Below are 115,343 nucleotides of genomic sequence, written 5' to 3'. Positions count from 1 at the left end.
GCGTTCCTGCGGCACGTCGTCGCCGGCGAGCCGTTCCGCTGGGACTTCCTCGCCGGGGCACGCGGGGTGCAGATGGCCGAGCTGGGCCTGGTCTCGGCCCGCGAGGGCCGCCGGGTCGAGGTGCCGGAGCTGGACCGATGACCGTCGAGGTGCGGCTGCCGGGCGGCGAGACGTACCGGCTCGGCGGCGGGGCCGGGTTCGCCCGCCCCGCCGGCCCACCGACCTCCCGGATCGCGTACGCCGCCGCGCACGTGGTCGCCGACCCCACCGCCGAGAACGTCCCCGGCGCCCCGGCCGCCCTGGACTGGGAGACCACCCTGGCCTTCCGCCACCACCTCTGGGCCCACGGCTTCGGGGTCGCCGAGGCGATGGACACCGCCCAGCGGGGCATGGGACTCGACCACGCGGCCACCCGCGAGCTGATCCGCCGCAGCGCCGCCGAGGCCCGGTCCGTCGGCGGGCGGATCGTCGCCGGGGTCAACACCGACCACCTCCCCCCGGGCAGCTACCCGGTGGCCGAGCTGACCGCCGCGTACCGCGCCCAGCTGGAGGAGGTGCTGACCGCGGGGGCCCGCCCGGTGCTGATGTGCAGCCGGCACCTCGCCGCGGCGGCGACCAGCGCCGACGACTACCTGACCGTCTACTCCGAACTGCTGGCGGCCAGCGACGAGCCGGTGGTGCTGCACTGGCTCGGCGACATGTTCGACCCCGCGCTTCACGGCTACTGGGGCGCCACCGACCTGGACCTGGCCGCCGACACCGTGGTCCAGCTCGTCAAGGACCACGCCGACAAGGTCGACGGCATCAAGGTCTCCCTGCTCGACGCCGGCCGCGAGATCGCCCTGCGTCGCCGGCTGCCCGCCGGGGTGCGCCTCTACACCGGCGACGACTTCCACTACCCGGAACTGATCCGGGGCGACGAGCAGGGGTACTCCGACGCCCTGCTGGGGATCTTCGCCGCCATCGCCCCGGCCGCCGGAGCGGCGCTGGCCGCCCTGGACGCCGGGGACCTCGACACGTACGAGCGGATCATGGCGCCGACCGTGCCGCTGGCCCGACACCTGTTCGGTGCCCCCACCTGGCACTACAAGACCGGGATCGTCTTCCTGGCCTGGCTCACCGGCCACCAGGAGCACTTCACCATGGTCGCCGGGCAGCAGGCCGGCCGGTCCCCGGCGCACCTGGCCCGGCTGCTCGTCCTCGCCGACCGTGCCGGACTGCTGCCCGACGCCGAACGGGCCGCCGCGCGGGCCCGGGCCTTCTTCACCGTCGCCGGAGTGGCCCAGTGACCGCCCCGCAGGTCGTGCCGGACGTCGGCCACGCGGCGGGGCTGGCCCGGTTCTCCTTCAACCAGGCGACCGCCAAGCACTGGCCTCTCGAAGAGGCGGTCGCCGGCTGTGTCGACGCGGGCGTACCCGGCATCGGACTGTGGCGCGAACCGGTCGGTGAGTACGGCGCGCAACGGGCCGCACGCCTCGTCCGGGCCGCCGGACTCACCGTCACCTCGCTCTGCCGCGGCGGGTTCTTCACCGCCGACGACTGGCGGACGGAGAACCTGCGGGCCATCGAGGAGGCGGCCACCCTGGACTGCCCGGTGCTGGTGCTGGTCGCGGGCGGGCTGCCCCCGGGCAGCCGCGACCTCGACGGCGCCCGGCAGCGGGTCGCCGACGGGATCGCCGAGCTGGCCCCGCACGCCGCCGCGGCCGGGGTGACCCTCGCCATCGAACCGCTGCACCCGATGTTCTGCGCGGACCGGTGCGTGATCGCCACCCTCGGCCAGGCCCTCGACATCGCCGAACGGTTCGAGCCCGGCACGGTTGGGGTGGTGGTGGACGCGTACCACGTCTGGTGGGACGACACGGTCTACCACCAGATCGCGCGGGCCGGGGACCGGATCGCGGCGTTCCAGGTGTGCGACTGGACCACCCCGTTGCCGGAGGGGGTGCTGCTCGGGCGGGCCCTGCCCGGCGAGGGCTGCATCGACCTGCGCCGGCTGCGAAGGGCGGTGGACGCCGCCGGCTACACCGGCCCGATCGAGGTGGAGGTCTTCCACGCCGACGTGTGGGCCCGCCCCGGCCGGGAGGTGCTGGACGCCTCCGTCCGGGGCTACCGGGAACACGTGCTCTGACGCCGACCGCCGCCGCCCGGTCCCCTCCACCGGGCGGCGGCGGTGGCGGGTCACACCGGCGTGCGGACGTCGACCTCGGCTCCCCGGTCGTCACCGTGTACCGCCAGCACCTCCGCGCCGCCGTGCAGAATGTCCGCCGGCAGCGCCTCCCGCAGGATCCGGCGCGGGTCGACCCGGTGGACCCCGAGCGCGCGCAGCGCGTTGGCCATCATGGTGAGCCCGGCACCCACCCTGCCGGCTTCTGCGGCCCGTTCCAGGATGGTCACCCGCCATCCGGCCCGGAGCAGCCCGACCGCCGTGGCGAGGCCACCGATGCCACCACCGACCACCACCGCCTGAGAACCTCTCACGCCCGCCACCCTTCTACAGGTGTAGAAAGCCATACTACGGCGACGGACCACCAGGGAGGGGGCGCAGTGATAGGCCGGGCAAAACGGGTTGAACTGCTGGCGGACGCGGCCATCGCGCTGATCGCCGAGCGGGGGATGCGCGGGCTCACCCACCGGGCGGTCGACGCCCGGGCCGACATGCCGGCCGGCACCACGTCGGCGTACCTGCGGACCCGCCGCGCCCTGGTGGAGGCGGTGGTGCAGCGTCTGGTCGACCTGAACCGCGTCGACTTCGCCGCCCGCCGGCTGCCGGTCGACGCACCCGCCGGAGAGCGGCCGCCGGTCACCCCGGCCGACCTCGACCGCCTCGCCACCGGCATCGCCGCGCTCTTCGACACCTGGCTGAGCGCCGGCCGCGCCCGGGTCCTGGCCCGGTACTCCTGCCAACTGGAGGCCACCCACCACCACGAGCTGCGGCAGATCCTCGAGCACGGCACCGTCATGCGGGAACAGGCGCGCGACATCCTCGCCCGAGCCGGTGCGGCGAACCCGGACCGGCAGGGCGACCAGTTCCTCGCCTTCGTCGACGGCCTGCTCTTCGACCGGCTGGTCGGCACCGGCGGGCTGAGCGCGCCGACCCCCGGCACCGAGGAGAGCCGCGCCGACCTGCGCGACGCCATCCGCAGCCTGCTCCGCGCGCTGACCGGCCGCTGATCCGCAGCGGGTGTCCAGCCCGGACGCCCGGGCCGGGCCGCCGGTACGCGCGGCCGCCGCCCGGCCGACGTCCGCTGCGGCATCCGGCGCGCCGGTCGTCCGCCGTGGACCGATATGTCGATCATCGGCGTGGCGTTCGTCACCGTGACACTCCGGAGGAGCAAGGGCTACTGTGACGCTGCCGTGGTGCTCGGGAAGCCGGTGAGATGCCGGCGCGGCCCTCGCCACTGTGATCGGGAAGTCCGCGACCCTCGTCGTCAGAGAGGCCACTGGGCGTACGCCTGGGAAGGCCGGCCACGGACGCACCACCCGTCAGCCAGGAGACCGGCCACGGCACTGTGACGAACCGTCCACGAGGTGCTGGAAGGCGATCCCGATGCGCGAGCGTGCTGTCTGGTCCACCCTGTCCCGGCGTGCCGCCGCGCCCCTGACCGCCCTGGTCCTCCTGCTCGGCGGCTGTGCCGGCGCGGACGACGACCCCGCGACCGCCCCGACGTCGGCCGCCCCGGTGCGCGTGACCAACTGCGGCACGCCGGTCACCGTGGCCGCGCCGCCGAAGCGGGCGGTGACCCTGAACCAGCCGGCCACCGAGATCATGCTGGCCCTGGGCCTGGCCGACCGGATGGCCGGGACGGCGTACCTGGACGACGCGATCCTGCCCGAGTACGCCGACGCGTACGCCACGGTGCCGGTGCTGGCCAAGGAGTACCCGGCCCGGGAGAAGTTGCTGGAGGCGGAGCCGGACTTCGTCTACGGCTCCTTCCAGAGCGCCTTCGGCGACGAGGGGGCCGGTGACCGGGCCGAACTGGCGAAACTCGGCGTCGGCTCGTACCTCTCCCCGGCCGGCTGCCCGGCGCCGCACCGGCCGGCGAAACTCACCACCGACCACGTGTTCACCGAGATCCGCGACATCGCGGCCATCTTCGGCGTCCCCGAGCGGGCCGAGAAGCTCATCGCCGACCAGCGGACCCGGCTCGCCGCCGCAGCGGACCGGATCGACGACGCCGCGAAGCTCTCCGTGCTCTGGTGGGACGCGGGCATCGACGCCCCGAGCGTGGGAGCCTGCTGCGGCGGCCCCGGCATGATCATGTCGGCGGCCGGCGTCACCAACGCCTTCGCCGACCTGACCGGGTCGTGGGCGGACAGCGGCTGGGAGACGGTCGCCGACCGCGATCCCGACGTCATCGTGCTGGTCGACGCGACCTGGGACACCGCCGCCGCGAAGCGGACCTTCCTGACCGGCCACGCCACCCTGCGGCACCTCGGGGCGGTGACGGGGCAGCGGTTCGTGGTCATCCCCTTCTCGTCCACCTCCGCCGGGGTGCGGATCGTGCTCGGTGTCGAGGCGCTCGCCGAGGGCGTCGCCGGGCTCGGCGAGGGGGCCGGACGCTGACCACCACCACCGCCCCGACCCTTCCCACCCCGGCCGGGGTCCGGCCCCGCCACCCGGCCGGAGCGGCCCTGCTGGTGGGCGGGCTGCTGGTGGCGCTGGTGGCCTCGATCGGCGCGGCGGTCACCGTCGGTCCGGCCGACATCTCGATCGGTACCGTGTGGACGGTGGTCGGCGACCGGCTGGGCCTGGTCCACTCCGACGTGCCGCTGCTGCGCGAGCACATCGTCTGGCGGCTGCGGCTGCCCCGGGTGCTCGGCGCGGCGGTGGTCGGGGCGGGACTGGCGGCGGTCGGCGCGGTGATGCAGACCGTCACCCGCAACCCGCTGGCCGACCCGTACCTGCTCGGGGTCTCCTCCGGGGCGTCGCTCGGCGCGGTCGCGGTCCTCGTCGTCGGGCTCGGCGGCGGGATCGCCTCGCTGACCGGCGGCGCGCTGGTCGGCGCGCTCGCCGCGTTCCTGGCGGTGATCGCGGTGGCCGGCCTGCGCGGCGCCCTGGATCCCACCCGGGTGGTGCTCGCCGGGGTGGCCGTCGCCCAACTCTGCGCCGCCGCGACCTCGTTCGTCATCATCTGGGTCGCCGAACCGCACGCCACCCAGAGCATCACCTTCTGGCTCTCCGGCTCGATGGCCCGGGTCGACTGGTCGGCGCTGGCCTGGGCCACCCCGATCCTGGTGGCGGTGCTCGCCCTGGTGGCGGCGTACGCCCGGCTGCTCAACGCGTTCGCCTTCGGCGAGGACGCCGCCGCCGCCCTCGGCGTGCCGGTCGGCCGGGTCCGCTGGCTGCTGCTGGTGGCGACCGCCCTGCTCACCGCCGTGCTGGTCGCGATCAGCGGAGCGATCGGCTTCGTCGGGCTGATCCTGCCGCACGCCGTCCGGTTCCTCACCGGGGCGGACCACCGGCGGCTGCTGCCCGCCGTGGTGCTGGCCGGCGCGATCTTCCTGGTCTGGGTGGACACCGCCGCGCGAACCCTCTTCGCGCCCCGGGAACTGCCGGTCGGTGTGCTGACCGCGCTGCTCGGCGTGCCCGCGTTCGTGGTGCTGCTGCACCGGCGGAGGGCGCGCGGCTGATGCTGGACGTCACCGGTGTGTCCTGGACCGTCGCGGCCCGACGGATCCTCGACGACGTCACCTGCGCGGTCCCGTCGGGCAGCCTGGTCGGACTGCTCGGACCGAACGGCTGCGGCAAGACCACCCTGCTGCGGATCGTCGCCCGGCTCACCGCCGCCGACCGTGGGCGGGTCGTCGTCGACGGCGACGATCTCACCACCCTCTCCCGGTCCACGCTGGCGCGTCGGGCCGCGCTGCTCGCCCAGCACGCCGACACCGACCTCGACCTCACCGTCGCCCAGGTGGTGCTGCTCGGTCGGATCCCGCACCGCCGGTCGCTCTGGTCGGACACCGCCGCCGACCGGGAGGCGGCGGCCGAGGCGCTGGCCCGGGTCGACCTGGCCGGGTACGCCGACCGTCGCTGGCACACCCTCTCCGGGGGCGAGCGGCAGCGGGCGCAACTGGCCCGCGCGCTGGCCCAGCAACCCCGGTTGCTGCTGCTCGACGAACCCACCAACCACCTCGACATCGGCCACCAGTTGCACCTGCTGCACCTGGTCCGCCGCTCCGGGGTCACCACGCTCGCCGCGCTGCACGACCTGAACCTCGCCGCGATGTTCTGCGACAGCGTGGTCGTCCTGGCCGGCGGGCGGGTGGTCGCCACCGGCCCACCCGCCGAGGTGCTCACCCCCGGGCTGCTCGCCGAGGTGTACGGCGTCCGGGCCGACGTCGCGGCGCACCCGGTCACCGGGCGGCCCACCATCACCTACCACCCGCCGCTGTCATGACCCACGTGCTGTTGGTGGCCCGCGCGGTCGTCCACGTCGGCGGTCAGGACACCGTGCACCGGCTCGCCGACGAGGTGGCGGCGGCGCTCGGCGTGCCGGTGGCCGCGTGTTTCCTGGACGGCGCGGCCCCGTCCCTGCACGCCGCGCTGGACGCGGCCGTGGCCGCCGGCGTCGACGAGGTGCTGCTGGTCCCGACCCACCTGCCACCCGACCGGTACCTGGAGACCTGGATCCGCCGCGCCCACGCGCACTGGGCCGCCGGACGCGACGATCCGCCCCGGGTCTCGGTCAGCGCGCCCCTGGCCGACCAGCCCGCCCTGGTCGGCGCGATCACCGAGGCGGTGACCGGCCCACGTCAGCCGCTCGGCGGCACGCCCGGTCCGTTCCGCAGCCCGGCGTGGTCGCACATCACCCCGCACCGGCACCACGTCCTGGTCTGCCGGGGCCCGCGCTGCACCGCGTACGGCGCCAACGAGGTGGCCGAGCGGCTCACCCGGGGACTGGCCGCGCACGGTCTGGGCGACCAGGACGCGCTCGTCACCGCGACCGGCTGTCTCTTCCCCTGCAACCTGGGCCCGCTCGTGGTGGTCCACCCGGACGACGTCTGGTACGAGCGGGTGGACCCGGATCTCGCCGGGCGGATCGCCGAGGAACACCTGGGACGGGGACGGCCCGTCGACGACCGACGCCCGAGGAGTCGACCATGACCGATCCGTCCGGCTGCCTGGTGACCGTGTGCCGGGACTGCTGCTGCGGGAGCGCGCGCAAGCACCCGTCGGTCGACCACGACGCGCAACTGCGCCGGCTGCGGGCCGGCCTGCCCGCGCCGCACCGGCTGCGGGTCAGCGCCTGCCTCGACCTGTGTGCGCAGTCCAACCTGGTGGTCGTGCACCCCGCGCCGAGGGCCCGGCGGGCCGGCGCGCGACCGGTCTGGTTCGGTCTGGTCCTCGACGACGAGGTGGTGGACGACATCACCCGGTGGGTCCGGGCCGGCGGGCCGGGGGTGGCGCCGCTCTCCGCCGCCCTCGAACTGTCGGTGGTCGCGCCCGGGCTGCCCGAACCGGGCCGCCGCCGTTGACTCAGCGGGCGGGGCGGACGGCGTAGTCGCCGAGGGCGGGTTCCAGCGCGGCGAAGGCCGTCCGGGTGCAGGCGGTGACGCGCCGCGCGATGTCGTCGTCGGCGTGCCCGTCGAGAGTGAGGCGCAGGGTCTCCTCCAGCAGCAGCCGCAGGACGCCGCCGAGCTGGGCGGCCACGACACGCGGGAGGAAGTCGTCCGGTGCCGCGTCGGTCTCCTCGGCGAGCGCGCGGGCCAGGGCCCGCTCACGGTCGTCGTGGAACTCGCGCAGCCGGGCGACCAGCGCGGAGCTGCCGGTGACCATCCGGGCGAACTCCGGCCCGGAGAAGCCGATGACCGGGTCGTGCGCGGCCACGGCGGCCAGGTAGGACCGGCGCAGCGCGGCCAGGGCCGACTCCCCGGGCGCCCGATCGCGGACGGTGGTGGCCGGCCCGTCGACGAACGCGTCCCGCAGATCGAGGGCGAGATCCTCCTTGCGGGGGAAGTAGTTGGTGACCGTCATCTTGGCCACCTGGGCCGCTGCGGCCACCTCGGCGATCGTGACGTTGTCGAAACCCCGCTCCAGGAACAGCCGGGTGGCGTGCTGCGAGATGGTGTCCCTGGTGATGCGCTTCTTCAGAGCCCGCAGCCCGGGCGTCTCTCCGCTCATGGCGTCATCGTACTTAGGCCGATACCAAATTTATAGTTGACATATTTTTGGGTCGGGTCTAAGTTCGTCCCCTGTCCGGAGCGGCGGGCCGTCCACGACCAGGAGGAGCCACTGTGCGCAGCGTGACCATCGACGAGTTCCCGGTATCCGAGCCGGACGCCGGGCCGTACGCGCTCGTCACCGGCCCGGACGGCGCGCTCTGGTACACCCTGGTCCACCGGGGCGGGATCGGCCGCCTCGTCCCCGGGGAGGCGCCGACCGTCCATCCCCTCGACCCGGACTGCGGCCCGACGATGATCACCCCGGGACCGGACGGCGCCCTGTGGTTCACCGAGTACCGGGCCGACCGCATCGGGCGGATCACCACCGACGGCGCGGTGACCGAGTTTCCGCTCCCCACCCCGGGCTGCGGGCCGTACGGCATCGCCGCCGGACCCGACGGCGCGCTCTGGTTCACCGCGACCGCCGCCGACCGGATCGGCCGGATCACCACCGACGGCCGGGTCACCGAGTTCCCGCTTCCGACCACCGGCGCCTTCCCCTCCATGATCGTCGCTGGCGGCGACGGTGGCATGTGGTTCACCCTCAACCAGGCCAACGCCGTCGGACGCATCGGCATGGACGGGGCGGTCACCCTGCGACCCCTGCCGACTCCCGCCGCCGCGCCGGTCGGGATCACCGTCGCCCCGGACGGCGTCCTCTGGTTTGTCGAGATCGGCGCCGGCCAGCTCGGCCGGATCACGCCCGGCGGTGAGGTCGAGGAGGTCGCGCTGCCCGACCGGACCGCCCGCCCGCACGCCGTCACCACCGACCGCACCGGCGCCCCCTGGTTCACCGAGTGGGGCGCCAACCGGGTCGGCACCGTCACCCGCGACGGCACCGTCGTCGTCCACGACCTGCCCACGCCGGGCTCCGAACCGCACGGCATCACCTGCGGCCCGGACGGGGCGTTGTGGGTGGCACTGGAGATCGGCGCGCTGGCCCGGGTCGCCCCCGTTCCCGCCTGACCGCCCCGTCCCCGTTCCGGCAGGCCGTCGACCCGGCCCACCGGCGGGCGTCCCGACCGGCCCTACCCGAGAGGAACCCATGACCCAGCAGCCCTCCCACGACCCGGGCACCGAGTTCGACCGGCAGGTCCGCACCCTCCTCGACCTCGACTACCCGGCCCTGGCCGGTCTCGCCCCGCAACGGTTCGCGGACTCGCTCGCCCCACTGCGGGAGGCCGCCGTCGGTCACGGCGACACCCCGCCGGACCCGGTGGCCGGCCGGGTGCCCTTCCTGCTCGTGGTCACCCGTCAGCTCGCGCCGATCGAGCAGACCATGCCCCGCACCACGCTTCCCGGCGGACGCAAGCCGGGATTCGTCGACGGGTCCTTCGAGCCGGGCTCCCTGGAACGCTTCGTCGCCCCCGCGAGCACGGTCTTGCCCGACCGGAACGCCTACCTTCTGCTCGACGTGGAACGCGGCGAGGAGTTCTGCGGCGTCGTACCCAACGACGCGATGGACACCATCGCCGGGCGGGGCCGGACCCTGCTCACCATCGAGGAGGGGATCGCCCTGATCACCCACTTCCCGCAGGTGCTGGTGAAGAACAAGTGCTTCTCGCTCGGCGGCTCCCGCTCGGGTGACCGCCGGGTGCCGGCGATCTGGATCAGTCAGAGGTCTCCCAAGCTCGGCTGGTGCTGGGCGGGCAACCCGCACACCTGGCTCGGGATGGCCTCCGCCGGCGCGCGCCGGGCCGCTGGCACGAACGACGGATGAGCCCCGACACCGCCACCCGCGTCGCGGTCGACGAGCTGACCGCGTCGATCGTCGACGCGCTCGGCACCGGGCTGCGGTCGGTGATCCTGCACGGGTCCCTGGCCACCGGTGACTTCCGCCCGGGCCGCAGCGACGTCGACGTCCTCGCCGTCGTGACGGACGGATTGACCGACCGGCAGGCGGAAGCCCTGGCGGAGTTGGTGCGCCACGCCCGACTCGGCGACGCGACCGGCGTGGACCTGCACGTGGTCACCGCCGACGTCGCGGCCACGCCGACCCGGACCCCACCGCTGGAACTGCACGTCGGCCGCTACGACCACACCTCGGTCGGCGTCGAGGTGGCCCGCCGGGTGCCCGCCGACCCGGACCTGCCGGCCGAGTTCTCCACGGCCCGCGCACACGGGCGGTCGCGGTACGGCGCCGGGGCCGGCGAGGTCCTCGGGCCGGTGCCGCCCGGCTGGCTGCACGAGCGCGGTCGACACTGGCTGACCACGTGGCGGTCGCTCACCGACGACGTGGAGAACGCCACGTTCATGGTGTTCACCGCTGCCCGGATCTGGCGGTTCGCGGTGGAGGGCACGCACTGCGGGAAGACGCGGGCGGCCCACTGGGCGCTGGCCCGGGACCCGTCCCTGACCGTGCTCCGCGAGGCGCTGCACCGCGACGAGGTCGACCCGGCCGCCCCGGTCGGCGAGGAGGGCATGCTCCGGTTGTTCGACACCGTGCTGCGGCAGACCGCTCCGCCCCGGTGACCGTTGGCGGTGCTGCCGTCCGGGCCGGATAGGCTTGCCTGCCGTGCCCACCGACCGCAGCCCCACGCCCACCACCCTGCCCCGCACGGCGGACCTGCGGGCGGACTGCGCGCGGTGCTTCGGGCTCTGCTGCTACGTACCGGCGTTCGCCGCGTCCGCCGACTTCGCCGTCGACAAGCCCGCCGGCACACCCTGCCCGAACCTGGGGGACGACTTCCGCTGCGGCATCCACGATCGGCTGCGGGACCGGGGCTTTCCCGGTTGCACGGTCTTCGACTGTTTCGGGGCGGGACAGCAGCTCGCCCAGGTCACCTTCGGCGGTCGGGACTGGCGTGCCCACCCCGAGCTGGCCGAACCGGTGCGTGCCGTCTTCCCGGTGCTGCGCGCCCTGCACGAGCTGCTGTGGTACGTCAGCGCGGCGGTCGCGCTGCGTCCCGGCGACCCGCTCGACGGCGAGCTGCGACAGGTGGGGGAGCGGCTCACCGCCCACACCCGGCTGGGCCCGGACGAGCTGCGCGCGGTCGAGGTGGACACCCTGCGCGGCGAGGTCAACCCGGTGCTGACCCGGGCCAGCGCCCGGGTGCGTTCCCGGGGCGGCCGACCGGGTCGCGACCACCGGGGCGCGGACCTGGTCGGGGCGGACCTGCGCCGGGCCGACCTGCGGGCGGCGAACCTGCGCGGGGCGTACCTCATCGGCGCGGACCTGCGTGGCGTGGACCTGCACCTGGCCGACCTGACCGGTGCCGACCTGCGCGGCGCCGACCTGCGCGGTGCGGACCTGACCGGCAGCATCTTCCTCACCCGCGCCCAGCTCGACGCCGCCCGGGGGGACGCCGCGACGGGGGTGCCGGTGTCGCTCGGCCGTCCGGCGCACTGGTCGCCGACCCCGGTCACCATCGCCCGACGCCCCACCGGCGGCCGGCGCGCGGATAGCCGGCGCGGCCCCGCCGCGAGGTAGCAGGGGTCCCCTGCTCATCAAAAAGCGACTGCAGGGGACCCCTGCTACCACCCGGGCGCGGCGGGCGGCGGGCGGCGCGTGGGGGGAGCGGCGGGCGGCGGCGGTGGTGGTGGTGCGGTGGGGCGGTGGTGGTCAGGTGGCGTACACCTCCAGGCGGGAGAGCTGCCCGGCGGGCCACCCGGTGTTGCCGGTGACCTGGATCCGGACGTACCGCGCCGTGGTCGCGGCGAACGTGACGGCCATCTGGTTGCCGGCGGCGGGGTCGAAGACGCGACCGGCCGGTGCGACGATCGTGCGCCAGGTGCTGCCGTCGCTGCTGGCCAGGACGGACAGGGTCTGGGTCCGTGCCGACCAGGCGGTCGAGGGCGGCAGGCCGAGCACCAGCCGACCGACCGACGTGGCGGTGCCGAGGTCGACCTGCACCCACTGCGGGAACGCGCCTCCGGCGCTCTCCCAGTAGCTGTGGGCGTCGCCGTCGACGACGTGTCCGCTGACGTACCCCTGGCTGTGGCTGCTGGTCGCGGTCGGTCGGCCCCGGGCCAGGTCGGTCGTCGGTGGGGCGGTGGTGGTCGCGTACACCTCGACCTGGGCGAGCTGCGCCGCCGGCCACGCGGTATTGCCGGTGACCGTCACCCGGACGTGCCGGACGGTGGTCGTCGGCACGGTGACGGTCGCGGTGTTGCCGGTCGCCGGGTCGAACCGGATTCCGGCCGGCGTGGCGAGTGTGGTGAAGGTGGCGCCGTCGGTGCTGCCCTGCACCGACAGGGTCTGGGTGCGGGTCTCCCAGCCGGCCGGCAGGGCGAGGACGATCCGGGAGACCGGGTGGCCGGCGCCCAGGTCGACCTGCCACCACTGGGGGAAGACGCCGTTGGCGGCCTCCCAGTAGCTGGCCCGGTCTCCGTCGACCGCGTTGCCGGCGACGAAGGGACCGTTCTGGCTGCTGGCGCTGGTCGGCCGGCCGGCGGCCAGGTTCCCGCCGGCCGGTGGGCCGCCGACCACCGGCGGGGTGGGCCGGACCGGGGTCAGGGCGAGTTGGCCCTTGAGCATCCGGCCGCCGTCGGCGGTGATGCGCAGGTAGTAGTCGGCGGAGCATCCGGTGCCGTCCTCGTCGAGCGAGCGGATCCCCACCCCGGCCGGCGTGGTCGCCTGCGTCTCGGTGGTCTTGGCGATCTGGTTGCCCTCGTTGTACTCGTCGAACATCGAGACGTAGAGGCCCTGCGCGCCGAGCCGCACCATGTTGTAGAGGTGCCGCCAGTAGAAGTCGCCGTGCCGCCGGTGCCCGGCCGACAGGTCGCCGGGCATCACGCAGGGCTGGTAGTCGATGCCGTGCGCGGCGCAGTCGGCCAGGTCGGGGAGGTTGACGTTGGTGTGGAACCAGTCGAGCCCGTCCAGGGTGCCGGTACGCCCGACCATCCACGGGGAGATCATGTGGAAGGCGTGGTAGACCTCGGAGAAGCCCGGTCGTGAGTCGTTGATGCCCTGCCGCCAGTAGGTGGGCACCCCGCCGATGACGTAACAGCCCTGCGCCTTGAGCCACTGCACGACGTCGAGGCACGCCGCCGGGGCGAACGGACGGCCGTCGTCGTTGAACCCGAAGCCCCAGACGCAGACGGCCGGCTTGCCGTTCTGCCGGGCGTACGCCGGGGAGGCGGTGTGCGCCGACATCTTCGTCGTCCAGTCCTCCTTGAGCTGCGACTGCATCGCCGTCCAGCCCGTGACGTCGTACATGATGTAGAACTTGCGGCCGTGCCGCTCGGCCGCGTCGCGGACCTTGACCGTCATCGCGTCCCGGGTGGGTCCCTCGTCGCCGAACGGGTTGAACCGCTGCAACGCGGCGGTGTCGCAGCCGTGGTCCCGCATCCAGCGGAAGTGGGTGTCGACGGTCTGCTGGTCGTAGGAGGAGAAGAGCCGTGCGGGCTGGCCGTTGCCGAGCGCCGGGTAGGCGGTGGCGTAGCCGTTGGTGTACTCCCGCATGTCGGGCCAGGACACGATGGTCGTGTTGCCCGGTGACGGTGGCTGGAAGCGGTCCCGGCTCCAGTGCCACCAGCCGCCGATCGGCGCGCCGTCGCCCGGGCAGCTGAACCAGCCCTGGTAACCGACGGTGATCTTGCCGACCACGTCGCCCGGCGGACTCGCCGCGGCGGCCGGCGGGGTGTCTCCCCGCACCAGGTCGTCGGGTGACACGGCGGCGAGCGCGGTGCCGGCCGCGACGGATCCGATGAGCGTACGGCGAGAGAGTCCCATGGTGATCCTCCTCGTGGGGGATGACGAGAGTCGGCGGTGGGCGGGTGGAGCGAGCAGGGTCCTCCGGGATGTCACCGCCGCTCGCGGGTCGGCGACATCCCGGAGGGTCGCCGGGCGTCAGCCGCCGGTGATGGAGAAGGTCGAGCCCGGCTGCCGGACGATGTCGCCGTCGGCCGAGTTGGTGATGGTGACGTTGGTCAGCGTGGCGTTGCCACGGGCACCGCTCATCGCCAGGATGCCGGCGCCGTGGTTCGACTTGTCGATCTTCACGTTGGTGATGGCGACGTTCGGCATGGTGCCGCCGCCGGTCTTGAACTGGATGCCGTCGTAGGTGGAGTCGTGGATCTCGGTGTCCCGGATGGTGACGCCGGGGATGTCGCTGCCGGCGGCGAACAGGGTGATCGCGCCGAACTCCTGGTCCTCGTTCCAGAACACACCGCCGCACCGGTACAACCCGTTGTTGGCGATCAGCGTGGTGCCGGAGAAGGGCAGTGGACTGTGGTCGGTCGCCAGCATGATGCCCGGGTAGTTCATCGTGTCGGAGATCAGGTTGTTCTCGATCGTGTTGCCCGAGCCGCCGTAGATCGCGATGCCGTTCGCGCGCCAGGGAAGCTGGACGGTGTTGTTGACGAAGTGGTTGTTGCGGCCGACGTCGACCGTGGGGTCCTTGACGCGGGGGTTGGCCCAGACCGCCAGGGCGTCGTCGCCGGTGGTGCGGAAGGTCGAGTTGAAGACCCGGGAGTTGCGGGTGCCGTTGGAGAAGTTGATGCCGTCGGCGTAGGTGTTGCGGATCCGCATGCCGGAGAAGTCGAGTCCGTCTCCGGGGTTCCAGTACGCGGGGGTGTCCGAGTAGTCCCGCCCGACCCAGGCGCCGACGTTGACGTGCTCGATCCACACGTTGCTGATCTTCGTGTTCCGGCCGAACCGTCCGTTCAGGCCGTGGCCGCGGTGGGCCCGGTTGGTCGTCATGCCGAAGATGGCGATGTCGGAGATCTGGGTGTTGTCGTCGATGTCGAAGCCGACGTTGCCCTCGTGCGGGTGGTTGATGTTGCCCACCACGTTCTGCGGCTCGGTCTGGGTGTACAGCTGCGCGTGCCACATGCCGGCGCCGCGGATGGTGACGTTGCGGATCCCCTGCTGGTTGTACTGCCCCCGGGTCGGGTCCGGCGAGAGGATCTTCTGCTCCTGCCGCCACTGCCCGGCCGGGATCCAGACGCAGGCGATGACGCCGTTCTGGTCGTCCGTCACGGCGCGTTGGATGGCGGCCGAGTCGTCGACGCCGTCGTCGGGCACCGCGCCGTAGGCCGTGATCGAGGTGCACTCGGCCGGTTTGGTGGCCGGGGGCGCCACCTGCTCCAGGTTGATCAGGTCGATGACGTAGAACGACGCCGTGTCGGAGGCGTCCCGCTGGAGCTTGAACCGGGTGCCGGCCGGGTAGGACCGCGCCAGCAGCGCGTGCGACTCGTCGAAGAGCCGGCGGGCGTCGGCCTGGGGCGTGTTCGTCAGCGACTCGGTGTCGTCGGTGGTGCCGTAGAGCCAGCTGTGCCGCGACGAGAGGGTCACCTTCTGGACGAAGACGTCGTTGGCGTAGAGGCTGATGGTGGCGTTGATCCCGCCGCCGTTCGGGGCGTCGGGGATGGAGTTGCGCACCACGATCGAGTTGGCCTGGTTGGTCGAGGTGAACTCGACGAACTGCCCGGTGTTGTTCAGTCGCACCGACCGGCGTCCCGACGACTCCGTGCCGAAGTTGGTGTGCCCGAAGGTGCGCAGCGGGTCGGCCTCGACCAGGGTGCCCTGGTAGCGGGCGGCTTCGGCCTCGTACTCGACCCACGGTGTCGCCGCGCCCCGCCCGACCACGATCGTCCGGGAGAACGCGTTGTTGGACTCGTTGGTCTCTGCCACGACGTTGGTGGCGTCGGCGGTGGCGGTGACGGTGGCCCCGCCGGCGGCGGCGGTCCACTGGCCGCTCATCGCCACGTTCACCGTCGCCCCGGCGGCCACCGTGGCGGTGGTGGTGTTGAGCGTGGTGCCGCCCACCACGAGTCGGGTGACGGTGGCGGCGGTCGTTCCGGTGGTGCCACGGTTGCGTACCGACACGGTGAACGTGACCGCCGCTCCCACCGCCGGGTTCGACGGGTTGGTGGCGATGCCGACGACCTGGAGGTCGGGGCCGGGCGCCTGGGTGACCACCAGCGGCGTGGCGGCGGTGAAGCTGTTGTTGTCGTTGTTCTGCTCGGGAACCGTGTTGGCCGGGTCGACCACCGACGAGACGCTGTGGCTGCCCATCGGCTGCGTCCCGACGTTCGCCGAGACGGTGGCCGAGGCGCCGGCGGCGAGCGCGCCGACCGGGGCGCTGCCCACCACCGTGCCGCCGATCCGGAAGTCCACCCGGGTCGCACCCGCGGCGGCGGTTCCCGCGTTCCGGACCGTGGCCGACAGGGTGACCGGGGTGGTCTCGTTCACCGAGGTCGGGCTCCAGTTCGTCGCGGTGACCACCAGGTCCGGATTCGGCGCCCACGCGCCCCGCACCTCGAGGTCGGCGACCTGCCCACCGGGCGCGCCGGTGTTGCCGGTGAACCTCAGCTGCACGTCGGCGACCCGACCGGTGATGGGGATCGTCACGGAGTTCTGGTTGCCGGACGGGCTGAACGCGTAGTCGGCCGTCGCCTTCAGCGAGGTGAAACCGGTGCTCGCCGTGGCCCGGCCCAGGATCTGGAGGCTCTGGGTACGGGGTCCCCAGACCGGGTCCGGGTTGAGTTTGACCACGACCGCCGTGACGTCGGCATCGGCGCCCAGCTTCACCGTCAGGGTGGAGGGGAACCCGGCGGACTCCCAGTACGAGGTGGGGCTGGTGTCGTTGGCGTTGGCCGCCACGAAGGTGAAGATCGACGACGACGCCTCGATCGGTTTGCCGCCGGCCAGGTTCGTGCCGACCGGTGGGTCGACGGGTCCACCACCGCCGTCCACGCCGTAGATCTCGAACTCGGAGATCTGGGCGGCGGGCCACCCGGTGTTGCCGGTGACGTGCAGCCGTACGTACCGGACGTTCGCGGCGGCGAAGTCGATGGTGACGGTGTTGCCCGAGGCCGGATCGAACACCCGTCCGGCGGACGCGGAGAGGGTGCTGAAGGTGCTGCCGTTGGCGCTGCCCTGCACGGCGAGGGTCTGTGTCCGGGCGCCCCACTCGGCCACCGGTGGCAGTTTCAACTTCACCTGGTCGACGGCGACGCTGCCGCCGAGGTCGACCTGCACCCACTGCGGGAAGGCGTGGGACGGGCTCTCCCAGTACGTGTGCGGGTTGCCGTCGGTGACGTTGGCCGCGACGTAGGGACCGTGGGATCCGCTCGCCGAGGCCGACTTGCCGGACGACAGGTTGGGGCCGCCGGCGGCGAGCGCCGGGCCGGGCGAGATCGCCACCATGCCGACCAGCCCGGCGGCGAGGAGACCGCCGACCAGTCGTCGGCTGTGCTTCTTCCGTTTCATGACGCCCTTCCTGGGATGCGACAGAGCACGTGGCGCCGAGACCGTGGGACCCGGACTCGGGGAGGAGCGGGTGCGGTTCGACGAGCCCGGATTCCGGTACGGGGGAGTCGGGGAGGAGGGCCGGAACGACCGGGGCGGCGCAACCCACACGTATTTCGTCGGTTGGCACGGAGATTTCATCGCCCCGTCTAGTTCTTGCAGGGTGATGGTCCTCAATGTTTCAGATGTGCTACCGGTTCGTCAACGGTTCCGGCGGACCCCGCCTGAGCCTGCGCCCGGGCGCGGGGTGACGTCGGCGGGCCGACGCCACGGGCGGACCCGTCGACGAAGGGTGGCGGCGAGGATCTCCACCCCGTCTCGACTTGACGTGACACGTCAGCCGGCAGCCCATTTCTTGCAGAACCGGTGCAGTACCATCGCGGCGTGACGAAGCGACTGACCGAGGTGGCGAGGAAGGCCGGCGTCAGCGAGGCCACCGTCAGCCGGGTGCTCAACGGTCGTGGTGGTGTCTCCGAGGCGACCCGTACCGCGGTGCTGACCGCCCTGGACGTGCTGGGCTACGAGCGGCCGACCAAGCTGCGCGGGGAGCGTGCCCGGCTGGTCGGGCTGGTGCTCCCGGAGTTGCAGAATCCGATCTTCCCGGCGCTCGCCGAGGTGGTGACCGGGTCGCTGGCCCAGCGCGGCTACACCCCGGCGCTGTGCGCCCGGACGATCGGTGGCGTCTCCGAGGCCGACTACGTCGAGATGCTGCTGGACCACCAGGTCTCCGGGGTCATCTTCGCCGGCGGGTCGTACGCGTTGGCCGACGCCCCGCACGAGCACTACCGACGGCTGACCGACCGGGGCCTGCCGGTGGTGCTGGTCAACGCGGGGGTGGACGAGCTGAGCTTCCCCCGGGTCTCGACCGACGACGCGGTCGCGGTGGAGCAGGCGTACGGGCACCTGCGGTCGCTCGGGCACAGCCGGATCGGCATGGTGCTGGGCCCGGAGGGGCACGTGCCCTCCCGGCGCAAGCTGGACGCGATGGTCCGGGCCGCGAACTGGGCCGACGACCGGGAGTGCGTCGAGCGGTCCAGTTTCTCCCTGGAGGGGGCGCGCGTCGCCGCGAGCCGGCTGATCGAGCGCGGCGTGACCGGCATCATCTGCGCCAGCGACGTGCTGGCCCTCGGCGCGATCCGGGCCGCCCGGCGGTCGGGTCGCGCGGTGCCGGCCGAGGTGTCGGTGGTGGGCTTCGACGACTCCGCGTTCATGACCTGCACCGACCCGCCCTTGACCACGGTGCGGCAGCCGATCGAGACGATGGGGCAGGCCGCGGTGGACCTGCTGGTCACCCAGATCGAGGGGGCCGGCGTGCTGCACGACGAGCTGCTGTTCGAGCCCGAGTTGGTGGTACGGGGTTCCACCGCGCCCGCCCCGGGTCGCTGACCCGCCCGGTCGCCCCCTCGCCGGGTGGCCGGACGACCGCCGCGTTCCCGCCGTCGACCTGACGCCCGGACCGGAAGCTGACCCGCCCACCGCAGCCCCACCCGTCGCCTGACGTCGGTCATGGACTTTGGGCACCCCCCAAACGTCACGATCAGCACTGACCAGGTACCACGATTCCATGATCGACGGGATGTCGGTCGTTCGGAGGACTCCGCGTGCCGGCGAGGCGGCGTGCCCCGGTGTGGCGAGGGACGGACCGCCGGGTGGCAGATCCGACTACTTCGGACAGTCGACAGGATCAGGGTGCTCTCTGTTGCCCCTGGGTCGCGTCCTTTCAGATTTCAGTCGACACCTTGCTGAAATTAGTTCGCCTCGTTACAGTGACCCCACTCACACCTGACACCACCCAGCTCCAGGGCCTGGTCACCCGGCGGGAAGCAGCAGAGCCCGGTCACGGGGCGATCCGGTGGATCGGCGACGGTCACGGAGCCTCACGTTCCCCGAAGGGATGGACAGATGTCCGTACCGCAGTACCGGAAGGTCGCGGCGTTGACGCTCGCGGCCGGCCTGGGGCTCGGCCTCACGGCATGTTCCACGAAGAGCGACGACACCGACGCGACCGCCGGCGGCAAGGTCACCATCACCGTCGACTGCCAGCCGGTCGGCTCGCAGAAGGAACTGTTGAAGAACTGGAACGACGACGTCGCCGAGTTCCAGCGGCAGAACCCGGACATCGTCGTCAAGAGCGTGAGCGTCGGCGAGCAGTGCAACAACCCGCCGGACTTCACCGCCCGCCTGGCCGGCGGCACGGTGACCGACGTGTTCTACGGGTACATGACCGACCTCCAGCAGGTGCTCGACTCCGGTCAGGCGATGGACATCACCGAGTACGCCACCAAGGACACGATCCCGACCTGGGACAGCGTCGACCCGGCGCTGAAGGAGGCGTTCACCGACGGCGGCAAGCTCTACGCCGTCCCGGTGAAGAACTACTCGATGGGGCTGGTCTACAACAAGGTCCTGTTCCAGCAGGCCGGTCTCGACGTCAACAACCCGCCCAAAACGTGGCCCGAGGTCCGGGACGCGGCCAAGAAGATCTCCGCCCTCGGCAACGGCGTCGCCGGCTACGCCGAGTACAGCGCCGGCAACACCGGCGGCTGGCACTTCACCTCCCTGCTCTACTCGCAGGGCGGCCGGGTGCTGACCGAGGACGGCAAGAAGGCCGACTTCAACAACGCGACGGGTCGGCAGGTCCTGCAGAACCTCAAGGACATGCGGTACGGCGACAACAGCATGGGCGCCCGTCAGCTGTTGCAGTGGGGTGACCTGCTGACCAACGCCGGGGCGGGCAAGGTCGGCATGTTCGTCGGCGCCCCGGACGCCACCCAGGCGATCGTCAGCCAGTTCCAGGGCAAGTTCCAGGACTGGGCGATGGGTCCGCTGCCCGGCCAGGACGGCCCGGCCAAGGGGACGCTCGGCGGTGGCGAGGGCTACTTCTTCAAGAAGGGCCTCACCCCCGAGCAGGTCGAGGCCGGTCTGAAGTGGATCGCGTACCAGAAGCTGACGCCGGGCAAGGGCCAGTTCGACTACGTCCGGGCCAAGCCGCAGAACTACCCCGTCGGCCTGCCCCAGCCGCTGCTGTTCGCGAACGGCAGCGAGGCGCAGAAGCAGGAGCTCGAACTGCGCAAGGCGAACGCGAACGTGGACACCGCGAACTTCGCGGTCTTCGAGGCGAACCCGGTCCCGATCAAGGGCGAGCCCCGGAACGCGCAGGCGATCTACGCGGTCCTCGACGCCGCGATGTCCGGGGTGCTGACGAACCCGAACGCGAACATCGACGACCTGCTCAAGACGGCCGAAGACAAGGTCAACAAGCTCCTCGCCGCCGAGGGCTGATCCGCGACGCGGGGGCCGGTTCCCCGGCCCCCGCACCCTCCGCGCCGCACCGTCGGTGTCACAGACTCAGGCAGGAGTTGCCTTGGCGATCACCACCGTCCCGGGGACCAGGAGAGAACCGGGTCGTCCCGCGCCGCCGTACCCGTCGGGGCCACGGCGTGCCAGTCTCGGCCGGAAGGTACGCGACAACCTCACCGGGCACGCGTTCCTGATCGGCGCGGTGATCTGCTTCGCGTTCTTCTCCTGGTACCCGATGATCCGCGGCGTCGTGATGAGCTTCCAGCGCACCCGGCGCGGCGTCACCACCTGGGTCGGCTGGGACAACTACGAACGCATCCTCGCCGACCCCAGCTTCTGGGCGGCCTGGAAGAACACGTTCTCCTTCACCCTTCTCGCGCTCGTCCTCGGGTACGCGGTGCCGTTCTTCGTGGCGATCCTGCTCAACGAGTTCCGCCACGCCAAGGGGTACCTGCGGATCCTGGTCTACCTGCCGGTGATGCTGCCGCCCGCCTCGGCGCTCTTCCTCTTCAAGTTCTACGCCTACGACCCCAGCGACGCGGGCCTGTTCAACTCGATCCTCACGGCGCTGCACCTGCCCACGTCGCAGTGGATGCAGAGCGCCGGGATGACGATGCCGGCGATGGTGATCGCGTCGACCTGGATGAACATGGGCGGCGCGGTCCTGATCTACCTGGCCGCGTTGCAGAACATCCCCGGTGAGCTCTACGAGGCGGCCGAACTCGACGGCGCGGGGATCTGGCGGCGGATCCGCCACGTGACGATCCCGCAGACCCGGCTGATCCTGGCGCTGCTGGCGATGTTGCAGATCGTCGCCACGATGCAGTTCTTCGTCGAGCCGCTGATCCTCGCGAACGGCACCGGCACCCAGGACTCGGCGACCTCGGTGGCGTACCTCATCTACCAGCACGGCTTCTTCCAGAACGACCTCAACGGCGCGGCGGCGCTCGGCGTGATCATGCTCGTGGTGCTGGCCGGCTTCTCCGCCGCCTACCTGCGGCTGACCGCGAAGCAGGACCAGGACTGAGGCGGACGATGGCACACGACACCGGAACCCGGACCCTCATCTCCCACGCCCAGCTCAGGCGGGGGCGCGGCAGGATCGTCTACTGGACGCTGCTCGCCGTCGTCGTCGTGGGATTCACACTCGTCTTCCTCGGGCCGCTCTACTGGATGGTCACCGGCGCGCTCAAGTCCGGCCAGGAGATCGCGCAGACCCCGCCCTCGCTGTTCCCGAAGGACCCCCAGCTCGCGAACTACGCCGACGCGTGGCACCACCTGGACCTCGCCAAGCTGCTGTTCAACACGTTCTACTACGCGGCCGGCGCGCTGGTCTTCCAGGTCGTGCTCGACACCGCCGCGGCGTACGCGCTGTCGAAGCTGCGGCCGGTCCTCGGCAACCTGATCCTCGGTCTGATGCTGGCCACGCTGATGATCCCGGCGATGGTCCTCATCGTCCCGCAGTACGTGACCGTGATCGATCTGCCGATCCTGGGCGTCAACCTGCTCGACTCGCCGTTCGCCATCTGGCTGCCGGCGGTGGCGAACGCGTTCAACATCTTCCTGCTGAAACGGTTCTTCGACTCCATCCCGGAGGAGCTGATGGCCGCGGCCCTGATGGACGGCGCGACGCCGTTGCGCACGCTGTGGTCGATCATCCTGCCGATGTCGCGTCCGATCCTCGGGGTGGTCTCGATCTTCGCCGTGACGGCGGTCTGGAAGGACTTCCTGTGGCCGAAACTGGTCATGCCGTCGCCCGAGACCCGGACGGTCAGCGTCGGCATCTACGCCTTCTCGGGTGGCACGCCCATGAACGTGGTGATCGCCGCCTCGGTGATCGCCGCGATTCCGACCGTCCTGGTCTTCCTGGTCTTCCAGCGGAACATCATGTCCGGTCTGACCACGGGCAGCCTCAAGGGCTGACCCACTCCGACGCAGAAAGCAGGGTGCTCGTGACCACAGCAGACGGTCGTCCGTGGTGGCGTGGAGCGGTGATCTACCAGGTGTACCCACGGAGCTTCGCCGACGGCGACGGTGACGGCATCGGTGACGTCGCCGGGATCCGCTCCCGACTGGACCACCTCGCCGCGCTCGGCGTCGACGCGGTCTGGTTCAGCCCCTGGTACCCCTCGCCGATGGCCGACGCCGGCTACGACGTGGCCGACTATCGCGACATCGACCCGGTGTTCGGCACGCTGCCCGAGGTGGAGGCGCTGATCGCGGAGGCACACGCGCGCGGTATCCGGACCATCGTCGACGTGGTGCCGAACCACTGCTCCGACGCGCACCCCTGGTTCCAGGCGGCCCTCGCCGGCGGGCCGGGCGCGCCCGAGCGGGACCTGTTCTGGTTCCGACCCGGCCGGGGCCCGGACGGCGACCAGCGGCCCACCGACTGGGTCGGCGAGTTCGGCGGCGAGACCTGGACCCGGACCACCAACCCCGACGGCACCCCCGGCGACTGGTACCTGCACCTGTTCACCGCCCAGCAGCCGGACTTCAACTGGGACCACCCGATGGTGCGGGCGGAGTTCGAGGACGTGCTGCGGTTCTGGTTCGACCGGGGCGTGGACGGCATCCGGATCGACTCGGCCGGGCTGCTGGTCAAGGACGGGACGCTGCCGGAGACCCGACCGGACCAGCCGCACCCGTTCCGTGACCAGGACGGGGTGCACGAGATCTACCGGTCCTGGCGACGGATCGCCGACGGGTACCCCGGCGACCGGGCGCTGATCGGTGAGGTGTGGATGCCGGACCGGCAGCGGTTCGCCAACTACCTGCGTCCGGACGAGTTGCACGCGGCGTTCAACTTCGACTTCCTCGGCTGTGCCTGGGACGCCGCCGCGATGCGGGAGAGCATCGACGGCACGCTGAGCGCGCACGCCCTGGTCGGCGCGCCGGCCACCTGGGTGCTCTCCAACCACGACGTGACCCGGCACGTCACCCGCTACGGCCGGGCGGACACCCGGTTCAGCTTCGCCACCAAGCGCGAAGGCATCCCCACCGACCTGGAACTGGGCACCCGCCGGGCGCGGGCCGCCGCGCTGCTCTCGCTGGCGTTGCCCGGCGCGGCCTACGTCTACCAGGGCGAGGAGCTGGGGCTCTACGAGGTCGAGGACATCCCGTACGCGCTGCGCCAGGACCCGATGTGGGAACGCTCCGGCCGGGTCGACCCCGGTCGGGACGGTTGCCGGGTGCCGCTGCCGTGGACCGGCGACGAGCCGCCGTTCGGGTTCAGCCCGGACGGGGCGGCGGCACCCTGGCTGCCCCAGCCGGCGGACTGGAAGGACCGGACGGTCCAGGCGCAGACCGGTGACCCGAACTCGATGCTGGAGCTGTACCGGGCGGCGATCCGGGCCCGGCGGGCCGAACCGGCGCTCGGCGACGGCGAGTTGAGCTGGCTGCCCGCCCCGGACGGGGTGCTCGCCTTCAGCCGGGGCGGGGGTTTCCGCTGCCTGGTCAACCTCTCCGACGCGCCGATCCCGATCCCCGCCGACGGGGAACTGGTGCTGGCCAGCGGGCCGCTCGACCACGGTCTGCTACCCGCGGACACCGCCGTCTGGCTGCGTGCCGCGCCGCACGGGTCCGACCCGAGCTGACCGTCCGGCTGCCGGTGGCGTCCGTCCCCGCCGCCGGCAGCGCGCCGTCCCCCGCGACCTGGTCGAGCGGGGAGCAGGAACGGAGGGAACATCACCGCACCGCACACGGGGGACCTGGCCACCTGACGAAAGGGATCGCTCATGGCCGACCACACCGTCCCGCCCCACCGTCCACCACGACACCGCCTCCAGGCCGGCCTGGCCGCGCTCGCCGCGACCGCCCTCGCCGCGGCCTCGATCACCGTCGTCGCGCTGACCTCCACCGCGACCCCGGCCCGGGCCGCCGGGCTCTCGCCGTTCGACATCCCCGGCCGGGGGGCGACCGTCCCGTTCGTCGAGCACGAGGCGGAGGAAGCCGTCCACACCGGCACCCGGATCGGTCCGGACCGGCGGTACGGCACCCTGCCCTCGGAGGCGTCCGGCCGGGAGGCCGTCACCCTCGACGCGGTCGGCGAGTACGTCGAGTTCACGCTCACCGAGCCGGCCGACGCGGTGACCTTCCGGTACAGCCTGCCGGACAACGCCGCCGGCACCGGCCGGGACGCCACCATCGACCTGCGGGCCAACGGCGCGCTGGTCAAGAGCGTGCCGGTCACCTCCCGGTACGGCTGGTACTACGGCGGATACCCGTTCAACAACAACCCGGGCGACACCAACCCGCACCACTTCTACGACGAGGCCCGCACCTTCCTCGGCGCCACCTACCCGACCGGCACGAAGATCCGCCTCCAGGTCTCCTCGACCGCCCAGTCACCGACCTTCACCATCGACCTCGCGGACTTCGAGCGGGTCGGGGCGGCGATCGCCAAGCCGGCCGGCGTGCTGGACGTGGTGACCGACTTCGGCGCCGACCCGACCGGGGCGACCGACTCCACCGCGAAGTTCCAGGCCGCGGTGGACGCGGGGAAGGCGCAGGGGCGGGCGGTCTGGATCCCCACCGGCACCTTCACCCTCTGGGACCACGTGGTGGTGGACGGGGTGACCCTGCGCGGCGCGGGGCCGTGGTACTCGGTGCTCGGCGGCCGGCACCCCACCGACCGCAAGCGGGCCGCCGGCATCTACGGAAAGTACGTCCCCGGCGGCGGATACTCCGGCGAGATCCGGCCGCACGAGGCGAACGGGCCGAGCCGGAACGTGACCCTGCGGGACTTCGCCATCATCGGCGACATTCGCGAGCGGGTCGACGAGCACCAGGTCAACGCCATCGGCGGGGCGATGAGCAACTCGGTGGTGGACAACGTCTGGATGCAGCACACCAAGGTCGGGGCGTGGATGGACGGCCCGATGGACAACTTCACCATCCGCAACAGCCGCATCCTGGACCAGACCGCCGACGGGGTGAACTTCCACACCGGAGTCACCAACTCCACCGTCACCAACACGTTCGTCCGCAACACCGGCGACGACGCCCTCGCCATGTGGGCGCAGAACGTGCCCAACGTCAACAACTCCTTCACGTTCAACACCATCGGCGTGACCATCCTCGCCAACCACCTGGTCAGCTACGGTGGCCGGGACATCAAGATCACCGACAACGTGACCGCGGACTCGGTCACCAACGGCGGTGGCATCCACGTCGCCAACCGGTACCCCGGGGTGCAGGGGCCCACCGCCGTCCTGGGCACCTGGACGATCGCCCGGAACACCCTGATCCGTAACGGCAACTCCGACTACAACTGGCGCTTCGGGGTCGGCGCGATCTGGTTCTCCGCCCTGAACGAGCCGTTCCAGAACCCGACCGTCAACATCACCGACACCGACATCCTGGACAGCTCCTACGCGGCGCTGCACTGGATCGAGGGCGAGACCAACGGGATCAACCTCAACAACGTCCGCATCGACGGGGCGGGGACGTACGCCCTCCAGGTGCAGGCCGCCAGCCGGGTCTCGTTCACCAACGCACGGGCCACCCGGATCGCCCAGGCCAACCCGATGCACAACTGCGTGGGCAGCGGATTCCAGATCACCCAGGGCGCCGGCAACTCCGGCTGGTACACCGCCACCCCGTACTGCGGGCCGTGGCCGGAGCCGCAGTGGGGCAACGGCCCGACCAGCCCGCCCGGCCCGACGCCGACCACCCCGACACCGAACCCGACCACCCCGCCGCCCACCGGCGGCAATCTGGCCCTCGGCCGGCCGGCCACCGCGTCGGGCAGCAACCAGACCTACACCGCCGGCAACGCGGTGGACGGCAACACCGGCAGCTACTGGGAGAGCCCCAACAACGCCTTCCCGCAGACGCTGACCGTCGACCTCGGCGCCGTCCGCCGGGTGGACCGGGTGGTGCTCCGGCTGCCCGCCGGCTGGGAACGCCGTACCCAGACGGTCGCCGTGCTCGGCTCCACCGACGGGGCGGCGTACGCCACGCTGGCCGCGTCGAGCGGGCGCGTCTTCGACCCGGCCAGCGGCAACACCGTGTCGATCCCGCTGCCCGCCGGGGACCGCCGGTTCGTCCGGCTCAGCGTCACCGGCAACACCGGCTGGCCCGCCGCCCAGGTGGCCGAGTTCGAGGTGTACGGCGACGGCACCACCACACCACCGCCCACCACGCCACCGCCCACCACGGCTCCGCCGACCACCCCGCCGCCGTCGGGGAACCTGGCCGTCGGCCGTCCGGTCACCGCCACCAGCCACGCCGACGTGTACGTGGCCGCGAACGCGGTGGACGGCAACGCGGGCACCTACTGGGAGAGCGCCAACAACGCCTTCCCGCAGTCGCTCACCGTCGACCTGGGCGCGACGCAACAGGTGTCCCGGGTGGTGCTGCGGCTGCCCCCGTCGGCGGCCTGGCAGACCCGTACCCAGACGGTCGCCGTGCTGGGCTCCACCACCGGGTCGACGTACACGATGCTGAAGGCATCGGCCGGGTACACCTTCGACCCGGCGACCGGCAACACCGTGACCGTCACCTTCCCCGCCACCGGCCAGCGGTACCTGCGCCTGACCGTCACCGGCAACACCGGCTGGCCGGCCGGCCAGCTCGCCGAGTTCGAGGTCCACCGCTCCTGACCCGGTCGGCCCCCGCCCACGGGTGGGGGCCGACCGCGCACCCCCACCCCCGTCCACCTCTCCATCCCCCGGGAAGAAGGTGTCGCCTCACCATGTCCAGACTCCGTACCAGAGTCGTCGCGGCGCTCGCCGCGATCGGGCTGGTCCTCACCGGGCCGGCCCCGACCCCGGCCGCCGCGGCCGGCGGGCCCAACCTCGCCCTCGGCCGCACCGCCACGGCCAGCAGCACCAACGCCCCGTACGCCGCCGCGAACCTCACCGACGGCGACCCGAACAGCTACTGGGAGAGCAGCGGCGCGCTGCCCCAGTGGGCCCAGGTCGACCTGGGCAGCGTGCAGTCGGTCGACCAGGTGGTGCTGCGGCTGCCGGTGAGCTGGGAGACGCGCACCCAGACCCTCTCGGTGCAGGGCAGCACCGACGGCAGCGGCTTCGCCACCCTGGCCGCCGCGGCCGGACGGGTCTTCAGCCCGGCGGGCGGCAACACCGTCACCGTCAGCTTCCCGGCCACCCCCACCCGGTACGTGCGCGTGGCGGTCACCGCCAACACCGGCTGGGCGGCGGCCCAGCTGGGCGAACTGGCCGTGCACGGGGCGACGGCCTCGTCGACCAACCTGGCCGCCGGCCGGACGATGAGCGCCAGCAGCCACGCCGACGTCTACGGCGCGGGCAACGCCAACGACGGCAACCCGGCCAGCTACTGGGAGAGCGCGAACAACGCCTTCCCGCAGTGGCTCCGGGTCGACCTCGGCGCCACGGTCGGGGTCAACCGGCTGGTGCTCAAGCTGCCACCCGGCTGGGGCGCCCGGACCCAGACGGTGGCCGTGCAGGGCAGCGCCACCGGGTCGAGCTTCACCGACATCCTGGCCGCCGCCAACCACGCCTTCGACCCGGCCAGCGGCAACACGGTCACCCTCACCTTCCCCACCGCCAGCACCCGCCACCTGCGGCTGATGTTCACCGCGAACACCGCCTGGCCGGCCGGGCAGCTCTCCGAACTGGAGGTATACGGTCCCGCCACCGGGGACACCCAGCCGCCCAGCGCCCCCGGCAACCTCGCCTTCACCCAGCCGGCCCCAGACCAGATCCGGCTGACCTGGACCGCGTCCACCGACAACGTCGGCGTGACCGGCTACGACGTCTACGCCAACGGGGTGCTGCGCACCAGCGTCGGCGGGTCCACCCTGACCTACACCGACACCCAGCCGGCGAGCGCGACCGTCGCCTACCACGTCCGGGCCCGGGACGCGGCCGGCAACGCGTCCGCCAACAGCAACACGGTCACCCGGACCGGCAGCACCGGTGACACCGTCGCGCCGACCGCTCCGGGGAACCTCGCGTACACCCAGCCCGGCACCGGGCAGGTCCGGCTGACCTGGACCGCGTCCACCGACAACGTCGGCGTCGCCGGCTACGACGTCTACGCCAACAACGCGCTGCGGGGCAGCGTCGGCGGGTCCACCCTGACGTACACCGACAGCCAGCCGGACAGCGCGACGGTCTCCTACTTCGTCCGGGCCCGGGACGCGGCCGGCAACGTCTCCGCGAACAGCAACACGGTCACCCGGACCGGCAGCACGCCGGGCGGCAGCAACCTGGCCGTCGGCAAGCCGATCACCGCCTCGTCGACGGTGCACGTCTTCCAGGCGACCAACGCCAACGACAACGACGTGGCCACCTACTGGGAGGGCGCGCCGGGGGCGTACCCGAGCACGCTGACCGTCGCGCTCGGCGCGAACGCCAGCATCAGCGCGGTCGTGGTCAAGCTCAACCCGGATCCGGCGTGGGGACCCCGCACCCAGACCTTCCAGGTGCTCGGCCGGGAGCAGTCGGCCTCGTCGTTCGGCAACCTGGTCGGCTCGGCCACGTACTCGTTCAGCCCGGGCAGCAGCAACACGGTGACCATCCCGGTCACCGCCACCGCCGCCGACGTGCGGTTGCAGTTCACCGCCAACTCCGGCTCGTCCAACGGGCAGGTCGCCGAGTTCCAGGTGCTCGGCACTCCGGCGCCGAACCCGGACCTCACCGTCACCGCGCTGACCGCCAGCCCGTCCGCCCCGGTGGAGACCGACCCGGTCACCCTGTCGGCGACCGTGCGCAACGCCGGTCCGGCCGCCGCCGGAGCCTCCCGGGTCGCCTTCAAGCTGGGCGACACCACGGTCGGCACCGCCGCCGTCGGCGCGCTGGCCGCCGGGGCGCAGACCACGGTCACCGCGAACATCGGGGTCCGCAACGCCGGCAGCTACCAGGTCACCGCGGTCGCCGACGACGCGAACGCGGTGATCGAGCAGAACGAGTCCAACAACAGCCGGACGGCCGCGCTGACCGTCTCCCCGGTGGCCAGCTCCGACCTGGTGGCCGGCGCGGTCACCTGGTCGCCGGGCACCCCCACCGCCGGCCAGAACGTGACCTTCTCGGTGTCCGTCCGCAACCAGGGCAGCGTCGCCTCGGCCGGCGGGGCACACGGCATCACCCTCACCGTGCTCAACGACACCGGGGCAGTGGTCCGCACGCTCACCGGCTCGTACACCGGCGTCATCGCGGCCGGCGCGACCAGCCCGGCGGTGAGCCTGGGCAGCTGGACGGCGGCCAACGGCCGGTACACGGTGCGGGTGGCGCTCGCCGCCGACGCCAACGAGCTGCCGGTCAAGCGGGAGAACAACACCAGCGAGCGTCCGCTCTTCGTCGGGCGGGGGGCGAACCTGCCGTACGACATGTTAGAGGCCGAGGACGGTCGCATCGGCGGCGGTGCGCAGGTGGTCGGGCCGAACCGGACCATCGGCGATCTGGCCGGCGAGGCGTCCGGCCGGCGGGCGGTCACCCTGAACAGCACCGGCGCGTACGTCGAGTGGACCACCCGGGCGGCCACCAACACCCTGGTCACCCGGTTCTCCATCCCGGACGCCCCGAACGGCGGCGGCATCGACGCGACGCTGAACGTCTACGTCAACGGGACGTTGCACAAGCCGATCAACCTGACCTCGAAGCACATCTGGCTCTACGGCGCCGAGGCCAGCCCGAGCGACTCGCCGAGCGCCGGCCCGCCCCGGCACCTGTACGACGAGGCGAACGTGATGCTCAACGGCACCATCCCGGCGGGCGCCACGATCCGGCTCCAGAAGGACCCGGCGAACACCACCACCTACGCCATCGACTTCGTCAACACCGAGCTGGTGGCGCCCCGGGCCAACCCGGACCCGGCCCGTTACCGGGTGCCCACCGGGTTCAGCCACGCCGACGTGCAGAACGCCCTGGACGCGGTGCGGATGGACCCCACCGGCACCCTGGTCGGCGTCTACCTGCCTGCCGGCACCTACACCACCGCCCAGAAGTTCCAGGTGTACGGCAAGGCCGTCCAGGTGGTCGGCGCGGGGATGTGGTACACCCGCTTCCAGACCCCGACGGACCAGCAGAACACCGACGCGGGCTTCCGGGTCGAGCCGTCGGCCAGCGGCTCCACCTTCGCCCACCTGGCGTTCTTCGGCAACTACACGGTCCGGCAGGACGGGCCGGGGAAGGTGTGGGGTGAACTGAAGGATGTCGACGACCTCACCCTGGACAACGTCTGGGTCGAGCACACCGTCTGCGCGTACTGGGGGGTGAGCGTCAGCGGCCTGAGCATCACCAACAGCCGGTTCCGCAACACCTTCGCCGACGCGGTCAACATGACCAACGGCAGCACCGGCAACCGGGTCGCCAACTCGGAGGGCCGGTCCAACGGTGACGACGCGTTCGCGCTGTTCTCCGCCACCGACCAGGGAGCCGCCACCGGCAACCACGGCAACGTGTTCGAGAACCTCTCCGCGACGCTGACCTGGCGGGCCGCCGGGGTCGCCGTGTACGGCGGCTACGACAACGTGTTCCGCAACCTCTACATCGCGGACATGCTGACGTACTCCGGGATCACCATCAGTTCGCTGGACTTCGGGTACCCGTTCGTCGGGTTCGGGGCCAGCCCGCCGACCCGGTTCGAGAACATCTCGCTGATCCGGGCCGGCGGCCACTTCTGGGGGCAGCAGACCTTCCCGGCGATCTGGGTCTTCTCCGCCTCGAAGGAGTTCCGGGGCATCCGGGTGTCCGACGTCGACATCGTCGATCCGACGTACTCGGGAATCATGTTCCAGACCAAGTACCGCGCCCCGGGGCAGCCGGAGTTCCCGGTCACCGACACGGTCTTCACCAACGTGTCGATCTCCGGGGCCCGCAAGAGCGGCGACGCCTTCGACGCCAAGTCCGGTTTCGGCATCTGGGTCAACGAGATGCCCGAGCCGGGGCAGGGCCCGGCGGTCGGGTCGGCGACCTTCGTCAACCTGCGGCTGACCGACAACCACCAGGACATCCGGAACACCACCTCCACCTTCACCATCAACCGGAGCTGACCGTCGGTACGACACCGCCCCCGAAGCCCCGGCTCCGGGGGCGGTGTCCGTCCGAAGGCCGGTGGGCGGCGACGACGGCCGGTCACGCCGGTCGGAGCCGGCCGTGGGCGACCAGTTCGACGGTGACGACCACGGCGACCGCCTCCACCGCCAGCAGGCCGATCAGGACGAACAGTTGCGTGACCCCGGCGGTGAGCGGGTCGGCGCCGCCGAGCAGCACCCCGACGAACGCCCCCGGCAGCGTCACCAGCCCCACCGTGCGGGTCTGGTCCAGCGCCGGGACCAGCGCCTGCCCGGCCGCCGGACGGCACACCAGCAGCACCGCGTCCCGGGGGAGCAGGCCCAGCGCGAGCCCGGCCTCCACCTCGCCCCGGCGGGTGGCGAGTTCGTCGAGGGCCCGGCGGCCGGCCAGCGAGGTGGCGGTCATCGCCCCGCCGATCAGGATGCCGGCCACCGGGACGACCGCGATGCCGCGTGGCGGAAGCAGGCCGACCGCCAGCAACGCCGCCACGACCGGCAGGCTCCCGGCCCCGATCGGCACGGCGGCCCACCAGGTGCGTCCGCCGGTGATCCGCCGGCCGGAGGTCGCCGCCGCCACCGCCCACATGAGCAGGACGAAGCCGGCCGTCGCCGGGGCCGACCCGACGATGACGACGATGAGCAGGGACACGGCCGCCAGTTGGAGCGTGGCGCGGACGGCGGCCACCACGATCTGCCGACCGTGGCCGAGCCGGCCGAGCGTCACCACCGCCGCCGCGACGGCGGTCAGCGCCACCAGGGCGACCACCAGCCTCGGCCCGGTCACCAGCATCGTCGACGTCATGCGGTCCATGCCTACCGGACACCGGACCCGACGTGGATACCCAGGTCGGTCGAGTTAGGTTACCCTCGCCTAACTAATTCGACCGGGAGGACGAGTGGAACACGTTCGGGACCGATCGGCGTCCGGCCGGCTGGGTACGCTCACGGCGCTCTACGTCACCCAGTACCTGGGCATCGGCTTCATCACCATCGGCCTGACCGCGATCCTCCGCGACGGCGGCACCTCGCTGGAGACCCTGGCGCTGTTGAACGTCGTCGGTCTGATCTGGCCGGTCAAGTTCCTCTGGGCCCCGATCCTCGACCGGTACGGCTCCCGCCGCCACGGCCACTACCGGTCCTGGCTGCTCGTGCTCCAGGGCGGTCTGGTGCTGTCCCTGCTGGCGCTGCTGCCGTTCACCCGTCCCGCCGAGCGGCTCGGCCCGGTCGTCGCGATCTGCGCGGCGTACGTGCTGCTCTCCGCCACCCAGGACGTCGCGGCCGACGCGGTGGCCGTCCGGCTGCTCTCCGGGCGCACCCGGGGCACCGGCAACGGGATCCAGGTCGCCGCGAGCTACCTCGGCAACCTGCTCGGCGGTGGGGCCTGCGTGATCGTCTACGACCGCTTCGGCTGGGTTCCGGCGATCCTGCTGCTGGCCGTGCTGACCGCCGTCGGCCTGGTGGTGGTGTGGCGGTTCCGTGAACCGCCCCGCACGGACCGGGTGGCCCGCACCGGCCAGGCGTACCGGGCGCTGCTGTCGACGTTCGGCCAACCCGGCTGCCGGTGGTGGACCTTCGTCGTGGTGCCGCTGGTCTACGTGGGCGCCGGTGCGGCGTACGCGCTGGTCACGCCGGCGCTGGTCGACGCGGGCTGGACCCTGGAGCGGGTCGGTCTGGTCACCGGTGTGGTGATCAGCGTGCCGGCGATCCTGGCCGGACTGCTGGCCGGAGCCGGGATCGGCCGGTTCGGCCGCAGCGGCGTGCTCGTCGTCGGCGGCGTGGCCCTGGCCGTCTCCACCGTCCTGCTGCTGCCGCTGCTCAACGGCCACGCCCCGCTCGCCGGCACGGTCGCCGCGCTGGGCTGCTTCATGGCCGCGTACACCATCCTCAACGTGGTGCTCTACACGGTGAACATGGACTACTCCCGACCGGGCACCGGCGGCACCGACTTCACCGTGCTGTCGTCGTTCGGGCTGATCTGTTCGTTCGTCGCCGCCTCGATCGGCCTGGCCGGCGCGGACCGGGTCGGCTACCCGGCGGTCGCGGTCGCCTCCGTGGTGCTGGTCGCCGCCGGGGTGGTCGCCGGAATGCGGCACCAGCGGCGGTTCCACGGCCGGATCCGGCCGGACACCGTCCCCGACGACGTCCCAGCGGTGGTGGTCCCGGAAGAGGGTCGAACCGTCGTGGCGTGAGCCCGGCCGCCCCGCCGGTCGGCGCGTTCCGTCGCGACACGCCGGGCGTGGCGGGCGGCGACGCGTCAGCCCGGAAGGGCCGGGGTATAGGGGCCGCATGGACGATCGTGTGATGGTGTTCGCGCCAGCGCCGTTGTTGACCGTGACCATCGAACAACAGGCCGACGCGGTCGAGCTGCACCTGCACCCCGGCGGGCAGGGCGTCTGGCAGGCGCGGATGATCGCCTCCCTGGGCGTCCCGGTCACCCTCTGCGTGGCGCTCGGCGGGGAGGTCGGTGACGCGCTGCACAAGCTGCTCACCGAGGAGGACGTGACCGTCCGGTCGGTGTTCCGGCAGTCCGGCAGCGGCTGGTACGTCCACGACCGGCGGGACGGCTCGCGGGCGGAGATCGCCGAGTTCGCCGGAGCGCCGATGGTCCGTCACGACATCGACGAGCTGTACACCGTCGCCCTCACCGAGGGGCTGCGCGCCCCGGTCAGCGTGCTCAGCGGCCCGGCGGACCCGTCGGTGGTCGACCCGGACATCTACCGGCGGCTCGCCGCCGACCTGACCGCGAACGACGCGGTGGTGGTCGCCGACCTGTCCGGGGACTACCTCACCGCCGTCGTCGAGGGCGGCGTGGCCCTGCTCAAGGTCAGCCACGAGGAGCTGCTGGACGACGGCCTGGCCGAGGACGACAGCGTGGAGTCGCTGCTGGCCGCCGGGCGTCGCCTCCAGGAGCAGGGCGCGGCGTCGGTGCTGATCAGCCGGGCCGGTGAGCCCAGCCTCGGGCTGCTCGACGGCCACGGCACGGTGGAGGTGCACGTCCCCCGGTTGGAACTGGCCGACCACCGGGGCGCCGGTGACTCGATGACCGCCGGCATCGCGGCGGTGCTCGCCCGGGGTGGGGACCTCGACGAGGCGGTGCGGACCGGTGCCGCCGCCGGGGCGCTCAACGTCACCCGGCACGGGCTCGGCACCGGCCGGGCCGAGGCGGTCCGCGAACTCGTCAGCCGGGTGCGTCTCGCCCCGCTGGACGACAGGTAGGGGAGGGCAGCGGTGGAGGATCGTCGGGTACGGGTCCTGGTGACCAACGACGACGGCATCCGTGCGCCGGGGCTGCGCCGGCTCGCCCAGGCGGCGTACGAACGGGGCCTGGACGTGGTGGTGGCGGCCCCGAGCGAGGAGGCGAGCGGGATGAGCGCGGCCCTGTCGGCGGTGACCGACGACGGGCGGGTGGTCCTCAGCGGGGCCGGACTGGACGGCCTGCCCGGCGTCCCGGCGTACGCCGTCGCCGCCTCGCCGGCCTACATCGCCGTGCTGGCCGGGCTGGGCGCGTTCGGTCCGCCCCCGGACGTGGTGCTGTCCGGGATCAACCGGGGCGCCAACGCCGGCCACGCGCTCCTGCACTCCGGCACGGTCGGCGCGGCGCTCACCGCCGCCAACCAGGGTGCCCGGGCCATGGCGGTCTCCCTCGACGTGCTCTCCCCGGCCGTGGCGAGCGCCGGCACCGGCGGTGCCGCGATCGCCGTGCTGGACACGGTCGACGACGAGGCCCGCAACTGGGCCACCGCGGCGGAGCTGGCCGGATGGCTGCTGCCCTGGCTGGTCGGGGCCGACCCGGGCACGGTGCTCAACCTGAACGTGCCGGACGTGCCGGTGGCGGAGGTCGCCGGGCTGCGGCAGGCCACCCTCGCCCCGTTCGGGCAGGTCCAGATGACGATCGTCGAGAGCGGCCAGGACCACGTCCGGACGGCCTTCGAGGAGAACGGCGCCCAGCCGGTTCCCGGCTCCGACCTCGCCTGGCTCGCGGAGGGGTACGCCGCCGTCACCGCCGTCCGGCCGCCGGGGCACGCCTCCGACGTGACGGTGCCGACCGGCTGGCCCGCGCCGGGCGGTGCGGGCCAGCCGGAACAGCCACGTGGTCAGCGGGAGTAGTGCTCCACCACGAGCTGTTCGTCGCAGATCACCGGCACCTCGGCGCGGGCGGGCAGGCGGGTCAGACGCGCGGTCAGCCCGGACAGGTCGACGTCGAGGTACGGCGCCGGCCGCTGCGGGGCGTGCGCGCCCGAGGCGGCGACGACGAACGGGGTCTTGGCGCGGCTGTTTTCCGCGACGGCGAACCGGTCGCCGGGACGCAGCCGGGCCGACGGCCGGTCCACCCGCCGGCCGTTGACGGTGACGTGCCGATGGGTGACGGTCTGGCGGGCCTGGTAGATGGTGCGGGCGAAGCCGGCCCGCAGGACGAGCGCGTCGAGCCGGGTCTCCAGGTCGACCACCAGCTCCTCACCGGTCTTGCCCGGCCGGCGCAGGGCGCGGTCGAACGCCCGGCGCAGTTGGCCCTCGGCGACGTCGTACTGCGCCTTCAGGCGCTGCTTCTCCCGGAGCCGGACCTTGTAGTCGGAGTCCTTGGTCCGGGCCCGGCCGTGGTCGCCGGGCGGGAACGGACGACGCTCGAAGTACCGGACACACTTGGGGGTCAGGGGGATGCCGAGACGTCGGGACCGTTTGATCTTGGGACGGGACTGGTTCATCGTCACCTCTCGTGTAAGGTAAGGTTAACCTAACTTGGAGGCGACGTGGTGGGCAAGACGGTGGTGGCCGACCGGGCTGCCGAACGGCTGTGCACCCTGCTGGTCGGCACGGAGTCGCTGACCCTGCGGACCCCCGACCACCGCGCCGACCTGACCGGCCGGCACACCGTCGACCGGGACGGCCGGCTCCGCCTGGCGCTGCCCGCCGACAGCCGCATCGCCCGGCACCTCCTCGCCGCCGGCGAGGTCGCCGCACAGGTCGAGGTCACCGGTCTCGCCCCGGTCCCGATGCGCGACCGGGTCCGGTCCCGGGCGACGCTGGCCGGCTGGCTGGCCGTGGTGGACCCCGGCGACACCGACGTGGTCGTCCGCCTCGACCTGGTCACCGCCGAGCTGGTCGACGCCGACGGGGACGCTCCGGTCGACCCGGAAGACCTCGCCGCCGCCCGGCCCGATCCACTCGCCGCCGCCGAGGCGGACCTGCTGAGGCGGCTGGGCGACCAGCGCCAGCAGACCCTGTCGACCCTGGCCCGGCTGGTTCCGGCGGCCCTGCGGCGGGAGGCCCGACGCATCCACCCGCTCCGGTTGGACCGGTGCGGGCTCGTCCTCCGGCTGGAGTCCGCGACCGGCCACCGCGACGTCCGGTTGCCGTTCAGCAGGTCGCTGCGCGGCCCGGACCAGGTGCCGGCGGAGATCGCCCGGCTGCTGGCCCGCTGCGGCTCCCGCTGACCCGGCCGGTCCCGCGCCGGCCGCCGGGTCGCCCGATCAGGTCGCGGAGCTGCCGGTTTCACCGCGTGACCGGGCGGTCCCGTCGTCGGGCGCGGCGAACGCCCGCCGGTGGTCAGCCCCGGACCGGGAGAGGACCGGTGGACTCGCGGACCACCAGTCGGCACGGTTGCCGGATCACCCCCGGGGCGAGCCGCCCGTCGAGGGCGGCGAACAGGTGCGTCACCGCCGTGGCCCCGAGTTGTTCGAGGTTGAGGTCGACGGTGGTCAGCGGGGGGTGGCAGTCGGCGGCGAACACCTCCCAGTTGTCGTAGCCGACGATCGCGACGTCGTCGGGGACGGACCGGCCGAGGGCGAGGACGGAGTGGGTGACCCCGGCTGCGATCTGGTCGCTGCCGCAGAAGATCGCATCCACCTCGGGATGGGTGGTGAGCAGCGTCCGGGCGGCGTGCCGGCCCCAGCGCTGGGTCCACTCGCCGTACCACGGCCGGCCGCCGGCCAGCGGGAGCCCGTGCTCGGCCAGCACCGCGCACAGCCCGGTGAACCGGTCCCGGGCGGCCCGGTAGCTCTCCGGCCCGGTGATGTGCGCGATCCGGCGGCGGCGCAGCGCGACCAGGTGCTCGGCGGCGAGCCGTGCGCCGCCCTCGTCGTCGGCGAGCACCGACAGGTCGCCGGGGTCGCTCGACTCGCCGTACACGTAGACCACCGGGACCGGGATGTCCCGGGTGAGGGACGGACGGACGTCGTTGCTGTCGCCGAGGATGATGAACCCGTCGACCTGGCGGGCCAGCAGCGCCCGGATGTAGTGCCGACGCCGGATCGCGTCCCCCCGGGCGTCGCAGAGCAGCACCGACATCTGCTCGTTGCCGAGGGCGTTCTCCGCGCCGAGCAGGATCGGGATGGAGAACCGACCGCCGAGTTCGTCGGTGAGCAGCCCGATGGTGCGGGTGCGGCCCGAGATCAGACCACGGGCCAGCACGTTCGGCTGGAACGCCAGCTCGTCGGCGGCTTGGAGCACCCGTTGCCGGGTGGCCGGCGCGACCTCGGCGCGGGCGTTGAGGGCCTTGGAGGCGGTGGCGACTGAAACGCCGGCGAGTCGGGCCACGTCGCTGAGGGTCACCGATCGGGATCGCTGTCTGCCCACCGAAATCCTTTCGACTGCGTTTCGACCAGCCTGGTCAGAGGAGAGTAGTGCCCGGATTCCGGAAGCGCCAGCAGTCGATATTAAGATCCATGTGGGTGAATGTATTGTCGAAAAGCTTTTCGTAGTCCATCGTAGCCTCAACACCCCCGGTGACTCCGGTCACTTACGAGCTGGCGGAGGGGCAATGACGAAGGCTTCGCCCGGTACCGATCCCACCGGTGGCCGTCCCGTGGTGCCGTCGCGTGGTGCGCTGCGACCCCTCGGCCTCGGCGAGGTGCGGGTCGTGGACGGCTTCTGGGCCACCCGGCAGCGGGTCAACGGTGGCGCGACCCTCGACCACGGGCGGTCCTGGATGGACAAGCTCGGCTGGACCGGCAACTTCACCGCCGCCCGGGCCGGTGCCGGCGAGGTCGACCGGCGGGGACGGGAGTTCTCCGACTCGGAGGTCTACAAGCTCGTCGAGGCGATGTCCTGGGAGGTCGGCCGCACCGCCTCGACCGACCGGGACCGCGAGGTCGCCGAACTGACCGAGCTGATCGCCCTGGCCCAGGCCCCCGACGGCTACCTGGGCACCGCCTTCGGCGGTCCGGGCCAGCGGCCCCGCCACAGCGACCTCGCCTCGGGGCACGAGCTGTACTGCACCGGCCACCTGCTCCAGGCCGCCGTCGCGCGGACCCGGACCGGAGGCGCCGGGCCGCTGCTCGACATCGCCCGCCGCGCCGCCGACCACGTCTGCGACACCTTCGGCCCGGACGGGACGTGGGGCATCTGCGGCCACCCGAACATCGAGCCGGCCCTGGTCGAGCTGGCCCGGCTCACCGGCGAGCAGCGCTACCTCGACCAGGCCGGGCTGTTCGTGCGGCGACGCGGGCACCGGAGCCTGCCCCAGCACCACTTCGGCTGGGCGTACTACAGCGACGACGTCCCGGTGCGAGACGCCACCGTGTTGCGCGGGCACGCGGTCCGTGCCCTCTACCTGGCCTGCGGGGCGGTGGACGTGGCGGTCGAGACCGGTGACGATGACCTGCTCGCGGCGGTCGCCGCCCAGTTCGACCGGACGCTGGCCCGGCGTACCCACCTCACCGGCGGGATGGGCTCGCGGCACATGGACGAGGCGTTCGGCGAGGACTTCGTCCTCCCGCCCGACCGGGCCTACTCGGAGACCTGCGCCGGGGTCGCCGCGGTCATGCTCGCCTGGCGGCTGCTGCTGGCCACCGGCGTCAGCCGGTACGCCGACGTGATCGAACGCATCCTCTACAACGTGGTCGCCACCGCGGTCAGCGACGACGGGCGGGCCTTCTTCTACGCCAACACCCTGCACCAGCGCGTCCGGACGGTGGACGTGCCGACCGACGAGCAGCAACTCGGCTTCGGCGGGGGACCGCGCGCCCCCTGGTTCGAGGTCTCCTGCTGCCTGCCCAATGTCGCCCGGCTGCTCGCCAGCCTCTCGGCCTACCTGGTCACCGCCGACGACGAGGGACTGCGGATCCACCAGTACGCCGACGCCGACGTCGACACCCGGCTGCCCGACGGCCGGCGGGTGGCCCTGCGGATGCGTACCGGCTACCCCGACGACGGCGTGGTGACCGTGCGGGTGACCGCGACCGACGGCGGCGGCTTCCCGCTCACCCTGCGGGTGCCGGAGTGGGCCACCGGGGCGGTGCTGGTCACCCCGGCCGGCCGCCGACCGGCCCCGCCCGGCCCGGTCACGGTGCGGCACGCCTTCGTCGTCGGCGACGAGGTCCGGTTGGAACTGCCGCTGCGTCCCCGGTTCACCCACCCCGACCCCCGCGTCGACGCGGTGCGCGGCTGCGTCGCCGTCGAGCGGGGACCGGTGGTGTACTGCGCCGAGGCGCTCGCCGACGAGGATCTCGACACGCTGCGTGTCGATCCGGGGAGCCTCCCGGTCGACGTCGACGGCGGGGTCCTGGTCCGGGCCCGGTTCACCGCCCCGGGGGAGCGGGCGTGGCCGTACGGGCCGACACCCCGGCGTGCCCCCGGGGCGCCCCTGACCGGCCTGCGACTGCTGCCGTACCACCGGTGGGCCCGGCGTGGCCCGGCGACCATGCGGGTCTGGTTGCCGGTGACCTGAACCGGCCCGGCCGCCCCCGGACGTGTTCGTCTACCCCGCTTCCGGCGGAAGGAGAGACCGATGGGACCGCGAGGTCTTCGAGTTGTCGCCGTGCTGACGGCAGCGATCGTGGCGACGGCCGTGGCGGCCTGCGGCGGCGACGACCCGCCGTCGGCCACCGGCCCGTCCGGGGTCGACGACGGCGCCACGTTGACCCTCTGGACCAGGGCGGCCACCGAGTCGGTCTCCCGGGCGTACGCCGAGGCGTACAACGCCACGCACCGGAACAAGGTGCGGGTGACCGCGTACCCCAACGAGGAGTACCCGGCGAAGCTGGCCTCGGCGGCCGGTGCCCGGGCGCTGCCCGACCTGTTCGCCGCCGACGTGGTGTTCGCCGCGCAGTACGCCGCGCAGGGGCTCTGGACCGACCTCACCGACCGGTTCGCCGGGCTCGACGTGCGGGACCGGGTGGCCCCGGCGCACGTGCGCGCCGGCACCTGGAAGGACCGCAACTACGCGGTCCCGCACACCATCGACATGTCGGTGATGCTCTACAACAAGGACCTCTACCGGCGGGCCGGACTCGATCCGGAGCGACCCCCGACCTCGCTGCGGGAGTTCGCCGAACACGCGCGGGCCATCGACCGGCTCGGTGGTGACGTGCACGGCACCTACTTCGGCGGCAACTGCGGCGGCTGTGTGGAGTTCACCTTCTGGCCGTCGGTCTGGGCGGCGGGCGGCGAGGTCCTGGACGCCGAGGGACGGACGGCCCGGATCGACTCCCCGGAGATGGCCGACGTGTTCGCGCTCTACCGCTTGCTCTACGAGGAGGGCGTCGCCGCGCCGGCCTCCCGGGACGAGGCCGGACCGACCTGGCTCGGCGCGCTCCAGGCCGGCCGGGTCGGCATCGCCCCCGCCCCCTCGGTCTGGCTCGGCATGATCGAGTCGAAGGGCGTGTCGATGGGGGTCGCGCCGATCCCCGGCCTGACCGGCGGGGCGTCCACCTTCGTCGGCGGGGACGCGATCGGCATCGGCGCCACCAGCGACCGGGCCGCCCAGGCCTGGGACTTCCTGGCCTGGACCATGTCGGACGAGGCGCAGGTCGAGGTGGTCGCGAAGAACAAGGGGGTGCCCACCCGCACCGACCTGGCGGCGAACCGGTACTCCGCGACCGACCCGCGACTCACGCTGATCAACGGCCTGGTGGCCCGAGGCCGGACGCCGTACGCGGAGAACTTCAACGCCTCGTTCAACGACCCGCAGAGCCCCTGGCTCCGCACCGTCCGTGGCGCGTTGTTCGGGGACGCCCCCCGCGCGCTCGCCGAGGGCAACACGGCCATCACCAGGTCACTCCAGCAGGGCTGACCCGCCACGCGGTCCCGGCCGTCGGCGTCCGGCGTCGCGGGTCCGCCCTCCCCGGACCGGAGGAACAGATGCCCACCACGGTGCTGCCCCCGTCGACCGGCGTCGACCGGCGCGGGGCCACCACGTCCCGCCCCGGGGGCCGGTCGCGCCGTGGCTGGTCGCGCTCGCGGCGGGAGGCCCTGACCGGCCTCGCCTACGCCACCCCGACGGCACTCGTGGTCGGCATGTTCTTCCTCGTCCCGCTGGTCCTGGTCGGCTGGATGTCGCTGCACCGGTGGCCGCTGCTCGGCACGCCGACCCGCAACGCTCCGGACAACTACACCGCCGTCGCCGACGACGAGCTGATCCGGTCGGCGGCCTGGTTCACCCTCCGGTACACGCTGATCATGACGGTGCTGCTCTTCGCGGTCGCGCTCGGGCTGGCCCTGCTGCTGCAACAGCGCCGACGCGGGGTGGGCTTCCTCCGCGCCGCGGTGGTCCTGCCGATGTCGGTCGGTTTCGCCAGCGCCTCCCTGCTCTTCCTGGGCCTGCTCAGCGACGAGATCGGCCCGGTCACCGACCTGCTGCGGTGGCTCGGGCTGGTCGACGGGCACGTCTCCCTCACCAGCGGCAGCGCCGGCTCGGCGCTCGGCTCGACGGTGCTGCTGGTGCTGTGGCGGTTCGCGGGGTTCAACATGCTGATCCTGCTGACCGGGTTGCAGGCGATCCCGCTGGAGGTCTACGAGGCGGCCCGGCTCGACGGCGCGTCCCGCTGGCAGACCTTCCGGCGGATCACGCTGCCGCTGCTGCGGCCGTCCGTCGCGCTGGTGCTCACCCTGATGGTGACCGGCTCGCTGCTCGCCTTCGACCAGTTCTGGATCCTCACCCGGGGTGGGCCGGACAACAGCACCACCTCGCTGGTGATGGTGATCTACCGCGAGGCGTTCGTCCGCCTCGACCTCGGTTCGGCGGCCGGCATCTCGGTGGTGCTGCTCGCCGTGCTCCTCGTCGTCAACGTCGTCCAGCTCGGCGCGCTGCGCCGACGTTCCCGATAGGGGGCGCAGGGTCATGACCGGTTATCCGACGGCCACCCGGTGGGGCTTCCCCGTCACCGGCGCGGCGCTGGCGATCCTGTTCCTGTTCCCGCTGCTGTGGAGCGGGTGGGCGTCGGTGCGGACCGGCACCGGGTTCGGTCTGGAGAACTACGACCGGTTGTTCACCTCCGACCACGGCATCCGCCCGTACCACCTGGTCAACAGCGTGACGGTCAGCGCGTTGACGGTCGGCGGCACGCTGCTGGTCGCGACGCTGGGCGGCTACGCGTTCGGGCGTTTCCGGTTCCCCGGTCGGGACCTGCTCTTCCTGCTCACCCTGGCGATCCTGATGGTGCCGTACGCGACCATCCTGATCGCGCTCTACGTGCTGCTCGGCTGGATCGGCCTGGAGGACTCGCTGGTCGGGCTGAGCCTGGTGCTGATCATGTTCCAGCTGCCGTTCTCCGTCTTCATGATGCGCAACTCGTTCGAGGCGGTGCCCCGGGAGCTGGAAGAGTCCGCGCAGGTCGACGGGGCGGGCAGCGTGGGCGTGCTGCTCCGGGTCCTGCTCCCGGCGGTCCGCCCCGGGCTGGTCACGGTCGCGCTGTTCGCGTTCCTCACCTCGTGGAGCGAGTTCTTCGCGCCGTTGATCCTGCTCAACTCCACCGACCGGTTCACCGCCACGCTGGCGGTGGTCAACATGCGTACGGCGAGCCACGGATCGATCGACTACGCCGCGCTGGAGGCCGGCGTGGTCTTCATGGCCGTGCCGTGCCTGCTCCTCTTCGCGTTCCTCCAGCGCAGCTACGTCCGGGGGTTCGCCTCCGGTGCGGTGAAGGGCTGATCCCGGACCACCCGCGATGGGCCGCGGGACCTGGGCGGGTCCGGGACAAATAAATCGACAAACTTCGATCAAGGGGATCAGATGAGACAGTGGTGGAGACGAATCGTCGCACCCGTGGCGGCCGGGCTGATGGCCGCCGGCCTCGGCCTCGTCGCCGTCGGGGCGACCGGGGGCGTCGCCCAGGCGGCGCCCGGGGACAACCTGGCCTGGACGGCGACGCCGAGCGCGTCGTACACCTCGCCGTGGGAGGACGTCGCGGCGATCCGGGACGGCATCGACCCGACCTCGTCCAACGACACGGCCAACCCGCGCTGGGGGACCTGGCCCAACCAGGGCCAGCAGTGGGCGCAGCTCACCTGGACCGCGAACCAGACGATCCGCGCGGTCGAGGTCTACTTCTTCGACGACAACGGCGGGGTGCGGCTGCCCGCCGCCTGGCGGGTGCAGTCCTGGAACGGCAGCTCCTACCAGGACGTCACGGGCGCCTCCGGATATCCGGTGGCCGCGAACCGCTACAACCTGGTGACCTTCACCGCGGTCAGCACCAGCCGGCTGCGGGTGCTGCTCGACAGCGGCGCGGGCTCGGTCGGGCTGCTGGAGGTCAAGGCGCACGCCAACCCGCCCGGTGGTAACCCGCCGACCGGCTGGAACCCGCCGGGCAACCTGGTCACCCCGCTGGGCGAGGTCTGGGCCCACCAGGAGGCGACCTATCCCAACCTGTACGGCTTCCGCAACTACGGCTGGGACCAGGTCTTCGCCAACCGGGGCAGCCTGAACTTCTGCGTCCGCTGGGACTCCCCGGCCAGCGTCTCCGCCGCGTTGCGTGACCAGATCCACGCCACCCTGGCCCGCCAGTACAAGAAGTGGATGGACGTGATGGTCGGCCACAACAACTGGCCGTACGCCACGGTGCCGATCAAGGTGGTCGGCTGGGCGGTACGGGACCGGGCCCAGTTGCAGTGGTCGGACACCTCCGTCGACATCTACGTGAACGACATCCGGGAGAACGCCCCACAGTGCGCCGAGGGGTGCGGGCGGTTCTTCAACCAGAACGGCCAATACCCGAACTGCCCCGGCGGCGCGGCCCGCCACTACGACCAGTCGCTCTGGCTGACCGCCGGCATGGGCGGCGGCGCGGGCGGCGACTGGGGCCAGCGGATGGGCAGCGAGTACTTCGTCAACAACATCAACGCCGAGAACATGACCATCCTGCTGCACGAGATCGGCCACACCTTCGGCCTCGACGACTTCTACGACTGGTCGCCGAGCGGTGTCGGCGGGTTCCTGATGAAGGCCGGCTCCGCCAGTGCCATCACCGAGTTCGACGCGTGGATGTTCCGCGACTGGTGGCGGCACCTGAAGAGTCGCTACGGGCTGTGAACCACCGGCCCGCCGGGCACCCGCCCGGCGGGCCGCCGCACCGCACCCCCTCCCGAGAGAGGCGACGCCCATGTTCCGTCCACCCGAGTCCCGGCGTGCCGTCCACTGGGCCGGCGTGGCCACCGCCGTCACGCTCGTCGCGCTCGGCGCGGTCGTGCCCGCCGCGCCCGCGCCCGCCGCCAACCCGATCGTCACCCACGTCTACACCGCCGACCCGGCCCCACTGGTCGTCGGCAACACGATGTACGTCTACGCCGGCCGGGACGAGGCACCCACCGGCACCAACAACTTCGTCATGCGCGAGTGGCGGGTGCTCTGCTCCACCGACGCGGCGACCTGGACCGACCACGGGGCGCGGGCCAACGTCGGCACCTTCCCCTGGGCCGGCGCGGACGCCTGGGCCAGCGAGGTCGAACCTCGCAACGGCCGGTACTACTGGTACACCTCGGTCAACGGACGCGGCCCCGGCTGGATGGACATCGGCGTGGCGGTGGGCGACAGCCCGCTCGGCCCGTTCACCGACGCCAAGGGTGGCCCGCTGGTCAGCGACAGCACCCCGAACTCCTCCGGCCTGAACATCGACCCGACCGTGTTCACCGACGACGACGGCCAGGCGTACCTCTACTGGGGCGGGTACTGGGGGGTTCGGGCGGCGAAGCTCAAGTCGAACATGGTCGAGCTGGACGGGCCGGTGGTCACCCCGCAGGGGCTGACGAACTTCTGGGAGGCCCCCTGGATGTTCAAGCGCAACGGCCTCTACTACCTGATGTACGCCGCCAACGACACCGGCGGCTGCGTCACCGACTCGGCCTACGCCTGCCAGCGCTACGCCACCGCGACCAGCCCGCTCGGCCCGTGGACCCACCGGGGCGTGGTGCTCGACCGGGTCTCCTCGACCACGAACCACGCCGGGGTGGTCCAGTTCAACGGCCAGTGGTACATCGTCTACCACAATGCCGACGCCCCCGGCGGCGGCAACTTCCGCCGCTCCGTCGCGGTGGACCTGCTGCACTTCAACGCGGACGGCACCATGCGCAAGGTGGTCCAGACCGCCACCGGCCCACCGCCCAACCCCGGCGGCCCTCAAGGACCCCCGGCCGGCACCAACCTCGCCCCCTCGGCCACCGCCACCACCTCGTACGTCTCACCGTGGGAGAGCGTCGCCGCGCTCCACAACGGCGGCGTGCCGGCCAACTCGGCCGACCGCAGCAACCTGGCGTACGGCAACTGGCCCCAGCAGGGCACCCAGTGGGTCGAGTACACCTGGCCGGCAGCCCGCCAGGTGAACCGGATCGCCACCTACTGGTTCGACGACGACCAGGGCATCGACCTGCCCGCCTCCTGCCAGGTGCAGTACTGGAACGGCAGCGGCTACGTGCCGGTGCCCGGCCAGTCGTCCTGCCCGGTCGCCGGGAACACCTACAACGTCACCACCTTCGGCACCGTCAGCACCACCCGGCTGCGGCTGGCCGTCACCGCCCGCTCCGGTCTCTCCACCGGCCTGCTGGAGTGGCTCGCCTACCAGCCCTGACCGTCCCCCTCCACCCCGTCCCTGGAGGTGTCCCCGTGTTCCGCACCCGCACCCGAGGCCGGGCGCCGACCGCACTGGCGCTGGCCGCCGTGCTCACCGTCGGCGCGCTGGCCGTCCCCGCCGCCCCCGCCCACGCGGCCCAGACCATCGGCTACCCCACCTTCTCCGGCCCGTCGGTGCCCGCGCCGCCGGTCGGCTACACCACCGGCAACATGATGAAGGCCATCTACGACGCCGAGGCCGGCGGCACCGACTTCTGGATGGACCGGCTGCTCGCCCGCCCCGGCAACGACCCCGCCGGCCCCTGGCTGATGACCCGGGGCCGGGGGTTCTACATGAACACCCACAACCCGGCCGTGATCGGTTTCGGCGGCAACGCCGCCTACTGGGACAACATCAGCAGCCAGAACGCCTACGCCGTGGCGGTCACCCCGGGCACCTTCACCGAACAGGTCGGCAGCCGGTGGCAGTCGCCGAGCCACTGGAAGGGCGTCTACACCAGCGGCGCGGTCCGTCTCGACCTGACCAAGTTCGTCACCCACCAGAACGTCGCGGTGACCAACCTGACCTTGACCAACACCGGCGGCGCCGCCACCACGCTCCAGCTCCGGGCCACCTCGCCGTACGCGACCAGCGGCACCGGCGGCGAACTCACCGGCAGCCGGCAGGTGAAGAACAACCTCACCACCATCCACCCCCGGCTGGCCGGGGACGGCTTCACGGTCAGCGGCGGCGGACTCGACCGGTCGGTGACCCTCGCCCCCGGGCAGAGCGTCACCACCAAGGTGGTGATGGGCTTCGTCACCACCGAGATCCCCGAGTCGCTGACCGAGTACCAGACGTACCGGGCGTACACCCCGGCGACCGCCTTCGCCACCCACGTCCGCGACTACAACCGCTGGTGGGCGGAGAACGTCCCGTACGTCGACGTGCCCGACCCGGCGATCAAGAAGAACGTCTACTACCGCTGGTGGCTGATGCGCTACAACTACCTCGACGTGGACATCCCGGGGCAGGACTTCCAGTTCCCGGTCTCCATCGAAGGGGTCACCGGCTACAACAACGCCATCGCGCTGACCCAACCGATGCACATCGACGACCTGAAGTACCTGCGCAACCCGATCTACTCGTACGGGCCGTGGCTGTCGGTGGGGCAGACCTCCAAGGGCGGCCGGTTCATGGACAACCCCGGCGACCCGGAGAACTGGTCGAACTCCTACACCCAGTACATCGCCGAGGCGGCCTGGCGCAGCTACCAGATCCACGGTGGACAACCGGTCATCGCCGGCCACCTGGCCCGCTATGCCGAGGGTGACGTCAAGGGACAGCTCGCCACCTACGACACCAACGGCAACGGCGTCATCGAGTACGACTGGGGCGCGATGACCGGCAACGACGCCGACGCGGTGTCGTTCCACTGGCGCGACGGCAACCTCGACCGGGCCGAGACCGCGTACGTCTACAGCGGGGCGGTCGCCGCGCAGCAGGCGTACGCGCTGGTCGGCAACACCGCCAAGGCGGCCGAGATGCAGGCGCTGGCCGAGCGGATCCGCTCCGGCGTGCTCACCACGCTGTGGAACCCGTCCCGGCAACTGCTGGAACACAGACACGTGGCGACCAACACCCACGTGCCCTGGAAGGAGATCAACAACTACTACCCGTACGCGGTGGGCCTGATGCCGAACACCGAGCAGTACCGGCAGGCGCTACGCCTCTTCGACGACCCGGCCGAGTACCCGGTCTTCCCGTTCTTCACCGCCAACCAGCGGGACAAGGCCGCCGCCGCGGCGGCCGGCAAGCCGGGCAGCAACAACTTCTCGACCATCAACTCCACCGTGCAGTTCCGGCTCTACTCCTCGGTGCTGCGCAACTACCCCAACCAGTGGATGACCGCCGAGCACTACAAGAAGCTGCTCTACTGGAACGCCTGGGCGCAGTACGTCGGCGGGAACACCCAGTGGCCGGACGCCAACGAGTTCTGGAGCGACTGGAACGCCACCACGAAGACCATCACCTACCGGTCCTGGATCCACCACAACATCCTCGGCAGCAGCAACTGGACGGTGATCGAGGACGTGGCCGGGCTGCGCCCGCGCACCGACGCGCGGGTGGAACTCGACCCCATCGACATCGGCTGGTCGCACCTGGCGGTGAACAACCTGCGGTACCGCAACATGGACCTGAGTATCGTCTGGGACGACCCGGCCGACGGCGTCACCCGCTACCCGGGCGTGCCGCAGGGCTACTCGATCTACCTCGACGGCGTCCGGGCGGTGACCGTCGACCGGCTGACCCGGGTGGTCTACGACCCGGCCACCGGCACGGTCGAACTGCCCGAGGGCGGCACCGCCACCCACCGCACCGCGGTCCCCGGACTTCGCACGCCGCAGGCGGTCACGCACACCGCCGACCGGATGGTGGACATCTTCGCCAAGGCCGGCGCCGACCTGACCGCCACCCTGCCCAACCTGGCCCGGGGCGCGGCCACCTCCGCGTCGTACACCGCGTCGGGAACCTCGACGGCGGCGGCGGTGGACGGCTTCCCGATCAACGAGCCGATCTGGGGCAGCCACGGCTCACCGAACGCCACCGACTGGTACGAGGTGAACCTCGGGCAGAGCCGCACGGTGGACGACGTGTGGCTCTACTTCCGCAACGACCGGGCCACCAACCGCTACCGTCCGCCCAGCTCGTACACGGTGCAGTACCTCGACGGCGGCACCTGGGTCACCGCGCCGGGCCAGGTGCGGACCCCCGGCGTCGTCCGGTCCAACTACAACCGGGTCCGGTTCGCCCCGGTGACCACGTCGCGGCTGCGGGTGCAGTTCACCCACGCCGCCGGCTTCCGTACCGGGCTGACCGAGGTGCAGGTGTACCAGCGGGGCGGCGGTGGCGTCCCGGATCCGGGGACGAACCTGGCCCGCACGGCGACCCCGTCTGCGTCGTACACCTCGCCCTGGGAGAGCGTGGCCGCGATCAGCGACGGCGTCGACCCGCCCTCGTCGAACGACACCGGCAACCCCCGGTGGGGGACCTGGCCCGAGGTCGGCCAGCAGTGGGCCGAACTGACGTGGGCCTCCGCGCAGACGGTCCGCTCGGCCCGGGTCTACTTCTTCGACGAGGGTGGGGGCGTACGGCTCCCGGCGTCCTGGAAGGTGCAGTACTGGACCGGCGCCGCCTGGGCCGACGTGACCGCCGCCGGCGGGCACCCGGTCGCGGCCGACCGGTACAACGACGTCGCGTTCACCCCGGTCACCACGACCCGGCTGCGCGTCCTGCTCGCCAGCGGGACGGCCTCCGTCGGCCTGCTGGAGGCGCAGGTCTTCGGCTGACCCGCCCTGGTACACGCCGGGCCGGCCCTGCGGGGGTGGGGGCGACCCGGCCGGCGGGAGGCCCGGAGCGGACCGCCGCTCCGGGCCGCTGCGGCCCTCGCTCCTGGCCGACTGGGACCCGGTCTGCGGGTTCTGACCCGGCGGGTGGCCGGCGCGCCGATGCCGGCGCGCGACGCTTCCGGGGCCGTCGGGGCGCCTGGCCCCTGCCCGTCCGGTGCCGTGTCGCAGCGGACGGGCAGGGGACTTGCCGTCACCGTGATTGCCCGCCACGACTAGGGTTCGGCGGGGCGACACATGGTGGAGGCAGAGTTGAGCCAGGAAGAAGACGGCCCGCGCGAGTCCGCGGCCGACACCCCGAGGAGCGGTACGGGTGCCCCGGCGGCGCCACCCGTACCGGCACTGTCACCCGGGCGGGGTCCCCGGGTGCGGGCCGCGATCCGCCGGGTGGCGGTCGTCGCGGCGCAACTGCTCGTCATCGCCGCCGCGCTGGTCGGACTCGGTTACCTGCTCGGCCGGCTGTGGGTCGTCCTCTTCCCGGTGGTGCTCGGCCTGCTGCTCACCACGGTGCTCTGGCCGACCGTGCGGTTCCTGCGCGCGCACCGGTGGCCGCCCGCCCTGGCCGCGGCGACGGTACTGCTGGCGTTCCTCGCCCTGCTGACGGCGCTCGGCATCCTCGTGGTGCCGCCCGTGGTGGGCCAGATCGGCGAGCTCACCGACCAGGCGACGGCCGGACTCGAACAGGTGCGCAAGTGGCTCACCGGCCCACCGCTCAACCTCGGCGAGGACCAGATCGGCGAGACGATCGACAACGTCTTCACCGCGTTGCAGTCCAACGCCCAGAACATTGCCGGCTACGTGCTGACCTGGGCCACGTCCGTCGGGTCCGGCGTGGTCAACGCCGTGCTGGCCCTGGTCCTGTGTTTCTTCTTCCTCAAGGACGGCCCCCGCTGGGTGCCGTGGCTGGCGGCGCAGACCGGCCCGCGCGCGGCGGTGCACGTCGCGAGTTTGTCGGATCGGAGCTGGCGGACGCTGTCGGAGTTCATCCGGCAGCAGGCCCTGGTCGGCTTCATCGACGCCTTCTTCATCGGCATCGGCCTGTGGGCGTTCGGGGTGCCGCTGGTCCTGCCGCTGGCGGTGCTGACCTTCTTCGCCGCCTTCATCCCCATCATCGGGGCGTTCGTCGCCGGGGCGTTCGCCGTCCTGATCGCGCTGGTCGACCAGGGCCCGACCACCGCGTTGATCATCCTTGGCATCGTCGTGGCGGTGCAGCAGGTGGAGGGCAACGTCCTCCAGCCGCTGCTCCAGGGGCGCGGGCTGAGCCTGCACCCGGCGGTGGTCATCCTCGCCGTGGCCGCCGGCAGCAGTCTTGCCGGGATCACCGGCGCCTTCCTGGCGGTGCCGGTCGCGGCGATCGTCGCGGTCGCCTACCGGTACGCCCGCGACCACCTCGACAACCACCCCTCGGCCGTCGACCCGTCGGGTACGCCGGCCGAACCGCCGCCGGCGGGGCCAGGTGCCGCCCGCGAGGCGGACGACCGGGGGTAGGCGGACGTCCGGCCCGCACGCGTGACGCGGCGGGCTGGACGGGACGGCCGTGACTAGCAGCGCGGCACGTTCGGGATGTAGCCGTCGTACCCGGTGTACAGGTAGGCGTCGGAGACGTAGCGGTTGGTGCCGATCCGGTGCCAGATGCTGGAGGTGCCGTAGGGGCCGGTGACGGCGGTGCCGGTGGCCTGGCAGTAGACGCTCACCGCCGCGCCCCCGCTCAGCGAGCCGACGACGGCGTACCCGGTGCCGGGCCCGGAGCGCACGTTGAGCACGGCGGTGCCGCTGTGCACGGTGCCGGAGCCGATGCCGGTGACGCCGTTCACCAACTGCATGTAGTAGGTCCAGTTCCAGTGCGGGCCGGGGTCGGTGTGGGTGGCCCCGGGCACCTCCTTGTGCGCGATGATGTTGCTGCGGGTCTTGGGGATGCCGTACTTGTTCGCGAGGTTCCGGGTGAGCGCGGCGGACGCGCGGTACATCGCGTCGGTGAACCAGGCCGGGTTGTCGACCCAGCCCTCGTGCTCGATGCCGATCGACTGGGTGTTGTAGGTCCAGTTGCCGGCGTGCCAGGCGATGTCCTTCTCCCGCACGGACTGGGTGACCGCGCCGTCCGAGGAGCGGAACGTGTAGTGCGCGCTGACCTTGGACGCCGGGTTCTGGAACCAGTTGATCGCGCTGGTGTACGAGCCCTGGGTCACGTGGATGACGACGTGGGTGATGGGCTGGCCGGTGGGCCGGGTGGCCACCGTGTAGTTGCTCGTGCTGGCCGGCACCCAGGCCGCCGGTCCGTAGTCGGTGCTCAGGATGGTGGTGTCCGTCGCGGCGTCCGGAGACGGCGCGGGCACGGCCGCGTGCGCGGACGGGGCGGTGCCGAGGACGGCGCCCTGGAGGACGACCAGGGCCAGGGACACGCTCGCCCATCGCCGGAGTCGCATCGGTTCTCCCATCGACAAGGATCAATGAATATCGATGGGGTGACGATAGGGCCAGGAAGCGAAGCTTGTCTACAAGCTGTTCGTCCGGAGTGAAGGATTCCCCCGTGACCGGTTCAGCGTAGTCGGACCGGCCCGGCGTCGACAGGGATCCGGAACAGGGCGTACGGCCGGCGACGCCGGTCCTCGCCGCCCTGGTACCTCGCCTGTCGGTGCAACTGGTTCGCGGTGACGTAGAGGTGTCCGTCGGCGGCGACCGACAGGGTGTCCGGCCAGAGCAGGCGGGGGTCGTGCACCAGGGTCTCGAACCCGCCGTCCGGCAACCGGCGCAGCACCGCGTTGTGCTCGTACGAGGTGAGGTAGAAGCGGCCCGCGTCGTCGGTCTCCAGGCCGTCGGAGCCGCCGCCCTTGTCGCCCTCGTCCACCACCGTGGCGGCGACCTCGTCGTCGCTGCGGGACCGGTCGGCGAGGGCATCGGTGGCGACGCTGTACCACCGGCGCGAGGCGAGCGGGCAGTAGTACAACCGGGAGCCGTCGGCGGAGATCGCGATGCCGTCGGAGCCCATCGCCACCGGTGTGGGTGCCCCGTCCGCCGGCCGTTCCAGGAACGGCCGTCCCTCCACCACCGGCCGGAACGTGGCGAGGGGTTCGGCGCGCGTGGAGGGATGGTCGTGCAGCCGCCGCCAGGACGCCCCGGAGGCCAGGTCGACCACGACGATTCCGTTCGGGCCGGAGTCGGCGGAGTCGGTGACGTAGGCGATCCCGGCCGCGCCGCGCCGCAGGTCGAAGCGGACGTCGTTGAGGTACGTCGAGGGCAGCGCCACGTCGGCGGGGAAGGTGACCACCTGACCGACGGTGTCGGTGTCCAGGTCGACGCGGACGAGTTTCGGGCCGCCGGGTCGGGTGGGCCGGAACATCGGGCTTCCGGTGTCGAGCACCCAGAGCCGGTCGGCCGGGTCGACCACGACGCTCTGCACCGAGACGAACGCGCCGGTGTCGTCGTCGCCCGCCGGGTCGTTCCACTCCTGGTCGGGGAAGGGCGCCTCCCGCCCGTCCCGCAGCTCCACCACCGTGGCGGGCACCTCGTCGCCCCACCTGGGGAAGTTGACGAAGATCCGACCGCCGGCCGAGACGCTGACGCCGGTCGGCATCGGCCCGGTGAAGGTGTGGACGAGTTCGAGCCTGCCGACCGCTTCGTCGCCCGTCGGGCCATTCATCGACACTCCTGCCTGTGCGGTACGGGGCGTCCCGTGCGTGCGGCGTTCTTCCCGCTGGTCCGGGTGGCAAACGTCGTGGTGGCTGCGGCCCGGTCGCCCGGTGGTGGCCGGGAGTTTGCCGGACCGGCAACGATGTTTGCGGTTCCGAGGGGTCTCGCGCATGGTTGCCGCAGCGGTGGGGTCGACGCCGGTGGACCATGGAGGGAGCGTCATGCCCGTGGAGTTCGACGGGGAGTACTGGGCGGAGCACTACGGCGGTCGCGCCGCGCACGGCGGGCGGCAGCCCACCGTGCACCTGGTGACCGAGGTCGGGGACCTCGCGCCCGGCCGGGCGCTGGACGCCGGTTGCGGAGAGGGCGCCGACGCCGTCTGGCTCGCCGCGCGCGGCTGGCGGGTGACGGCCGTGGACATCTCGGCCACCGCGCTCGGGCGCGGGCGGGAACACGCCGAGCGCCTCGGTGCCGAGGTCGTGGACCGGATCGACTGGGTGCGGGCCGACCTGACCACGTGGACCCCGCCGGGGGACGCCTTCGACCTGGTCTGCTCGCACTACGTGCACTCCACCGCACCGACCGGGACGCTGGTGCGCCGGCTGGCGGCGTCGGTCGCGCCGAACGGCACCCTGCTGGTCGTCGGCCACCACCCGTCGGACCCGCACCACCACGGTCAGCCCCCGAGGGCGGCGCAGGCGCAGGTCACCGCCGAGGAGATGGCGGCCGGTCTCGGCCCCGGCTGGGACGTCCTCGTCGCCGGCACCCGTACCCGGCCGGCCGGTGGCGGCCCACACGGGCCCACCTCCCGCGACGCGGTGCTCCGGGCCCGACGGCGTCCCTGACCCGCACGTCCCGCCGACCGGTGACCCGTGCCTTCGTCGGCCTTGCCACCGGGCACCCGTCCCGGTGACCGCGCTCACCTCCACCGCCGGGCGGCGTGAAGAACGCGTCAAGAAACGCCGGGCCGCCGTCATGGTCGCGTTATGGACCCTGTCCACGCGGCGGGTGGGGCGTTGTGATGGCTCGGCGCGACCGCGTCGGCGGTCGCCGGTGACGTCCCTGGTGAGGAGCCGAGCGTGTCCGACCTGGTGTTCGTGGTGGTGACGGTGGCGCTGTTCGCGGCGCTCGCCCTGGTGGTGAGAGGCGTGGAGAAGCGGTGAGCGCGGTCGACGCCGTCGGTCTGGTCCTGGCGATCGGCCTGGCCGTGTTCCTGGTGGTCGCGCTGCTGTTCCCGGAGCGCTTCTGATGACCCCGACGACAGCCGGCGCGTTGTTCGTCGGATCGCTGGTGGTGGTGCTGGTCGCCGTGCACCGACCGCTCGGCGACCACCTGTACGCGGTGGTCTCCGGCCGCCGTTCGTCCCGCGTCGAACGGGGCGTCTTCCGGCTCGTCGGGGTGGACCCGGCGACGGAGCAGACCTGGGGGGTGTACGCCCGCAGCGTGCTCGCCTTCTCCGCCGTCTCCGTGCTCTTCCTGTACGGCCTCCAGCGCCTCCAGCAGCACCTGTGGCTGTCGCTGGGGTTCGACCCGGTGGTCCCGCACGGCGCCTGGAACACGGCGGTGTCCTTCGTGACCAACACCAACTGGCAGTGGTACGCGGGTGAGTCGACCATGGGTCACCTGGTGCAGATGGCCGGGCTGGCGGTGCAGAACTTCGTCTCGGCGGCGGTCGGCATCGCGGTCGCGGTCGCCCTGGTCCGGGGCTTCGCCCGCAGCCGCAGCGGCGAGCTGGGCAACTTCTGGGTCGACCTGATCCGGATCACGTTGCGGATCCTGCTGCCGATCTCGGTGCTCGGAGCGCTCGCCCTGATGGCCGGGGGAGTGGTGCAGAACCTCTCCGCCGGCACCGAGGTCACCACCCTGACCGGCGGCGGGCAGACCATCCCCGGCGGCCCGGTGGCCGGCCAGGAGGCGATCAAACAGCTCGGTACCAACGGCGGTGGCTTCTACAACGTCAACAGCGCCCACCCGTTCGAGAACCCGACCACCTGGACGAACTGGCTCCAGATCCTCCTGGTCCTGCTGATCCCGTTCAGCCTGCCCCGGGTCTTCGGCCGGATGGTCGGCCAGCTCCGGCAGGGGTACGCGATCGCCGCCGTGATGGCGATCCTGGCGCTGGTCAGCGTCACCCTCACCAACGTCTTCGAGCTGACCGGCGACGGCACCGTCCCGCAGGCGGTCGGCGCGGCGCTGGAGGGCAAGGAGGTCCGGTTCGGGGTGTCCGACTCGGCCACCTTCGCCGCCGCGACCACGCTCACCTCGACCGGCGCGGTCAACTCGTTCCACGACTCGTACACCGCGCTCGGCGGGATGATGCCGCTGGTCAACATGATGCTCGGCGAGGTCGCGCCGGGCGGTGTCGGCGCCGGCCTGTACGGCCTGCTCGTCCTGGCGGTGACCACCGTGTTCGTGGCCGGTCTGATGGTCGGCCGCACCCCGGAGTACGTGGGCAAACGGATCGGCTCCCGGGAGATCACCTACGCGTCGCTGTACTTCCTGGCCACCCCCGCGCTGGTGCTGGCCGGCACGGCGGCGGCCTTCGCCACCGGCAACCACACGACCGCGCTCAACGCCGGCCCGCACGGCTTCACCGAGGTCCTCTACGCGTTCACCTCGGCCAGCAACAACAACGGGTCGGCGTTCGCCGGCCTCACCGTGAACACGCCCTGGTGGAACACCGCGCTGGGCCTGTGCATGCTGCTCGGCCGGTTCCTGCCGATCGTCCTCGTGCTGGCCCTGGCCGGCTCGCTGGCCCGCCAGCAGCCCACGCCGGCCTCGGCGGGCACCCTGCCCACCGACCGGCCCCTCTTCGTCGGGATGGTCGTCGGCGTCACGGTGATCCTGGTGGCGCTGACCTTCCTGCCCGCCCTCGCGCTCGGCCCGCTCGCCGAGGGGCTGTGAGCACCATGGGAGAGAGAACCATGACCACTGTGACGCGGGCCCCGCACGACGCGTCCGACGCGACGACCACCGACCGCCCGGCGGCCCGGGGCGACCGGCCCGGCGGTGGCCTGCTCGACCCCCGGCAACTGCTCCGGTCGCTGCCCGACGCGCTGCGCAAGCTCGACCCGCGCACCCTGTGGCGCAACCCGGTGATGCTGATCGTCGAGATCGGCGCGGTGTTCACCACCGTCCTCACGGTGGCCGACCCGTCGGTGTTCGCCGTCGCGATCACCGGCTGGCTCTGGCTGACCGTGCTCTTCGCCACCCTCGCCGAGGCGGTCGCCGAGGGCCGGGGCAAGGCACAGGCCGCCACCCTGCGCCGGGCCCGGCGGGACACCGTCGCCACCCGCCTGGTCGGCTGGACGCCGGGAACGGCGGCCCGGTACGACGAGGAGACCGTCCCCGCGTCCGAGCTGCGCCGGGGTGACGTCGTGGTGGTGGCGGCCGGGGACGTCGTCCCCGGCGACGGCGATGTCGTCGAGGGGATCGCCAGCGTCGACGAGTCCGCCATCACCGGCGAGTCCGCGCCGGTGATCCGGGAGTCCGGCGGGGACCGCAGCGCGGTCACCGGCGGCACCCGGGTGCTCTCCGACCGGATCGTCGTACGGATCACCCAGGAGCCCGGACAGAGCTTCGTCGACCGGATGATCTCCCTGGTCGAGGGGGCCGACCGGCAGAAGACCCCGAACGAGATCGCGCTGAACGTCCTGCTCGCCGCGCTCACCGTCGTCTTCCTGCTGGCCACGGTCACCCTCCAGCCGATGGCGGTCTTCGCCAAGAGCTACCAGGGCGCGGCCCCGGACAGCCCGGCGATCACCGACGCCGGGATCAGCGGGATCGTGCTGGTCGCCCTGCTGGTCTGCCTGATCCCGACCACCATCGGCGCGCTGCTGTCGGCGATCGGCATCGCCGGCATGGACCGTCTCGTGCAGCGCCACGTGCTCGCCATGAGCGGCCGGGCGGTCGAGGCGGCCGGCGACGTGAACACCCTGCTGCTGGACAAGACCGGCACCATCACCCTCGGCAACCGGCAGGCCGTCGCGTTCCGGCCGGTGGAGGGGGTGGACGCGGGAAGCGTCGCCGACGCCGCGCGCCTGTCCAGCCTCGCCGACGAGACACCGGAGGGCCGCTCGGTCGTCGTGCTCGCCCGAAACGGGTCCGGGCTCGGCGAGGGCGAACCCGACCTGCCCCCGGACGTCACCTTCGTGCCGTTCACCGCGCAGACCCGGATGAGCGGCGTCGACCTGGGCGCGGCGGGCGACGGCGGACCGCGTCGGATCCGCAAGGGTGCTGCCGCGGCCGTGCTGGCGTGGGTACGCGAGCACGGTGGTCGCCCCACCGACCAGGTCTCGCGGATCGTCGACGAGATCAGCGCGATCGGCGGCACGCCACTGGTGGTGGCCGAGCACGTCGCCGGGCGACCGGCCCGGGCGCTCGGCGTCGTCCACCTCAAGGACGTGGTCAAGGCCGGGATGCGGGAACGGTTCGACGAGATGCGCCGGATGGGCATCCGCACCGTGATGGTCACCGGGGACAATCCCCGGACGGCGAAGGCCATCGCCGACGAGGCCGGCGTGGACGACGTCCTCGCCGAGGCCACGCCGGAGGACAAGCTCGCCCTGATCCGGCGGGAGCAGGCCGGCGGTCGGCTGGTCGCGATGACCGGCGACGGCACCAACGACGCGCCGGCCCTGGCCCAGGCCGACGTCGGGGTGGCGATGAACACCGGCACCTCGGCGGCCAAGGAGGCCGGCAACATGGTCGACCTCGACTCCGACCCGACCAAGTTGATCGAGATCGTGGAGATCGGCAAGCAGTTGCTGATCACGCGGGGCGCGTTGACCACCTTCTCCATCGCCAACGACGTGGCGAAGTACTTCGCGATCATCCCGGCCATGTTCGCCGGCATCTACCCGAGCCTGGACGCGCTGAACGTCATGCGGCTGTCCAGCCCGACCTCGGCGATCCTCTCCGCGGTGGTCTTCAACGCGGTGGTCATCGTCGCGCTGATCCCGCTCGCCCTGCGCGGCGTCCGCCACCGCCCGGCCAGCGCGTCGGAGCTGCTGCGCCGCAACCTGCTGACCTACGGCCTCGGCGGCATCGTGGTGCCGTTCGTCGGCATCAAGCTCATCGACCTGCTCGTCCAGTTCGTCCCGGGGATCTCGTGATGCGTCTGCCCACCTGGCTCGCCCAACACCTCGCCGCCCTGCGCGCACTGCTCGTGTTCACCGTGCTGCTCGGCCTGGCGTATCCGCTCGCCCTGGTCGCCGTCGGTCGGATCCCCGGCCTCGCCGACCGGGCGGACGGGTCGCTGGTCGAGGCCGACGGCCGGAGGGTCGGCAGCGCCCTGATCGGCCAGTCCTTCACCGACGCCGACGGCAACCCGGTCCCGCGTTACTTCCAGTCCCGCCCCTCGGCGGCCGGCGCCGGCTACGACCCCACCGCCACGGCCGCCAGCAACCTCGGCCCGGAGAGTGTCGTCGACACCCTCGCCACCGACCCGGCGTCGGCGACGCTGAGCCTGCTCAGCCAGGTCTGCGCCCGCAGCAGGGCGGTCGGGGAGTTCAACGGCGTCGACGGGCGTCGCCCCTACTGCACCGACGACGGGGTCGGCGCGGTGCTGGCCGTCTTCCGCCGCGACGGGTTGACCGGGCCGGTCACCCGGGTGGTCAGCGTCAACCAGGCCGCCCCGGCGACACCGTTCCTCGCCAGCTACCAGGGCGTGCCGGTGGAGCCGGCCCACCCGGGCGAGGATTACGTCGCCGCCGGTGGGCTGGTCACCCCGATCCGGGGCGACGCGCCGGAGCGGCCCGCGGTCCCCGCCGACGCGGTCACCGCCAGCGGCAGCGGCCTCGACCCGCACATCAGTCCCGCGTACGCCGACCTCCAGGTGGCCCGGGTGGCCCGGGAACGGGGCGTGGACCCGGCCCGGATCCGTGACCTGGTCGCCACGCACACCGCCGGCCGGGGCCTCGGGTTCCTCGGCGCTCCCCGGGTCGACGTGCTGGCCCTCAACCTCGCCCTCGACGAGCGGTTCCCCACCCGCTGACCGGCCGCGCGGGGCGGAACCGGGCCGTGCGCCCCGGCCCGCCCCACGCCCGGCGGCACGCGCCGGCCCACCAGCCGGTGCGGCCGGTCCCGGTGGGCAGCGGGCCCACGACCAGGAAGGATGGTGCCGTGTCACGGGGAGAGCTGCGGATCTACCTGGGGGCCGCCCCCGGCGTGGGGAAGACCTACGCCATGCTGGAGGAGGCGCGGCGTCGGGCCGAGCGGGGCACCGACGTGGTGGTCGGACTGGTCGAGACGCACGACCGGCCGCACACCGCCGCCATGCTCGACGGCCTGGAGGTCGTCCCCCGCCGCCGAATCACCCACCGGGATGTCGGGTTCACCGAGATGGACCTCGACGCGGTGCTCGCCCGCCGGCCGGAGGTGGCCGTGGTGGACGAGCTCGCCCACACCAACGTGCCCGGCTCCCGCAACGCCAAGCGGTGGCAGGACGTCCGGGAACTGCTCGACGCGGGCATCTCGGTGCTGTCGACGGTGAACATCCAGCACCTCGACTCGCTCAACGACGTGGTCGCCCAGATCACCGGCACCACCCAGAGGGAGACCGTGCCCGACGAGGTCGTCCGCGCGGCCGAGCAGGTCGAGCTGGTCGACATGACGCCGCAGGCGTTACGCCGCCGGATGGCACACGGCAACGTCTACCGTCCCGACCGGATCGACGCCGCGCTGGGCAACTACTTCCGGGTCGGTAACCTCACCGCGCTGCGCGAACTGGCGTTGCTCTGGCTCGCCGACAAGGTCGACGAGCAACTCGACGCGTACCGCGCCCAACAGGGCATCCAGGCGACCTGGGAGGCCCGGGAACGGGTGGTGGTCGCGCTCACCGGCGGCCCGGAGGGGGAGACGCTGATCCGCCGGGCCGCCCGGATCGCCGCCCGCAGCAAGGGCGCCGACCTGCTCGCCGTGCACGTCGCCCGCAGCGACGGCCTGGTCGGAGCCGACCCGGCCCGGCTCGCCCGGCAGCGGATCCTGGTGGAGAGCCTCGGTGGCACCTACCACCAGGTGCTCGGCGGCGACGTGCCCGCCGCGCTGCTCGACTTCGCCCGGGGCGTCAACGCCACCCAACTCGTCCTCGGGGCCAGCCGCCGGGGCCGCCTCGCCCACCTGCTCTCCCCAGGTGTCGGGGTGACCACGACCGCCCGGTCCGGGCCGATCGACGTGCACCTGGTCACCCACCCGGAGGCGGGGCGCGGCCGGCGGGTCGGCGCGGTGCCGGCGGCGCTGTCCCGGCGACGCCGGCTGGTCGGCTTCGCGGTGGCGGTGCTCGGCCTGCCCGCGCTGACCGTGCTGCTCGACGCGCTGCCCGACCTCACCCTCACCAACGACATCCTGATCTTCCTGGCCGCCGTGGTCGGGGTCGCCCTGATCGGTGGCCTCTGGCCGGCCCTGCTCGCCGCGCTCGGCGGCTCGCTGCTGCTCAACTGGTTCTTCACGCCGCCGTTCCGGACGCTCACCATCGCCGAGGGCGACAACCTGCTCGCCCTCGGCGTGTTCGTCGGGGTCGCCGTCGCGGTCAGCGGGGTGGTCGACGTGGCCGCCCGCCGGACCCGGGAGGCGGCCCGGGCGTCCGCCGACGCGCAGACCCTGGCCACCGTGGCGCAGGGAGTGCTGCGCGGGGAACGGCCGCTGCCGGCGCTGCTGGACCGGCTGCGCGAGACCTTCGGCCTGCGCGCGGTCGGCGTGCTCGAACTGACCGCCGACGCGGAGGGCCGACCCGACCGGGCCCGCGAGGCGACCGCCTGGCGGCTCGTCGCCGGCGTCGGTGACGAGCCCCCGACCAGCCCGAGCGCGGGAGAGACCGCCGTCCCGGTCGACGAGCGGCTCACCGTGGTCCTCGCCGGGCGGCGCCTGGACGCCGCCGACCGGCGGGTGGTGGAGGCGTTCGCCGCGCAGGCCGCCGTCGCGCTGCGGCAGGAACGGCTCGCCGAGGAGGCCGCCACCGCCCGTCCGCTGGCCGAGGCCGACCGGATGCGCACCGCGCTGCTCGCCGCCGTCAGCCACGACCTGCGTACCCCGCTGGCCTCGGCCAAGGCCGCCGTGTCCAGCCTGCGCAGCCCGGACGTGGAGTTCGACGCCGAGGACCGGGCGGAACTGCTCGCCACGGCCGACGAGTCCCTCGACCGGCTCGGCCGGCTCGTCGCCAACCTGCTCGACATGAGCCGCCTCCAGGCGGGAGCGCTCGGTGTCGCCGCCACCGCCGTCGGCCTGGAGGACGTCGTGCCCCGGGCGCTGGACGAACTCGGGCCGGTCGCCGGGAACGTCACCACCGACATCCCCGCCGACCTGCCGGCCGCCACCGCCGACCCCGGACTGCTGGAGCGGGTGCTGGTCAACGTCGTCGCCAACGCGCTGCGGCACAGCCCGCCCGGACGACCGCCCCGGATCACCGCCAGCGCCCACGCCGGGCAGGTCGAGCTACGGGTGGTCGACACCGGTCCCGGGATCCCCGAGGACCAGTGGGAACACGTCTTCCTGCCGTTCCAGCGTCTCGGCGACCGGGACAACACCACCGGTGTCGGTCTCGGTCTCGCGCTCGCCCGGGGCCTGACCGAGGCCATGGGCGGCAGCATCACCCCGGAGACCACCCCTGGCGGCGGCCTCACCATGGTGCTGCGGCTGCCCGCCGCGCACCCCCGACCGGAAGGGCCACCGGAATGACCCGCATCCTCGTCGTCGACGACGAACCGCAGATCCTCCGCGCTCTGCGGATCAACCTGCGGGCCCGGGGCTACGACGTCGCCGTGGCCGACACCGGCGCCACGGCGCTGAAGCTCGCCGCCAGCCAGCCACCCGACCTGGTGGTGCTCGACCTGGGACTGCCCGACCTCGACGGGGTGGACGTCATCCGGGGGCTGCGGGGGTGGACCAGCGTCCCGATCATCGTCCTCTCCGGCCGCGCCGGCAGCCAGGACAAGGTCTCCGCCCTGGACGCGGGCGCCGACGACTACGTCACCAAGCCCTTCGGGATCGACGAACTCCTCGCCCGGATCCGCGCCGTCACCCGCCGCCTGCACGGGGCCGCCGACAACGCGGTCGTCACCGTACGGATCGGCCGGCACACGGTGAACCTCGCCGACCGTACGGTCACCCGGGACGACGGCACCGACGTCCGGCTGACCCCCACCCAGTGGGGCGTCCTGGAACAGTTGCTGCGTCATCCCGGCAAGCTGGTCAGCCAGCGGCAGCTCCTGCACGACGTGTGGGGGCCGGAGTACCAGAACGAGACCAACTACCTGCGGCAGTACCTGGCCCAGCTACGCCGCAAGCTGGAGGACGATCCGGCCCGCCCCCGCCACCTCGTCACCGAACCCGGCATGGGCTACCGGTTCCGCCCCGACCCGGAAGGGTGACCGTGTTCCCCCGGGCGGGGGCACGGTCCGCCCGGGACGGGGTCAGCCGACGACGGTGACCTCGACCGGACCCACGCGCAGCGTGCCGTCGGTCAGCGGGGTGCAGCGGACGCCGCCCCGGCGGCGCAACGCCTTCCAGGCCCCCGGGCCGATGGTGGCGTCCATCCACGCGCACGGGTGGGCGGCCCGGTTGACCCGCAGGCGGACCGGCCCCTGGCCCGAGTCGAGGACCAGCACGGACCCGACCAGCTCGTCCACGGCGAGGCCGGCGGTCAGGATGTTGCGCCGGACCTGCGTCAGGTCGGCCCCGGGCGGCAGGGACTCCCGCGCGATCAGGGTGACGCTCGCGTCGCGGTGGGCGGGCCGGCCGAAGTAGCGGTCGCCGACGATGCCGAGCCCGGCCCGGAGCCGGACCTCCTCGACGATCTCGTCGGGGGCGGCCGGTGCCGGACCGTCGGCCGGCCGGCCCACGTAACGGTGCACGGGCGAGGCCAGCAACTGGACGATCTCGGGCACGGCGGGGATTCTACGGAGCCGGTCGCGCCGCCCGGTGTCCCGACCGGCGACGCCGTTTTCCCGGGGCCGACCCGCCGACCCGCCGACCCGACGTCCGCGGCACCGACCCGGCCGGGTCACGTCGCACCGACCCGGCCGGGTCACCAGATCCGCCGGCCGTGCTCGTCCGGCACGCCGGACTTGCGGAGGAAGTAGCTGTTCACCTGGTCGCGCCACTCCGCCGCGCACCGCCGCTGCTCGTCGAGGCGTTCACTCACCCGGGCGTACAGCGCCGGGTCGACCAGCCCGGCCAACCGCCGCCACTGCCCACGCATCGCCTCCACCTGCTCAACCCCGGCGAAGTGGGTGTCGTAGATGTGCTGGATGACGGTGCGTCCGCTGCGCAGGACGTGTCCGTACGGCACGTGGTGGAAGAAGAGCAGCAGCTCGTCCGGGCAGCCGTGGAGGTCCTCGTACCGCTCCGACCAGGGCCGTGGGTACTGGCCGGTGAAGCCGGTGCCGGTGGCGCGGGTCCGGTCCACGCCGACGCCGTCCCGGTCGGCGAAGTGGTACGTGCCCCACGGGGTGTACTCGTACCCGTCGACGTCCGGGCCGTAGTGGTGCCCGGGGCGGACCATGAAGCCCACGCCCAGCGGGGCGGTGTACCGCTCGTAGGTCCACCAGGAGCCGTCCAGCACGGCGTGCAGGGTCCGCCGCACCAGTCCCGGGTCACCGGTCGTGGCCGGCGGGAAGGTGAGCCTGATCCACTCGTCCAGGACGGCGACCGGGTCGAGGCCGGGATCCCAGGCGAGCCGGCCGAAGGCGTACAGGTTGGCCTGGGCCAGCGGGTGTCCGGTCCAGAACGGGTCGTCGCCGACGTTGGAGACCCCCACCAGGCCACCGCCCGCCGTCGCGCTCCGGCCCCCGCCCGCGCCGGACCGGGGGTCGCGGGTGGACGCGGTGCCGGCGGCCACGTCGGCCACCGTCGGGCCCTGCGGGCCCCACGGCGCGAAGCCCAGGATCTCGCTCCACCACGGACCGAGGTAGCAGACGTGTCGCTGCTGGCCGGTGTACTCCTGGGTCACCTGCACCTCCACCGCGAGCCGGGTGGCCGGCATGGCGGCGAGCACCGGGGAGACCGGCTCCCGGACCTGGAAGTCCATCGGGCCGTGCTTCACCTGGAGGATGACGTTGTCCCGGAACCGTCCGTCCAGCGGGGTGAAGTGGTCGAAGGCGGCCCGGGCCCGGTCGGTGGACCGGTCCCGCCAGTCCTGGCGGTGGTCGTAGACGAACGCCCGCCAGTGCACCACGCCGCCGAACGGAGCCAGCGTCGCGGCCAGCAGGTTCGCCCCGTCGGCGTGGTCACGTCCGTAGGTGAACGGGCCGGGCTGCCCCTCCGAGTCGGCCTTCACCACGTAGCCGCCGAAGTCCGGGATGCGGTCGTACACCCGCCGGGCGGCGGCAGCCCACCAGGCGCGGACCGCCGCGTCCAGCGGGTCGGCGTTGGGCAGGCCGCCGAGGACGACCGGGGCCGCGAAGGTCACCGACAGGTGCACCCGCACGCCGTACGGGCGCAGCGTGTCGGCGATGGCCGCCACGTCACCGAGCCGCTCGGTGAGCAACCGTGCCCCGCTGGCGTGCACGTTGACGTTGTTCACCGCGACCGCGTTGACCCCGCACGCGGCCAGCAGCCGCCCGTACTCCCGTACCCGGGCCAGGTCGCCCCGGGCCGCGCCGTCCCGCCAGAAGATCGAACCACCCGCGTACCCGCGCTCCACCTGCCCGGTCACCGGGTGCACGTCGACGTTGTCCCAGTGGTCGAGCATGCGCCGCGCCAGCGCCGGACGGTGACACTCGACCGGGCGGGCGTCGAACGCGGCCCGGCCGAGGCGGACCAGGTGGAACAGCCCGTACAGCAGGCCGGCCGGCGCGTCGGCGAGCAGCAGCGTGCGGTCACCCGAGCCGGCCAGCAGGAAACCCTCGTCGCCGAGGGGACCGTCGGCCCCGGCGGTCAGCCGGCGTGCCCAGGCCGGCAGGGCGGCGGCGTCCCGCAGCGCCAGCAGCAGGTCGCCGGGTGGCGACGGCGCGGTGGCCGGGACGTGGCGGCGTGGACCACCGGCGGGGCCGACCGGGGACGGCGCGGTGGCCGGGACGTCCGCCGGGACGCGCCGGACCGTGCCGCCGTAGCGCCCGCAGGCGCCCGCGACCTCGTCGACCACGGTGTCGACCAGCAACCCCGTGCCGTGCACCAGCGTGTGCCGGCGGCCGAGCGCCCCGAACGCCTCGGCCGGCAGCCAGGCGGGGTGGACCGTCGACGCGCCGTCGCTCACCGCTCCTCCTTCAGCGTCATGCCGTCCATTCCTTCCGGATGATGCCGGTCATCGGCGCGGCGATGTGCCGCAGCGCGAGAACCATCAGCGCGCCCGCCAGCGCCACCACCGCCTCCGAGGTGACCGCGGTGACGGCGGCGACGGCCGCCAGCAGGGCGGCGTGACCGAGGGCCACCTGCGGAGCGCGGACGAGGAAGTACAGCGCGAGGCGGACGACGTCACGGGTCCGGAACACGAACAGCGTGGTGATCACCAGCGCGTTGGTTCCGGCGAGGACGACCACCCCGGCGACCACGACCAGCAGCACCGCCCACCAGCCGGGCACTCCCGCGTCGGAAAGGTGGGCCAGGTTCACCGCGACGACGGTCAACCAGGCCAGGGTGGGGAGCCAGACGCGCAGCACCGGCCCGAGGTTGGCCCGGTACCCGCGCCAGAAGACGGTGGCGGGGCGCAGGTCGGTGACGTCCGGGCGCTGGTGGTGCAGGGTGTGCAGCGCGGCGGACACCGCCGGCCCGAGCGGTACGGCACAGGCGGCGACCAGCGGCAGGTTGCTCGCGTCCCGGCTGAGCAGGACCAGCGGCACCAGGCCGGGCAGGCTGGTCGCCAGCAGCAGCGCCTCGACCACCAGCAGGATGTGCACCCGTGCCGCGATGCGGGACAGCGGTCCGTCGCCGAACTGCCGGCGCGTGGAGGCGACCGTGCTCATTTTCGCTCCTCCGCTCCGCCGCCCGGGTGGTAGCAGGGGTCCCCTGTTCGACAAAAAGCGGTAACAGGGGGCCCCTGCTCACCCCCAGGCCGCGCGTGGTCGTGCCACCAGGGTGGGGTTTCGTCGCGGACCGGGACCAGCTCGACCAGGGTCACCTCGTGCCGGGAGAGGTCCAGGTCGAGGTCGACCCGGCCGGCCACCACCGGCACGCTCCGATGGGTACGGCCCGGCTCGGCGGCCTCCCGCAGCAGGTCGAGCTGGCGCGGCCCGGGGGAGTGGGGACGCCCCAGCTCGCACCAGGCCCGCCAGGCGTTCCCGGCCTCCTCGCTCACCGACGACCGCAGCAGGAACGCCGACCGCGGTGGGGATCCCGTCCCCGGTGGGGACGCCGACCGGTCGCCGGGCGGCCCGAGCGGAACCGAGAGGGCCAGCCGGTGCCGGTCGACCGGATCCCGTCCGGTGACGTCCACCGGAGCCCAGGCCAGCACGGTGACCCGGCCGGTGTCGTCCCGGGTGACCAGGTGGTCCACGCCCCGGGCGAGCACATGCTCGCCCATCCGGGCCAGGAACGCGTACAGGTGGTATGCCGGCTTCTTGACCTGCCGGTGGGTGAGCAGGCCGAAACCGCCGTGGAACAGCGCGGTCGGCACCCCCACCTCCTCGAACACGTCGCTGAAGGTCCAGTACGAGAAGGAGTCGACGAGGTCGCCACCGGCGGCCAGGACCGGGGCGAGGTACGCGGCGTGGAAGGCGGTGTCGTGCACCGCGTTGTCCGGCCGGTAGGAGGAGTTGAACTCGGTGACGTGCACGGGCAACCCGGCCAGGGCGGTGCCGGCCAGGTGCCGGCGCGGCGCGGCGAACTGCTCCAGCAGGCTGGCCGCCGGGGCGAGGGTCTGGTGGGTGCCGAACGGCACGTGGCGCGCCGGACCGGAGGTGTACGCGTGCCGGCTGACGAAGTCGACCGGCACCGCCCGGTCGGCGGTGAACTCGGCGAACGCGGGGAGCCACTCGTCCGCCCCGGGGGAGATAGCCGGGCCGCCGACCCGTAGCCCCGCGTCGACCTCCTTGACCGTGTGCGCGGTGACCTCGTACAGCCGGTGGTAGGCGTCCCGGTCGGCGTCGCGCCAGAAGGCGGTCAGGTTGGGCTCGTTCCACACCTCGATCGGCCAGCCGCGCACCTCGTCGAGCCCGTACCGGTCGACCAGGTGCGTCAGCGTGGCCCGGACCAGGTCGGCCCACTCCCGCCAGGACCGGGGCGGGGTGACGTTCCCCCGCCACCAGAACACCGTCTGGTCGCCGGAGGCCAGGCCGGACGGCATGAAGCCCAGTTCCAGGAACGGCCGTACGCCGAGGGCCAGCCAGGCGTCGATCACCTGGTCGACGTAGGTGAACGCGTGCCGGACGTGACGCGTGCCCCGGTACTCGTACGGGCGGTGCACGCCGACGCCGTCGCTGAGCAGGCCGTGCCCCCGGATGTGCCGGAAGCCGATCTCCCGTTGGGCCAGGGCGAGCGAGTCCTGGTGGTCGCGTCGCAATGCCAGCTCGAACCGGCCGGTGCCCACGCAGGCCCGCCAGGCGTCGCCGAGCCGGCCCGTCGGTTGGTCCGGCACGTGGATGCGCATCGTCGTCCTCTCCCGGTCGCCGTGGGCGTCCGGCGCGTCGCGGTGCCACCGCGCACCGCGACGCGCCGGGTGGTGGGCCCGCTGTCCCGGGCCCGCGGGGGTCAGCCGTTGTCCTTCCGGTAGCGCTCGTGGGCCTTGTTCACCAGGTCCAGGTACGCCTGCGCGTTCTTCGCCCGCAGTTCGGCGACGTACGCGTCCCACTCGCCCAACGGCCGCTGACCGAGGACGAACCGCAGCGTCATCTGGGTGACGTGGTCCTTCAGCGGGGTCTCCCAGAGCGACGCCTGTTCCCGTTCGTCGTCGGTGAGCGGGGCCGGCGGCGGTACCGGAAGCGGCCGGCGGGCGTTCATCACCTGCTGGAACTCCCGCTCCTCGGCGGAGAAGAACGACTGCACCAGCTCGGTGGTGCCGCCGTAGGCGAACACGCCGTTGTAGAAGCCGAAGTCCTTCTGCAGGTGCCGGTCGGCCTTCGGGTTGAGCCCGACGACGTTCACGTCGGCGGCCAGGACCCGCCGGCCGGTGGCGTCCTTCGTGAAGGTCGTCCCCTCGACGCCCCAGCGGGCGAACTCCTGCCCGGCGTCGGAGTACCAGAGCCAGTCGACGAACTGCATCATCGCCACGAAGTGCGCGCTCTCCCGGGCCTTCTTGGAGATCATGATGCCGCCCTCCAGGCGGCTGGCGGGGTTGATCTCCCCGGCCGGCCCGACCGGCAGTGGGATCTTGACCAGTCGGGCGTCCGGCCGGTTCTTCGCCAGGTCCGGCCGGTTGTCGTTGACCAGGGTCTGCGCGTTGGCGCCGATGACGAACGACCGGCCGTTGGCGAGCTTCTGCCGGGCCGCCTCGTCGCTCTGCGTGAAGCTCTCCGGGTCGAGCAGGCCTTCGGCCACCAGCCGGTGTAGGTACTGGAGCATCTGCTTGTACTGCTCGGTGGCGCCGGTGTAGACGAACTTCCCGGCGGACGGATCCCAGGTGGCGTGCTGGTATCCCCAGCCGCCACTGGTGCCGTAGGACGCGCCGAGGATGTTCAGCAGGCTGCCACCGGGGGTGGGCCGGCTCCACCGATCGGAGAACGGGTACGAGTCCGGGTACCGCGCCTTCATCGCCTTGAGCACGGTGTACAGCTCGTCCCAGGTCCTCGGCACGGCCAGGCCGAGCTGGTCGAGGATGTCGGCGCGCACGGCCAGCGAGTACTCGGCGGTGGGCTTCTCGTGCACCCCCGGGAGCAGGTAGAACTTGCCGTCGGACTGCCGCAGCGAGTCGATCTCAGGCTGGAGGTTCCACCGCGCGATCCGGTCCTTGAGGTGCGGCATCAGGTCGAGGTAGTCGCTGACCGGCAGGACCGCCCCGGAGGAGACGAAGGCGTTCTCCTGCGGGTGGTACGTCTTCGGGATGATCATCGGGGCGTCCCCGGCGCCGATCAGCAGGCTGCGTTTCTGCTCGTAGTCGCTCAGCGGCACCGCGACCGGTTCGAGCGTCACCCCGGTCCGCCGGGTCAGCTCCGACCAGAACGCCCACTCCTTCTTCAACGGATAGTTCGGATGGTTGTTGTAGAGGATCGAGAAGGAGACCGGTTCGGTGGCGGTGAACTGGTCGCCGACGCCGTACCCGGTCATCGCGCCGGCCCGGTTGCCGGAGAGGTCCTTCGCGTCGGGGGAGTCCTCGGAGCAGGCGGTGAGGCTGAGGGTGAGCAGGCCGGCCACGAGGATGGCCGCGCGGCGCCACGTGCGGTGCACCATGGCTGGTCCTTTCGTCGGTCGGGTGGGGTGGGGTGCCGCCGGTCAGCCCTTGACCGCGCCGAGCATGACCCCGGACACGAAGTACCGCTGGACGAAGGGGTAGACCAGCAGGATCGGCAGCGTGGTGAGCACGATGGTGACGGACTGGAGGGTGGCGGCGGCCTGCACCGCGTCGTCGTCGGCGACCCCGCCGGCGGACTGCGCCCCGGTGGCCCCGGCGATCAGGTTGCGCAGGTACACCGTGACCGGGAACAGCTCCTGCCGGTCCAGGTAGAGGAACGCGGTGAACCACGAGTTCCAGAAGGAGACCGCGTAGAACAGCACCATCGTGGCGACGACCGCCTTGGACAACGGCAGCACGATCCGCAGCAGGGTGCCGTAGGTGTTCAGGCCGTCGACGGCGGCGGCCTCCTCCAGCTCGGTCGGCAGGCTCTCGAAGAACGCCTTCATCACCAGCAGGTTGAACACGTTGATGGCGTTCGGCACCACCACCGCCCAGATGGTGTTCGTCATGCCCAGGCTGGAGACCAGCACGTAGTTCGGGATCAGTCCGCCGGAGAAGAACATGGTGAACACCGCGACCCCGACCAGCGCGCCCCGCCCCCGCAGGTGCGGCTTGGCCAGCACGTACGCGTAGCAGGTGGTCAGGACGATCGAGATGGCGGTGGCGAGGACGGTGTACACCACCGTGTTGCGGTAGTTGGTCCAGAACATCGAGTCCGACATCACCAGCCGGTACGTGGTGAGGTCGAACCCGCGCGGGATCAGGTTCACCCGGCCGGCGATGATCTCCGCCTCGTCGCTCAGCGACCGGGCCACGATGGTGACGAACGGGTACAGCGTCACGACCACCACGCCGGTCAGCACGATCGCGTTGACCGCCTGGAACACCCGCCGGCCCCGGCCCGGCCGGTGGCCCCGGGGACGGCCGGGCCGCCGACGTCCGACGGTCACCACAGGCTCGTCCCCACCGCGCGACGGGAGATGGTGTTCGCGGTGAGCACCAGGACCAGCCCGATCAGGGCCTCGAAGAGCCCGATCGCCGCGGCGTAGCTGAAGTTGCTGGACTCGAAGCCCATCCGGTACAGGTACGTGGAGATGACGTCGGCGGTCGGATAGGTCAACGGGTTGTACAGCAGCAGGATCTTCTCGAACCCGACCGCCATGAACGTGCCGATGTTGAGGATCAGCAGCGTCACCATCGTCGGTCGGATACCCGGCAGGGTGACGTGCCAGGTCTGCCGCCACCGGTTCGCGCCGTCGATCCGGGCCGCCTCGTAGAGGTCGTCGTCGATCGTGGTCAGCGCGGCGAGGTAGAGGATCGTGCCCCAGCCGACGGTCTGCCAGACTTCCGAGGAGACGTAGACGGTGCGGAACCACTCCGGCCGTTGCAGGAACGGCACCTCCTCGCCGCCGAACGCGCCGACGATCTGGTTGACCGTGCCGTCCACCGAGAGCAACTGCATCACCATCGCCGCCACGATCACGATGGAGAGGAAGTGCGGCAGGTAGGACACCGACTGGACGATCCGCTTGAGCCGACGGGCCCGGACCTCGTTGAGCAGCAGGGCCAGCACGATCGGCAGCGGAAAGCAGAACAGCAGGGTCAACGCGCCCAGGACCAGGGTGTTGGTGAACACCTCCCAGAACGTGGGGTCGGCGAGGAACATCCGGACGTACCGCAGGCCGACCCACCGTTCGCCGAAGATGCTGCCGCCGGGCTCGAAGCGCCGGAAGGCGATCACGTTCCCGGCCATCGGCAGATACCGGAAGACCAGGAAGAACAGCAGCGGCAGGACGGCCAGTGAGTAGAGCTGCCAGTCCCGCCGCAGCGCCCGCCGCCAGCCGCGGCGGGGCCGGCGACGGCCGGCGGCACCGCCGGGCGGCAGGGCGCGGCCCCGGTCCGGTGGTGGGCGCAGCATGCCGGGAGCGCGCATCGTCGACCCCCTAGGCGTGGTGCGCGGGGACGGGTTCGACCCGGGCGGTCGACAGCAGCCGCCGGTGGTGGCCGACCTCGCGTTCGGCGCCCACCAGGCGTAGCGGCAGGGCGGCGACCACGTCGGCGCTGGACCGGGAGAGCCGCAGCTCCACGTCGCCGGGCTCGACGACGCGCCGACCGTGTACGCCGGTGAAGGACGTGACGTCGGCGGGCACCTCGAAGACGACCCGCGCTGCCGAGCCCGGCGCCAGCGGCACCCGGACGTAACCGATCAGGCGGACCACCGGTCGGGTGGTCTGCGCGACCGGGTCGTGCAGGTAGAGCTGGACGACCTCGGTGCCGGGGCGGGTACCGGTGTTGCGGACGGTGACCTCGACGCGGACCTCGCCGTCGACCGCCCAGTCGACCGGCCGACCGCTCCCGGTCCCCGGCGCGCCTGTGTCGGTCTCCGGGTCGTGGCTTGTCCCCGGTCGGCCCCCGCCGCTTCCCGGGGCGCTGCTGACCGGCGGGTCGGTGGGGTTCCGGACGGTCGGGTCGCACCAGTCGAAGCTGGTGTAGCCGAGGCCGTGGCCGAACGGGAAGGCCGGCGTGGGGTCGACCGACGACACCTCGGAGCGGCGGCCCAGGACGGGGGAGAGGTAGGTGCCCGGCAGTCCGCCCGCGTCCCGGGGCACACTGACCGGCAGCCGCCCGGACGGGTTCACCGCGCCGGTGAGCACCTCGGCCACCGCCTGCGCCCCCCGCTGGCCGGGGAAGAACGCCTGCACGACGGCGGCGGCCCGGTCGAACTCGGGACCGAGCGCGTACGGCCGCCCGGTGAGCAGCACCAGGACCACCGGGGTGCCGGTGGCGAGCACGGCGCGGACCAGGTCGCCCTGCACGCCGGGCAGCCGCAGGTCGACCGCGTCGCAGCCCTCGCCGGAGGTGCCCCGGCCGAACATGCCGGCACGGTCCCCGACGGCCAGCACGCAGACGTCGGCGTCGGCGGCTGCGGCGACCGCCGCCGGGATGCCCGAGGTGTCCTCGCCGGTGACCGCGCAACCGGGCACGTGACCGAGTCGTGGGTGCAGCCCGGCGAGGGCGTCACGCAGCGAGGGGATGTCCACGCCCACGTCGTGCCCGGGATGCCGTACCCCCACGTGCAGGGGGAACGAGTAGCAGCCGAGCAGGGCCATCGGGTCGTCGGCGACCGGACCGACGAGCGCGACGCGTCGCCCGGGGGCCAGCGGCAGCAGCCCGTCGTCGTTGCGTAGCAGGACGACCGACTCGCGGGCCAGGCGCAGGGCGACGTCCCGGTCGGCCTTGTCGTCGAACACGAGGCCGTCGAGGCCGTCCGGGTACGGCTGCCACTCCTCGTCCAGCAGGCCGAGTTCGATCTTCTGCACGAGCACCCGGCGCAGCGCGCGGTCGACGAGCGCCTCCTCGACCGCACCGGAGCGGACCGCCGTCACCAGCGGAGCGCCGAAGGCGTCCACGGTGGGCAGTTCGACGTCGATGCCGGCGCGCAGGGCGATCCGGGCGGCGTCCGCCGGTCCGGCGGCCACGCCGTGCAGGGTCTCCAGGAAACGGACGGCGAAGTAGTCCGCCACGACCGTGCCGGTGAACCCCCACTCGTCGCGGAGTACCCGGGTCAACAGGTGTTCGTCGGCGGCGACGGGCACCCCGTCGATCTCGGTGTAGGAGTGCATCACCGAGCGGGCGCCGCCCAGCCGCAGCGCCATCTCGAACGGTGGCAGGATGACGTCGGCCAGTTCCCGGCGGCCCATCGACACCGGGGCCAGGTTGCGTCCGCCCCGGGACGCCGAGTAGCCGGCGAAGTGCTTGCAGGTGGCGACCACCCCGGCGGACTCCAGGCCCCGGACGTACGCCGCGCCGGCGGTCCCGACCAGGTACGGGTCCTCGCCGATGGTCTCCTCGGTGCGGCCCCACCGGTAGTCGCGGGTCACGTCCAGCACCGGGGCGAGACCCTGGTGGACCCCGGCGGCGCGCATGGACCGGCCGATCCGGTGCGCCATCTCCTCGACCAGTTCCGGGTCGAAGGACGCGCCCCAGCTCAGCGGCGCGGGGTAGACGGTCGCACGCCAGGCGGCGAAGCCGGTCAGGCATTCCTCGTGCACCTGGGCCGGGATCCCGAACCGGCTGGTTGCCGCGATCCGGGCCTGGGCCGTGGCCAGCGAGCGTGCCCCCTGGACCGGGTCGACCGGCGCGGTGCCGAACGGCCGGGTGAGTTGACCGAGCCCGTGGCGGATGACGGTGTCCCACGACAACCCGCCGTCGACCATGTCGGCCTGGTGCGGGGCGACCCCTTCCCCGGAGGCGTCCGCGCCCACCCAGACGCCGACGAGCTGGGCGATCTTCTCCTCCAGGGTCATCAACGGGATGAGCGCGTCGGCCCGTTCGGCGGGGGACAGGGTCCGGTCCCGCCACCGAACGGCGTCGGGGGAGGCCGGGCTGTCGTCGACGGGCAACAGACTCTCCATGCCACACCCTTCCGGTCGGTGCCGGCGAACCGCCCCGGTGGGGCCGACCGCCACACGTGGTCGCCGAACTGATCCCCGAAAAGTTTCGAAGAGTGTTCCGGCGCTCGTGTCGGGCAACCTATGAGGATCGATCGGGCCTGTCAAGGTGCGGAATAGGCTGCTGGTAAGCGTTGGTGGGCGTCCGGATCGTCTGCTCCGCCGCTCGGCGGGCTGCTCAGCCGATAGATGAAGGTCTCCGTCCTTCATCGAAGGACTGGTATGGTGGGCCGAAAATTTCGGGTGCTGATCGGCGGCTTGTCGGCCGGTTTCCGTCCCGCCCACCCGTCCACCCCCGAACCCCCGGGAGGGTGCCGTGCCTCTGTTCGACCTTCCCCTCGACGAGTTGCGCCGGTACGCGCCGGTGGTGGCCGAGCCGGACGACTTCGACGCGTTCTGGCGGACCACCCTGCGGGAGGCGGCGGCCGTCCCGGTGCTCGTCGACGTCCGTGCCGAACCGACGGACCTGCGCCTGGTCGACACCTGGGACGTCACCTTCGCCGGGTTCGGGGGCGACCCGGTCCGGGCCTGGTACACCCGCCCGGCCGGCGTCGACCATCCGCTGCCCGCCGTGGTGGAGTACCTCGGCTACGGCCGCGGCCGGGGCCTGCCGCACGAACGGCTCACCTGGCCGGTGGCCGGCTACGCCCACCTGCTGATGGACTCCCGGGGCCAGGCCGGCCGCTACGGTGCCGGCGACACTCCCGACCCCCGCGCCGGGGCGCCCGGCGGCCCGTGGCCGGTGACCTGGGGAATCCTGACGCCCGGGGACTACTACTACCGACGGTTGATCACCGACGCGGTCCGCGCGGTCCAGGCCGTCCGGGCGCTGCCCGGGGTGGACCCCGGCCGGGTCGTCGTCGCCGGGAACAGCCAGGGCGGCGGGCTCGCCCTCGCGGTGGCCGGGCTCGTCGACGACCTGGCGGCCGTGCTCCCCACGGCACCCTTCCTCTGTCACGTCCAGCGGGCCATCGAGTTGACCGACGCCTCGCCGTACGGGGAGATCGTCGGCTACCTGGCCGCGAACCGGGGGGTCGAGGAGGCGGTCATGCGGACCCTGTCCTACGTCGACGGGGTGGCCTTCGCCCGCCGGGCGGTCGCGCCCGCGCAGTTCGGAATCGGGCTGCGGGACACCGTCTGCCCGCCGAGCACCGGCTTCGCCGCCTACAACCAGTACGGTGCCGGCAACGGCCGGTCGACCCCGCCGACGCGCGAGATCCACATCTACCCGTTCAACCAGCACGAGGGAGGCGAGGCCGTGCAGCAGCGTCACCAGCTCCGCTGGCTCGCCGCGCAGGTCGCCACGGCCGGTTAGGGTGGCCGCCCCGGCCCGCTGGGCCGTCGGCGAACGTCGGGTGGCGGTGGGCGCGGGCCGGGGCGGGCGGGCCCGCGGTGCCGAAACTTTCGGAATCTCAACCGAGGGCTCCGGCGAGTGTCGATCCTCGTCGTCTGGCGTCCGATGTCGATCGATGCCCTGTTCGGATGGGGTGTTGCGCAATCGGCGTGTGCGGCCATGGCGATGCAGGGCGCGGCGAGGACTCTGCCCGGCCGTTGAGGTTTCGGGGCTGTTTCGATACTGTGCGGATACAGGAGCTTCGATCAACCCATGGTGGTCGAGCAGCCGGACCGGTCGACGTGGCTTCCGGGCGACCACGCCGACGCCGAGCCGGCCGCCATGGTGGGGCAGTGGTCGGGGCAGCCTTCCCATCCGTGCAGCTCAGCGAAAGGCAGCTGTCATGAACGACCTGTTCGCCCGCGACAGCGGGCGTCCGGTTACCGGACCACGGACCCGCGCGGGGTGGTTGTCGGCCGCGCTGGGAGTCGCTCTCGTCGCCACCACGGTGGTCGTGGCGTCCTCCAGTGCCAGTGCCGGGACCACCCTCGCGACGGCGGCCGGCGAGACGGGCCGCTACTTCGGCACCGCGGTGGCCGCGAACAAGCTCTCCGACTCCGTCTACGTCGGCATCCTCAACCGCGAGTTCAACTCCGTGACGGCGGAGAACGAGATGAAGTGGGACGCGACCGAACCGTCGCAGGGCCAGTTCACCTTCGCCAACGCAGACCGGATCGTCAACCACGCCCGGGCCAACGGGATGATGGTGCGCGGACACGCCCTGGCCTGGCACTCCCAGCAGCCCGGCTGGGCGCAGAACATGAGCGGGACCGCGTTGCGGTCGGCGATGGTCAACCACATCACCCAGGTGGCGAGCTACTACCGAGGCAAGATCCATTCCTGGGACGTGGTGAACGAGGCGTTCGCCGACGGCAGCACCGGAGCGCGCCGTGACTCCAACCTCCAGCGCACCGGCAACGACTGGATCGAGGTGGCCTTCCGGACCGCGCGGGCCGCCGACCCGACCGCCAAGCTCTGCTACAACGACTACAACACCGACGACTGGACGCACGCCAAGACCCAGGCCGTCTACACCATGGTCCGGGACTTCAAGACCCGGGGCGTACCGATCGACTGCGTCGGCCTCCAGTCCCACTTCAACCCCCAGTCGCCGGTACCGGCGAACTACCAGACGACGCTGTCGAGCTTCGCCGCGCTCGGCGTCGACGTGCAGATCACCGAACTGGACATCGAGGGCTCGGGGCAGGCCCAGGCCGACAACTACGGCCGGGTGGTCCGGGCCTGCCTGGCCGTGGCCCGGTGTACCGGCATCACCGTCTGGGGCATCCGGGACACCGACTCCTGGCGGGCCAGCGGCACCCCGCTGCTCTTCGACGGCAGCGGCAACAAGAAGCCGGCGTACACCTCGACCCTGAACGCCCTCAACGGCGGCGGCACCACCCCGCCGCCCACAACGCCTCCGCCGACCACGCCTCCGCCGACCACGCCTCCGCCGACCACCCCGCCGCCGGTCGGGGCCTGCGCCGCCACGGTGTCGCTGAACTCGTGGACCGGTGGATTCGTGGCCACGGTCCGGGTGACCGCCGGTTCCGCCGGCCTCAACGGCTGGACCGTCGCGGTCGCCCTCCCCTCCGGCAGTGCGCTGACGAACACCTGGAGCGCGCGGGCCAGCGGCACCAGCGGCGCGTTGACCTTCCGTAACGTCGACTACAACGGTCAGCTCGCCCCCGGTGCCAGCACCGAGTTCGGGTTCCAGGGAACGGGTACCGGTCCGACCGGCACCCCCACCTGCACGGCGGGCTGACCGCCCGGCCGGTGACGGTACGGCGAGCGGCGGCGGGACACCGGACGGTGTCCCGCCGCTTCTCGTGTCGGCTCAGCCGATCGAGCAGGGAGTGCCGTTGAGGGCGAACGAGGTGGGTGCTCCGGTGCCGCCGGTGTGGGTGGCCTGGAAACCGATGCTGACCGAGGCGTTCGGGGCGATCGTGGCGTTGTAGGCGACGTTGCGGGCGGTGACCGTCCCGCTCGACGGCGCGTACGTGGCGTTCCACCCGCTGGTCACGGTCTGCCCGGCGGGCAGCGGGAAGGTCAGGTTCCAGCCGTCGATCGCGGTGCCGCCGGTGTTGGTGATGGTGACCGACGCGGTCAGGCCGGTGTTCCAGGCGCTGACCGTGTAGCCGATCCGGCAGGTCCCCGGCCCGGGCGGGGGCGTGCTCGGCGGGGGCGTGCTCGGTGGCGGCGTGGTCGGCGGTGCGCTGGTCGGTGGCGTGGTGTCGATGCCGAAGAAGCGGATCGCCTGCGCGGCGTCGACCGGCAGGTTGTGCGACACGCCCTGCATGCTGATCGCCTCGACCGGGGCGGTCGGGCCGGACCCGCCGTAGCGGGTGCGGGTGTAGCCGGGCTGCGGGCTGTCGGTGTACGTGGGCGTCTGGCTCAACCCGTGCAGGTTGGTCCACTGCTTGATCTGTTCACCGAAGTTGGGGTACCGCAGGGTCTCGTCGTTGGTGCCGTGCCAGGTCTGCATCCTCGGACGCGGACCGGTGTATCCGGGGTGGGCGTCGCGGACCAGGTCCCCCCACTGCTGGGGCGTCCGGATGATCTGGCCGTTGGCGCACTGGCTGTTCCACTCCGAACCGTCGGTGGTGGCGAAGCAGCCGAACGGCACGCCGGAGAAGGCCGCGCCGGCGCTGAACACGTCGGGGTAGAGGCCGAGCAGGACGTTGGTCATCATCGCGCCCGACGAGATGCCGGTGGCGAAGATCCGGGCCGGGTCGACGTCGTACCGCTGCCGGACGTGGTCGACCATGGACATGATGCCCACCGGGTCGCTGCCGCCGCCACGCCGCAGCGCCTGCGGCGACGACACGTCGAAACACTTGCTGCTGCGGGTCACCGACGGGTACACCACGATGTAGCCGTACCGGTCGGCGAGCGCGGCGTACTGGGTGCCGGAGTACATCGCCGGTCCGCTGCCGGTGCAGTAGTGCACCGCGACCACCAGCGCGGGCCGGGGCGCGACGCGGTCCGGGACGTAGAGGTACATGCGCAGGTTGCTGGGGTTGGGACCGAAGCCGGTCACCTCGGTCAGCGTCGCGGCGGACGCGGGCGTGGGGACCGTCACGGCGGCCAACACGGTGATCGCGGCGGCCACCAGGGCAGCCCCCAGCAGTTTGAATCTCGCCGTCATGGATGGTTCCTCCTGAGCATCACGGATCGTGGGGAGGTTCCGATCGGGGACTGCCCGGTGCCCGATCACGTCCGGCTCAGGAACATCTATCAGTATGGATGGCCTTCGGTGCGGCGGGCAAGCCGGCGACCCTGATCCCGTGACACGCGCGGGGCGGCGGCCCGGCCGGCCGCCGCCCCACACCTACCCGGGTCAGCCCCGGGGCAGCACCGCCCGGTCCTTGTTGAAGTTGCGACCGTGGCCGTCCGGCCGGTAGTTGCCCTCCACGTTGCCGGCCGCGTCCACGGAGAACCAGTGGACCTGCGTGCCGGCCGGCACCGTCAGGGTCTCCGCTCCCTCCCGGATTCCCGCCGAGGCGTACAGGGTGGACGCGTAGGTCGGCCGACCGCCGTCGAGGGTGTAGAACACCGCCGCCGGCTCGCTGACCTCGAACCGCACGCTCACCATGCCCGGGGCGGCGTTCGGCGTCACCGCCATCGTGCTCTCCGGCCGGCTGCGGTCCTTGTCGAAGTCGCGGGCCACCCGCATCAGCTCGACCAGGCCGTTGGCGTACTCCAGGGTCTGCTCGTGCGCCTCGTCCCAGGCCGGCTGGAAGCTGTTGCCGACCTCGAAGTTCCAGGCGTAGATGCCGTACCGGTACCAGAGCATGTCGCCGGAGTTGCCGGCCGCCGAGTAGAGCACGTCGGAGATCGGGCCGGTTCTCGCCGGGGTGACCGCCAGGTTGCGGTGCCGCTTGATGGCGGTGAGGATCCGGGACGAGGCGCCCCAGAAGAACGACTCCTCGGCCAGCGTCGGACGCGGCGCGGAGACCCGGTCCGGCAGCGAGTACGCCCCGGGCGACCACATGAAGTAGTTGCCGGAGGAGTGCAGGTTCATCGAGAACTTGATGTTCCCGCGCCGGGCCAGCCAGTCCAGGTTCCGGTTCTCCGGCTCGGACAGCTCGGACGGCCCGGCGTAGCTGCCGCTGGTGCAGCTCGACGACGCGCCCGCGTACCCGTCGAAGAGGCTGTACTCGGTGTAGTTGCGGTTGTTGTCCACGCCCCAGGAGTTGCGGGCCAGGGCGTCGGCCGCGTCCCCGGCCGGGCAGTGGTTGGTCATGCTCTTGCGCTGCGAGGCGAAGTCGTAGAACGAGTAGTGCCCGCCGTCCGGGTTGATCGACGGGGCGATCCAGATGTCCAGGGTGTCCAGCAACTGCCGGGTCTGCCGGTCGTGCGCGTAGTTGCGCAGCAGCCGTTCGGCGGTCTCGATGGTCACCAACGGGGGCACCCACTCGCGGGCGTGTTCCTGGGCGTAGGCGAGGACCCCGGTGCGGGAGCCGTCCCGGTGCTTGCCGATCCGGATCGCGTACACCGGGTGCGGGTCACGGGACACGCTCGCCGGCGCCTTGAGGTTGTCGGTCAGCGGCGTCCGGGCGACCGGGGCGACGACTCCGGCACCGGCGTCACCCCGGTAGGTGTAGGCCTTGACCAGCGTGCCGGCGCGGGCGTTGAGCGCCGCGACCACCTCGGCGGCGGTGCTGGTGACCGCCCCGGCGGCGTCGGTGGCCAGCTCCACCCGGATCGCCGGACCGGTGACCGTCACGGTGAGCGGCCGGTCGGCGGCACCCGGGTCGGCCAGCTCCACGGAGATGTCGTTGCCGCCCTGGTGGCCCCAGGCGAGCGAGTCGACCGCGACCCGCCCGGCGGCGGTGCCGCCGAGCACCACCTGCGCCTTGCGCCGGTACCCGTTCGTCTTGTACGGCAGCTCCACCACCTCGGCGAGGCTCGGGTGGTCGGCGGCGAGCTGCCGGATCCGCGCGTACAGCTCCGTCGGGGTCAGATAGCTGGTGACGAAGTCCTTCTGGTAGCCCGGCCCCTCCGGGTCGTCGTCCGGGATCGGCAGCCACTCGGTGACCTCGGCGACCGCCACGTCCCCGGTCGGGCTGGTCACCTGGATCCGGTGCGGCCGGGCGGTGACCGTGGCCGCGCCCCGGTGGTACAGGTACACCCCGGCGTCGACGAACCGGGAGATGGTCTGGGTGCCGCCGGAGCCGATCTCCGTGCCGGGTCCGCTGTCCCGGGCCACGGTCAGCGCGCCGGTCGCGGTCTGCCCCTGACCCCACTTCGCCTCGACCGAGAGGACCTGGTCGGTGCCGGAGGTGTAGTAGTCGGCGCGGATGATCCGGACGTCCGACGCGGTCGCCGACGGGGCGAGGGTCGCGGAGAACCGGCGGTTGTCGGCCCGGTGCCCGGCGATCGTCGCCTCCCGTTCGGCGATCCGCTGCGCGGAGTCGGCCGGGTCGTGCAGGGTCGCGCCGATCCGGTAGCCCATCCGCCGCAGCGCGGCGGTCTCGGTCGGGGTCACCACGGCGTGCACCACGATCCCGGTTCCGGTGCGGGTGACGTGATGGTCGAGGTCGACGCCGGTGGCCACCAGTTCGTCCAGGGCGGCCTGGTCGGCGAGGAGCACCTCCACCACGGACGCCTGCTCGTCGGCGGGACGGTCGAGGGCGGCCGGCGCGGCGGCGGGTGGGCCGTCGGTCGGGGCGGCGGTGACCGCCGTGGCCGGGCTGGCCAGCATGAGCAGGGCGGCACCGGCGGCGGTCGCCGCGGGGAACCGCCGTCGCCAGCGGGAGGGAACGGGTGGGGGCATCTGTCGCCGCCTTTCGCGGGGGACGGGCGCGGGCGAACCGGCGGGCCGGTCCCGCACGGAACCGGCGGTGGCCGGCGGGAGGGTCGGCGCACCGCAGGTCGGCGGAACCGGTCGGGGGTGGACGATCGGTGCGCCCATCCTGGTCGGAGCGAAAACGCATGTCAATGGAGGGGCCCGGGTGGGCCGCCCGGGCGTCGGGCGGCCCGTCGTCGCCGGTTACCGGTCGAGCGCCTCGGCAAGCCGTCGCGCCTCGCGGACCAGTCGGCTCGACCCGCCCCGGCCGGCGACCTCGGCCAGCCCCGGCACCTCGATCCGCACACCGGTCCGGGTGGCCGTCTCGGCCGCCAGGCTCAGCAGGTCCGGGGTGCCCCGGGGCGCGGTCGGCGCGGCGAGCAGCGCCGGCAGGGCGGCGGCGAGCAGCCGCCAGGTGCTCAGCGGGGCACCGGCGGTGGCCGCGTCCCGCAGCGGGGACACCGCCCGGGTGGGCAGCACGTTGCCGTCGGTGACCAGCGTGCCGAGGTGGCCGCCGACAGCCGGGGCGTCCAGGGTGCCGGCGGCGGCGAGCAGCAGGAGGGCGTCGAGGGCGGCGATCCGGTCGGCCTCGTGCCGGGCCCCGAAGCCGTACGCCAGGGCCAGGTCGAGGGCGGGGCCACCCGCGCCGCCGCTCTCGGCGAGCACCGGCAGGACCGCCGTGGCTCCCCGGACGTCCTGGTCGGCGGCGCTGGCGACCTCGGGCAGCGCGTGCGCCGCCACCACACCCGGATGCCAGGGCAGCACCGACGCCCAGAACGCCGCCCGGTCGCCCTGGTTGCCGCCGAGGGGCGCGGGCGGCACGGTGAGCAGCCCGAACCGGTCGGTGTACCCCTCGGGCGGGGTGAGCCGCACCTGCCGGCGTCGCTCGGGCAACTGGTCGTACTCCCAGTCGGTCGCCCAGCGGTTGGTTTGCTTGCGGCGTTCCCGGCGGGGCACGGTGAGGACCTCGGCGACCGGATCGGGCAGGCCACCGTCGCGCAGCCAGGTGGCGAGCCGGTCACCGGCCGGGCTGCGCAGCGCCCGCGCCTTCGCGGCGAGCGGCTCGTCGGACCCGGGGGGCAGCCGCAGCAACGCCTGGGTGAGGTCCCACCGCCACGGGCCGGCCGAGCCGAGGCGGGCGATCCGCTCGTAGAGGGCCAGCGGGTCCACCGCCCCGGTGGCCGAGGTCGGCATGGCGAGCAGCCCCGGGTAGGCGGACTCGCCGATCCGCATGCCGACCTCGGCGATCCGGGCCCGCCACAGCCGGTGCGGGGCGGGCACCCGGGCCGGCGCCGGGTTCTGCGGGTCCGGCTCGGGCGTCCGGCCGACCGCGGCCGTCAGCGCCTGCCACCGGCCACGCCGGTCGGCGGCCCGCGCCGGCTCGACCGCCGTGTACAGCACCCCGCCGACCAGCTCGCAGATGCAGCACGGGTCCCACCGGTGTTCGTACATGCTGTGCCGGTGCCGGTCCAGCACCGGGACCAGCGCCCGGTGCAGGGCGGGCCGGTCGGCGCCGGCCAGGCGGACCACCCCGTCGAGCACCCGGTCCAGTGCCAGCGCCTCCGTCCTGCCGTCCAGCAGGACCCCGACCTCCTCGGCCAGTTCGTCCGGGTCGGTGATCGGCGGCGGCGCGGGCGGCGGTCCGGCCGGCGACGGCAGCTCGTCCCCGACGACGGTGACCACCGCCGGGGCGGGCGCGTGGCCGTGTCGGGCGGTCAGTGTGGCGACCCGGTCCCGGATGTCGGCGGCGGGGTGGTCGAGCGCCTCCGCGAGCACCTCGGCGATCTCGGCGGCCCGGTCCGGTAGTCGGCGGGCGAGCCGGTCGAGCCAGGTCAGCTGGGCCTTCACCAGGGCCTTGTCCGGCCGGGCCAGCACCGCCCGGGACGCGTCGAGCACGTCGGTGATCTCGGCGCCGTCCCACTGCCGCAGCGCCTTCTGGGCCATCGTGGCGACCGGCGCCGGGGCGTCCGCGAGCAGCCGCAGGTAACCGGCGGCCCGGTCGGCGACCTCCGTCGTGGTCGGGGCGAGGTGGTCGAGCAGGGCGGTGAAGACGCGCAGCGCCGCCGGCCGGTCGTCGCGCAGCAGTCGGCTGAGGCACCCGTCGAGCAGGACCGCCTGGTCCAGCCGGCCGGTGCCGGCGAGCGCCGCCAGCGCCCGGGGCAGGGCCATCTTCGCCCGGTTTTCCGGGTCGTCCCGGTCCCGGGACCAGAGGGCGTCGAACGACATGTGCACGCCGATGCCGTCGACCTCGAAGAGGCGGGGCAGCAGGGCGTCGAGGAACGGGTCGGCGGCGAGCCGCTCCGGCAGCGGGACGCCCCGCTGCCGCTGCTCCCGTGGCCAGGCCAGGTGCCGTACCCATCCGGTGACGAAGAGGTCCCCGGTCGGCGGCGGGGCCTGCTCGGCGGCGAGCAGCTCGCCGATGAACTCCCACCCGTCGTCCGGGTCGGTGCGCGGCAACTTGTCCGCCAGGCGGTACGCCAGGTCGGCCAGCCAGGTCACGCCCCGCTCCCGCGCCACCTCGACCACCAGCCTGGTCTGCACCGCGCGTAGCGAGACCGACCGCCGGCCGAGCAGTTGGGCGGCCTGGGCGGCGCTGGGCAGGCAGCCCACCGCCACCACCGCCAGCGCGGTGGCCCGCGCCTCCCAGAACCAGGGGTTCTCCTGGTTGCGGATGTGGACCAGCAGGGCCTTCGCCATGTCGCGGCGCTGCTCGTCGGTGAGCCCGGTGACGGCCACCTTCGCGGCCCGGACGCCCCCGGTGTTCAGGTAGTCGAAGCGTCCGTCGGTCACGCCGACACCTCCACCATGGACACGGCGAGCGCGTGCTTGCACGGCCCCCGTTCGCCCCGGTGCCGGCTCCACCACCGGCAGGTGCAGGTGTACCCGCCGTCGGGGAGGCGACGGACCCGGTAGACCTCGGTGCCGTGGCTGACCGTGGCGACGTCCCCGTCCCGGCCCACCGCCCCGGCCTCCACCAGCGCCCGCGCCCCGACCAGCCGGGGATTGTCCCGCTCGGCCCGGCCGGCGTCGTACGGCAGCACCCGGTGGAAGTACGCCTGCTCGGCCACGTCGTACCCGACCCGGCCGGCAGTGCCCAACTGCACCAGGGCGGCCCGGACCCGCTCGTCGGTCAGGCCCGCCTGCGCGGCCAGCGTCGGCACGTCGATCGTCGGATCCCAGGACAGCAGGACGCTGACCAGCGCGGCGTCGTCGGTGACGTCGTCGGAGGCCAGGGATGCCAGGACGCCGCCCTCGCCGGAGAACCCCCGGTACGGCTCCGGGGACAGGGTCAGCGACAGCCGCATCCCGCCGGTGTCCAGCTCCCAGACGCTCGCCGTCGCCGGTGACCCGGCGCCCACCGCCGGTCCGTACACGCGCAGCGTCGTGGCGAAGCGCAGCAGCCCGCGCAGCGCGGCCAGCCGACCGGCCCCGGCCAGGCAGATCGCCCCCGGGCCGGGACGGGAGGTCAGCCGTAGCGTCCGGCCGGCCGGCACCGCCCAGAGCACCGACCGGTCACCGGCGGACGGCAGCCGGCGCAGGAACGCCGCCGCCTCGGTCGCCGGGACCTCGGCGCGCAGGGTCATCTCGGCGGCCAGCACGTGCACCTCGGCGAAACCGCGCAGCCAGCGGGCCGGCAGCGGCACCTTCTTCTCCACCACCGGACCGTCCATGGTCGACACGGTGAGGTCGTCCGGGCCGACCGACAGGTGCAGCGGGTCGAGGCCGCCGACCCGGGCCAGCGCCTCCCGCAGCGGCGCGTTGACGTCCACGTTGGTGGTGCCGTGCTCGACGACGTCGCCGTCGAAGCCGGCGGGGGAGACGTCGAGGCGCGCGTACACCCCGCAGCAGCCGGAGAAGGACTCGAACCGCAGCCGGTCCCGGCTGCCGGTGACCACCGGGTCCAGGCTCGCCGGATTGACCGGCTGGTGGTAGCGGGTCCGGGCGACCTCGGCGACCGCCAGCAGCCCGGACGCGGCGGCCCGGGGCGCGGTGAGGAAGCCGACGAAGAAGCGGGGGTTCGCCGAGGGGCCGCCGCTGGTCTGCAAGGCCAGGTCACCGTCGCTCAGGGCGGACGGTCGGAGGTAGCGGTACGTCTGAAGCGCGTTCACGATCGCACACCGTACGGGTGGCCACCGACACGTCCGAAGGGCCGGGCCGCAGGTCACTGCCGCGCGCCGGCCGCCCCGACCCGGCGTACGGGTGGGCCGGCGGACGCTGTCGGTGGCCACCGGTACGGTGCACGCCTCGACACCCTCCGCGCCCCACGAAAGGAAACCGATGACTGACGACTGGTCCGACGTGCCGCCCCGGCTCGCCCGGCTGGCCGCCGACCCGCAGGCCGGGGAGGTCTTCGGCGCAGGTGACCACGGGTTCGTCCTCGAACCGCCGCTGTCCGAGGCGGAACTGGCCGAACTGGAGGGACAACTGCGGCTGGAACTGCCGGCCGAGTACCGGTCGTTCCTGCTGACGGCGGGCCGTGGCGGCGCCGGCCCGGCGTACGGGCTCTTCCCGCTGCGCCGGACCGGGCAGGGGTGGCGGTGGGAGGGCGACGGTGCCGACCTGACCGACCTGGACACCCTCGACCAGTCCTTCGCGCACACCGAGGCGTTCAACCCGGCCGACGACCTGCCCCCGCAGCCGGACGAGGACGACTTCGACTCGCCCGAGGCGTTGGAGGCCGCCGAGGACGCCTACCAGGAGTTGTACGATTCGGTGGTCTACACCGGCGCGCACTCCGTCGGCCTGCTCTACCTCTGCCACCTCGGGTGCGCCCTGCGGGAGGCGCTGGTGGTCAGCGGCCCGGCGCGCGGGCAGATGTGGGCCGACGACAGGGCCGAAGGGGGCGGTCTCCGGCCGCTCCTCGACGAGGACGGCGTGCCGCTGGGCTTCGCCCGCTGGTACCGACGCTGGCTGGACTCCTGCCCCACCCCGGTCACCGGCTGAGTAGGCCCGACCGGTGCTGCTCGGCGATGTGCCCCACGCCGCCGCCGGTCGCCCCGCCGCCGGTCGGCGCTGCGCCGGTCGCCCCGCCGCCGGTCGGCGCTGCGCCGGTCGCCCCGCCGCCGGTCGGCGCTGCGCCGGTCGCCCCGCCGCCGGTCGCCTCTGCGTCGGTCACCCCGCCTCGGGGCGGCCGAAGGTGCGCAGCAGGCGGTCGAGCTGGTGCGGCGCGGCCGGGCGGACCAGTGGCAGGGTGACCCCGGCCTGCCGGTACGCGGCGATCCGGTCCCGCACGTCGTCGGCGGTGCCGGTGGCGGTCAACGAGGTGACGTACCGTTCGGGCAGGATCTCCTGGAGCGCGGCCTTGCCGCCCCGGGCGAAGGCGTCGGCGAACCGGGGCAGGTCGTCCGGGTCGATGGCCGGTTCGCCCACCGACATCTTGGCCTTCGGCGTGGACGCGTAGGTGAACTTGGTCGCGACCTCCCAGCGGATCGCGGCGACGGCGGTCTCCCGGTCGTCCTCGATGGAGGTGTTGACCAACTGCGCCACGGTCAGCTCGGCCGGGTCCCGGTCGATCTTCTCGCAGCTGCGTCGGAGCAGCTCGACCGCGTTGGCCGAGTACTCGGGGGACGTTCCGGCGTCGAGCAGCACCCCGTCGCCCAGCTTCGCCGCGTTGACCAGCCCCCGGCGGCTGGCGGCGGCGATCCAGATCGGGATGTCCGGCCGGAGCGGGGTGAAGTTCAGGCCCACGTCGTCGAGCTGCACCACTTCGCCCCGGTAGGTGACCCGTTCCCCGGTGAGCAGCGCCCGGATCGACTCGACGTACTCCCGCAGGGTGGTGACCGGGTCCGTCAACGGCCGGCCGTTGCGGGCGGCGTGCTTGGCGGTGAACGCCCCGACCACCAGGACGAGTCGTCCGCCGCTCAGCTCGTCGAGGGTGGCCGCCGTCTGCGCCATCACCAGCGGGCTGCGCAGCCGGACCACCTGGGTGGTGCCGAGGGTGACCCGTTCGGTGGCCAGTCCGAACGCGGTGAGGGCGCTGACCGAGTCGCGGTTGGTGAACAGCGTCTCGGAGAAGAAGGCGGTGTCGAAACCGGCCCGCTCGGCGGCGGCGGCCGAGCCGGCCATCTGCCGGACGGACACCGCCGGGTCGTAGCCGAGCGCCAGTCCGACGCGTTCCGTGGCGGGACTCGGGGCGGGTGCGGTCGGGGTCACGGCAACTCCAGAGGGCTCGGGGCGGGTCGGGGAGCGAGGTCAGCGGGGGAAATCGAGCACGATCTTGCCGAGCAGGCCACCGCGTTCCAGGTGCTCCAGGGCGGTGGTGACCCCGGTCGCCGGGTACGTGGCGGCGAGCACCGGGCGGATCCCGTCCGGTGCCGTCCACGGCCCGGAACGCCGCAGGTCGGCGAGGATGGCGGCCTTCTCGGTGGCCGGCAGGCTGCGGATCGACCCGCCGGTCAGCACGAGCCGACGCCGGATCACGGCGCGCAGGCTGAGGGCGACCTCGTCGCCGCTGAGCACGCCGACGCAGAGCCACCGGCCTCCGGTGCGCAGCCCGGTCAGGGTGAGACCGGCGACCGCCGCGCCGACCAGGTCGAGCACGATGTCGAAGCCCTCCGGGGCCTGCTCCCGCAGGGTTCGCTCCGCGTCGGCCGCCGTGGACACCACCACCGGGTCGGCGCCGAGGACCCGTACCCGTTCGGCCAGCGCGGCGGTGCGGACGGTGCCGGCGACGCTCGCGCCGAGCGCCCGGGCCAGGCGGACGGCCATGGTGCCCACGCCGGAGTTGGCCGCGTGCACCAGCACCCGGTCGCCGGGGCGCAGACCGCCGAGCATCCGCAGGTTCCACCAGGCGGTGGCCAGGGCCTCCGGCAGCGCGGCGGCCTCCGTCATGCTCCACTTGTCGGGCACCGCCAGCACCTGGGCCTGCGGCGCGACGACGTGGGTGGCGTACCCGCCGCTGCCGAGCAGGGCGCAGACCCGGTCACCGATCCGCAGGTCGGTGACCCCGCTGCCCAGCGCGACGATCCGACCGGCGCACTCCAGCCCGGGTACCGCCGACTCGCCGGCCGGCGGCCGGTAGTCGGCGTCGCGTTGCAGCAGGTCGGCGCGGTTGAGCCCGGCCGCGTGCACCTCGATCAGCACCTGCTCGGGGCCGGGCGTCGGGGTGGCGGCGTCGACCCAGACCGGCACCGGCGGCCCGGCGGACGCCGGTCCCGGGTCCTGGAAGAGCACGTGTCGCATCAGCGGCTCCCGGTGTCCGGGCCCGCGCCGGCGGCGACCCCGCCCGGCGACGGCCGGAACGGGGCGGGGGCGACCGCCCGGCCGTCCCGGACCAGTTCGGTGCCGTCCCGGAACACCCGGCGGACCCGCAGCTCCGGGTCGAGCACGACGACGTCGGCCGGTACGCCGGGCCGCAGCGTGCCGGTCCCGGCCAGGCCGAGCGCGGTGGCGGGGTTGCGGGTCACCAGGGCCAGGGCGCGGGGCAGGTCGAGGGTGCCGGTGTCGACCAGCGCGCGGACGGTCGGCAGCAGCTCCACCCGGTAGGCGAACTCCTCCCGGGTGCCGTCCGGCAGCGTCCGGGGCACGGAGGCGTTCCCGTCGCTGCTGAGGGTGAGCCGGTCGGCCGGCACCCCCCGGTCGAGCAGTTCCGCGACCGCGTCGACCGGGGCCACCGCACCGACGATGCGGGCCGGGTTGATCAGCGGGTTGACGTCGACCCAGGAACCGGCGGCACCGATCCGGGCGGCCAGGTCGAGTGTCCGGGGACCGTAGTTGGCATGGGTGACCTGGAGCCGGCGCGGGTCCGCTCCGGAGGCGTCCAGGGCCCGCGGGAGCAGGTCCGGGTCGCCGTCCGCGGTGCCGAGGTGCACGTGCAGCAGGGCCGCCCGGCCGGTGGCCCCGGCCGCCCACTCCAGCTCCCGCAGCAGCCGGGTGAGTTCGGCGAGGTCGGGGCAGGTGGCCTTGTGCTCGTACAGGGCCACCTTCACGCCGACCAGGTGTGGCAGCAGGTAGAGGTCCCGCAGCAGGGACCCGGTCAGGGTGGGCGGCGGCCAGTGGAACCCGCCGGCCATCACCCAGGCGCGTGGGCCGGCGACCGGCAAGGCGTACGCCCGGGCGAGCAGCGTCTCCGGCCCCTTGCTGACCGGGTCGACGCCGGGCATCCCGACGCAGGTGGTGGTGCCGGCCTCGACGATCACGTCGGCCGGCAGCTCCGGGATCCGGGAGTGGTATCCCGCGCCGCCGCCGCCACCGACGATGTGCAGGTGCCCGTCGACCAGCCCGGGCACCACCAGCAGGCCGGCGCAGTCGTGGACCACCGCGCCCGGCGACCCGGTCGGTGGGCCGCCGGACGGGGGATCACCCGCCGCCGTCACGGCGAGGACGTCACGTCCACCGACGACCACGTCGGCGGTGCCGGCCGGCTGCGGGGTGAACACGGTGCCGCCGCGCAGGACGGTGACGGTCATGGTCAGGCCGCCGGCTGGCCGTTGACGGTCACCGCCGGACGCAGGATGTCCGACAGGCCCCACTTTTCGCCGATCTTGGCGTAGGTGCCGTCCTCGATCAGCGCCTTGAGTGCCGCCGCCACCGCGTCGCGCAACTGCGTCTCCTTCTTGCTGACGCCGATGCCGACCGGGATCTCCGCGATCGGCTTGCCGATTAGCGCGTACTTGCCGGGTTCCTGCTCCTTCGTGACGTACCGGATGGACTCCGCGCCCCGGATGCTCACGTCGGCGCGGCCCTGCTGCAACTGCAACAGCGCGTCGGCCGTGCCGTTCGTGGTCAGTTCCTGGACCGGCGGCTTGCCGGCGGCGGCGCAGACCCGGGTGTTGAACTCGGTGAGCGCCGCCCGGTATCCGGTGTCGCCGCTGTCCACCGCCACCTTGTGCCCGCAGACGTCGGCCTCGGTCGGGAACTGGCCGGCCCGGTCGGCGCGGGTGAACAGCTGCGGTCCGGTGGTGTAGTAGTCGACGAAGTCGACCGTGTCCCGGCGCGACTCCAGGTCCTGCATGGCGGACTGCACCAGGTCGATCCGGCCGGTGGCCAGGGACGGGATGTACTGCTCGTACTCCTGTGTGACGAACGTGACGGTGACGCCGAGCTTCTCGCCGATGGCCCGGGCCAGGTCGACGTCGAAACCCTGCCGCTTCTCGCGGTCCTCGGTGCCCTCCGGCAGGTAGGACATCGGGGGATAGACCGGGCTGTTACCGACGTTGAGCCGACCGGCGTTGCGGACCGACTCGGGGAGCATCGCGTTGAGCGGGTTGTCGGACGACGCGTTGGTCGCCGGCTCGTCCGTGCCGCCGCAACCGGCGAGGAGCGCCGCCGCGACCGCCACGCTCACCCATGTGGCTGACTTCTTCACACCTGTCTCCTCCGGGTTCGCGGGTGATGGCGCACCCCACACCCCGCCTGACCGTCGCCGGTGATCGGCTGACGTTGCCCCAGTGTTCAAGCGACCGCGCGGCTGTCGGAAGGCGACCTATTGTCACGTCGCCGCAGGTCGGACTGTACTTCATGTCGAAGGCAGGCCGTCCAATCATGATCAACGACAGGGGGTGGGGACCGATGGCGGTAACCGTCGCGCAGGTTCTCGCGCTGCCGGAACTGCGGCTGCGGATGGTGGCCGGCGGCACCGGTGTGGGCAACGAGGTGCGCTGGGTGCACGTCAGCGAGACGGTGGACCCGACCCCGTGGCTGCGCGGTGGGGAACTCCTGCTCACCACCGGTATGCGGATCACCGACCCGGCGGAGTTCGGGCCGTACCTGCACCGGCTCGCCGACGCCGGGCTGGCCGGACTCGGCTTCGGGGTCGGGCTCGACCACCCCGACGTCCCCGAACCGCTGCGGGCCGCCGCCGAGGAACGCGGCCTGCCCGTGCTGGAGATCCCGGTCGACGCGCCCTACGTGGCGATCTCCGAGGGCGTGTCCAACCTGCTCGCCGCCGAGCGGTACGACACCATCGCGCGCGCCTTCGACGCCCAGCAGACGCTGACCGCCGCCGCGTTGGAGTCCGGACGGGGCGGCATCGTCACCGCGATCTCCCGGGCGGTCGACGGCTGGGCGGTGCTCACCGACACGGCGGCCACCGTCGTCCGGGCCTGGCCGCCCGAGGCCGGCGAGCGGCTGCCCGCCCTGCTCCCGGACCTCATGCGTACCCGGGAACGGGGCATCCGGGCGAGCAGCGCGGTGGTCACCCCGCGCGAGTCCATCGCGATCCACACCCTCGGCGCCCGGGGCCGGATGCGCGGCTTCCTGGTCGCCGGCGTGCCGGGTCGGGCCAGCGACTACAGCCGGATGGTGCTGGCCGGCGGGGTGGCCCTGCTGTCGCTGGAGATGGAACGTTCGCAGGCGGCCAGCCGGCAACTGCGCCGGTTGCGCGCCGACACCCTGCTCCAACTGCTCCGTGGCGCGATCGCGCCGGCGGTGGCCCACCAGCACGTCACCGGCTGGGACCTCGACCCCACCGCCCTGCGGGTCGCCACGTACCTCTGCGACGCGAGCCGGGGCGAACCCCTGGGCGACCGGGTGAACGAGCTGATGAGCGAGGCGAACCTGCCCGGGGCGGCGGTGGTCCAGACCACCGGCCGGCAGGCCCGGGTCACCGTGCTCACCGACGGCTCGGACCGCACCGCCCGCGCCCTCGCCCGACTGGCCTCGGTCCGTCCCACCGTCGCGCTCGGTCTGGGCGACGTGGTGCCCGTCGAACGCGTCACGCACTCGCACCGTGCGGCCAGTCACGCCGCCGAGGTCGGCCAGGCCGAACGGCGGGCGGTGACCCGCTTCGACGACCTGGAAGCTCTCCAGATGCTGTTCCACGCCCAGTCACCCCAGGCGCTCGCGGGCTTCGTCCGCCGGGTGCTCGGCCCGCTCCAGCAACACGACGGTGGCCGGGACGGGACCCTGCTGGGCACCCTGCGCGCGTTCCTCGCGCACAACGGGCACTGGAACGAGACCGCCGCCGAACTCGGCATCCACCGGCACACCCTGCGGGCCCGGATCGAGCGCATCGAACGGATCACCGGCCGCGACCTCGCCTCCGCCTACGAACGCATGGAGCTGTGGCTCGCCCTGCTCGCCGACGGCGCCGCCGACCCGGACGACACCCGCCCGGCACCCGACCGGACGTAGCGCCGACCCGGCGTCTGGTAGGACAGAAAGTCCTGGTCAGGGCGGTCCCACTGGACCTCCTGTCAGGTACCGCACCCCGTCGTCGCCGGTGAGACTCGGCGAAAGCACCGACGGGAGGCACCATGACCAGCACGGACCGGGGTGGAACCGCCACCTCGCCGGCACCGGGACCGGGACAACTCGCGGGCCTGCCCCGGGTGCCGCTACGGCACCACGGCCGCTGGATCTCGGCGGCGCTGGTGATCGCCCTGCTCGCGCTGCTCGCCCGGGCCTTCGCCCAGGGCAGCATCGAGTGGCCGGTGGTCGGCCGGTACCTGACCGCCGGGGCGATCCTGCACGGACTGGGCAACACCATCGTGATCACGCTCTGCTCGATGGCGCTGGCCATCGTCCTCGGCGTCGTGGTCGCGGTGATGCGGATGTCGGCCAACCCGGTGACCCGGACGGTCGCCTTCGGCTACGTCTGGCTGTTCCGGGGCGTTCCGGTGCTGCTGCAACTGCTGATCTGGTACAACCTGGCCCTGGTCTTCCCGACCATCGGGTTCGGCAGCTTCCAGGCCCGCACCATCGACGTGATGACGCCCTTCGTGGCGGCCCTGCTCGGGCTGGGCATCAACATGAGCGCGTACACCGCCGAACTCGTCCGCGCCGGCATCCTGGCGGTCGACCGGGGCCAGATCGAGGCCGCCCAGGCGCTCAGTCTCACCCCGGGGCAGATCCGCCGCCGGGTGGTCCTGCCCCAGGCGATGCGGGTGATCGTCCCGCCGCTGGGCAACGAGTTCATCAGCACGCTGAAGATGTCCTCGCTCGCCGCGGTGATCACCTACGGCGAGATCCTGGAGAGCGCCGAGTTCATCTACTACGCCAACAACCGGGTCATCGAACTGCTCATCGTCGCGGCGACCTGGTACCTGGTGGTCGTCTCGGTGCTCAGCGTGATCCAACACTTCGTCGAACGACGGTTCGGCCGGGGCTTCCAGCACACCACCCGCCGGGCCGCCCGCGCCCTCGCGCGCCGAGAGAAGGAGAACGAGGCGTGACCGGCACACCCGTCGTCCAGGCCATCGGAATCCACAAGTCGTTCGGACCGGTCCACGTGCTGCGTGGGGTGTCCCTGACCGTGCACGCCGGGGAGGTGCTCTGCGTGATGGGGCCGTCCGGGTCGGGCAAGAGCACCTTCCTGCGCTGCGTCAACCAACTCGAACGCATCGACGACGGCGAGCTGTGGGTCCGCGACCAGCTGGTCGGCCACCGGGTGCGCCAGGGCCGGCTGTACGAGCTGAACGAGCGGGAGATCGCCCGGCAGCGGCGCGGGATCGGCATGGTCTTCCAGCGGTTCAACCTCTTCCCGCACATGACCGCGCTCGGCAACGTGGTCGAGGGGCCGCTACGCGCCCTGCGGCACAACCGCGCCGACGCCACCGCCGCCGCCCGCCGGCTGCTCGACCGGGTGGGTCTCAGCGACAAGTACGACGCGTACCCGGCGCAGCTCAGCGGCGGTCAGCAGCAGCGGGTCGCGATCGCCCGGGCGCTGGCCATGCAGCCGTACCTCATGCTCTTCGACGAGCCCACCTCCGCCCTCGACCCGGAGCTGGTCGGCGAGGTGCTCGACGTGATGAAGACCCTCGCCGCCGACGGCATGACCATGGTCGTCGTCACCCACGAGATCGGCTTCGCCCGCGAGGTCGGCGACACGCTCGTCTTCATGGACGACGGTGTCGTCGTGGAGAGCGGCCCCCCGGCCGACGTGCTCGGCGCCCCCCAGCACCCCCGGACCCGGGAGTTCGTCTCCCGTGTCCTCGGCTGAACCCACCTACCACCGTCGTTCGCACAGCGAGAGGTCAGGAATGCCACGTCGTCACCAGCCGCGGACGTTCGACCTGTGGGGGGTCCCCTTCGACGGGGGCTCCACCCTGGGTTGGCCGGGTTCGCGCTACGCGCCCGCCCGGGTCCGCGAGGCACTGGGCTGGATCACCCAGCGCATCGAGAACGGTGCCATCTACTCCCTGGACAGCGACTCGGTGCACGAGGTCGGCGACGACCTGCTGCGCGACCGGGGCGACGTGGACGTCGTCGGCCACGACATCCACGCCACCCTCGACGCCTGCTCCGCCGCCGTGGCGGACTCGCTGCGGGAGGGCCGCTCGCCGATCGTCATCGGCGGCGACGACTCGGTCCTCTTCCCCTGCGCCCGGGGAGTGCACGAGGCCCTGCCCGGACGGGTCGGGGTGATCCACTTCGACGCCCACCTCGACCTGATGGACCACAACCGGTACCAGGGCCGGGTCAGCCAGTCCAGCGGCATGCGCCGGAGCCTGGAACTCGACCGGATCAACGCCGACGACTGCATCCAGGTCGCCGTCCGGCACTTCAACTTCCCGTCCTCGGCGACCTTCAAGCGCACGTCCGGCCTGCCCCACATCACCGCCCGGGAGTTCCAGGCGCTCGGCCCGGTCTCCGCCGTCGAGCAGATCCTCGACCGGGTCTCCGGCGCCGACCACCTCTTCCTCTCCTTCGACATCGACGCGATCGACCCGGCGTTCGCCCCCGGAGCCGGCGCGCACGAACCCGGTGGCCTCACCTCGGGTGAGGCGCTGGAGGCCGTCCGGCTGCTCGCCCCGCACTGCGACGCGTTCGCCGTCACCGAGGTCAACCCGCTCACCGATCACCCCACGTCGACCACCGCCACGCTCACCGCGTACCTGTTGTTCCACTTCGCCGTCTTCGGCGCCGGAGGAGCCCGTCGATGACCACCGACCACGACCACCAGGGATTCCGGGCCACCGGCGTCCGGTTGACCGAGGAACAGCTGCCGCACCTGCGCAGCCACCGCACGGAACTGCTCGGCGACTCCCTGCCGGCGATCCACGCCTTCGACAAGGCCCACGCGGTGATGCTCACCGAGCAGGGCCTGCTCGACCCGGCCACCGGCCGGGCCATCGTCGCCGCCCTGCGGGAGATGGACGTCCGGGGTGTCGCCGAGACCCGGATCGCCGCCGGTGGCGGGATGCACTCCGGCGAGCAGTACCTCACCGCCACCCTCGGTCCGGACACCGGCGGCCGGATCCACCTCGGCCGCAGCTCCGGCGACCTGATCGAGGTGGCCCGCCGGATGACGATCCGCTGGCACCTGCACGCGCTCCTGCCCGCCCTGACCGACCTGCGGGGTGTCCTGCTCGACCTGGCCGACGCGCACACCGACACGGTGATGCCCGGCTACACCCACGGCCAGCACGCCCAACCGACCACGTTCGCGCACTGGGCGACCATGTTCGAGCAGGCCTTCGCCCGGGACACCGAACGGCTGTTCGGGCTGTACGGCCGGCTCAACCTCTCGCCGGCCGGGGCGGCCATCCTCACCGGCAGCGACCTGCCGGTCGACCGGCACCGGGTCGCCGACCTGCTCGGCTTCGACGCCCCGCTGCCGCACACCATGGACGCGATCCTCAGTCACGACCTGGAGATGGAGACGGCGGCGCTGCTCGCCACCACCGGCGCCACCCTGGCCCGGCTCGCCGACGACCTCTACCTGTGGTCGACGTCCGAGTTCGGCTACGTGGAGCTGCCCGACCGGTACTGCGGCACGAGCAGCATCATGCCGCAGAAGAAGAACCCCGACGCCCTGGAGGACGTCAAGTCGGTCGCCACCCAGGCCCTGGCGGCCCTGGTCGGGGTGATCACCGCCGAACGCGGCCCGACCGGCTTCCCGATCCTCGAACGCCGCTACTCGCAGCAGGCGCTCTGGTCGATGTGCGGGTCGATCTCCGGCAAGCTCCGCGACTGCGCCGGGATCCTCGCCGACCTGCGCGTCGACCGGAACCGGCTGGCCGCCCAGGCGGGCGCCCACTGGGCCCAGGTGACCGACGTCGCCACCGCCCTCGTCCGGCACACCGGGCTCGACTGGCGGCACGCCCACCAGGTCGTCGGCGTCTTCGTCCGGCTCGGCATCGAGCGCGGGGTGACCGCCCCGGCGGCCACCTGCGCCCTGCTCGACGACGCGGCCCGGCAGGTGCTCGGCCGCGACAGCGGCCTGACCCCGGAGCAGTTCGCCGAGGCGATGGACCCGCACGCGTTCGTCGTCCGGCGGACCCTCTACGGCGGCCCGGCACCGGAGGCGGTCCGACGGGAGGCGGCCCGCTTCGCCGAGCGGCTCGCCGCCGACCGGCAGCACGTCGGCGACCTGCGGCAGAGGGTCGCCCGTGCCGAGGCGGCCCTGGAGGCGGCCGTCGACGACATCCTCACCCGGGACGACCCACGATGATCCGCACCGCCACCCGGCGCGAGTACCTCATGTGCCCGCCGGCCCACTTCGATGTCACCTACTCGATCAACCCCTGGATGGACCCGGCGGTGCCGGTCGACCGGACCCGCGCGACCGCCTAGTGGACGCGGCTGTGCGAGACGTACCGCCAGCTCGGCCACACCGTGCACCTGGTCGACCCGGTGCCCGGACTGGTCGACATGGTCTTCGCCGCCAACTGCGGCCTGGTGCTCGACTCCCTGGTCTACGGCGCCCGGTACCGCAACGTCGAACGCGCGCCCGAGGCTCCCGCCTACCGGGCCTGGTTCACCGCGGCGGGGTTCCCCAGCGTCCGACCGTCCGAGCACGTCAACGAGGGGGAGGGGGACTTCGCGGTCACCCGGGACCTGGTGCTCGCCGCCAGCGGCTTCCGCACCGAACCGGCCGCGCACGGCGAGGCGCAGGAGTTCCTCGGCCGGCCGGTGGTGTCGCTGTGCCTGACCGACCCGCGCTTCTACCACCTGGACACCGCGCTGTTCGTCCTCGACGACGACACCGTCGCCTACTACCCGGCGGCGTTCTCCCCGGGCAGCCGACGGGTCCTGGCGCACCTGTTCCCGGACGCCCTGCTGGCCACCGAGGCCGACGCGCTCGCCCTCGGGCTGAACTCCGTCAGCGACGGCGCGAACGTGGTGGTCGCGCAGGCCGCCACCGACCTGATCGCCCAACTCGCCGCCCGGGGCTACCGGCCCGTCCCGGTCGACCTGTCCGAGCTGGCCAAGGCCGGCGGCGGGGCCAAGTGCTGCACCCTGGAGATCCGCCGATGAGCATCCGAACCGAGGCCGCCGACCGGACCCGCACCCGCGCCGCGATCAGCCGGGAGGAGGCGGTCCTCGCCCACAACTACCACCCGCTGCCGGTCGTCGTCGCCCGGGCCGAGGGAGCCTGGGTCACCGACGTCGACGGTCACCGCTACCTCGACCTGCTGGCCGGATACTCGGCGCTGAACTTCGGTCACGGTCACCCGAGGCTGCTCGCCGCCGCCCGGGAGCAGTTGGCCAAGGTAACCCTGACCAGCCGCGCCTTCCACAACGACCGGCTCGGCCCGTTCGCGGAAAAACTCGCCGCGCTGGCCGGAATGGACCTGGTCCTGCCGATGAACACCGGCGCGGAGGCGGTGGAGACCGGGGTCAAGGTCGCCCGCCGCTGGGCGTACGAGGTCAAGGGTGTCCCCGCCGACCGGGCGACCATCGTCGTGGCCGCCGGCAACTTCCACGGCCGGACCACCACGATCGTCAGTTTCTCCACCGACCCGCAGGCCCGGGCCGGGTTCGGTCCGTTCACCCCCGGCTTCACCGTGGTGCCGTACGACGACCTCCCGGCCCTGGAGGCCGCCGTTGACGAGCACACCGCCGCCGTGCTCATCGAACCGGTGCAGGGCGAGGCCGGTGTGGTCGTTCCCGCCGACGGCTACCTCGCCGGGGTCCGCCGGATCTGCACCGAGCGGCGGGCGCTGTTCGTCGCCGACGAGATCCAGTCGGGGCTGGGGCGGACGGGCACGACGTTCGCCTGCGAGGGGGCCGGTGTCCGCCCGGACGTGTACCTGCTCGGCAAGGCGCTCGGCGGTGGCATCGTCCCGCTCTCCGCCGTGCTCGCCGACCGGGCCGTCCTCGGTCTGCTCCAGCCGGGTGAACACGGCAGCACCTTCGGCGGCAACCCGCTGGCGGCGGCGGTCGGCGAGGCCGTGGTGGACCTGCTCGGCACCGGCGAGTACCAGGCCCGGGCCCGCCGCCTCGGCGCCGTCCTGCGGGAGGGGCTCGACGCCATGATCGGCGACGGCGTCACCGCCGTGCGCAGCGCGGGCGCGTGGGCCGGCATCGACATCGACCCGGCCCTGGCCAGCGGGCGGCACGTCTGCGCCGCGCTGGCCGGACGGGGCGTGCTGGTCAAGGACACCCACGGTTCCACCATCCGGATGGCACCCCCGCTGGTCGCCACCGACGACGACCTCCGGTGGGCGCTGGACCAGCTGCGGGACGTGCTGGCGACCTGCCGCGCGACCGTCACCGGCCCCGGCCGGGCCCGGTGAACGTCGGAGGCTGACGGCACGCCGGCCGCCGCCCCGCCGAAGTGGCGGGGCGGCGGCCGGGTTCGCGAACGGCGGTCTGTCGGTTGAACGGTGGTCAGTCGGCCTGCCGGGCGGCGCGCTCCCGGTCGGCGTCGGCGTCGGCCGCGCCGACCGGAACACCGTCACCGTCCCGGTTAGCCCCGGTCAGGTCGACGTCGGCACCGGCCCGGGCGGCGTCGGCCGCCGCGTCGTCCGCGCCGACGATCGCGTCGGTCGGCTCAGGACCGCTGCCGTCGTCCTCGTTCCGCAGGCCGGTGGCGGCCAGTGGTAGTGCCGCGTACCTCGGGTCGCTCATCAGGTCCTCCTCGGCGTCCGGTTGCCCTGGTGCTACCCAGGCCGGGCCGTCCCGAACCGGCACGGGTCACTCCCCGACGGCGGTGTACCGGTAGCTCTCCCCGTCGTCCTCCTCGTCCGCCCGTGGGTCGGACACGTCCACCCGCACCCCGGGCAGGGCGGCCACCAGCGCGGCGGCCGTCTCCACGTCCAGGTAGTGGTGGTGCAGGTCGAGTTCGGTCAGGTGGGTCAGCGGCTGACCGGCCAGCAGCGCGGCGGCACCCCGCTCGCCGAGCGTGCCCAGCGACAGGTCGAGGCGTTCCAGCCGGGGCACCACCGTCGCGGTCGACAGCGCCTCGGCCAGGTCGTCGGCGATCTCGGCGTTGCGCAGCCCGAGGCGGCGCAGCGCCGGGAAGCGCTCGCCGGCCAGCAACGGGGCCAGGTCCGTCACGTCCGTGGTACCGCCGTAGTCAGGGGTGCCGAGCCACAGCTCCAGGTCGGTCAGGGCGGGCAGCTCCGAGTCGAGCACCGCCCGGGTGAACGCCGCGGACAGCCCGCCGGTCTCCACCGCCAGCTCGCGCAGCCGCTCGTGCCTCACCGGCGAGAAGGTGAGATCCTGACCGCCCCGGACCCGCAGCACCTCCAGCTCGGGGTACGCCGTGAGCAGCGGGCTGACGTCACCGACCCGCATCCACGAGACCTCGCACTCCTCGGAGGTCATGTCGCCGAGGAAGAGCGCCCGCAGCGCCGGCAGCCGGGGTGCCGCCGCGCAGAGCTGCGCGATCGGGGCGACATTGAACGCCGCGTACCCCCAGGGGCCGATGACCAGCGACTCCACCGACGGCCCGACCTCCGCGAGGAACTCGTCGAACGCGCCGCGGAACGGCTCGGACGGGGTGTACCCGGCGGAGGTGTCGAACTCGTTGTGGGAGAACCGCCAGGACACCGGGGTGTCCAGGGTCGGCAGTGGCTCGTCCCGGGAGACGTCGACCACCGGCCGGCCGGCGAAGGACTGCGCGTGGTTGACGAAGGTCATCGCCGGTCACTCCCCGACGGCGGTGAAGCGGTACTCGCGGCCGCTGTAGACCTCGACCTTCCGGGCGTCCGAGAGGTCGACGTCGACACCGGGAAGCGCGGCCACCACCCGCTGCTGCGCCTCGTCGGACAGGAAGTGGTGCGTCAGGTCGAGCCGGCGCAGGTGGGTCAACGACTGCCCGGCCAGCAGCGCGTCCAGGCCGTCGTCGGTGAGCACCCCCATCGACAGGTCGAGCACCTCCAGCCGGGCGACGACCGGGGCGTCGGCGACCGTCCGGGCGACCACGTTGGCGATCTCGCTGTTGCACAGGCCCAGGTGGCGCAGCGCCGGCAGCCCGCCGCCGGCCAGCAGCGGGGCGAGTTGCTCGGGACCGGTGCTCGCGCCGTAGTCCGTGCGGCCGAGCCAGAAGACCAGTCGTTCCAGCGCCGGCAACTGCGACTCGCCCACCGCCTGGACCAGCGGGCCGGGCAGCCCGCCGGACTCGAAACGCAGCTCCCGCAGCCCGTCGTGCCGCACCGGGCTCAGCATGAGCTCGTTGCCGCCGCGCACCCAGAGCGTCTCCAGGGCCGGGTAGGCGGTCAGCAGGGGGGTGATGTCGGCCAGCGTCAACCAGGAGATCTCACACTGTTCGGAGACCAAGTCGGCGAGGAAGATCGCGCGTAGCCCGGTCCACTCGGTCGCCGCGTCCACCAGCAACTCGACCGGCAGCGCCCGCTCGTACGCGCTGCCCCACTCACCGACCACCACCGCCCGGACGGCCTCGGCGGGCACCGTCGTCCGGAACGTCGCCACCAGGTCGGCGAACTCCTCGGGCTCGGCCTCGAACTCCTCGACCTCCAGCCTCCAGGCCACCGCCGACGGATCCTCCGGCAGGGGCTCCCCGGGGGTGAAGAGCCGCACCGGTAATCCGGCGAACGACGACGCATGCGAGCTGATCACGACAACCTCCGGTCGGGCGGGTAGGCCAGCGGCGCGACGCTAACAGTCCCGACCGACAACGTGATCAGTGGTGGCTCCTCCGCTCGCCGGTGCCGTCGGTGTCCGTGGCCCGGTCCGGCGGTCGGCGCGTCGTGGCTCATTCCGCTTCGCAAGGCGGTGCAAGAAGCTGGAACATTTTGCGGGGACGCTACGCCGAAGGCTCGTCGTACGTCAACCATCCTCCCGGGCATCGGGACGCCGGCCCATCAGGGGGATGCCACCCGTCTCGCTTACGCCCAGCACCTTGCCGGAATGACCGGGGTCCTATGTGGCGGCCATGTTGCGGGTAGGTTGCGAAAAGTCGCCGCAAGGTCTTGCAAAGGTTTCATCGATCCTTCATTGTTCTGCTACACGGACGGCCGTCCACTCTCGCCAGCGCCTCTTCGACCCCGGAAGAAGGTCCTCGTGCCATGGAACGTCTGAGATCACCCCTGCGCGGCCCCGCCGGCCGTGTCCTGCTCGCCGCCGCGCTCGTCGTCTCCGCCGCCACGCCGGCGGTCCTGGCGGCCGTGCCCGCGACCCCCGCGCGGGCGGCCGTCACCCTGAACGACAGTGAGGTCACCGCGAACCTCTGGGAGTGGAACTGGCCGTCGGTCGCGGCCGCCTGCACCAACCACCTGGGCCCGGCCGGGTACGGCGCGGTCCAGGTCGCTCCGCCGCAGGAGTCGGTCAGCCTGCCGAACAGCCCCGACGGTGTGCACCCGTGGTACGAGGTCTACCAGCCGGTCTCCTACAAGCTGGAGAGCCGGTTCGGCAACCGGCAGCAGTTCGCCGCCATGGTCAACGCCTGCCACGCCGCCGGGGTGCGGGTGTACGTGGACGCGGTGGTCAACCACATGGCCGGCACGAACAACCCGGCGGGCAGCGTCGGGTACGCCGGCACCCAGTTCTCCGGCTACAGCTACCCCGCCGTGCCCTACGGCAACGGCGACTTCCACCGTCCGGGCGACAACTGCCCGACCAACGGGACGATCAACGACTGGAACAACGAAGCCCAGGTCACCAGCTGCGAGCTCCTCTCCCTCTCCGACCTCTACACGGAGAAGGAGGCCGTCCGTAACAAGATCGCGGCCTACCTGAACGACCTGATCGGGCTCGGTGTCGACGGTTTCCGGGTGGACGCGGTCAAGCACGTCAGGAAGGACGACTTCGCGGCCATCGTGGGCAAGCTCGACAACACGGTGGCGGAGAACCGGCGTCCGTACGTGGCCCAGGAGATCTTCGACGGGGCCAGCAACGACGCGCTCAAGGCGCGGGCGTTCATCGGCAACGGCGACGTCCTCGACTTCGCGTACGCCAAGGGGATCCGGTCCGCCTTCCAGGGCTCGATCTCGGCCCTGGCGAACATCCCGAGCTGGAACCTGGACGCGCCGAGCGCGAACGTCTTCGCCATGGTCACCAACCATGACCTGGAGCGGGACGGGGTCGTCCTGTCCTACAAGAACGGCACCGACTACGTCCTGGCGAACTACTTCGCGCTGGCCTACCCGCACGGCAAGCCGTCGGTCTACGACAGCTTCTCCTGGACCAACCGCAACCAGTCCCCACCGCACAACGGCAACGGCTACGTCACCGACACCGTCTGCGGCAGCGCCTGGAACTGCCTGAGCCAGACCACCGGCATCAAGGGCATGGTCGGCTGGGCCAACGCGGCGCGGTCGGTCAAGACCGTCTCCGACTTCACCACGGTCAACAGCAACGTCATCGGCTTCCACCGCGGTGACCGGGCCTGGATCGGCATCAACGACTCCGGCACCGCCACCAGCGCGCAGTTCGTCACCGGTCTCGCCGACGGCGAGTACTGCGACGTCATCTCCGGCGGGGTCGGCGGTTCCGGCTGCACCGGCACCCGGGTCGCCGTCTCGGGTGGACGGGCCACCGTGAACCTCCCGGCCAACAACGCGGTCGCCATCCACGTCAACGCCCGGCCCACCCCCGGAGTCACCGTCAACACCACGTTCACCGCCACCGCGTCCCTCGGAGCCGGACAGACCCTGCACCTGGTCGGCAACACCGCCGCGCTCGGTGGTGGCAACGCCGCCAACTCCGTCGCCCTGACCGGCAGCGGCAGCACCTGGACCACCACCGTCGCGCTGCCGGCCGGCACCGCGATCTCCTACCGGTACCTGGTCAAGAACGGGTCCACGGTGGTGGGACAGGAGGCGACCGACCGTGGTTTCACCACCCCGGCCAGCGGCACCGCGACCCGGACCGACACCTACGTCCCCGGACCGGTCGGCGACACCGTCGAGGCCACCTTCACCGTCACCGCCTCCACCACCGCCGGCCAGGGTGTCTACCTGGTGGGCAGCGTCCCCGCGCTCGGCTCCTGGGCCCCGGCCTCGGCGGTCCAACTGACCGCTCAGGGCGGCGTCTTCCGGGGCGTGGTGCAACTGCCGAAGTCCAGCACGGTGGAGTACAAGTTCCTGAAGAAGACCACCTCCGGCACGGTGACCTGGGAATCCGGCGCCAACCGGAGCCTTTCCACCCCGGCGGGCGGCAGCGTCACGGTCACCGAGACGTTCCGGGGGGACACCGGCACCTCGACGGTGGCCACCTCCTTCCAGGCCACCGCCACCACCGCCTGGGGCCAGAACGTCTACGTGGTCGGTAACGTCGCGGCCCTGGGCTCGTGGAATCCGGCCAACGCGGTGCCGCTCTCCTCGGCGGCCTACCCGGTGTGGGGGGCCACGGTGAACCTCCCACCGAACACCGCGGTGGAGTACAAGTACCTCAAGAAGAACGCCGACGGCACGGTGACCTGGGAGGGCGGCGGGAACCGCAGCTTCAGCACCTCCTCCGGCGGCACCATCACCCGCACCGACACCTGGCGCTGACGCGTCACCCTCACCACGGCCGGTCCCCCGAGACGGGGGCCGGCCGTCGGGGTGTCGGTGGGAGCGTGTCCAGCGAAAGGTTGACAGGGTTGAATGCGGGTTCGTACCGTCTGCGGGGAAAGCGCTTTCACCCTCCGTCGCCACCCCCACCCCCGGAGGTACGTCCACATGCGTCCGTCCCGCCAGCGTCGGCTGGCCCTCCTCCTGTCGGCGGTGCTCGCCCCCGCCGCCGCGTTCGTGGTCGGGCTCGCCGCGACCGCCTCCGCCGCCACCGTGTTCAGCGACGACTTCTCCGACGGCGACACCGGCGGCTGGTCGAAGTCCGGCGGCAGTTGGGCCGTCGTCACCGACGGGTCCCCGGCCGCCCGGCAGTCCAACGCCGGCAGCGAGAACGCCCGGCTCTTCGCCGGCAGCACCAGTTGGACCGGGTACACCGTGCAGGCCCGGGTGAAGCCGCTCAGCCTCGCCGCGAACGGCCACGTCGGCCTGCTGGCCCGCGCGGGCGGGTCGACGACGTACTACCGGCTCGCCCTGCTGCCCGGCGACCGGGTGCAGTTGCAGGCGGTCAGCGGCGGTTCGGTGACCGTCCTCGCCACCGCCTCCCGTCCGGTCGTCCCGGGGACCTGGTACACCCTCTCCGTCGAGGTCGCCGGCACCACCGTCCGGGGCAGCGTCGACGGGACGGTGATCGGCCAGGGCACCAGCACGCTGTCCAGCGCCGGCCGGATCGGCCTCCAGACCGCGTACGCGTCGGCGACCTTCGACGACGTGGTGGTCAGCACCGGTGGCGGCACGCCGCCGACCACGCCACCGCCGACCACCCCGCCCACCAGCGCGCCACCACCGACCACGCCACCCGCGACCACCCCGCCGCCGACCACGGCGCCGCCGCCCTCGGGCACCCTCTTCGTCGCGACGAACGGCGACGACGCCAACCCGGGCACCCTGGCCCAGCCGCTGCGCACCATCCAGCGCGCCCACGACCTCGTACAGCCCGGAGGCACCATCGCGGTCCGGGGCGGCACCTACGCCCCGAGCGTCACCATCAAGATCCTCAAGGACGGCACCTCGTCGCAGCCGATCACCCTCACCAACCACAACGGCGAGCGTGTGGTCATCGACGGCGAGAACATGCCGTACACCCCGGGGGCCGTGGGCTCCTCCATCCCCCGCTCCGACCGGGGGGCGCTGCACGTCGAGGGCGACTGGTGGCGGTTCGTCGGCCTGGAGATCGCCAACGGTCCGTACGGCATCTTCGGCGTCGACACCAACAACGGCCGGTACGAGCGGCTGGTCACCCGGGACAACTACGAGTCGGGCCTGCACATCCAGGGATCCTCGTCCGGCAACCAGATCATCGACCTGGACAGCTACGGCAACCGCGATCCCCGCAAGAACGGCGAGAGCGCGGACGGGCTGGCGATCAAGGAGGGTTCCGGCACCGGCAACGTGGTCCGGGGCGCGCGGCTGTGGCGCAACGCCGACGACGGCTTCGACGCGTGGCTGTTCCTCTCGCCCATCCTGATCGAGAACAGCGTCGCCTACGACAACGGCTACAACTACTGGAACCTGCCTGACTACACCGGTGACGGCAACGGCTTCAAGAACGGCGGCGGCAACGACCCCCGTCCGGCCGTCAACCACGTCACCCGCAACAGCATGGCCTGGGGCAACTCGGCCGGCGGGTTCATCGACAACGGCAACCCGGGCTCGCTGGTGTTCGAACGCAACACCGCGTGGGACAACGGCAAGGCCGGTTTCGACGTCTCCCGTTCGACCTCCACGGTCAACCGGAACCTCTCGGTCGGCAACACCACGAACGTGTCGCTGGGCAACTCCACCGGGTCGAACAACTCGTGGAACATCGGCGGTACCTGGACCTTCGTGAGCACCGATCCGGCCACCATCACCGGTCCCCGGTCGGCGGACGGGTCCATCCCGAGGTCGACCTTCCTGCGTCCGGCCAACGGCGCGGACGTGGGCGCCCGGCTCTGACCGCACCCCGCACGGCGCTGCCGGCGGTTCCTCCGCCGCCGGCAGCGCCGCCCACCTCGGGTACGGGCGGCCGGTCCGACGCCGGAGCCGGTCGTACGGGCGTCGGCGGGTCACGCGAGGCGCCCCCCGCCGACGTGTCGGGACCTCTACGGTGGTCAGCCGGAGCCGTTCCTTCAGCCGAGGAGAGCCGATGGCCGACCCCCGCCACCGACGCGTCCCCACCCGTCCCGGGGCGTCCACGACGGACGGCGCGGGACGGTGAGCGCGACGGTGCCCGTCGTCATCGTCGGTGCCGGTCCCACCGGCGTGACGGCCGCGCTGCTGCTCGCCGGGCACGGCGTCCGGTCCGTGCTCCTCGACCGGTGGGCGGACGTCTATCCCCGGCCCCGGGCCGTACACCTCGACGACGAGGTCTACCGGATCCTGCACCGGATCGGTGTGCACGAGCAGTTCGCCGCCATCTCCCGGCCGGCCGAGGGGCTGCGGTTGCTCGCCCCCGACCACCGGGTCCTCGCCGAGTTCCGCCGGGGTACGGCGGCCGGCGTCCACGGTCATCCCCAGGCGAACATGTTCGACCAGCCGGAGTTGGAACGCCTGCTGCGTCGCCGGCTGGCCGAGGAACCGCTGGTCACCCTCCGCGGCGACGTCGAGGTCACCGGCGTCGACCCTGACGGCGACGGACCGGTGCGGGTGCGTCTCGTCGACCGCGCCTCGGGAACGGAGGAGACGCTCTCCGCGCGGTACGTGCTCGGCTGCGACGGCGCCAACAGCACCGTCCGGCCGCTGATCGGCTCCACCATGCGCGACCTCGGCTTCGCCCAGCGCTGGCTGGTGGTCGACGTCGACACCGACGCCGTCCTCGACGCGTGGGAGGGCGTGCACCAGGTCTGCGACCCGCATCGCGCCGCGACGTACATGCGGGTGGGGCGGCGGCGGTACCGGTGGGAGTTCCGGCTGCTGCCCGGTGAGACGGTCGCCGAACTCTCCGCGCCGGAGACCCTGCACCGGCTCGTCCGGCCCTGGACCGGGGAGGTGCCCTTCACCGCGCTGACCGTGACCCGCTGCGCCGAGTACACCTTCCGTGCCCAGGTCGCCGACCGGTGGCGGGCCGGGCCCGTCCTCCTCCTCGGCGACGCGGCCCACCTCACCCCGCCCTTCATCGGCCAGGGCATGGGCGCCGGCCTGCGCGACGCGGCCAACCTGACCTGGAAGCTCGCCGCCGTCCTCGCCGGCAGCCTGCCGCAGACCGTGCTGGACAGCTACGAGGCGGAGCGGCGGCCACACGTCACGTCGTTGATCCGGCTGGCCACGGTGATCGGCCGCGCGATGACCGAAGGGGGTGAGATCGGCAACCTGCTCCGCCGGGTCGTCGCCCCCCGCCTGGCCTACCTGCCCGGATTCCGGGCGAAGGTCCTGGACAGCGCGACCCCCCCGCTGCCACGGTCGGCGCTGCGTCAGCGTCGCCCGTCGCCACGCAGTCTGCACGGCCGGCTCTGCCCGAACGCGCTCCTCGGTGACGATCGCCGGTTCGACGACGTGGTCGGCCCCTGCTTCGCGGTGGTCACCGTCCGGGCACTGTCGACGGAGGTGGCCGGGGCGGCACGGCGTCACGGCGTGGTGCCGGTGCCGGTCGACCCGGCCTCGGCGCTCGGTCGCTGGCTGCGGCGGGCCGGGGTCGACGCGGCCCTGGTCCGTCCCGACCGGACGGTGATGACCTCGGGTGACGACGTTGCCGCTCTGGTGGCACGGGCTCCTCGCGTCCGCTGCGCCGACCTGCCACCGGTCACCTCCTGACCACCCTTCCCGCCCACCCCGTCCCGGGTCGGGCGAGAGGGCCGGTAGCCCTCGATCCCCGCCTCGGCCTGCGCTTCGACGGCCGTCAGGCTAATTGGCAACAGTGTTGACAAAAATACTAACCATCGACATGCTTCGCTAGAGAGCGCTCTCTCATCCGCCGGGTGGAAGCGGTGCCGCCGGTGTCCGCCGTCAGCCGTGGGCGCGTCCGGCGTCGCCCGGCCGGACACCGCGCCGCGCCTGGCGGCGGCCGACGGCACGCCGCCGCCCGGACCGCTCCACCACGCGAAGGAGATCCCCGTGCCCCGATTCCGACTTCCCCCACGAGCCCGCACCCTCGCCCTCGCCCTCGCCGCGGTGGTGGGGTTCACCGCGGCGCCCTTCCTGCCCGCCGGTGACGAACCCGCGCAGGCCGCGATCGGCGGCATCACCTGGCAGGACGAGTTCAACGCCCCGGCCGGCACGCCCGTCGACCAGAGCAAGTGGCGGTTCGACATCGGCGGGCACGGGTGGGGCAACAACGAGTTGCAGTACTACACCAACAGCACCAGCAACGCGGTGCACGACGGCCAGGGCAACCTGGTCATCACCGCCCGGCGGGAGAACCCGAACAACTACCAGTGTCACTACGGCCGGTGCGAGTACACCTCGGCCCGGCTGCTGACCGCCGCGACGTTCACGCAGGCGTACGGCCGCTTCGAGGCCCGCATCAAGATTCCCCGGGGGCAGGGCATCTGGCCGGCGTTCTGGATGCTCGGCAACGACTTCGGCAGCGTGGGCTGGCCGAACTCGGGCGAGATCGACATCATGGAGAACATCGGCCGGGAGCCGAACACCGTGTACGGCACCATCCACGGGCCGGGCTACTCGGGCGGTGGCGGCATCACCGGCAGCCGGACCATCGGTGCCCCGCTGGCCGACGCCTTCCACACCTACCGGGTGGACTGGGAACCCAACTCGATCATCTGGTACCTCGACGGGGTCGAGTTCCACCGGGTCGACCCGAGCCGCCTCAACGGCAACCGCTGGGTCTTCGACCACCCGTTCTTCATGATCCTCAACGTGGCGGTGGGTGGCAACTGGCCCGGCTACCCGGACGGCACCACCCGGTTCCCGCAGCAGATGCTGGTCGACTATGTGCGGGTCAACGGCTACACCTCCGGCGGCAACCCGCCCCCGGGCACCACCCGACTCCGGGGCGTGGGGAGCGGACGCTGCATCGACATCCCCAGCGCGAACCCGATCGACGGTGCCAAGCTCCAGATCTGGGACTGCAACACCACCGTCGCGCAGCAGTGGACGTTCGCCGCCGACGGCACCGTCCGGGCGATGGGCAAGTGCATGGACCCGGCCTGGGCCGGCACCGCCAACGGCACCGAGGTCAACCTGGTCACCTGTAACGGAAACCCGGCCCAACGGTTCACCCTCAACGCCGCCGGGGACCTGGTCAACCTCAGCGCCAACCGGTGCGTGGACGTCCGGGACAACGTGACCGCCAACGGCGGGAAGCTCCAGCTCTGGGACTGCGCGGGCACGCCCAACCAGAAGTGGACCCGGTACTGACGATCCCTGGCTCCGGCCGGCCGACGTACGGTTCCGGCCGGCCGGACCAGCACCCCCGCGCGGGGCCAGGGGCCGTGCCGTGGCGCTCGGAGACGTCATCTCGCCGCGTGCCGCAAGAGAATCAAGGGTGCGGGACACCAGGTTCCGCCCCCGTGGACCCTGCTCGGCAGTGGTGTCGCGCATGCGGGTGCAGAGCAAAGGGCGCGCGCGGGGTGTCGGCCAGCCATCACCGGGTCACCCACCGTGAGAATCCACCAACACTTTGACCACGGACACGCGGCGTGACCACAAGTGACTGGCGGCCACCCGCCGGGCCGCTGGGCCGGGTAGTCACTCCCTTGCCACTCTCAACGTATAGCGCACCGGGGGGCTTGCGGCAAGACCCGGGTCATGCCGCAGAATCGCCGGCCGGAGCCCGAACCTGCGAGAAGCGGGAGTCGGTAAGTACGCGTCGTCGTCGACGTACGGGGCGTGCGGGGACATCGAGCCAGGGCCCGGAACACGATCGGAGCTGTTGCCGTGAACCCGCTGACCACCAGCGTGTTTGACCTTCCCGACCATCTCGCCGCCAAGGCCGACCCGGCGCTGATCGCCCACGACGAGCAGTACTTCGCGGTCGTCGCGGAGAGCCTCGAGCAGTTGATGGCCGATCTGTCCGGCCGCCTCGAAGCCGAACGCCGATCGCCGGGTGGCATAGGCCAGGGGGCGCTGGACCGGGACATGGAGATCCACCGGCTGACCACTCGTCTGCGCGCCCTGCGTCGCTTCGGTCTTGACCTGTGCCTCGGGCGCATGGTCAGCGCGGACAATTCCGAGCGCGGGTACGTCGGACGGCTCGGCCTCACCGACGGCGCGGGTCGTCGGCTGCTGCTCGACTGGCGCTCTCCTGCGGCTGCCCCGTTCTTCGGAGCGACCCACGCCAGCCCGATGGGTCTGGCAAGCCGCCGCAGGTACCGATGGACCCGTGGCCGGATCGGCGACTACTGGGACGAGGTGTTCACCCCGGACGGGTTCGACGGGCACGCGGCGCTCGACGACCAGTCCGCCTTCATCGCCAGCCTGGGCGGTCACCGGTCGGCCCGGATGCGGGATGTGCTCGGCACCATCCAGGCCGACCAGGACGCCATCATCCGCGCGGGATCCCGTGGCGCTCTCGTCGTCGACGGCGGTCCGGGTACGGGGAAGACCGTCGTCGCTCTGCACCGCACGGCCTACCTTCTCTACGCCGATCCTCGCCTCGGCCACCGCCGGGGCGGCGTGCTGTTCGTCGGTCCGCACCAGCCCTACCTGGCCTACGTCGCCGACGTCCTCCCCAGCCTCGGCGAGGAGGATGTGCAGACCTGCACCCTGCGGGACCTCGTCGCCGAGGGAGCCACAGCGGCGATCGAGACCGACCCGGACGTGGCGCTCCTGAAGTCGTCCGCGAACCTGGTGCGGGCGATCGAGGCGGCCGTCAGGTTCTACGAGGAGCCGCCCACCAAGGGGATGACGGTGACGACCGACTGGTCCGACGTCCGGCTGAGCGCCGACGACTGGGCCGAGGCGTTCGACGCACCGGACCCCGGCACCCCGCACAACGAGGCGCGTGAGCAGATCTGGGAGGAGCTGCTCACGATCCTGATCGACAAGCACGACGGCGACGAACCGGCTGACCAGCTCCGCAGGTCACTGCTGCGGAACACGGAGCTGCGTACGGCGTTCAACCGCGCGTGGCCGCTGCTCGAAGCGGCTGAGGTCGTCGGAGACCTGTGGTCGGTCCCCGCCTACCTGCGAAAGTGCGCTCCCTGGCTCAGCCCCGACGACGTCCGGAAGTTGCAGCGCGGGGACGCCCAGGCCTGGACGGTGTCCGACCTGCCGCTCCTCGACGCGGCACGGCGGCGGCTCGGGGACCCGGAGGCGTCCCGACGTCAGCGACGGCACGACGCCGCTGTCGCCGCCGAACGCGAGCGCATGACCAGGGTCGTGGACGACCTGATCGAGGCCGTCGACGACGAATACGGTGTGGGCCTGGTGACGATGCTCCGGGGCGAGGACTTCCAGGATGCCCTGGTGGACGAGACCGCGCTGCCCGACACCGACCCGGACCTGCTCGCCGGGCCGTTCGCGCACATCGTCGTGGACGAGGCTCAGGAACTGACCGACGCGGAGTGGCAGATGCTGCTGCTGCGCTGTCCGTCCGGGAGCTTCACCATCGTCGGGGACCGTGCCCAGGCCCGGCACGGGTTCACGGAGTCGTGGCGGGAACGGCTCGACCGGATCGGCCTCGACCAGATCACCGTGGCCTCCCTCGACATCAACTACCGGACGCCGAAGGAGGTCATGGCGGAGGCCGAGCCGGTCATCCGGGCCGTGCTCCCGGACGCCAACGTGCCGACCTCCATCCGCGGCGGCGACGTCCCCGTCGTGCACGGAAACGTTTCGGATCTGGGCTCGATCCTCGACGCCTGGCTCGCCGCGCACGCCGACGGGACCGCCTGTGTCATCGGCGATCCCACCTTCCGGGCGACGTCCCGCGTCCGGTCACTCACCCCGGCACTGTCGAAGGGGCTCGAGTTCGACCTGGTCGTCCTCGTCGACCCTGAAGCGTTCGGGGACGGCATCGAGGGAGCGGTCGACCGCTATGTCGCGATGACCCGAGCGACCCGGCAACTCGTCATCCTCGCCAGCTCCTGACGGTGGGCGGGATCGTAAACTTCCTCATCAGGTCCCTCACGGGGTAGGTTAGGGAGTGATGAGCGCAGAGATGTATTCGGTCGAGCAGGTGGCCGAGCGGCTCGGCCTGCACGTACGCACGGTGCGCGGCTACATCCGCAGCGGCCGGCTGCGGGCGGTCCGGATCGGCAAGCAGTACCGGATCGCCGGGGCCGACCTCGCCGCGCTGACCGGGCGACCGGCGCAGCCGCCCGGAGCGGGGGCGGTGGAGGTGTCGAGCATCGTGCAGGTCGACGGCGTGGACCGGGCGGCCGCCGACCGGCTCGGCACCTTTCTCCTGGCCGGAGCGAACACCGTTCGGGATCCCGCCCGGCCCCTGCGCATCCAGACCGTCCACGACGAGGAACGGAACCGCATGAAGATCGTGATACTCGGGGGTGCCGCTGCCACCGCCGATGTGCTGCACCTGGTCGAGGCGTTGCTCGACGGGGACAACGGCCTGCTCGCCGGGGAGGCCGACGATGCCTGACGTGGTGCAGGACCGGGCCGGCGTGGGGGTGCTGGTCTGCGACCCGGACGGTCCGCCGGTGGCCACCACGCAGGACGCGTTGGACCTGGTCGGCGCGGCCTTCCTCGGTGCTGAGGTGGTGGCCGTCCCGGCCAGCCGGCTCGACGAGGAGTTCTTCTCCCTGGGCACCCGTTTCGCCGGCGAGGTCATGCAGAAGTTCGTCAACTACCGGCTGCGGCTGGTGGTGATCGGCGACATCTCCCGGCACCTCGCCGCCAGTTCCGCGCTGCGCGCCCTGGTCCACGAGTCGAACCGGGGCGACCACGTCTGGTTCCTGCCTGACCTCGAGGCGCTCGACGCCCGGTTGCGCGCCACGGCCTGACCCTCCGCGACGGCGTCCCGACCCCGAGGGCCGGGACGCCGTCGTCTGCTCGCTGCTCGGGATCAGCTGGTGGGGAAGTTGTCCGGGGTGCGGATGCGGTTGCGCATGAAGGCGCCCGACTCGGTCAGCACCGCCGTGCCGGCGTACGTGTTGCCGTAGCAGGTGCCCGGCCGGAACGCGGCGCTGCCCTCGGCCTTGTCGGAGTAGGTCCAGTTGGCGTAACTGATCTTCAACCGGTCCAGCAGGTCCAGCCAGGCCGTGCTGCTGGCCAGGTCGACCCCGCCGTCACCGGTGTAGTCGACCGTGCCGAACTCGGTGACGAACATCGGCAGTCGGGCGGCGGCCCGCTCCAGCTCGGCCCGGTAGTTGTCCCGGTGCGAGGCGGCGTAGAAGTGGAACGCGTACATGACGTTGCTCGCGTTCACCGGGTTGTTGATGATCTCGGTGGAGTTGCCGCCCTCCGAGACGCCCAGCGACGACCAGGCCCGGGTGCCGACGACCACCACGGCGTCCGGGTCGTTGGCCCGGATGATCGGGATGACCTGCTCGGCGTAGTTCTTGATGGTCGACCAGCTCACGCCGTTCGGTTCGTTGGTGATCTCGTAGATCACGTTGTTCTTGTTCGCGTGGCGGGCGGAGACGGCGGCGAAGAAGGTCTTGGCCCGCTCCAGGTTGTACATCGGGTCGCCCGGGGTGAGGGTGTGGAAGTCGATCAACGCGTACATGCCCCGCTCGGTGGCCTCCTCGACCAGGTTGTTGACGCGGTTGGTGAATCCGGCCGGGTCGGTCTCGTAGCCGTCCTCCTGCACGTACATCGAGATCCGGAACAGGTCGGCGAGCCAGTCCTTGGCGAGCGCGTCCAGGGACGCGTCGTTGTAGCAGTGCGGGAACCACTGGATGCCGTGGGTGCTCATCCCGCGCAGCTGGATCGGCTTGCCGTACTGGTTGCAGAGGTTGGCCCCGCAGACGCGCAGCTGACCGTTGACGGCCACCGGCGTCTGCCCACCCGGCGGGGGAGTGGTCGGTGGTGGCGTGGTGGGCGGTGGCGTGGTGGGCGGCGGGGTGGTCGGGTTCGTGGCGCCGTTGCAGACCGTGCCGTTGAGGGTGAACGAGGTCGGCACCGGGTTGCTGCCGGTCCAGGTGCCGTTGAAGCCGATGCTCGTGCTGGCCCCGCTGGCCAGCGCGCCGTTGTAGCTCATGTTCCGCGCGGTCACCGCGGGGCCGGTCTGGCTGTACGTCGCCGACCAGCCCTGTCCGACCCGCTGGCCGGCGTCGGGGAAGCTGAAGCCGAGGGTCCAGCCGTTGATCGCGTCCCCGAGGTTCCTGATGCTGATCGAGGCGGTGAACCCGCCGGTCCAGCTGGAGGTCGTGTAGGTGACCTCGCAACCGGCGGCGGCGACGGCGTCCTCGGTCGGCAGGATCGCGGTCGCGCCCATGGCCAACGCGCCGATCGCGCCGGCTACGGCCAGCTGTCGCCGGAACGGACGTGGGATGTCTGTCATCGGAGGCATCTCATTCTGTTCGGGGGTGGGGGTGGCGCCGGGTCGCCGGTCCGGGTCTCCGGCGCGCGCGACGCGGTGTTGACGAGGCGTCGCGGGTTGCCCACACCCGTCCCGCCGGCCCGGACGACGCTCGTCGTCACGGCCGTGGACGGCGGCCACCGTCCCCGGTCGCGGGAGCGCTCCCACGGCAGCGTACGGGGGTTCGTAACCACCGTGCAACATGTGCATGTGTCGAAGTGCCGGGATCAGGGCAGCTGCCGGGTGCTGTGCCGGACCACCAGCGGCGTGGCGAGTTCGAGCCGGTGACTGCCCAGCTCCTCGCCGTCGACCAGGCTGAGCAGCATCCGGGTGGCCATCGCGGCCATCTCGGTCAACGGCTGGCGGACGGTGGTCAACGGCGGCACGGCCCACCGGGCGGCGTCGAGATCGTCGAAACCGACGATGCTCATGTCGTCCGGCACCCGCAGGCCTCGTTCGTAGAGGGCCTCGTACGCCCCCATGGCCATCTCGTCGGCGCAGGCGAAGATGGCGGTGGGCGGCCGGGTCAGGTCGAGCAGGGCGTTGGTCTCCCGGTAGCCGGAGGGTGCGGTGAAGTCGCCGGTGCGGACGTAGCCGGCCGGCACCCGGTGGCCGGCGGCGTTCATGGCCGCCCGGTAGCCGTCGACCCGGGCACGGCTGCACGGCACGGTCGGCGGACCCCCGATCACCGCGACCCGCTCGTGGCCCAGGCCGACCAGGTGTTCGGTGGCGGTGAGTCCGCCGGCCCAGTTGGTCGCGCCGACGCTGGGGATGTCGGCCGGCGGGTGGCCGGCCGGGTCGATGATGACCACCGGGATGCCCAGCTCGTCGAGCTGGGCACGCTGGCTGGGGGAGATGTCGGAGAGGACCAGCAGCACCCCGTCGCAGCGACGGGCGGCGAGCTGCTCGGTCCACCGGCGGTCGGGGCGGTTGCGGTGGCGTCCGTGCACCGCCGACACGATCACCCCGAACCCGGCCCCGTAGGCCAGCTCCTCCACCCCGTCGATGATCTGCATG

General features: G+C 72.7%; 86 protein-coding genes, 1 pseudogene and 1 riboswitch (2 of these 88 running past the window's edge). Of the genes and pseudogenes, 56 read left to right on the top strand and 31 right to left on the bottom strand.

All coding sequences use genetic code 11. The annotated features are described in order from the left end of the window. The 3 genes in view from GA0070618_RS29775 to GA0070618_RS29765 are tightly spaced (each overlapping or abutting the next) and all read left to right on the top strand, a layout consistent with a single transcriptional unit that may run on beyond the window. Positions 1 to 141, top strand: the end of a protein-coding gene (locus GA0070618_RS29775) for a Gfo/Idh/MocA family protein (protein ID WP_088984596.1). 1,011 nt of this gene lie to the left of the window's left edge; the window shows 141 of its 1,152 coding nt (coding positions 1,012–1,152); its start codon lies beyond the left edge, outside the window; it ends in the stop codon at positions 139 to 141. Next, entirely contained in the window at positions 138 to 1,289 is a 1,152-nt protein-coding gene (locus GA0070618_RS29770; protein ID WP_088984595.1) for a dihydrodipicolinate synthase family protein, read from the top strand. Before GA0070618_RS29775 ends, GA0070618_RS29770 begins: the two co-directional genes overlap by 4 nt. Beyond that, a complete protein-coding gene (locus GA0070618_RS29765; RefSeq protein ID WP_231931511.1) occupies positions 1,286 to 2,128 on the top strand; it encodes a sugar phosphate isomerase/epimerase family protein in 843 nt (280 codons plus the stop codon). The genes GA0070618_RS29770 and GA0070618_RS29765 overlap by 4 nt, the downstream gene beginning before the upstream one ends. 50 nt (positions 2,129 to 2,178) lie before the next feature. Here the strand turns inward: GA0070618_RS29765 and GA0070618_RS29760 are convergent, their stop codons facing one another. Continuing rightward, entirely contained in the window at positions 2,179 to 2,478 is a 300-nt protein-coding gene (locus GA0070618_RS29760) for an FAD-dependent monooxygenase (RefSeq protein ID WP_231931510.1), read from the bottom strand. Between the two features lie 66 nt (positions 2,479 to 2,544). Here GA0070618_RS29760 and GA0070618_RS29755 point away from each other — a divergent pair, with 66 nt between their 5' ends. From GA0070618_RS29755 to GA0070618_RS29730, 6 genes are all read left to right on the top strand, one after another. Further along, positions 2,545 to 3,171, top strand: a complete 627-nt coding sequence (locus tag GA0070618_RS29755) for a TetR/AcrR family transcriptional regulator (protein WP_088984593.1) — start codon at positions 2,545 to 2,547, stop codon at positions 3,169 to 3,171. A gap of 167 nt (positions 3,172 to 3,338) precedes the next feature. Then, positions 3,339 to 3,518, top strand: a riboswitch (cobalamin riboswitch). A gap of 29 nt (positions 3,519 to 3,547) precedes the next feature. Further along, positions 3,548 to 4,564, top strand: coding sequence for an ABC transporter substrate-binding protein (locus tag GA0070618_RS29750; protein ID WP_088984592.1), 1,017 nt, complete (start codon positions 3,548 to 3,550; stop codon positions 4,562 to 4,564). A gap of 74 nt (positions 4,565 to 4,638) precedes the next feature. Continuing rightward, the gene (locus GA0070618_RS29745; protein WP_231931509.1) at positions 4,639 to 5,631 is read left to right on the top strand and encodes a FecCD family ABC transporter permease; all 993 of its coding nucleotides are present in this window, start codon (positions 4,639 to 4,641) and stop codon (positions 5,629 to 5,631) included. Next, a complete protein-coding gene (locus GA0070618_RS29740) occupies positions 5,631 to 6,398 on the top strand; it encodes an ABC transporter ATP-binding protein (protein ID WP_088984591.1) in 768 nt (255 codons plus the stop codon). Before GA0070618_RS29745 ends, GA0070618_RS29740 begins: the two co-directional genes overlap by 1 nt. Beyond that, positions 6,395 to 7,105: a (2Fe-2S) ferredoxin domain-containing protein gene (locus tag GA0070618_RS29735; protein ID WP_088984590.1), complete on the top strand. Its 711-nt coding sequence runs from the start codon at positions 6,395 to 6,397 to the stop codon at positions 7,103 to 7,105. The genes GA0070618_RS29740 and GA0070618_RS29735 overlap by 4 nt, the downstream gene beginning before the upstream one ends. 20 nt (positions 7,106 to 7,125) lie before the next feature. After that, positions 7,126 to 7,476 (top strand): hypothetical protein, encoded by a 351-nt coding sequence (locus GA0070618_RS29730; protein ID WP_088985936.1) that lies wholly within the window; start codon positions 7,126 to 7,128, stop codon positions 7,474 to 7,476. 1 nt (position 7,477) lies between these two features. Here the strand turns inward: GA0070618_RS29730 and GA0070618_RS29725 are convergent, their stop codons facing one another. Next, entirely contained in the window at positions 7,478 to 8,122 is a 645-nt protein-coding gene (locus tag GA0070618_RS29725) for a TetR/AcrR family transcriptional regulator (RefSeq protein ID WP_088984589.1), read from the bottom strand. Positions 8,123 to 8,235: 113 nt separating this feature from the next. Between GA0070618_RS29725 and GA0070618_RS29720 the strand changes: the two genes are divergently transcribed. From GA0070618_RS29720 to GA0070618_RS29705, 4 genes are all read left to right on the top strand, one after another. Further along, positions 8,236 to 9,129: a Vgb family protein gene (locus GA0070618_RS29720; RefSeq protein WP_088984588.1), complete on the top strand. Its 894-nt coding sequence runs from the start codon at positions 8,236 to 8,238 to the stop codon at positions 9,127 to 9,129. A gap of 79 nt (positions 9,130 to 9,208) precedes the next feature. Continuing rightward, a complete protein-coding gene (locus tag GA0070618_RS29715) occupies positions 9,209 to 9,883 on the top strand; it encodes a DUF5701 family protein (protein ID WP_088984587.1) in 675 nt (224 codons plus the stop codon). Then, positions 9,880 to 10,635, top strand: coding sequence for a nucleotidyltransferase domain-containing protein (locus GA0070618_RS29710; RefSeq protein WP_088984586.1), 756 nt, complete (start codon positions 9,880 to 9,882; stop codon positions 10,633 to 10,635). The genes GA0070618_RS29715 and GA0070618_RS29710 overlap by 4 nt, the downstream gene beginning before the upstream one ends. Positions 10,636 to 10,678: 43 nt before the next feature. Continuing rightward, positions 10,679 to 11,593 (top strand): pentapeptide repeat-containing protein, encoded by a 915-nt coding sequence (locus GA0070618_RS29705; protein WP_231931508.1) that lies wholly within the window; start codon positions 10,679 to 10,681, stop codon positions 11,591 to 11,593. Positions 11,594 to 11,725: 132 nt separating this feature from the next. On the opposite strand, the gene GA0070618_RS29700 is transcribed toward GA0070618_RS29705, so the two are convergent. Together GA0070618_RS29700 and GA0070618_RS35270 are read right to left on the bottom strand one after the other, a co-directional pair. Then, the gene (locus GA0070618_RS29700) at positions 11,726 to 13,837 is read right to left on the bottom strand and encodes a galactose-binding domain-containing protein (RefSeq protein WP_088984585.1); all 2,112 of its coding nucleotides are present in this window, start codon (positions 13,835 to 13,837) and stop codon (positions 11,726 to 11,728) included. Between the two features lie 117 nt (positions 13,838 to 13,954). Then, complete coding sequence (locus GA0070618_RS35270; protein ID WP_088984584.1) at positions 13,955 to 17,320, bottom strand: CARDB domain-containing protein; 3,366 nt, start codon at positions 17,318 to 17,320, stop codon at positions 13,955 to 13,957. 423 nt (positions 17,321 to 17,743) lie between these two features. Between GA0070618_RS35270 and GA0070618_RS29690 the strand changes: the two genes are divergently transcribed. The 7 genes from GA0070618_RS29690 to GA0070618_RS29660 all read left to right on the top strand — a co-directional run bounded on the left by GA0070618_RS29690 (position 17,744) and on the right by GA0070618_RS29660 (position 31,640). Then, the gene (locus GA0070618_RS29690) at positions 17,744 to 18,745 is read left to right on the top strand and encodes a LacI family DNA-binding transcriptional regulator (protein WP_088985934.1); all 1,002 of its coding nucleotides are present in this window, start codon (positions 17,744 to 17,746) and stop codon (positions 18,743 to 18,745) included. Between the two features lie 516 nt (positions 18,746 to 19,261). Then, positions 19,262 to 20,641 (top strand): ABC transporter substrate-binding protein, encoded by a 1,380-nt coding sequence (locus tag GA0070618_RS29685; RefSeq protein WP_088984583.1) that lies wholly within the window; start codon positions 19,262 to 19,264, stop codon positions 20,639 to 20,641. Between the two features lie 82 nt (positions 20,642 to 20,723). Next, the gene (locus GA0070618_RS29680) at positions 20,724 to 21,686 is read left to right on the top strand and encodes a carbohydrate ABC transporter permease (RefSeq protein WP_088984582.1); all 963 of its coding nucleotides are present in this window, start codon (positions 20,724 to 20,726) and stop codon (positions 21,684 to 21,686) included. A gap of 8 nt (positions 21,687 to 21,694) precedes the next feature. Further along, the gene (locus GA0070618_RS29675; RefSeq protein WP_088984581.1) at positions 21,695 to 22,582 is read left to right on the top strand and encodes a carbohydrate ABC transporter permease; all 888 of its coding nucleotides are present in this window, start codon (positions 21,695 to 21,697) and stop codon (positions 22,580 to 22,582) included. Between the two features lie 29 nt (positions 22,583 to 22,611). Beyond that, positions 22,612 to 24,255: a glycoside hydrolase family 13 protein gene (locus tag GA0070618_RS29670; protein WP_088985933.1), complete on the top strand. Its 1,644-nt coding sequence runs from the start codon at positions 22,612 to 22,614 to the stop codon at positions 24,253 to 24,255. A gap of 141 nt (positions 24,256 to 24,396) precedes the next feature. Continuing rightward, positions 24,397 to 27,264, top strand: a complete 2,868-nt coding sequence (locus GA0070618_RS29665) for a discoidin domain-containing protein (protein ID WP_088984580.1) — start codon at positions 24,397 to 24,399, stop codon at positions 27,262 to 27,264. A gap of 92 nt (positions 27,265 to 27,356) precedes the next feature. After that, on the top strand, positions 27,357 to 31,640 hold the full coding sequence (locus tag GA0070618_RS29660) for a galactose-binding domain-containing protein (protein WP_088984579.1): 4,284 nt from the start codon (positions 27,357 to 27,359) through the stop codon (positions 31,638 to 31,640). An 82-nt stretch (positions 31,641 to 31,722) separates the two neighbouring features. On the opposite strand, the gene GA0070618_RS29655 is transcribed toward GA0070618_RS29660, so the two are convergent. Next, positions 31,723 to 32,463, bottom strand: a complete 741-nt coding sequence (locus GA0070618_RS29655; RefSeq protein WP_231931507.1) for an ABC transporter permease — start codon at positions 32,461 to 32,463, stop codon at positions 31,723 to 31,725. Between the two features lie 94 nt (positions 32,464 to 32,557). Between GA0070618_RS29655 and GA0070618_RS29650 the strand changes: the two genes are divergently transcribed. The 3 genes from GA0070618_RS29650 (at position 32,558) to surE (ending at position 35,768) form a co-directional block, all read left to right on the top strand. Beyond that, positions 32,558 to 33,850: an MFS transporter gene (locus tag GA0070618_RS29650; protein ID WP_088984578.1), complete on the top strand. Its 1,293-nt coding sequence runs from the start codon at positions 32,558 to 32,560 to the stop codon at positions 33,848 to 33,850. 97 nt (positions 33,851 to 33,947) lie between these two features. Next, positions 33,948 to 34,877 (top strand): 1-phosphofructokinase family hexose kinase, encoded by a 930-nt coding sequence (locus GA0070618_RS29645; protein WP_231931506.1) that lies wholly within the window; start codon positions 33,948 to 33,950, stop codon positions 34,875 to 34,877. Positions 34,878 to 34,889: 12 nt separating this feature from the next. Beyond that, positions 34,890 to 35,768, top strand: coding sequence for a 5'/3'-nucleotidase SurE (gene surE / locus GA0070618_RS29640; RefSeq protein WP_088984576.1), 879 nt, complete (start codon positions 34,890 to 34,892; stop codon positions 35,766 to 35,768). Here surE and rpsD read toward each other — a convergent pair. Next, a complete protein-coding gene (gene rpsD / locus GA0070618_RS29635; protein WP_088985931.1) occupies positions 35,756 to 36,364 on the bottom strand; it encodes a 30S ribosomal protein S4 in 609 nt (202 codons plus the stop codon). The two genes, surE and rpsD, sit on opposite strands and share 13 nt — an antisense overlap. A 45-nt stretch (positions 36,365 to 36,409) precedes the next feature. Between rpsD and GA0070618_RS29630 the strand changes: the two genes are divergently transcribed. Continuing rightward, positions 36,410 to 37,093 carry a DUF2470 domain-containing protein gene (locus GA0070618_RS29630; RefSeq protein WP_172900345.1) on the top strand — a complete coding sequence of 228 codons (684 nt, stop codon included), beginning with the start codon at positions 36,410 to 36,412 and terminating at the stop codon, positions 37,091 to 37,093. Between the two features lie 112 nt (positions 37,094 to 37,205). Here GA0070618_RS29630 and GA0070618_RS29625 read toward each other — a convergent pair whose 3' ends face one another. Continuing rightward, positions 37,206 to 38,234 (bottom strand): LacI family DNA-binding transcriptional regulator, encoded by a 1,029-nt coding sequence (locus tag GA0070618_RS29625; protein WP_088984575.1) that lies wholly within the window; start codon positions 38,232 to 38,234, stop codon positions 37,206 to 37,208. Positions 38,235 to 38,418: 184 nt separating this feature from the next. Here GA0070618_RS29625 and GA0070618_RS29620 point away from each other — a divergent pair, with 184 nt between their 5' ends. The 8 genes from GA0070618_RS29620 (at position 38,419) to GA0070618_RS29585 (ending at position 51,315) form a co-directional block, all read left to right on the top strand. Beyond that, positions 38,419 to 40,326: a glycoside hydrolase family 127 protein gene (locus tag GA0070618_RS29620; protein WP_088984574.1), complete on the top strand. Its 1,908-nt coding sequence runs from the start codon at positions 38,419 to 38,421 to the stop codon at positions 40,324 to 40,326. A 90-nt stretch (positions 40,327 to 40,416) separates the two neighbouring features. Next, positions 40,417 to 41,670, top strand: a complete 1,254-nt coding sequence (locus GA0070618_RS29615; protein WP_197701683.1) for an ABC transporter substrate-binding protein — start codon at positions 40,417 to 40,419, stop codon at positions 41,668 to 41,670. A 68-nt stretch (positions 41,671 to 41,738) separates the two neighbouring features. Continuing rightward, the gene (locus GA0070618_RS29610) at positions 41,739 to 42,704 is read left to right on the top strand and encodes a carbohydrate ABC transporter permease (protein ID WP_088984572.1); all 966 of its coding nucleotides are present in this window, start codon (positions 41,739 to 41,741) and stop codon (positions 42,702 to 42,704) included. Between the two features lie 13 nt (positions 42,705 to 42,717). Continuing rightward, a complete protein-coding gene (locus tag GA0070618_RS29605; protein ID WP_088984571.1) occupies positions 42,718 to 43,527 on the top strand; it encodes a carbohydrate ABC transporter permease in 810 nt (269 codons plus the stop codon). Positions 43,528 to 43,608: 81 nt separating this feature from the next. After that, a complete protein-coding gene (locus GA0070618_RS29600; RefSeq protein ID WP_231931505.1) occupies positions 43,609 to 44,907 on the top strand; it encodes a cellulose-binding protein in 1,299 nt (432 codons plus the stop codon). Between the two features lie 70 nt (positions 44,908 to 44,977). Next, the gene (locus GA0070618_RS29595; protein ID WP_088984570.1) at positions 44,978 to 46,438 is read left to right on the top strand and encodes a glycoside hydrolase family 43 protein; all 1,461 of its coding nucleotides are present in this window, start codon (positions 44,978 to 44,980) and stop codon (positions 46,436 to 46,438) included. 35 nt (positions 46,439 to 46,473) lie between these two features. Beyond that, on the top strand, positions 46,474 to 49,770 hold the full coding sequence (locus tag GA0070618_RS29590) for a galactose-binding domain-containing protein (RefSeq protein WP_231931504.1): 3,297 nt from the start codon (positions 46,474 to 46,476) through the stop codon (positions 49,768 to 49,770). A 309-nt stretch (positions 49,771 to 50,079) separates the two neighbouring features. Further along, a complete protein-coding gene (locus GA0070618_RS29585; RefSeq protein ID WP_231931503.1) occupies positions 50,080 to 51,315 on the top strand; it encodes an AI-2E family transporter in 1,236 nt (411 codons plus the stop codon). Positions 51,316 to 51,368: 53 nt separating this feature from the next. Here GA0070618_RS29585 and GA0070618_RS35015 read toward each other — a convergent pair whose 3' ends face one another. Then, complete coding sequence (locus GA0070618_RS35015) at positions 51,369 to 52,250, bottom strand: peptidoglycan recognition protein family protein (protein WP_157749039.1); 882 nt, start codon at positions 52,248 to 52,250, stop codon at positions 51,369 to 51,371. A 113-nt stretch (positions 52,251 to 52,363) separates the two neighbouring features. Next, the gene (locus GA0070618_RS29575; RefSeq protein WP_088985927.1) at positions 52,364 to 53,464 is read right to left on the bottom strand and encodes an L-dopachrome tautomerase-related protein; all 1,101 of its coding nucleotides are present in this window, start codon (positions 53,462 to 53,464) and stop codon (positions 52,364 to 52,366) included. 211 nt (positions 53,465 to 53,675) lie between these two features. Between GA0070618_RS29575 and GA0070618_RS29570 the strand changes: the two genes are divergently transcribed. The 7 genes from GA0070618_RS29570 (at position 53,676) to GA0070618_RS29540 (ending at position 62,819) form a co-directional block, all read left to right on the top strand. Then, positions 53,676 to 54,299 carry a class I SAM-dependent methyltransferase gene (locus GA0070618_RS29570; protein ID WP_088984568.1) on the top strand — a complete coding sequence of 208 codons (624 nt, stop codon included), beginning with the start codon at positions 53,676 to 53,678 and terminating at the stop codon, positions 54,297 to 54,299. Between the two features lie 314 nt (positions 54,300 to 54,613). Continuing rightward, complete coding sequence (gene kdpF / locus GA0070618_RS29565; protein ID WP_088984567.1) at positions 54,614 to 54,703, top strand: K(+)-transporting ATPase subunit F; 90 nt, start codon at positions 54,614 to 54,616, stop codon at positions 54,701 to 54,703. After that, positions 54,703 to 56,358, top strand: coding sequence for a potassium-transporting ATPase subunit KdpA (kdpA, locus tag GA0070618_RS29560; protein ID WP_088984566.1), 1,656 nt, complete (start codon positions 54,703 to 54,705; stop codon positions 56,356 to 56,358). The genes kdpF and kdpA overlap by 1 nt, the downstream gene beginning before the upstream one ends. Before the next feature lie 20 nt (positions 56,359 to 56,378). Further along, positions 56,379 to 58,568: a potassium-transporting ATPase subunit KdpB gene (kdpB, locus tag GA0070618_RS29555; RefSeq protein WP_088984565.1), complete on the top strand. Its 2,190-nt coding sequence runs from the start codon at positions 56,379 to 56,381 to the stop codon at positions 58,566 to 58,568. Continuing rightward, on the top strand, positions 58,568 to 59,449 hold the full coding sequence (locus GA0070618_RS29550; protein WP_088984564.1) for a potassium-transporting ATPase subunit C: 882 nt from the start codon (positions 58,568 to 58,570) through the stop codon (positions 59,447 to 59,449). Before kdpB ends, GA0070618_RS29550 begins: the two co-directional genes overlap by 1 nt. A 128-nt stretch (positions 59,450 to 59,577) precedes the next feature. After that, positions 59,578 to 62,127 carry a DUF4118 domain-containing protein gene (locus tag GA0070618_RS29545; RefSeq protein ID WP_088984563.1) on the top strand — a complete coding sequence of 850 codons (2,550 nt, stop codon included), beginning with the start codon at positions 59,578 to 59,580 and terminating at the stop codon, positions 62,125 to 62,127. After that, the gene (locus tag GA0070618_RS29540; protein ID WP_088984562.1) at positions 62,124 to 62,819 is read left to right on the top strand and encodes a response regulator; all 696 of its coding nucleotides are present in this window, start codon (positions 62,124 to 62,126) and stop codon (positions 62,817 to 62,819) included. Before GA0070618_RS29545 ends, GA0070618_RS29540 begins: the two co-directional genes overlap by 4 nt. A gap of 42 nt (positions 62,820 to 62,861) precedes the next feature. Here the strand turns inward: GA0070618_RS29540 and GA0070618_RS29535 are convergent, their stop codons facing one another. The 8 genes from GA0070618_RS29535 to GA0070618_RS29500 all read right to left on the bottom strand — a co-directional run bounded on the left by GA0070618_RS29535 (position 62,862) and on the right by GA0070618_RS29500 (position 74,127). Continuing rightward, a complete protein-coding gene (locus tag GA0070618_RS29535) occupies positions 62,862 to 63,335 on the bottom strand; it encodes a molybdenum cofactor biosysynthesis protein (RefSeq protein WP_088985926.1) in 474 nt (157 codons plus the stop codon). 140 nt (positions 63,336 to 63,475) lie between these two features. Then, positions 63,476 to 65,644 carry an alpha-glucuronidase gene (locus GA0070618_RS29530; RefSeq protein WP_088984561.1) on the bottom strand — a complete coding sequence of 723 codons (2,169 nt, stop codon included), beginning with the start codon at positions 65,642 to 65,644 and terminating at the stop codon, positions 63,476 to 63,478. 16 nt (positions 65,645 to 65,660) lie between these two features. Beyond that, positions 65,661 to 66,350, bottom strand: a complete 690-nt coding sequence (locus GA0070618_RS29525) for a hypothetical protein (RefSeq protein ID WP_088984560.1) — start codon at positions 66,348 to 66,350, stop codon at positions 65,661 to 65,663. After that, on the bottom strand, positions 66,347 to 67,972 hold the full coding sequence (locus tag GA0070618_RS29520; protein WP_088984559.1) for a GH39 family glycosyl hydrolase: 1,626 nt from the start codon (positions 67,970 to 67,972) through the stop codon (positions 66,347 to 66,349). Before GA0070618_RS29520 ends, GA0070618_RS29525 begins: the two co-directional genes overlap by 4 nt. Before the next feature lie 101 nt (positions 67,973 to 68,073). Continuing rightward, complete coding sequence (locus GA0070618_RS29515; RefSeq protein WP_088984558.1) at positions 68,074 to 69,708, bottom strand: ABC transporter substrate-binding protein; 1,635 nt, start codon at positions 69,706 to 69,708, stop codon at positions 68,074 to 68,076. A gap of 42 nt (positions 69,709 to 69,750) precedes the next feature. Beyond that, positions 69,751 to 70,662, bottom strand: coding sequence for a carbohydrate ABC transporter permease (locus GA0070618_RS29510; RefSeq protein ID WP_231931502.1), 912 nt, complete (start codon positions 70,660 to 70,662; stop codon positions 69,751 to 69,753). Beyond that, a complete protein-coding gene (locus GA0070618_RS29505; RefSeq protein WP_231931501.1) occupies positions 70,659 to 71,645 on the bottom strand; it encodes an ABC transporter permease in 987 nt (328 codons plus the stop codon). Before GA0070618_RS29505 ends, GA0070618_RS29510 begins: the two co-directional genes overlap by 4 nt. Positions 71,646 to 71,655: 10 nt before the next feature. Beyond that, positions 71,656 to 74,127, bottom strand: a complete 2,472-nt coding sequence (locus tag GA0070618_RS29500; protein ID WP_088984556.1) for a glycoside hydrolase family 3 N-terminal domain-containing protein — start codon at positions 74,125 to 74,127, stop codon at positions 71,656 to 71,658. A 352-nt stretch (positions 74,128 to 74,479) separates the two neighbouring features. Between GA0070618_RS29500 and GA0070618_RS29495 the strand changes: the two genes are divergently transcribed. Continuing rightward, positions 74,480 to 75,478, top strand: a complete 999-nt coding sequence (locus GA0070618_RS29495; RefSeq protein WP_088984555.1) for an acetylxylan esterase — start codon at positions 74,480 to 74,482, stop codon at positions 75,476 to 75,478. Between the two features lie 421 nt (positions 75,479 to 75,899). After that, the gene (locus tag GA0070618_RS29490; protein WP_088984554.1) at positions 75,900 to 77,321 is read left to right on the top strand and encodes an endo-1,4-beta-xylanase; all 1,422 of its coding nucleotides are present in this window, start codon (positions 75,900 to 75,902) and stop codon (positions 77,319 to 77,321) included. A 72-nt stretch (positions 77,322 to 77,393) separates the two neighbouring features. Here GA0070618_RS29490 and GA0070618_RS29485 read toward each other — a convergent pair whose 3' ends face one another. From GA0070618_RS29485 to GA0070618_RS29470, 4 genes are all read right to left on the bottom strand, one after another. Then, positions 77,394 to 78,704 carry an extracellular catalytic domain type 1 short-chain-length polyhydroxyalkanoate depolymerase gene (locus GA0070618_RS29485; RefSeq protein WP_088984553.1) on the bottom strand — a complete coding sequence of 437 codons (1,311 nt, stop codon included), beginning with the start codon at positions 78,702 to 78,704 and terminating at the stop codon, positions 77,394 to 77,396. Between the two features lie 192 nt (positions 78,705 to 78,896). Further along, a complete protein-coding gene (locus GA0070618_RS29480) occupies positions 78,897 to 81,335 on the bottom strand; it encodes a M14 family metallopeptidase (protein WP_088984552.1) in 2,439 nt (812 codons plus the stop codon). Between the two features lie 216 nt (positions 81,336 to 81,551). Beyond that, entirely contained in the window at positions 81,552 to 84,137 is a 2,586-nt protein-coding gene (locus GA0070618_RS29475) for a DUF6493 family protein (RefSeq protein WP_231931500.1), read from the bottom strand. Beyond that, complete coding sequence (locus tag GA0070618_RS29470) at positions 84,134 to 85,456, bottom strand: SWIM zinc finger family protein (protein ID WP_088984551.1); 1,323 nt, start codon at positions 85,454 to 85,456, stop codon at positions 84,134 to 84,136. The genes GA0070618_RS29475 and GA0070618_RS29470 overlap by 4 nt, the downstream gene beginning before the upstream one ends. Before the next feature lie 169 nt (positions 85,457 to 85,625). On the opposite strand from GA0070618_RS29470, the gene GA0070618_RS29465 reads away from it, so the two are divergent. Further along, the gene (locus tag GA0070618_RS29465) at positions 85,626 to 86,291 is read left to right on the top strand and encodes an SMI1/KNR4 family protein (protein WP_088984550.1); all 666 of its coding nucleotides are present in this window, start codon (positions 85,626 to 85,628) and stop codon (positions 86,289 to 86,291) included. Here GA0070618_RS29465 and GA0070618_RS29460 read toward each other — a convergent pair. Genes GA0070618_RS29460 through GA0070618_RS29440 form a run of 5 tightly spaced genes read right to left on the bottom strand, consistent with a single transcriptional unit; the run spans position 86,281 to position 90,654 of the window. After that, complete coding sequence (locus GA0070618_RS29460; protein ID WP_088984549.1) at positions 86,281 to 86,463, bottom strand: hypothetical protein; 183 nt, start codon at positions 86,461 to 86,463, stop codon at positions 86,281 to 86,283. The genes GA0070618_RS29465 and GA0070618_RS29460 overlap by 11 nt on opposite strands. Then, a complete protein-coding gene (locus tag GA0070618_RS29455) occupies positions 86,460 to 87,500 on the bottom strand; it encodes an LLM class flavin-dependent oxidoreductase (RefSeq protein ID WP_088984548.1) in 1,041 nt (346 codons plus the stop codon). Before GA0070618_RS29455 ends, GA0070618_RS29460 begins: the two co-directional genes overlap by 4 nt. A gap of 39 nt (positions 87,501 to 87,539) precedes the next feature. After that, positions 87,540 to 88,529, bottom strand: a complete 990-nt coding sequence (locus GA0070618_RS29450; protein WP_088984547.1) for an alcohol dehydrogenase catalytic domain-containing protein — start codon at positions 88,527 to 88,529, stop codon at positions 87,540 to 87,542. Next, a complete protein-coding gene (locus tag GA0070618_RS29445; RefSeq protein WP_088984546.1) occupies positions 88,529 to 89,755 on the bottom strand; it encodes an amidohydrolase family protein in 1,227 nt (408 codons plus the stop codon). Before GA0070618_RS29445 ends, GA0070618_RS29450 begins: the two co-directional genes overlap by 1 nt. A 2-nt stretch (positions 89,756 to 89,757) precedes the next feature. Beyond that, a complete protein-coding gene (locus GA0070618_RS29440; RefSeq protein ID WP_143740209.1) occupies positions 89,758 to 90,654 on the bottom strand; it encodes an ABC transporter substrate-binding protein in 897 nt (298 codons plus the stop codon). 203 nt (positions 90,655 to 90,857) lie between these two features. Between GA0070618_RS29440 and GA0070618_RS29435 the strand changes: the two genes are divergently transcribed. The 7 genes and pseudogenes from GA0070618_RS29435 to rocD all read left to right on the top strand — a co-directional run bounded on the left by GA0070618_RS29435 (position 90,858) and on the right by rocD (position 98,749). Further along, positions 90,858 to 92,420: a PucR family transcriptional regulator gene (locus GA0070618_RS29435; protein WP_170107788.1), complete on the top strand. Its 1,563-nt coding sequence runs from the start codon at positions 90,858 to 90,860 to the stop codon at positions 92,418 to 92,420. A gap of 122 nt (positions 92,421 to 92,542) precedes the next feature. After that, on the top strand, positions 92,543 to 93,460 hold the full coding sequence (locus tag GA0070618_RS29430; protein WP_088984543.1) for an amino acid ABC transporter permease: 918 nt from the start codon (positions 92,543 to 92,545) through the stop codon (positions 93,458 to 93,460). After that, positions 93,457 to 94,227 (top strand): amino acid ABC transporter ATP-binding protein, encoded by a 771-nt coding sequence (locus tag GA0070618_RS29425; RefSeq protein WP_088984542.1) that lies wholly within the window; start codon positions 93,457 to 93,459, stop codon positions 94,225 to 94,227. The genes GA0070618_RS29430 and GA0070618_RS29425 overlap by 4 nt, the downstream gene beginning before the upstream one ends. A 40-nt stretch (positions 94,228 to 94,267) precedes the next feature. Beyond that, positions 94,268 to 95,170 carry an arginase family protein gene (locus GA0070618_RS29420; RefSeq protein ID WP_088984541.1) on the top strand — a complete coding sequence of 301 codons (903 nt, stop codon included), beginning with the start codon at positions 94,268 to 94,270 and terminating at the stop codon, positions 95,168 to 95,170. After that, positions 95,167 to 96,681 carry an argininosuccinate lyase gene (gene argH / locus GA0070618_RS29415; RefSeq protein ID WP_088984540.1) on the top strand — a complete coding sequence of 505 codons (1,515 nt, stop codon included), beginning with the start codon at positions 95,167 to 95,169 and terminating at the stop codon, positions 96,679 to 96,681. The genes GA0070618_RS29420 and argH overlap by 4 nt, the downstream gene beginning before the upstream one ends. Beyond that, positions 96,678 to 97,487 (top strand): annotated as a pseudogene (ddaH, locus tag GA0070618_RS29410) (dimethylargininase). Before argH ends, ddaH begins: the two are co-directional and overlap by 4 nt. Then, positions 97,484 to 98,749 carry an ornithine--oxo-acid transaminase gene (gene rocD / locus GA0070618_RS29405; protein ID WP_088984539.1) on the top strand — a complete coding sequence of 422 codons (1,266 nt, stop codon included), beginning with the start codon at positions 97,484 to 97,486 and terminating at the stop codon, positions 98,747 to 98,749. The pseudogene ddaH and the gene rocD overlap by 4 nt, the downstream one beginning before the upstream one ends. A 94-nt stretch (positions 98,750 to 98,843) precedes the next feature. On the opposite strand, the gene GA0070618_RS29400 is transcribed toward rocD, so the two are convergent. From GA0070618_RS29400 to GA0070618_RS29390, 3 genes are all read right to left on the bottom strand, one after another. Then, complete coding sequence (locus GA0070618_RS29400; protein ID WP_088984538.1) at positions 98,844 to 99,083, bottom strand: hypothetical protein; 240 nt, start codon at positions 99,081 to 99,083, stop codon at positions 98,844 to 98,846. Between the two features lie 66 nt (positions 99,084 to 99,149). Continuing rightward, on the bottom strand, positions 99,150 to 100,097 hold the full coding sequence (locus GA0070618_RS29395; protein WP_088984537.1) for an STM4015 family protein: 948 nt from the start codon (positions 100,095 to 100,097) through the stop codon (positions 99,150 to 99,152). A gap of 6 nt (positions 100,098 to 100,103) precedes the next feature. Further along, positions 100,104 to 101,036, bottom strand: a complete 933-nt coding sequence (locus tag GA0070618_RS29390; RefSeq protein ID WP_088984536.1) for an STM4015 family protein — start codon at positions 101,034 to 101,036, stop codon at positions 100,104 to 100,106. Positions 101,037 to 101,485: 449 nt separating this feature from the next. Here GA0070618_RS29390 and GA0070618_RS29385 point away from each other — a divergent pair, with 449 nt between their 5' ends. The 7 genes from GA0070618_RS29385 to GA0070618_RS29355 all read left to right on the top strand — a co-directional run bounded on the left by GA0070618_RS29385 (position 101,486) and on the right by GA0070618_RS29355 (position 112,806). Next, positions 101,486 to 103,912 carry a carbohydrate-binding module family 20 domain-containing protein gene (locus GA0070618_RS29385; RefSeq protein ID WP_088984535.1) on the top strand — a complete coding sequence of 809 codons (2,427 nt, stop codon included), beginning with the start codon at positions 101,486 to 101,488 and terminating at the stop codon, positions 103,910 to 103,912. Positions 103,913 to 104,080: 168 nt separating this feature from the next. Next, on the top strand, positions 104,081 to 105,907 hold the full coding sequence (locus GA0070618_RS29380) for a right-handed parallel beta-helix repeat-containing protein (protein WP_088984534.1): 1,827 nt from the start codon (positions 104,081 to 104,083) through the stop codon (positions 105,905 to 105,907). 258 nt (positions 105,908 to 106,165) lie between these two features. Next, entirely contained in the window at positions 106,166 to 107,701 is a 1,536-nt protein-coding gene (gene mhpA / locus GA0070618_RS29375; RefSeq protein WP_088984533.1) for a bifunctional 3-(3-hydroxy-phenyl)propionate/3-hydroxycinnamic acid hydroxylase MhpA, read from the top strand. 300 nt (positions 107,702 to 108,001) lie between these two features. Next, positions 108,002 to 109,264, top strand: a complete 1,263-nt coding sequence (locus tag GA0070618_RS29370) for a glycoside hydrolase family 16 protein (RefSeq protein ID WP_172900344.1) — start codon at positions 108,002 to 108,004, stop codon at positions 109,262 to 109,264. Positions 109,265 to 109,792: 528 nt separating this feature from the next. Further along, positions 109,793 to 111,937, top strand: coding sequence for an RNA polymerase recycling motor ATPase HelR (helR, locus tag GA0070618_RS29365; RefSeq protein ID WP_197701841.1), 2,145 nt, complete (start codon positions 109,793 to 109,795; stop codon positions 111,935 to 111,937). A 58-nt stretch (positions 111,938 to 111,995) separates the two neighbouring features. Further along, entirely contained in the window at positions 111,996 to 112,445 is a 450-nt protein-coding gene (locus GA0070618_RS29360) for a helix-turn-helix domain-containing protein (protein ID WP_231931499.1), read from the top strand. Continuing rightward, positions 112,438 to 112,806: a DUF4180 domain-containing protein gene (locus GA0070618_RS29355; RefSeq protein WP_088984530.1), complete on the top strand. Its 369-nt coding sequence runs from the start codon at positions 112,438 to 112,440 to the stop codon at positions 112,804 to 112,806. Before GA0070618_RS29360 ends, GA0070618_RS29355 begins: the two co-directional genes overlap by 8 nt. Before the next feature lie 62 nt (positions 112,807 to 112,868). Here the strand turns inward: GA0070618_RS29355 and GA0070618_RS29350 are convergent, their stop codons facing one another. Further along, entirely contained in the window at positions 112,869 to 114,308 is a 1,440-nt protein-coding gene (locus GA0070618_RS29350) for a cellulase family glycosylhydrolase (protein ID WP_088984529.1), read from the bottom strand. Between the two features lie 245 nt (positions 114,309 to 114,553). Next, a protein-coding gene (locus GA0070618_RS29345; RefSeq protein ID WP_088984528.1) for a LacI family DNA-binding transcriptional regulator crosses the window boundary here: on the bottom strand, positions 114,554 to 115,343 show its 3' portion. The gene runs 227 nt beyond the window's last position; only the last 790 of its 1,017 coding nucleotides appear in the window; its start codon lies off the right edge, out of view — the gene reads right to left on this strand; it ends in the stop codon at positions 114,554 to 114,556.

This window comes from Micromonospora echinospora (assembly GCF_900091495.1).
GTDB lineage: Bacteria > Actinomycetota > Actinomycetes > Mycobacteriales > Micromonosporaceae > Micromonospora > Micromonospora echinospora.
Note: the sequence above shows the minus strand (reverse complement) of the source record. Positions and strands in the feature narration are given on the sequence as shown.

What these genes read in the sequence shown, in the direction of transcription:
- GA0070618_RS29685 (WP_088984583.1), top strand. Translation starts at nt 19,262, where the DNA reads ATGTCCGTACCGCAGTACCGGAAGGTCGCGGCGTTGACGCTCGCGGCC.
- GA0070618_RS29740 (WP_088984591.1), top strand. Translation starts at nt 5,631, where the DNA reads ATGCTGGACGTCACCGGTGTGTCCTGGACCGTCGCGGCCCGACGGATC.
- GA0070618_RS29350 (WP_088984529.1), bottom strand. Translation starts at nt 114,308, where the DNA reads ATGACAGACATCCCACGTCCGTTCCGGCGACAGCTGGCCGTAGCCGGC.
- GA0070618_RS29480 (WP_088984552.1), bottom strand. Translation starts at nt 81,335, where the DNA reads ATGCCCCCACCCGTTCCCTCCCGCTGGCGACGGCGGTTCCCCGCGGCG.
- GA0070618_RS29575 (WP_088985927.1), bottom strand. Translation starts at nt 53,464, where the DNA reads ATGAATGGCCCGACGGGCGACGAAGCGGTCGGCAGGCTCGAACTCGTC.
- GA0070618_RS29725 (WP_088984589.1), bottom strand. Translation starts at nt 8,122, where the DNA reads ATGAGCGGAGAGACGCCCGGGCTGCGGGCTCTGAAGAAGCGCATCACC.
- GA0070618_RS29385 (WP_088984535.1), top strand. Translation starts at nt 101,486, where the DNA reads ATGGAACGTCTGAGATCACCCCTGCGCGGCCCCGCCGGCCGTGTCCTG.
- GA0070618_RS29675 (WP_088984581.1), top strand. Translation starts at nt 21,695, where the DNA reads ATGGCACACGACACCGGAACCCGGACCCTCATCTCCCACGCCCAGCTC.
- GA0070618_RS29500 (WP_088984556.1), bottom strand. Translation starts at nt 74,127, where the DNA reads ATGGAGAGTCTGTTGCCCGTCGACGACAGCCCGGCCTCCCCCGACGCC.
- GA0070618_RS35270 (WP_088984584.1), bottom strand. Translation starts at nt 17,320, where the DNA reads ATGAAACGGAAGAAGCACAGCCGACGACTGGTCGGCGGTCTCCTCGCC.
- GA0070618_RS29490 (WP_088984554.1), top strand. Translation starts at nt 75,900, where the DNA reads ATGAACGACCTGTTCGCCCGCGACAGCGGGCGTCCGGTTACCGGACCA.
- GA0070618_RS29445 (WP_088984546.1), bottom strand. Translation starts at nt 89,755, where the DNA reads ATGACCGTCACCGTCCTGCGCGGCGGCACCGTGTTCACCCCGCAGCCG.
- GA0070618_RS29400 (WP_088984538.1), bottom strand. Translation starts at nt 99,083, where the DNA reads ATGAGCGACCCGAGGTACGCGGCACTACCACTGGCCGCCACCGGCCTG.
- GA0070618_RS29380 (WP_088984534.1), top strand. Translation starts at nt 104,081, where the DNA reads ATGCGTCCGTCCCGCCAGCGTCGGCTGGCCCTCCTCCTGTCGGCGGTG.
- GA0070618_RS29485 (WP_088984553.1), bottom strand. Translation starts at nt 78,704, where the DNA reads ATGACGGCGAGATTCAAACTGCTGGGGGCTGCCCTGGTGGCCGCCGCG.
- argH (WP_088984540.1), top strand. Translation starts at nt 95,167, where the DNA reads ATGACCACCGACCACGACCACCAGGGATTCCGGGCCACCGGCGTCCGG.
- GA0070618_RS29570 (WP_088984568.1), top strand. Translation starts at nt 53,676, where the DNA reads ATGCCCGTGGAGTTCGACGGGGAGTACTGGGCGGAGCACTACGGCGGT.
- GA0070618_RS29595 (WP_088984570.1), top strand. Translation starts at nt 44,978, where the DNA reads ATGTTCCGTCCACCCGAGTCCCGGCGTGCCGTCCACTGGGCCGGCGTG.
- GA0070618_RS29710 (WP_088984586.1), top strand. Translation starts at nt 9,880, where the DNA reads ATGAGCCCCGACACCGCCACCCGCGTCGCGGTCGACGAGCTGACCGCG.
- GA0070618_RS29515 (WP_088984558.1), bottom strand. Translation starts at nt 69,708, where the DNA reads ATGGTGCACCGCACGTGGCGCCGCGCGGCCATCCTCGTGGCCGGCCTG.
- GA0070618_RS29360 (WP_231931499.1), top strand. Translation starts at nt 111,996, where the DNA reads ATGAGCGCAGAGATGTATTCGGTCGAGCAGGTGGCCGAGCGGCTCGGC.
- GA0070618_RS29600 (WP_231931505.1), top strand. Translation starts at nt 43,609, where the DNA reads ATGAGACAGTGGTGGAGACGAATCGTCGCACCCGTGGCGGCCGGGCTG.
- GA0070618_RS29620 (WP_088984574.1), top strand. Translation starts at nt 38,419, where the DNA reads ATGACGAAGGCTTCGCCCGGTACCGATCCCACCGGTGGCCGTCCCGTG.
- GA0070618_RS29430 (WP_088984543.1), top strand. Translation starts at nt 92,543, where the DNA reads ATGACCAGCACGGACCGGGGTGGAACCGCCACCTCGCCGGCACCGGGA.
- GA0070618_RS29605 (WP_088984571.1), top strand. Translation starts at nt 42,718, where the DNA reads ATGACCGGTTATCCGACGGCCACCCGGTGGGGCTTCCCCGTCACCGGC.
- GA0070618_RS29735 (WP_088984590.1), top strand. Translation starts at nt 6,395, where the DNA reads ATGACCCACGTGCTGTTGGTGGCCCGCGCGGTCGTCCACGTCGGCGGT.
- GA0070618_RS29750 (WP_088984592.1), top strand. Translation starts at nt 3,548, where the DNA reads ATGCGCGAGCGTGCTGTCTGGTCCACCCTGTCCCGGCGTGCCGCCGCG.
- GA0070618_RS29355 (WP_088984530.1), top strand. Translation starts at nt 112,438, where the DNA reads ATGCCTGACGTGGTGCAGGACCGGGCCGGCGTGGGGGTGCTGGTCTGC.
- GA0070618_RS29665 (WP_088984580.1), top strand. Translation starts at nt 24,397, where the DNA reads ATGGCCGACCACACCGTCCCGCCCCACCGTCCACCACGACACCGCCTC.
- GA0070618_RS29645 (WP_231931506.1), top strand. Translation starts at nt 33,948, where the DNA reads ATGGACGATCGTGTGATGGTGTTCGCGCCAGCGCCGTTGTTGACCGTG.
- GA0070618_RS29540 (WP_088984562.1), top strand. Translation starts at nt 62,124, where the DNA reads ATGACCCGCATCCTCGTCGTCGACGACGAACCGCAGATCCTCCGCGCT.
- GA0070618_RS29420 (WP_088984541.1), top strand. Translation starts at nt 94,268, where the DNA reads ATGCCACGTCGTCACCAGCCGCGGACGTTCGACCTGTGGGGGGTCCCC.
- GA0070618_RS29395 (WP_088984537.1), bottom strand. Translation starts at nt 100,097, where the DNA reads ATGACCTTCGTCAACCACGCGCAGTCCTTCGCCGGCCGGCCGGTGGTC.
- GA0070618_RS29655 (WP_231931507.1), bottom strand. Translation starts at nt 32,463, where the DNA reads ATGACGTCGACGATGCTGGTGACCGGGCCGAGGCTGGTGGTCGCCCTG.
- GA0070618_RS29550 (WP_088984564.1), top strand. Translation starts at nt 58,568, where the DNA reads ATGCGTCTGCCCACCTGGCTCGCCCAACACCTCGCCGCCCTGCGCGCA.
- GA0070618_RS29700 (WP_088984585.1), bottom strand. Translation starts at nt 13,837, where the DNA reads ATGGGACTCTCTCGCCGTACGCTCATCGGATCCGTCGCGGCCGGCACC.
- GA0070618_RS29465 (WP_088984550.1), top strand. Translation starts at nt 85,626, where the DNA reads ATGACTGACGACTGGTCCGACGTGCCGCCCCGGCTCGCCCGGCTGGCC.
- GA0070618_RS29435 (WP_170107788.1), top strand. Translation starts at nt 90,858, where the DNA reads ATGGCGGTAACCGTCGCGCAGGTTCTCGCGCTGCCGGAACTGCGGCTG.
- rocD (WP_088984539.1), top strand. Translation starts at nt 97,484, where the DNA reads ATGAGCATCCGAACCGAGGCCGCCGACCGGACCCGCACCCGCGCCGCG.
- GA0070618_RS29525 (WP_088984560.1), bottom strand. Translation starts at nt 66,350, where the DNA reads ATGAGCACGGTCGCCTCCACGCGCCGGCAGTTCGGCGACGGACCGCTG.
- GA0070618_RS35015 (WP_157749039.1), bottom strand. Translation starts at nt 52,250, where the DNA reads ATGCGACTCCGGCGATGGGCGAGCGTGTCCCTGGCCCTGGTCGTCCTC.
- rpsD (WP_088985931.1), bottom strand. Translation starts at nt 36,364, where the DNA reads ATGAACCAGTCCCGTCCCAAGATCAAACGGTCCCGACGTCTCGGCATC.
- GA0070618_RS29505 (WP_231931501.1), bottom strand. Translation starts at nt 71,645, where the DNA reads ATGCGCGCTCCCGGCATGCTGCGCCCACCACCGGACCGGGGCCGCGCC.
- kdpB (WP_088984565.1), top strand. Translation starts at nt 56,379, where the DNA reads ATGACCACTGTGACGCGGGCCCCGCACGACGCGTCCGACGCGACGACC.
- GA0070618_RS29520 (WP_088984559.1), bottom strand. Translation starts at nt 67,972, where the DNA reads ATGCGCATCCACGTGCCGGACCAACCGACGGGCCGGCTCGGCGACGCC.
- GA0070618_RS29450 (WP_088984547.1), bottom strand. Translation starts at nt 88,529, where the DNA reads ATGCGACACGTGCTCTTCCAGGACCCGGGACCGGCGTCCGCCGGGCCG.
- kdpA (WP_088984566.1), top strand. Translation starts at nt 54,703, where the DNA reads ATGACCCCGACGACAGCCGGCGCGTTGTTCGTCGGATCGCTGGTGGTG.
- GA0070618_RS29715 (WP_088984587.1), top strand. Translation starts at nt 9,209, where the DNA reads ATGACCCAGCAGCCCTCCCACGACCCGGGCACCGAGTTCGACCGGCAG.
- GA0070618_RS29660 (WP_088984579.1), top strand. Translation starts at nt 27,357, where the DNA reads ATGTCCAGACTCCGTACCAGAGTCGTCGCGGCGCTCGCCGCGATCGGG.
- GA0070618_RS29770 (WP_088984595.1), top strand. Translation starts at nt 138, where the DNA reads ATGACCGTCGAGGTGCGGCTGCCGGGCGGCGAGACGTACCGGCTCGGC.
- GA0070618_RS29610 (WP_088984572.1), top strand. Translation starts at nt 41,739, where the DNA reads ATGCCCACCACGGTGCTGCCCCCGTCGACCGGCGTCGACCGGCGCGGG.